This is a genomic window from Pigmentiphaga sp. YJ18 (genome assembly GCF_038066655.1).
In the GTDB taxonomy this organism is placed as follows: Bacteria; Pseudomonadota; Gammaproteobacteria; order Burkholderiales; family Burkholderiaceae_B; genus Pigmentiphaga.
The window spans coordinates 2715960-2825151 of the sequence record NZ_JBBUKU010000001.1; the positions used below are offsets into that span (position 1 = coordinate 2715960).

130 protein-coding genes, 2 tRNA genes and 1 pseudogene (2 of these 133 only partly in view) are annotated in these 109192 nt (G+C 66.0%); 84 read left to right on the plus strand and 49 right to left on the minus strand.

All coding sequences use genetic code 11. The features are described from left to right. The 4 genes from WKR98_RS12990 to WKR98_RS13005 form a co-directional block, all read right to left on the minus strand. Positions 1 to 315: the 5' portion of a Bug family tripartite tricarboxylate transporter substrate binding protein gene (locus tag WKR98_RS12990; RefSeq protein ID WP_341433485.1), read on the minus strand. The gene continues 678 nt to the left of window position 1, outside the view; the window shows 315 of its 993 coding nt (coding positions 1-315); the start codon lies at positions 313 to 315; the stop codon falls past the left edge of the window. A 25-nt stretch (positions 316 to 340) separates the two neighbouring features. Further along, the gene (locus WKR98_RS12995; RefSeq protein WP_341433487.1) at positions 341 to 1225 is read right to left on the minus strand and encodes a polysaccharide deacetylase family protein; all 885 of its coding nucleotides are present in this window, start codon (positions 1223 to 1225) and stop codon (positions 341 to 343) included. A gap of 40 nt (positions 1226 to 1265) precedes the next feature. Further along, entirely contained in the window at positions 1266 to 1652 is a 387-nt protein-coding gene (locus WKR98_RS13000) for a RidA family protein (protein WP_124688473.1), read from the minus strand. Positions 1653 to 1735: 83 nt separating this feature from the next. Next, positions 1736 to 2998, minus strand: a complete 1263-nt coding sequence (locus WKR98_RS13005; protein ID WP_124688474.1) for an alpha-hydroxy acid oxidase — start codon at positions 2996 to 2998, stop codon at positions 1736 to 1738. 122 nt (positions 2999 to 3120) lie between these two features. On the opposite strand from WKR98_RS13005, the gene WKR98_RS13010 reads away from it, so the two are divergent. Next, positions 3121 to 4020, plus strand: a complete 900-nt coding sequence (locus tag WKR98_RS13010; protein ID WP_124688475.1) for a LysR family transcriptional regulator — start codon at positions 3121 to 3123, stop codon at positions 4018 to 4020. A gap of 8 nt (positions 4021 to 4028) precedes the next feature. On the opposite strand, the gene WKR98_RS13015 is transcribed toward WKR98_RS13010, so the two are convergent. Next, positions 4029 to 5006, minus strand: a complete 978-nt coding sequence (locus WKR98_RS13015; RefSeq protein ID WP_341433490.1) for a Bug family tripartite tricarboxylate transporter substrate binding protein — start codon at positions 5004 to 5006, stop codon at positions 4029 to 4031. Between the two features lie 148 nt (positions 5007 to 5154). Here WKR98_RS13015 and WKR98_RS13020 point away from each other — a divergent pair, with 148 nt between their 5' ends. From WKR98_RS13020 to WKR98_RS13030, 3 genes are all read left to right on the plus strand, one after another. After that, positions 5155 to 5724: a DNA-3-methyladenine glycosylase gene (locus WKR98_RS13020; protein WP_341433491.1), complete on the plus strand. Its 570-nt coding sequence runs from the start codon at positions 5155 to 5157 to the stop codon at positions 5722 to 5724. A 131-nt stretch (positions 5725 to 5855) separates the two neighbouring features. Continuing rightward, positions 5856 to 6833, plus strand: coding sequence for a Bug family tripartite tricarboxylate transporter substrate binding protein (locus WKR98_RS13025; protein WP_341433493.1), 978 nt, complete (start codon positions 5856 to 5858; stop codon positions 6831 to 6833). Between the two features lie 15 nt (positions 6834 to 6848). Then, positions 6849 to 7940, plus strand: coding sequence for a CaiB/BaiF CoA transferase family protein (locus WKR98_RS13030; RefSeq protein ID WP_124688479.1), 1092 nt, complete (start codon positions 6849 to 6851; stop codon positions 7938 to 7940). A 6-nt stretch (positions 7941 to 7946) separates the two neighbouring features. Here WKR98_RS13030 and WKR98_RS13035 read toward each other — a convergent pair whose 3' ends face one another. The 5 genes from WKR98_RS13035 to WKR98_RS13055 all read right to left on the minus strand — a co-directional run bounded on the left by WKR98_RS13035 (position 7947) and on the right by WKR98_RS13055 (position 12028). Next, entirely contained in the window at positions 7947 to 8903 is a 957-nt protein-coding gene (locus WKR98_RS13035; protein ID WP_124688480.1) for a LysR family transcriptional regulator, read from the minus strand. 21 nt (positions 8904 to 8924) lie between these two features. Beyond that, positions 8925 to 9725 carry a DUF72 domain-containing protein gene (locus WKR98_RS13040; RefSeq protein ID WP_341433495.1) on the minus strand — a complete coding sequence of 267 codons (801 nt, stop codon included), beginning with the start codon at positions 9723 to 9725 and terminating at the stop codon, positions 8925 to 8927. Positions 9726 to 9729: 4 nt separating this feature from the next. Then, complete coding sequence (locus tag WKR98_RS13045; RefSeq protein ID WP_341433497.1) at positions 9730 to 10287, minus strand: GNAT family N-acetyltransferase; 558 nt, start codon at positions 10285 to 10287, stop codon at positions 9730 to 9732. Between the two features lie 133 nt (positions 10288 to 10420). Beyond that, the gene (locus tag WKR98_RS13050; protein WP_124688483.1) at positions 10421 to 11065 is read right to left on the minus strand and encodes an OmpA family protein; all 645 of its coding nucleotides are present in this window, start codon (positions 11063 to 11065) and stop codon (positions 10421 to 10423) included. Between the two features lie 150 nt (positions 11066 to 11215). After that, on the minus strand, positions 11216 to 12028 hold the full coding sequence (locus WKR98_RS13055; protein WP_341433500.1) for an alpha/beta hydrolase: 813 nt from the start codon (positions 12026 to 12028) through the stop codon (positions 11216 to 11218). A 243-nt stretch (positions 12029 to 12271) separates the two neighbouring features. Between WKR98_RS13055 and WKR98_RS13060 the strand changes: the two genes are divergently transcribed. From WKR98_RS13060 to WKR98_RS13115, 12 genes are all read left to right on the plus strand, one after another. Beyond that, a complete protein-coding gene (locus WKR98_RS13060; protein WP_341433502.1) occupies positions 12272 to 12850 on the plus strand; it encodes a BPSL1445 family SYLF domain-containing lipoprotein in 579 nt (192 codons plus the stop codon). A 144-nt stretch (positions 12851 to 12994) separates the two neighbouring features. Continuing rightward, complete coding sequence (locus tag WKR98_RS13065) at positions 12995 to 13282, plus strand: hypothetical protein (protein ID WP_341433504.1); 288 nt, start codon at positions 12995 to 12997, stop codon at positions 13280 to 13282. Then, a complete protein-coding gene (locus WKR98_RS13070; RefSeq protein ID WP_341433506.1) occupies positions 13283 to 14692 on the plus strand; it encodes a hypothetical protein in 1410 nt (469 codons plus the stop codon). After that, a complete protein-coding gene (locus tag WKR98_RS13075; protein ID WP_124688488.1) occupies positions 14665 to 15405 on the plus strand; it encodes a hypothetical protein in 741 nt (246 codons plus the stop codon). The genes WKR98_RS13070 and WKR98_RS13075 overlap by 28 nt, the downstream gene beginning before the upstream one ends. Further along, on the plus strand, positions 15402 to 16061 hold the full coding sequence (locus WKR98_RS13080) for a hypothetical protein (RefSeq protein ID WP_124688489.1): 660 nt from the start codon (positions 15402 to 15404) through the stop codon (positions 16059 to 16061). Before WKR98_RS13075 ends, WKR98_RS13080 begins: the two co-directional genes overlap by 4 nt. Beyond that, positions 16058 to 16276, plus strand: coding sequence for a hypothetical protein (locus WKR98_RS13085; RefSeq protein ID WP_341433509.1), 219 nt, complete (start codon positions 16058 to 16060; stop codon positions 16274 to 16276). The genes WKR98_RS13080 and WKR98_RS13085 overlap by 4 nt, the downstream gene beginning before the upstream one ends. 23 nt (positions 16277 to 16299) lie before the next feature. After that, a complete protein-coding gene (cpaB, locus tag WKR98_RS13090; protein ID WP_341433511.1) occupies positions 16300 to 17139 on the plus strand; it encodes a Flp pilus assembly protein CpaB in 840 nt (279 codons plus the stop codon). Continuing rightward, positions 17136 to 18557: a type II and III secretion system protein family protein gene (locus tag WKR98_RS13095; RefSeq protein WP_341433513.1), complete on the plus strand. Its 1422-nt coding sequence runs from the start codon at positions 17136 to 17138 to the stop codon at positions 18555 to 18557. Before cpaB ends, WKR98_RS13095 begins: the two co-directional genes overlap by 4 nt. Further along, complete coding sequence (locus WKR98_RS13100) at positions 18557 to 20239, plus strand: ATPase, T2SS/T4P/T4SS family (protein ID WP_341433515.1); 1683 nt, start codon at positions 18557 to 18559, stop codon at positions 20237 to 20239. Before WKR98_RS13095 ends, WKR98_RS13100 begins: the two co-directional genes overlap by 1 nt. Further along, on the plus strand, positions 20236 to 21090 hold the full coding sequence (locus WKR98_RS13105) for a type II secretion system F family protein (RefSeq protein ID WP_341433516.1): 855 nt from the start codon (positions 20236 to 20238) through the stop codon (positions 21088 to 21090). The genes WKR98_RS13100 and WKR98_RS13105 overlap by 4 nt, the downstream gene beginning before the upstream one ends. Positions 21091 to 21133: 43 nt before the next feature. Next, on the plus strand, positions 21134 to 22003 hold the full coding sequence (locus WKR98_RS13110; protein WP_341433518.1) for a type II secretion system F family protein: 870 nt from the start codon (positions 21134 to 21136) through the stop codon (positions 22001 to 22003). Positions 22004 to 22007: 4 nt separating this feature from the next. Continuing rightward, positions 22008 to 22337: a DUF192 domain-containing protein gene (locus WKR98_RS13115; protein WP_341433519.1), complete on the plus strand. Its 330-nt coding sequence runs from the start codon at positions 22008 to 22010 to the stop codon at positions 22335 to 22337. A gap of 33 nt (positions 22338 to 22370) precedes the next feature. On the opposite strand, the gene argH is transcribed toward WKR98_RS13115, so the two are convergent. Further along, on the minus strand, positions 22371 to 23792 hold the full coding sequence (gene argH, locus WKR98_RS13120; RefSeq protein WP_124688494.1) for an argininosuccinate lyase: 1422 nt from the start codon (positions 23790 to 23792) through the stop codon (positions 22371 to 22373). A 22-nt stretch (positions 23793 to 23814) separates the two neighbouring features. Here argH and WKR98_RS13125 point away from each other — a divergent pair, with 22 nt between their 5' ends. From WKR98_RS13125 to cysW, 7 genes are all read left to right on the plus strand, one after another. Continuing rightward, the gene (locus WKR98_RS13125) at positions 23815 to 24591 is read left to right on the plus strand and encodes a LytTR family transcriptional regulator DNA-binding domain-containing protein (protein ID WP_161567736.1); all 777 of its coding nucleotides are present in this window, start codon (positions 23815 to 23817) and stop codon (positions 24589 to 24591) included. Continuing rightward, positions 24588 to 25721, plus strand: a complete 1134-nt coding sequence (locus tag WKR98_RS13130; RefSeq protein WP_341433522.1) for a GNAT family N-acetyltransferase — start codon at positions 24588 to 24590, stop codon at positions 25719 to 25721. The genes WKR98_RS13125 and WKR98_RS13130 overlap by 4 nt, the downstream gene beginning before the upstream one ends. A gap of 79 nt (positions 25722 to 25800) precedes the next feature. Continuing rightward, positions 25801 to 27861 (plus strand): NAD(+) synthase, encoded by a 2061-nt coding sequence (locus WKR98_RS13135; RefSeq protein ID WP_124688497.1) that lies wholly within the window; start codon positions 25801 to 25803, stop codon positions 27859 to 27861. A gap of 78 nt (positions 27862 to 27939) precedes the next feature. Further along, complete coding sequence (locus WKR98_RS13140; RefSeq protein WP_124688498.1) at positions 27940 to 28278, plus strand: P-II family nitrogen regulator; 339 nt, start codon at positions 27940 to 27942, stop codon at positions 28276 to 28278. Between the two features lie 149 nt (positions 28279 to 28427). After that, positions 28428 to 29444 (plus strand): thiosulfate ABC transporter substrate-binding protein CysP, encoded by a 1017-nt coding sequence (gene cysP, locus WKR98_RS13145; protein WP_124688499.1) that lies wholly within the window; start codon positions 28428 to 28430, stop codon positions 29442 to 29444. Between the two features lie 115 nt (positions 29445 to 29559). Then, positions 29560 to 30396, plus strand: coding sequence for a sulfate ABC transporter permease subunit CysT (cysT, locus tag WKR98_RS13150; RefSeq protein WP_124688500.1), 837 nt, complete (start codon positions 29560 to 29562; stop codon positions 30394 to 30396). Positions 30397 to 30406: 10 nt separating this feature from the next. Next, a complete protein-coding gene (gene cysW / locus WKR98_RS13155; protein WP_124688501.1) occupies positions 30407 to 31267 on the plus strand; it encodes a sulfate ABC transporter permease subunit CysW in 861 nt (286 codons plus the stop codon). Positions 31268 to 31279: 12 nt separating this feature from the next. On the opposite strand, the gene WKR98_RS13160 is transcribed toward cysW, so the two are convergent. Then, the gene (locus tag WKR98_RS13160; protein WP_124688502.1) at positions 31280 to 31939 is read right to left on the minus strand and encodes a Smr/MutS family protein; all 660 of its coding nucleotides are present in this window, start codon (positions 31937 to 31939) and stop codon (positions 31280 to 31282) included. A gap of 124 nt (positions 31940 to 32063) precedes the next feature. Next, positions 32064 to 33020: a thioredoxin-disulfide reductase gene (gene trxB, locus WKR98_RS13165; RefSeq protein WP_124688503.1), complete on the minus strand. Its 957-nt coding sequence runs from the start codon at positions 33018 to 33020 to the stop codon at positions 32064 to 32066. A gap of 180 nt (positions 33021 to 33200) precedes the next feature. On the opposite strand from trxB, the gene WKR98_RS13170 reads away from it, so the two are divergent. The 3 genes from WKR98_RS13170 to WKR98_RS13180 are packed head-to-tail and all read left to right on the plus strand — an operon-like array spanning position 33201 to position 37598. After that, a complete protein-coding gene (locus WKR98_RS13170) occupies positions 33201 to 35543 on the plus strand; it encodes a DNA translocase FtsK (protein ID WP_124688504.1) in 2343 nt (780 codons plus the stop codon). Positions 35544 to 35578: 35 nt separating this feature from the next. Continuing rightward, positions 35579 to 36256, plus strand: a complete 678-nt coding sequence (lolA, locus tag WKR98_RS13175; RefSeq protein WP_124688505.1) for an outer membrane lipoprotein chaperone LolA — start codon at positions 35579 to 35581, stop codon at positions 36254 to 36256. A gap of 16 nt (positions 36257 to 36272) precedes the next feature. After that, positions 36273 to 37598, plus strand: a complete 1326-nt coding sequence (locus tag WKR98_RS13180) for a replication-associated recombination protein A (RefSeq protein WP_341433530.1) — start codon at positions 36273 to 36275, stop codon at positions 37596 to 37598. Here the strand turns inward: WKR98_RS13180 and WKR98_RS13185 are convergent. Beyond that, a complete protein-coding gene (locus tag WKR98_RS13185; protein ID WP_341433531.1) occupies positions 37595 to 38509 on the minus strand; it encodes a helix-turn-helix transcriptional regulator in 915 nt (304 codons plus the stop codon). The genes WKR98_RS13180 and WKR98_RS13185 overlap by 4 nt on opposite strands. Then, complete coding sequence (locus tag WKR98_RS13190) at positions 38493 to 39476, minus strand: tripartite tricarboxylate transporter substrate binding protein (protein ID WP_124688508.1); 984 nt, start codon at positions 39474 to 39476, stop codon at positions 38493 to 38495. The genes WKR98_RS13185 and WKR98_RS13190 overlap by 17 nt, the downstream gene beginning before the upstream one ends. Before the next feature lie 223 nt (positions 39477 to 39699). Between WKR98_RS13190 and WKR98_RS13195 the strand changes: the two genes are divergently transcribed. The 6 genes from WKR98_RS13195 to WKR98_RS13220 all read left to right on the plus strand — a co-directional run bounded on the left by WKR98_RS13195 (position 39700) and on the right by WKR98_RS13220 (position 44540). Further along, positions 39700 to 40554, plus strand: a complete 855-nt coding sequence (locus tag WKR98_RS13195) for a sulfurtransferase (protein ID WP_161567737.1) — start codon at positions 39700 to 39702, stop codon at positions 40552 to 40554. Beyond that, positions 40551 to 42302 (plus strand): FAD-dependent oxidoreductase, encoded by a 1752-nt coding sequence (locus WKR98_RS13200; protein ID WP_341433532.1) that lies wholly within the window; start codon positions 40551 to 40553, stop codon positions 42300 to 42302. The genes WKR98_RS13195 and WKR98_RS13200 overlap by 4 nt, the downstream gene beginning before the upstream one ends. Before the next feature lie 102 nt (positions 42303 to 42404). Next, positions 42405 to 43727, plus strand: coding sequence for a serine--tRNA ligase (gene serS / locus WKR98_RS13205; protein ID WP_124688511.1), 1323 nt, complete (start codon positions 42405 to 42407; stop codon positions 43725 to 43727). A 69-nt stretch (positions 43728 to 43796) separates the two neighbouring features. Next, a complete protein-coding gene (locus WKR98_RS13210; RefSeq protein ID WP_124688512.1) occupies positions 43797 to 43973 on the plus strand; it encodes a DUF1328 family protein in 177 nt (58 codons plus the stop codon). A gap of 91 nt (positions 43974 to 44064) precedes the next feature. Beyond that, positions 44065 to 44155, plus strand: a tRNA-Ser gene (locus tag WKR98_RS13215). Between the two features lie 151 nt (positions 44156 to 44306). Continuing rightward, positions 44307 to 44540, plus strand: a complete 234-nt coding sequence (locus WKR98_RS13220; protein WP_341433534.1) for a hypothetical protein — start codon at positions 44307 to 44309, stop codon at positions 44538 to 44540. On the opposite strand, the gene WKR98_RS13225 is transcribed toward WKR98_RS13220, so the two are convergent. From WKR98_RS13225 to WKR98_RS13375, 31 genes are all read right to left on the minus strand, one after another. After that, complete coding sequence (locus WKR98_RS13225; RefSeq protein WP_341433536.1) at positions 44530 to 45054, minus strand: DUF2514 family protein; 525 nt, start codon at positions 45052 to 45054, stop codon at positions 44530 to 44532. The two genes, WKR98_RS13220 and WKR98_RS13225, sit on opposite strands and share 11 nt — an antisense overlap. Then, positions 45051 to 45284 carry a DUF7940 domain-containing protein gene (locus WKR98_RS13230; RefSeq protein ID WP_341433538.1) on the minus strand — a complete coding sequence of 78 codons (234 nt, stop codon included), beginning with the start codon at positions 45282 to 45284 and terminating at the stop codon, positions 45051 to 45053. Before WKR98_RS13230 ends, WKR98_RS13225 begins: the two co-directional genes overlap by 4 nt. A 1-nt stretch (position 45285) precedes the next feature. Then, positions 45286 to 45726, minus strand: a complete 441-nt coding sequence (locus WKR98_RS13235; RefSeq protein WP_341433540.1) for a glycoside hydrolase family protein — start codon at positions 45724 to 45726, stop codon at positions 45286 to 45288. After that, positions 45723 to 46016: a hypothetical protein gene (locus WKR98_RS13240; protein WP_341433542.1), complete on the minus strand. Its 294-nt coding sequence runs from the start codon at positions 46014 to 46016 to the stop codon at positions 45723 to 45725. Before WKR98_RS13240 ends, WKR98_RS13235 begins: the two co-directional genes overlap by 4 nt. Beyond that, positions 46016 to 46273 (minus strand): hypothetical protein, encoded by a 258-nt coding sequence (locus WKR98_RS13245; RefSeq protein WP_341433544.1) that lies wholly within the window; start codon positions 46271 to 46273, stop codon positions 46016 to 46018. Before WKR98_RS13245 ends, WKR98_RS13240 begins: the two co-directional genes overlap by 1 nt. A gap of 11 nt (positions 46274 to 46284) precedes the next feature. Next, positions 46285 to 48135, minus strand: coding sequence for a right-handed parallel beta-helix repeat-containing protein (locus WKR98_RS13250; RefSeq protein WP_341433545.1), 1851 nt, complete (start codon positions 48133 to 48135; stop codon positions 46285 to 46287). Between the two features lie 316 nt (positions 48136 to 48451). Continuing rightward, a complete protein-coding gene (locus tag WKR98_RS13255) occupies positions 48452 to 50989 on the minus strand; it encodes a phage tail tip lysozyme (RefSeq protein WP_341433547.1) in 2538 nt (845 codons plus the stop codon). Further along, positions 50989 to 52419 (minus strand): hypothetical protein, encoded by a 1431-nt coding sequence (locus WKR98_RS13260; RefSeq protein ID WP_341433549.1) that lies wholly within the window; start codon positions 52417 to 52419, stop codon positions 50989 to 50991. The genes WKR98_RS13255 and WKR98_RS13260 overlap by 1 nt, the downstream gene beginning before the upstream one ends. Then, the gene (locus WKR98_RS13265; RefSeq protein ID WP_341433551.1) at positions 52419 to 53225 is read right to left on the minus strand and encodes a tail fiber domain-containing protein; all 807 of its coding nucleotides are present in this window, start codon (positions 53223 to 53225) and stop codon (positions 52419 to 52421) included. Before WKR98_RS13265 ends, WKR98_RS13260 begins: the two co-directional genes overlap by 1 nt. A gap of 109 nt (positions 53226 to 53334) precedes the next feature. After that, a complete protein-coding gene (locus WKR98_RS13270; protein ID WP_341433553.1) occupies positions 53335 to 53751 on the minus strand; it encodes a GNAT family N-acetyltransferase in 417 nt (138 codons plus the stop codon). Further along, entirely contained in the window at positions 53748 to 54053 is a 306-nt protein-coding gene (locus WKR98_RS13275) for a hypothetical protein (protein WP_341433555.1), read from the minus strand. The genes WKR98_RS13270 and WKR98_RS13275 overlap by 4 nt, the downstream gene beginning before the upstream one ends. An 11-nt stretch (positions 54054 to 54064) precedes the next feature. Beyond that, positions 54065 to 54400 (minus strand): hypothetical protein, encoded by a 336-nt coding sequence (locus tag WKR98_RS13280; RefSeq protein ID WP_341433557.1) that lies wholly within the window; start codon positions 54398 to 54400, stop codon positions 54065 to 54067. Positions 54401 to 54407: 7 nt separating this feature from the next. After that, on the minus strand, positions 54408 to 54956 hold the full coding sequence (locus tag WKR98_RS13285; RefSeq protein WP_341433558.1) for a hypothetical protein: 549 nt from the start codon (positions 54954 to 54956) through the stop codon (positions 54408 to 54410). After that, complete coding sequence (locus tag WKR98_RS13290; RefSeq protein ID WP_341433560.1) at positions 54956 to 56341, minus strand: hypothetical protein; 1386 nt, start codon at positions 56339 to 56341, stop codon at positions 54956 to 54958. The genes WKR98_RS13285 and WKR98_RS13290 overlap by 1 nt, the downstream gene beginning before the upstream one ends. Before the next feature lie 31 nt (positions 56342 to 56372). Then, positions 56373 to 57068 (minus strand): hypothetical protein, encoded by a 696-nt coding sequence (locus WKR98_RS13295; RefSeq protein ID WP_341433562.1) that lies wholly within the window; start codon positions 57066 to 57068, stop codon positions 56373 to 56375. Positions 57069 to 57119: 51 nt separating this feature from the next. After that, positions 57120 to 57374, minus strand: coding sequence for a hypothetical protein (locus WKR98_RS13300; RefSeq protein WP_341433564.1), 255 nt, complete (start codon positions 57372 to 57374; stop codon positions 57120 to 57122). Between the two features lie 42 nt (positions 57375 to 57416). Then, the gene (locus tag WKR98_RS13305) at positions 57417 to 58655 is read right to left on the minus strand and encodes a P22 phage major capsid protein family protein (protein WP_341433865.1); all 1239 of its coding nucleotides are present in this window, start codon (positions 58653 to 58655) and stop codon (positions 57417 to 57419) included. A gap of 153 nt (positions 58656 to 58808) precedes the next feature. Next, a complete protein-coding gene (locus WKR98_RS13310; protein WP_341433565.1) occupies positions 58809 to 59561 on the minus strand; it encodes a hypothetical protein in 753 nt (250 codons plus the stop codon). A gap of 10 nt (positions 59562 to 59571) precedes the next feature. Then, the gene (locus WKR98_RS13315; RefSeq protein ID WP_341433867.1) at positions 59572 to 61743 is read right to left on the minus strand and encodes a portal protein; all 2172 of its coding nucleotides are present in this window, start codon (positions 61741 to 61743) and stop codon (positions 59572 to 59574) included. 6 nt (positions 61744 to 61749) lie between these two features. After that, the gene (locus WKR98_RS13320) at positions 61750 to 63036 is read right to left on the minus strand and encodes a hypothetical protein (protein ID WP_341433567.1); all 1287 of its coding nucleotides are present in this window, start codon (positions 63034 to 63036) and stop codon (positions 61750 to 61752) included. A 22-nt stretch (positions 63037 to 63058) separates the two neighbouring features. Continuing rightward, positions 63059 to 63505 carry a terminase small subunit-like protein gene (locus WKR98_RS13325; protein ID WP_341433568.1) on the minus strand — a complete coding sequence of 149 codons (447 nt, stop codon included), beginning with the start codon at positions 63503 to 63505 and terminating at the stop codon, positions 63059 to 63061. Beyond that, positions 63475 to 63663: a hypothetical protein gene (locus tag WKR98_RS13330; protein ID WP_341433571.1), complete on the minus strand. Its 189-nt coding sequence runs from the start codon at positions 63661 to 63663 to the stop codon at positions 63475 to 63477. The genes WKR98_RS13325 and WKR98_RS13330 overlap by 31 nt, the downstream gene beginning before the upstream one ends. A gap of 426 nt (positions 63664 to 64089) precedes the next feature. Then, positions 64090 to 64167: transfer RNA gene (locus WKR98_RS13335), tRNA-Arg, on the minus strand. 4 nt (positions 64168 to 64171) lie between these two features. Next, positions 64172 to 64342, minus strand: a complete 171-nt coding sequence (locus WKR98_RS13340) for a hypothetical protein (RefSeq protein ID WP_341433573.1) — start codon at positions 64340 to 64342, stop codon at positions 64172 to 64174. Positions 64343 to 64399: 57 nt separating this feature from the next. Next, entirely contained in the window at positions 64400 to 64741 is a 342-nt protein-coding gene (locus WKR98_RS13345) for a hypothetical protein (RefSeq protein ID WP_341433575.1), read from the minus strand. 9 nt (positions 64742 to 64750) lie between these two features. Then, the gene (locus tag WKR98_RS13350) at positions 64751 to 64951 is read right to left on the minus strand and encodes a hypothetical protein (protein WP_341433577.1); all 201 of its coding nucleotides are present in this window, start codon (positions 64949 to 64951) and stop codon (positions 64751 to 64753) included. Beyond that, a complete protein-coding gene (locus WKR98_RS13355; RefSeq protein ID WP_341433579.1) occupies positions 64948 to 65556 on the minus strand; it encodes a RusA family crossover junction endodeoxyribonuclease in 609 nt (202 codons plus the stop codon). Before WKR98_RS13355 ends, WKR98_RS13350 begins: the two co-directional genes overlap by 4 nt. After that, positions 65553 to 66077: a hypothetical protein gene (locus WKR98_RS13360; RefSeq protein ID WP_341433581.1), complete on the minus strand. Its 525-nt coding sequence runs from the start codon at positions 66075 to 66077 to the stop codon at positions 65553 to 65555. The genes WKR98_RS13355 and WKR98_RS13360 overlap by 4 nt, the downstream gene beginning before the upstream one ends. Further along, on the minus strand, positions 66074 to 67171 hold the full coding sequence (locus tag WKR98_RS13365; protein WP_341433583.1) for a DUF1376 domain-containing protein: 1098 nt from the start codon (positions 67169 to 67171) through the stop codon (positions 66074 to 66076). Before WKR98_RS13365 ends, WKR98_RS13360 begins: the two co-directional genes overlap by 4 nt. Further along, complete coding sequence (locus WKR98_RS13370; RefSeq protein WP_341433585.1) at positions 67168 to 67374, minus strand: hypothetical protein; 207 nt, start codon at positions 67372 to 67374, stop codon at positions 67168 to 67170. Before WKR98_RS13370 ends, WKR98_RS13365 begins: the two co-directional genes overlap by 4 nt. After that, on the minus strand, positions 67374 to 67745 hold the full coding sequence (locus WKR98_RS13375; RefSeq protein WP_341433587.1) for a hypothetical protein: 372 nt from the start codon (positions 67743 to 67745) through the stop codon (positions 67374 to 67376). The genes WKR98_RS13370 and WKR98_RS13375 overlap by 1 nt, the downstream gene beginning before the upstream one ends. 116 nt (positions 67746 to 67861) lie before the next feature. On the opposite strand from WKR98_RS13375, the gene WKR98_RS13380 reads away from it, so the two are divergent. The 3 genes from WKR98_RS13380 (at position 67862) to WKR98_RS13390 (ending at position 68755) form a co-directional block, all read left to right on the plus strand. Continuing rightward, a complete protein-coding gene (locus WKR98_RS13380) occupies positions 67862 to 68014 on the plus strand; it encodes a hypothetical protein (protein WP_341433589.1) in 153 nt (50 codons plus the stop codon). Between the two features lie 87 nt (positions 68015 to 68101). Further along, a complete protein-coding gene (locus WKR98_RS13385) occupies positions 68102 to 68278 on the plus strand; it encodes a hypothetical protein (RefSeq protein ID WP_341433591.1) in 177 nt (58 codons plus the stop codon). Positions 68279 to 68389: 111 nt separating this feature from the next. Continuing rightward, positions 68390 to 68755 (plus strand): hypothetical protein, encoded by a 366-nt coding sequence (locus WKR98_RS13390; protein ID WP_341433593.1) that lies wholly within the window; start codon positions 68390 to 68392, stop codon positions 68753 to 68755. Between the two features lie 11 nt (positions 68756 to 68766). On the opposite strand, the gene WKR98_RS13395 is transcribed toward WKR98_RS13390, so the two are convergent. Further along, entirely contained in the window at positions 68767 to 68994 is a 228-nt protein-coding gene (locus tag WKR98_RS13395; RefSeq protein ID WP_341433595.1) for a helix-turn-helix domain-containing protein, read from the minus strand. A 74-nt stretch (positions 68995 to 69068) separates the two neighbouring features. Between WKR98_RS13395 and WKR98_RS13400 the strand changes: the two genes are divergently transcribed. The 32 genes and pseudogenes from WKR98_RS13400 to WKR98_RS13550 all read left to right on the plus strand — a co-directional run bounded on the left by WKR98_RS13400 (position 69069) and on the right by WKR98_RS13550 (position 87987). Next, on the plus strand, positions 69069 to 69740 hold the full coding sequence (locus WKR98_RS13400) for a LexA family protein (RefSeq protein WP_341433597.1): 672 nt from the start codon (positions 69069 to 69071) through the stop codon (positions 69738 to 69740). Next, entirely contained in the window at positions 69737 to 70063 is a 327-nt protein-coding gene (locus WKR98_RS13405; RefSeq protein ID WP_341433599.1) for a hypothetical protein, read from the plus strand. Before WKR98_RS13400 ends, WKR98_RS13405 begins: the two co-directional genes overlap by 4 nt. A 147-nt stretch (positions 70064 to 70210) precedes the next feature. Further along, positions 70211 to 70522: a hypothetical protein gene (locus tag WKR98_RS13410; RefSeq protein WP_341433601.1), complete on the plus strand. Its 312-nt coding sequence runs from the start codon at positions 70211 to 70213 to the stop codon at positions 70520 to 70522. 8 nt (positions 70523 to 70530) lie between these two features. After that, the gene (locus WKR98_RS13415; RefSeq protein ID WP_341433603.1) at positions 70531 to 70710 is read left to right on the plus strand and encodes a hypothetical protein; all 180 of its coding nucleotides are present in this window, start codon (positions 70531 to 70533) and stop codon (positions 70708 to 70710) included. A 2-nt stretch (positions 70711 to 70712) separates the two neighbouring features. Further along, entirely contained in the window at positions 70713 to 71093 is a 381-nt protein-coding gene (locus WKR98_RS13420; RefSeq protein WP_341433605.1) for a hypothetical protein, read from the plus strand. Continuing rightward, positions 71086 to 71244, plus strand: coding sequence for a hypothetical protein (locus tag WKR98_RS13425; protein WP_341433607.1), 159 nt, complete (start codon positions 71086 to 71088; stop codon positions 71242 to 71244). The genes WKR98_RS13420 and WKR98_RS13425 overlap by 8 nt, the downstream gene beginning before the upstream one ends. Further along, positions 71241 to 71495 (plus strand): hypothetical protein, encoded by a 255-nt coding sequence (locus WKR98_RS13430; protein ID WP_341433610.1) that lies wholly within the window; start codon positions 71241 to 71243, stop codon positions 71493 to 71495. The genes WKR98_RS13425 and WKR98_RS13430 overlap by 4 nt, the downstream gene beginning before the upstream one ends. Beyond that, the gene (locus WKR98_RS13435) at positions 71492 to 71743 is read left to right on the plus strand and encodes a hypothetical protein (RefSeq protein ID WP_341433613.1); all 252 of its coding nucleotides are present in this window, start codon (positions 71492 to 71494) and stop codon (positions 71741 to 71743) included. The genes WKR98_RS13430 and WKR98_RS13435 overlap by 4 nt, the downstream gene beginning before the upstream one ends. Continuing rightward, the gene (locus WKR98_RS13440) at positions 71740 to 72951 is read left to right on the plus strand and encodes a hypothetical protein (protein ID WP_341433614.1); all 1212 of its coding nucleotides are present in this window, start codon (positions 71740 to 71742) and stop codon (positions 72949 to 72951) included. The genes WKR98_RS13435 and WKR98_RS13440 overlap by 4 nt, the downstream gene beginning before the upstream one ends. 35 nt (positions 72952 to 72986) lie before the next feature. Continuing rightward, the gene (locus WKR98_RS13445; RefSeq protein ID WP_341433616.1) at positions 72987 to 73844 is read left to right on the plus strand and encodes a hypothetical protein; all 858 of its coding nucleotides are present in this window, start codon (positions 72987 to 72989) and stop codon (positions 73842 to 73844) included. Beyond that, positions 73841 to 74458, plus strand: coding sequence for a lambda exonuclease family protein (locus WKR98_RS13450; protein ID WP_341433618.1), 618 nt, complete (start codon positions 73841 to 73843; stop codon positions 74456 to 74458). The genes WKR98_RS13445 and WKR98_RS13450 overlap by 4 nt, the downstream gene beginning before the upstream one ends. A gap of 14 nt (positions 74459 to 74472) precedes the next feature. Next, positions 74473 to 75084, plus strand: coding sequence for a 3'-5' exonuclease (locus WKR98_RS13455; RefSeq protein WP_341433620.1), 612 nt, complete (start codon positions 74473 to 74475; stop codon positions 75082 to 75084). A gap of 86 nt (positions 75085 to 75170) precedes the next feature. Then, complete coding sequence (locus WKR98_RS13460; RefSeq protein ID WP_341433621.1) at positions 75171 to 75485, plus strand: hypothetical protein; 315 nt, start codon at positions 75171 to 75173, stop codon at positions 75483 to 75485. 328 nt (positions 75486 to 75813) lie between these two features. Beyond that, positions 75814 to 76341 carry a hypothetical protein gene (locus WKR98_RS13465; RefSeq protein WP_341433622.1) on the plus strand — a complete coding sequence of 176 codons (528 nt, stop codon included), beginning with the start codon at positions 75814 to 75816 and terminating at the stop codon, positions 76339 to 76341. Position 76342: 1 nt separating this feature from the next. After that, positions 76343 to 76759, plus strand: a complete 417-nt coding sequence (locus WKR98_RS13470; protein ID WP_341433624.1) for a hypothetical protein — start codon at positions 76343 to 76345, stop codon at positions 76757 to 76759. Next, the gene (locus WKR98_RS13475; protein WP_341433626.1) at positions 76752 to 76919 is read left to right on the plus strand and encodes a hypothetical protein; all 168 of its coding nucleotides are present in this window, start codon (positions 76752 to 76754) and stop codon (positions 76917 to 76919) included. The genes WKR98_RS13470 and WKR98_RS13475 overlap by 8 nt, the downstream gene beginning before the upstream one ends. Then, positions 76900 to 77592, plus strand: a complete 693-nt coding sequence (locus tag WKR98_RS13480) for a hypothetical protein (protein WP_341433628.1) — start codon at positions 76900 to 76902, stop codon at positions 77590 to 77592. Before WKR98_RS13475 ends, WKR98_RS13480 begins: the two co-directional genes overlap by 20 nt. After that, entirely contained in the window at positions 77582 to 78229 is a 648-nt protein-coding gene (locus WKR98_RS13485; protein ID WP_341433630.1) for a hypothetical protein, read from the plus strand. Before WKR98_RS13480 ends, WKR98_RS13485 begins: the two co-directional genes overlap by 11 nt. Further along, a complete protein-coding gene (locus WKR98_RS13490) occupies positions 78222 to 78956 on the plus strand; it encodes a hypothetical protein (protein WP_341433632.1) in 735 nt (244 codons plus the stop codon). Before WKR98_RS13485 ends, WKR98_RS13490 begins: the two co-directional genes overlap by 8 nt. A 386-nt stretch (positions 78957 to 79342) precedes the next feature. Continuing rightward, positions 79343 to 79525 (plus strand): hypothetical protein, encoded by a 183-nt coding sequence (locus WKR98_RS13495; RefSeq protein WP_341433634.1) that lies wholly within the window; start codon positions 79343 to 79345, stop codon positions 79523 to 79525. Then, entirely contained in the window at positions 79525 to 79779 is a 255-nt protein-coding gene (locus WKR98_RS13500; RefSeq protein ID WP_341433635.1) for a hypothetical protein, read from the plus strand. The genes WKR98_RS13495 and WKR98_RS13500 overlap by 1 nt, the downstream gene beginning before the upstream one ends. Beyond that, positions 79776 to 80285 (plus strand): DUF1643 domain-containing protein, encoded by a 510-nt coding sequence (locus WKR98_RS13505; protein ID WP_341433638.1) that lies wholly within the window; start codon positions 79776 to 79778, stop codon positions 80283 to 80285. The genes WKR98_RS13500 and WKR98_RS13505 overlap by 4 nt, the downstream gene beginning before the upstream one ends. Further along, positions 80282 to 80665, plus strand: coding sequence for a hypothetical protein (locus WKR98_RS13510; protein ID WP_341433640.1), 384 nt, complete (start codon positions 80282 to 80284; stop codon positions 80663 to 80665). Before WKR98_RS13505 ends, WKR98_RS13510 begins: the two co-directional genes overlap by 4 nt. Further along, a complete protein-coding gene (locus WKR98_RS13515) occupies positions 80658 to 80888 on the plus strand; it encodes a hypothetical protein (RefSeq protein ID WP_341433642.1) in 231 nt (76 codons plus the stop codon). Before WKR98_RS13510 ends, WKR98_RS13515 begins: the two co-directional genes overlap by 8 nt. Before the next feature lie 205 nt (positions 80889 to 81093). After that, a pseudogene (locus tag WKR98_RS29260) lies at positions 81094 to 81186 on the plus strand (hypothetical protein); the annotation flags it as partial. 56 nt (positions 81187 to 81242) lie between these two features. After that, the gene (locus WKR98_RS13520) at positions 81243 to 82211 is read left to right on the plus strand and encodes a tyrosine-type recombinase/integrase (RefSeq protein ID WP_341433644.1); all 969 of its coding nucleotides are present in this window, start codon (positions 81243 to 81245) and stop codon (positions 82209 to 82211) included. Between the two features lie 264 nt (positions 82212 to 82475). After that, positions 82476 to 82721 carry a hypothetical protein gene (locus tag WKR98_RS13525; protein ID WP_341433646.1) on the plus strand — a complete coding sequence of 82 codons (246 nt, stop codon included), beginning with the start codon at positions 82476 to 82478 and terminating at the stop codon, positions 82719 to 82721. A 117-nt stretch (positions 82722 to 82838) separates the two neighbouring features. Next, positions 82839 to 83078, plus strand: coding sequence for a hypothetical protein (locus WKR98_RS13530; protein ID WP_341433648.1), 240 nt, complete (start codon positions 82839 to 82841; stop codon positions 83076 to 83078). A gap of 101 nt (positions 83079 to 83179) precedes the next feature. After that, positions 83180 to 83500 (plus strand): hypothetical protein, encoded by a 321-nt coding sequence (locus WKR98_RS13535; RefSeq protein ID WP_341433650.1) that lies wholly within the window; start codon positions 83180 to 83182, stop codon positions 83498 to 83500. 56 nt (positions 83501 to 83556) lie between these two features. Continuing rightward, positions 83557 to 83610 (plus strand): SEC-C metal-binding domain-containing protein, encoded by a 54-nt coding sequence (locus tag WKR98_RS13540; protein WP_341433869.1) that lies wholly within the window; start codon positions 83557 to 83559, stop codon positions 83608 to 83610. Between the two features lie 433 nt (positions 83611 to 84043). After that, on the plus strand, positions 84044 to 85252 hold the full coding sequence (locus WKR98_RS13545) for an SIR2 family protein (protein ID WP_341433652.1): 1209 nt from the start codon (positions 84044 to 84046) through the stop codon (positions 85250 to 85252). Next, positions 85249 to 87987 carry a hypothetical protein gene (locus WKR98_RS13550; RefSeq protein ID WP_341433654.1) on the plus strand — a complete coding sequence of 913 codons (2739 nt, stop codon included), beginning with the start codon at positions 85249 to 85251 and terminating at the stop codon, positions 87985 to 87987. The genes WKR98_RS13545 and WKR98_RS13550 overlap by 4 nt, the downstream gene beginning before the upstream one ends. Before the next feature lie 317 nt (positions 87988 to 88304). Here WKR98_RS13550 and WKR98_RS13555 read toward each other — a convergent pair whose 3' ends face one another. After that, entirely contained in the window at positions 88305 to 89855 is a 1551-nt protein-coding gene (locus tag WKR98_RS13555) for a UbiD family decarboxylase (protein ID WP_341433656.1), read from the minus strand. 157 nt (positions 89856 to 90012) lie between these two features. Between WKR98_RS13555 and WKR98_RS13560 the strand changes: the two genes are divergently transcribed. Together WKR98_RS13560 and WKR98_RS13565 are read left to right on the plus strand one after the other, a co-directional pair. Next, positions 90013 to 91005: a Bug family tripartite tricarboxylate transporter substrate binding protein gene (locus WKR98_RS13560; RefSeq protein WP_341433658.1), complete on the plus strand. Its 993-nt coding sequence runs from the start codon at positions 90013 to 90015 to the stop codon at positions 91003 to 91005. A 94-nt stretch (positions 91006 to 91099) separates the two neighbouring features. Further along, positions 91100 to 92167: a linear amide C-N hydrolase gene (locus WKR98_RS13565; RefSeq protein WP_341433660.1), complete on the plus strand. Its 1068-nt coding sequence runs from the start codon at positions 91100 to 91102 to the stop codon at positions 92165 to 92167. A gap of 95 nt (positions 92168 to 92262) precedes the next feature. On the opposite strand, the gene WKR98_RS13570 is transcribed toward WKR98_RS13565, so the two are convergent. Beyond that, complete coding sequence (locus WKR98_RS13570) at positions 92263 to 92466, minus strand: cold-shock protein (RefSeq protein WP_124688523.1); 204 nt, start codon at positions 92464 to 92466, stop codon at positions 92263 to 92265. Positions 92467 to 92721: 255 nt separating this feature from the next. Between WKR98_RS13570 and WKR98_RS13575 the strand changes: the two genes are divergently transcribed. The 15 genes from WKR98_RS13575 to WKR98_RS13645 form a co-directional block, all read left to right on the plus strand. Further along, on the plus strand, positions 92722 to 93618 hold the full coding sequence (locus WKR98_RS13575; protein WP_341433662.1) for a LysR family transcriptional regulator: 897 nt from the start codon (positions 92722 to 92724) through the stop codon (positions 93616 to 93618). A gap of 115 nt (positions 93619 to 93733) precedes the next feature. Next, complete coding sequence (locus WKR98_RS13580) at positions 93734 to 95188, plus strand: aldehyde dehydrogenase family protein (protein ID WP_341433664.1); 1455 nt, start codon at positions 93734 to 93736, stop codon at positions 95186 to 95188. Between the two features lie 35 nt (positions 95189 to 95223). Then, positions 95224 to 96180, plus strand: a complete 957-nt coding sequence (locus WKR98_RS13585) for a Bug family tripartite tricarboxylate transporter substrate binding protein (RefSeq protein WP_341433666.1) — start codon at positions 95224 to 95226, stop codon at positions 96178 to 96180. A 32-nt stretch (positions 96181 to 96212) separates the two neighbouring features. Continuing rightward, on the plus strand, positions 96213 to 97175 hold the full coding sequence (locus WKR98_RS13590) for an ABC transporter substrate-binding protein (protein WP_341433668.1): 963 nt from the start codon (positions 96213 to 96215) through the stop codon (positions 97173 to 97175). Positions 97176 to 97261: 86 nt separating this feature from the next. Beyond that, positions 97262 to 99151: a glycoside hydrolase family 15 protein gene (locus WKR98_RS13595; RefSeq protein WP_341433670.1), complete on the plus strand. Its 1890-nt coding sequence runs from the start codon at positions 97262 to 97264 to the stop codon at positions 99149 to 99151. Positions 99152 to 99277: 126 nt separating this feature from the next. Beyond that, positions 99278 to 100078 (plus strand): citryl-CoA lyase, encoded by an 801-nt coding sequence (locus tag WKR98_RS13600; RefSeq protein ID WP_341433672.1) that lies wholly within the window; start codon positions 99278 to 99280, stop codon positions 100076 to 100078. A 1-nt stretch (position 100079) separates the two neighbouring features. After that, complete coding sequence (locus tag WKR98_RS13605) at positions 100080 to 101057, plus strand: Bug family tripartite tricarboxylate transporter substrate binding protein (protein ID WP_341433674.1); 978 nt, start codon at positions 100080 to 100082, stop codon at positions 101055 to 101057. Positions 101058 to 101062: 5 nt separating this feature from the next. Further along, entirely contained in the window at positions 101063 to 102205 is a 1143-nt protein-coding gene (locus tag WKR98_RS13610; RefSeq protein ID WP_161567741.1) for an acyl-CoA dehydrogenase family protein, read from the plus strand. A gap of 21 nt (positions 102206 to 102226) precedes the next feature. After that, complete coding sequence (locus tag WKR98_RS13615; RefSeq protein WP_341433676.1) at positions 102227 to 102928, plus strand: dienelactone hydrolase family protein; 702 nt, start codon at positions 102227 to 102229, stop codon at positions 102926 to 102928. Then, on the plus strand, positions 102925 to 104091 hold the full coding sequence (locus WKR98_RS13620) for a CaiB/BaiF CoA transferase family protein (protein ID WP_341433678.1): 1167 nt from the start codon (positions 102925 to 102927) through the stop codon (positions 104089 to 104091). Before WKR98_RS13615 ends, WKR98_RS13620 begins: the two co-directional genes overlap by 4 nt. A 30-nt stretch (positions 104092 to 104121) precedes the next feature. Next, positions 104122 to 105096 carry a Bug family tripartite tricarboxylate transporter substrate binding protein gene (locus WKR98_RS13625; RefSeq protein WP_161567742.1) on the plus strand — a complete coding sequence of 325 codons (975 nt, stop codon included), beginning with the start codon at positions 104122 to 104124 and terminating at the stop codon, positions 105094 to 105096. After that, positions 105096 to 106208 (plus strand): mandelate racemase/muconate lactonizing enzyme family protein, encoded by a 1113-nt coding sequence (locus tag WKR98_RS13630; RefSeq protein ID WP_341433680.1) that lies wholly within the window; start codon positions 105096 to 105098, stop codon positions 106206 to 106208. The genes WKR98_RS13625 and WKR98_RS13630 overlap by 1 nt, the downstream gene beginning before the upstream one ends. Before the next feature lie 17 nt (positions 106209 to 106225). Further along, the gene (locus WKR98_RS13635; RefSeq protein ID WP_341433682.1) at positions 106226 to 106687 is read left to right on the plus strand and encodes a MaoC/PaaZ C-terminal domain-containing protein; all 462 of its coding nucleotides are present in this window, start codon (positions 106226 to 106228) and stop codon (positions 106685 to 106687) included. Next, positions 106684 to 108237, plus strand: coding sequence for a class I adenylate-forming enzyme family protein (locus WKR98_RS13640; RefSeq protein WP_341433684.1), 1554 nt, complete (start codon positions 106684 to 106686; stop codon positions 108235 to 108237). Before WKR98_RS13635 ends, WKR98_RS13640 begins: the two co-directional genes overlap by 4 nt. A gap of 23 nt (positions 108238 to 108260) precedes the next feature. Continuing rightward, a protein-coding gene (locus WKR98_RS13645; protein WP_341433686.1) for a Bug family tripartite tricarboxylate transporter substrate binding protein crosses the window boundary here: on the plus strand, positions 108261 to 109192 show its 5' portion. It continues 46 nt past the right edge of the window; 932 of the gene's 978 nt are visible here — the first part of the coding sequence; it begins with the start codon at positions 108261 to 108263; the stop codon falls past the right edge of the window.

The following is a 109192-nucleotide window of genomic DNA, read 5'->3' on the forward strand; positions in this document are numbered from 1 at the left end:
GACCGCCGTGGTCACGATGTTCACCAGCACCGTGTAGCCGTCGGGTTCGGCGCGCGCCACCTCGGTGGTGCCGATGGCGCCCGAGGCGCCGGGGCGGTTGATGACGACCACGGGCTTGCCGAGTTCGACGGACATCTTCTGCGCGATCATCCGGCCCACGACGTCGGTCGAGCCGCCGGGCGCGAAGCCGATGACCAGCTTCAGCGGCCGGTCGGGAAAGAGGGCCTGCGCCAGAGCGGGCGTGCCGGCGCTGGCCAGCGTCGACAGCGTGGCGGCCAGCAGGACGCGCCGGGTGCAGGAGTGGCGGGTGCTCATGGAAACCTCCGGGGTGGGAAGGGGATCAGCGCCGGATGGCGGCGCGCACGTGGGCGATGGCTTCCTGGCGCGTGCCTATCCAGATGTCGTCGGCGGCCTTGGCCTTCTCGATCAACTGCTCGAACACGTGGATGCCCGTGATGCGGCCGAACACGTGGGCGTGGATGGACGGGTCGATGCGCACGGCGCCTTTTTCCCGGGTGCGCACGTAGTCCAGCCAGTCGTCGAACATCTCGACCATCATCCGCGGCGAGTTGCCGTAGCGGATGTACATGGGCGTGTCGTTCAACTCCATGCCGCCGGGGAACGCGGCGATCTCGCGGTCGCCGAACCGGACCAGGTAGGGCAGGTCGTCGTTCATGGTGTCGCCATGCCATTCGTAGCCCGCCTCGGCCAGCATGCGCGCGGTGCGCGGGCTGGGCGTGGCGCGCGGGCTGATCCAGCCCTGCGGCCGGCGGCCGGTGGCTTTTTCGAACAGCGCCGTGGTGCGCGCCAGGTTGGCGCGTTCCTGTTCCTCGTCCAGGTAGGCGGGGATCACGTCCATGCCGTACGAATGGGCGACGATTTCATGTCCGGCATCGGCGATGCGGCGTACCACTTCGGGATAGCGCTCGGCCAGCACGCCGCAGATGATCATCGTGCTGCGGATGCCGTGCTGTTCCAGGATGTCCAGGATGCGGTGGATGCCGCGCCGCATGCCGTATTCCACCCACCCCAGCGCGTTCAGGTCCGGCACGCCGGGCTTGAGCGGATTGCCCATCGGCCCCAGCGATGGCCAGGCGCCGTCCGACCACCCTTCGCAGGCGACGCGGAAGAACACGGCGATGCGCTTGCCGCCGGGCCAGAGGAAATCGGGAGGCAGGAGGTATTCCTGGCCTCCGGCATGGACGTCTAGGATGGGTGCGGGCATGGGGTGGTCCTTGCGATGGGAAGGGAGGCGGGGAAGAGGATCAGACTTCCGCCACGCATTCGATCTCGAGCAGGAAGTCCTTGCGGGGCAGGCGGGCCTCGACGGTGGTGCGGGCGGGCCACTGCATGGGGTCGTTGCCGAAGAACTCGCGATAGACCTCGTTCATCTCGTCGAAGTCGGCCCGGCGGTCCAGGAAGATATTGACCTTGACCACCTTCTCCAGGCTGGAACCGGCTTCTTCCAGAATGTTCTTCAGGTTGGTCAGGCATTGCCGCATCTGGGCCGGAAAGTCGCCCTTGGCCAATTGCATTTCGCCGAAGTAGGCGGGGCAGCCCGACACGAAGACGAGGTTGCCGGTGCGCACGGCATGGGCGTGGGGCGCCTTGGTGCGGGTGACGTTGGGGCTGTAGATGACGGTCTTGGCCATGGCGGAAAATCTCCGTGTTCGATGGTTCAGGGGTTGAGGAGTCGGCGGGCGCGGGCCCGCCGCGAAAAGTTGGTTCTTGTCCTTCAGGCGGCGCGGCTGCCTGCACCGATGGGCGCGAGGAAGCCGGCGTCCAGTTCGTCCAGCGTGTTGACGCCCAGCATGGCCATGCCGCGGTCCACTTCGTCGCCCAGCAGCCGGACGGCATGGCGCACGCCCGCATCACCGGCCACCGCCATCGCGTAATTGAAGGGCCGGCCCACGAACACGCAGCGGGCGCCCAGCGCCAGCGCCTTGAGCACGTCGGTGCCGCGGCGCACGCCGCCGTCCATCATGACCGCCAGGCCGCCCGCCGCCTCGACGATGGCGGGCAGGACGCGCAGCGGCGACACCGCGCCGTCCAGTTGCCGGCCGCCGTGGTTGGACACGATGACGCCGTCCACGCCCTGTTCGCGGGCGCGCGAGGCATCGACGGGGTGCAGGATGCCCTTGAGTACCAGGTGCCCTTGCCAGCGCCGGCGGATGCGGGCCACGTGTTCCCAGTTCAGGTGGTCGCGCGCGGTGAAGTCGCGCATGACGCGGGCGGACAGGATGGGGGCGCCGCGGGTGGCGAACGAGTTCTCGAAGTGCGGCATGCCGTGCCGGGCAAGCGTGCGCAGGAAGGTGCCGCACAGCCAGCGCGGATGGCTCACGCCGTCCCAGGCCAGCCGCAGGCTGGGACGCAGCGGCGTGGAGAAACCCGTGCGCAGGTTGTTCTCCCGATTGGCCATGACCGGGATGTCCACGGTCAGCACCAGGGTGCGGTAGCCGGCCTGCGCCACGCGGTCGATCAGCGGATCGATGCGCGTGGTGTCGCCGGGCAGGTAGGCCTGGAACCACGTGCCCGGCGCATGCCGGGCAACGTCTTCGAGCGGGATCAGCGAGCTGCCGCTCATGATCGACGGCATGTCCGCCTCGGCGGCGCCAGCGGCCAGCACGATGTCGCCCCGGTAGGCCGACAGCGCGTTGATGCCCATGGGGGCGATGCCGAAGGGACGCGCATAGCGCGTGCCGAACAGCGTGATGGATTGGCTACGCCGGGACACGTCGACCAGGGTACGGGGAACGAATCCGTATTCGGCGAAGGCCGAGGCGTTGTCGCGCAGCGAGCTGTTGCGCTCGGCGGCGCCGGCGACGTAGCCGAAGATGGGGCGGGGCAGGCGCCGCCGGGCCAGTTCCTCGAAGTCGTCCAGGCACAGGGCCTCGCGCAGGATGCGCGGCTCGTCCAGTCCGGCCGGCCGCGAGGACGGCTGGGCCGGCGTGGCGCCCAGGGGCAGGGACGTAGGCGTGGGGTCGGCGTTGGCGCTCATCGGGATCGCGGCGTACGGAAGTTCCAGTCGACGCCACTCTACGGACCCCGGTTGTATGAAGAAAGCGATAAAATCCTAATAAGCTATTTCGCTTTTTCGAAACTAAATCCGCCCTCCATGCCATGACGCTCAAGCAACTCGAGGCCTTCTACTGGGCGGCCACCTGCGCCAGCTTCGCCATCGCGGCGGAGCGGCTGCATCTGTCCATTTCCTCGCTGTCCAAGCGCATCAACGAACTCGAACAGTCGCTGGGCGTGGGCCTGTTCGACCGTTCCGGCCACAAGGCGGAACTGAGCGAGGCCGGGCGCAGGCTGGTTCCCCGGGCGTGGAACCTGTTGCAGGAAGCCGAAGCCGTGCGGCGCTGCGTGGCGGTGGACACCGGCCTGGCCGGCCGCTGCCGGATAGGCGTGGGAGAACTGACGGCACTGACCTGGCTGCCCCGGCTGCTGAAGCTCGCCCGGCACGAGCATCCCGACCTGGTGGTCGAGCCCATGGTGGAAGTGGGTGCGGCGCTGGAGCACGGGCTGGAAAGCGGCCAGCTCGATTGCGCCGTGATCGCGGGCCGCTCGCCCCGGCCGGACATCTGCTCCGAACGGATAGGCGAGGCCCGCTTCTCGTGGGTGATCGCGTCGGACACCGAGCCCGGTGCGAACGCGATGAGCGACCGCCTGCTGGATGCCTATCCCCTGATCACGCTGGCGCTGGGCGCCGGCACCACGCGGCTGCTGGACGACTGGCTGAACGACAGCGGACTGGATGTCCGCCAGCGCCTGATCTGCAACAACTGGGGCGCGATCGCCGGCCTGGTCAGCGAAGGCGTGGGCGTGGGGATGCTGCCCGCCGCCTGGGCCGCCGAGCTGGCCAGGCGCGGCCGCATCCGCGTGCTCAAGAGTTCGCCCGCGCTGGGGCCCTTGCCTTATTCGTTCCGCTGGCGGCGGGACGATACGCGGCCGGTGGTGCCCGGCATGCTGGCCATCGCCCGCCAGGCCATCGATTTCTCGGCGCGGAACCGGCTGCTGTAGGGCGGCGCCTAGTCGAGCTTGATGTTCGCGTCGCGGACCAGCTTCGCGTTGAGTTTCAAGTCCTTCGCGATCAGCGCGCCCAGTTGAGACGGGGCGCCGGGGGCGACGTCAAAGCCCATGCCGCCCAGCGTGGTCCGCGTGGAGGAAGCCTCCAGCGACCCATTGATCGCCTGGTTCAGGTACGCGACCACCGTGGCCGGCGTGCCGGCGGGGGCGAGCACGCCGTACCACGAGTTGGTCTCGAAATCCGGATAGCCCTGTTCGGCGATGGTGGGCAGGTCGGGCGCCAGCGCGGAGCGCGTCTTGGACGTGACGCCATAGCCGCGCAGCTTGCCGTTGGCCAGGTAGGGCAGCATGTCGGGCAGGTTGTTGATCATCAGGTCCACCTGTCCGCCCAGGATGTCGGTCAGCGCCGGCACGCCGCCCTTGTAGGGCACGTGCAGGATGTCCACGCCCGCCATCTGCTTGAGCATCTCGCCCGCCAGGTGGGCCGAGGTGCCCGTGCCGAACGAGGCATAGGTCAGCTTGCCCGGGTGCCGCTTGGCATGGGCGATCAGCTGCGGCAGCGTCTTGGGCTCGAGCCCGGGCCGGCCCACCAGGATGTTGGCGGTGGCGCCCAGCAGGGCGACCGGCGTGAAGGCGTGCTCGGTGTCGTAGGGCAGCTTGGCGTAAAGCGAGGGATTGATGGTGAAGCTGTTTGCCACCGTGACCAGCGTGTAGCCGTCGGGAGCGGACTTCGCCACCTGATCGACGGCGATGACCGTGCCCGCGCCGGGCTTGTTCTCGATGACCAGGGTCTGGCCGAACCGGCCCTGCATGCCTTGCGCGACGGCGCGCACCACCTGGTCCATGGTGCCACCCGGCGGGAAGGGCACCAGCCAGCGCACGGGGCGGGCGGGGTAGGACTGGGCGTGGGCGGGCATCGAGGGCAGCAGCGCGCAGCTTGCCGCGCCGGCCATCGTCTGTAGGGCCTGGCGTCTATCCATGAGTGCGGTTCCTTTCGAGCAAGGGAGGATGGGCCCCGCTTCGTGCCGAGATGCACGCGGGTGTTGGCAAAAGTATCGGGAGATCGGCGCCGGGCGGCAATCGTCCCAGCGGATACACTCTGTTCTCGCTGCGAGAACGGATGTGCCCATGCCTCACCTTGCCCATATCGATTTCCATGCGCCGTCGGCCGAGGTCGGCCCGCTGCTGATCGGCGTGACCCTGCTGGTGGACGGCGTGGGCGGACGCATCGTGGAGGCCGAGGCCTACGACAGGGAAGATCCCGCCTCGCACAGCTTCTCGGGGCCGACGCCGCGCAACGCCTCCATGTTCGGCGAACCGGGCCGGGCCTATGTCTACCGGTCGTATGGCATCCACTGGTGCCTGAACCTGGTCTGCCGCGAAGCCGGCCATGGCGCGGGGGTGCTGATACGCGCGTTGGAACCGACCCATGGCCTGGATGTCATGCGCGCGCGGCGCGGCGTGGACGATCCGAGGCTGCTGTGCTCGGGGCCGGGGCGCGTGGGACAGGCCCTGGGCATCGATCGCGGCTTCGACAGCAAGCGGCTCGATCGCCCGCCGTTCGAGCTGGTGGCGCGCGAGGGCGAGCCGGACATCGCCATCGGTCCGCGCATCGGCATCTCGAAGGCGCTGGACGTGCCCTGGCGCTTCGGGATGGCCGGCTCGCGCTTCCTGAGCAAGCCGTTTCCCCGGCGCTGAGCGCCGCGCGCCGCGGCCCATAGAAAAAGCCGAAGGCGGGTTCCCGATTTTCGAATTGTTGCGGGAGGCGAGCGCGGCCACAATCGCGGTCATCCGGCATCCATGCCCATACCCATAACAGGAGACCCGCCATGCGCGCACGCATACTTGCCGCGGCGCTGGCTTGCTGCCTTGTTCCGGCAGCAAGCCAGGCCGCCCCGGCCGATACCTATCCCGACCGTCCGATCCGGCTCGTGGTGCCCTATGCCGCCGGTGGCGGCGTCGACCTGCTGGCCAGGAAATTCGCCGAGGCGCTGGGCAACCAGGTGGGGCAGAGCGTGTTCGTCGAGAACAAGGTGGGCGCGGGCGGCACGCTGGGCGCGGTGTCGGTCTCGCAGGCCAAGGCGGACGGCTACACGCTGCTGTTCGGCGGCTCGCCCATGATCACGAACAAGCTGATCAATCCCGCCGTGGGCGTGGACGTGCTGAAGAACCTGGCGCCCGTGTCGCTGATCAACATGAACCCGTTCGTGCTGGCCGTGGCGGGGACCTCGCCCTATCGGTCGATCCAGGACATCCTGGCGGCCGCCCGCCAGTCCCCGGGCAAGCTGAACTTCGCCTCGGGCGGCGTGGGCACGGGCTCGCACCTGGCGGGCGCCGCGCTGGCCACGGCCACCGGCATCGACGTGGTCCACGTGCCCTATCGCGGCTCGGTGGACCTCGTGCCTTCACTGCTGGGCGGGCAGACGCAGTTCTGTTTTCCCGTCGTGACGGCGGCGCTGCCGCAGGTCGAGTCGGGCGCAGTGCGCGTGCTGGGCGTGACCTCGGCCAAGCGCCTGCCCATCCTTCCCGGCGTGCCGACGCTGAAGGAGGCACTGGGCAACGACGACACGGTGATCGAATCATGGAACGGCGTCTGGGGGCCGGCGGGCATGCCCGCGGACATCGCGGCCAAGCTGAACCGCTCGATCCACGAGACCTTCAAGCGCGGCGACCTGAACGCGTTCTTCGACAAGAACGGATCGCCGGTCGAGCTGTCGCCCACGGCGGACGATTTCGCCGACTTCCTCACGAAGGAAACCGCCAAGTTCTCGCGCATCGTGCGCGCTTCCAAGATCGTTCAATTCTAGGCGCATGGCCATCCTATGACCCAAGCTTTCCTGCCGCTGGCGGGCGTGCGCGTGCTGGACTTCTCGCACGTCATCGCCGGCCCCCTGGCAACCTTCTACCTGGCCCAGATGGGCGCCGACGTCGTCAAGATCGAGAAACCCGCCGGCGGTGACGTGCTGCGCCGGTCCGAGCGGGGGCCATCGGCCTTTCTGTCGCTCAATGGCGGCAAACGCTGCGTGGCGCTGGACTTTCGCACCGAGGAAGGACGGGCCGAGATCCTGGCGATGGCGCGCGACGCCGATGTGTTCGTGGACAACTTCCGACCCGGGTCGCTCGAGCGGCACGGGCTCGGCTATGAGGCCATCCGCGCGGTCAATCCACGCATCGTCTATTGCTCGATCTCCGGCTTCGGGCGGACCGGGCCCTGGGCCGACCGGCCGGCCTACGACCACGTCGTGCAGGCGATGACGGGCATGGCGATGATGGGCGGTGTCGAAGGCGACGATCCCATCAAGACCGGCTTTCCGGTGGTGGACGCGGCCACGGGCATGCTGGGCGCGCTGGCCATCGTCAGCGCCTTGCACCAGCGCAATCGCGACGGCCGCAGCATCCTGCTCGACGTGTCCATGGCGGCGGCGTCCATGCAGCTGATGTACAGCTATGCGGTCGAGGCCCTGACCAAGGGCGTGTCGCCCCGACGGGTCGGCAACCAGGGCTATTCGGGCAGCCCCGCCGCCGATTTCTTCCAGACCCGCGATGGCTGGATCGCGCTGGGCGCCAATACGCCCGCGCAGTTCGCCCGCCTGCTGGATGTGCTGGAGCTGGGCGAACTGGCCGCCGATCCGGCCTTGTTCGATGGGGCGGCCGAGCCAGGCGAACAGGTGTCCTTCCTCAGGGCGAAGGACCCCGTGCTGCTCAAGTCGCGCCTGCGGGAACGGATCGCGGGGTGGGAGGCGGTGCGGCTCGAACAGCGGTTGGCCCAGGCCGGCGTGCCGGCCTCCAAGGTCCGGTCGGTGGCCGAATTCGCCGCCGACGCCGTCGCCAGCGGCGCGCTGGAGCCGGTGGTGCTCAGGGATGGCGAGGACAGCGCGACGGTGCCGGGACTGGGCTTTCGGGCCTGGGCCTGAGCCGGGTCAGGCCGCCCGTGCGGCGGCCATCTGCCGGGCCGCCCAGACGACGGCCTGCCGCAGCGGTTCGACACCGGGCAGTTGCATCACGGGTTGGCGCGCCAGGAAGGCCAGCCGGCTGACGGGGATGTCGTCGGCGACGGGCAGGACGTGCACGCGGCCCATCTCCGCATAATGGCGGACCGGCGACGACGGCGCGAAAGTCAGCATGCGGGTGGCCGCCACGACTTCCAGGTTCGTGTGATAAGGGAAAGACTCGATGCGGGGCTCCGGTGGCACCAGGCCGGCTCCCAGGAACACGCGCTCCAGCACCCGCCGGGCCTGGGATGCCTTGGGCGGGACGATCCATTCCTGGTTCGCCAGATCGCCCAGCCGCAGCGTGGCATGCCGCGCGAGCGGATGGTCCGTCGCGCAGGCGAACAGCCGGCTTTCCTCGTGCAGGGGTTCGATGTGCAGGTCGGTCAGGTGGCCGCCCTGCACGGGCAGTTCGTCCAGGTGGCAGATCGCGCAATCGATCTCGCTGCGGTCCAGGCCGCCGTACAGCACGTTGATGCCGCCGTGCGTGATGGCGATGCGGGGCAGGGTACCGGTGGCTTCCATCCGCGCCATGGCCTGCGGCAGCAGCCAGGCGTCGAGCAGCGGCAGGACGCCGACGCGCACCAGCGGGGTGCTGCCCCGGACCACGCTTTCCAGCGCCGTGTCGAACGATGCCAGCGCGATGCGCAGTTGCCGCAGCGCCAGATTGCCGGCGTCGGTCAGGCTGCCCCCGCGCGCGCTGCGTTCGATCAGCGTGGTGCCGAAGACTTCCTCCAGCGTCTGCACCATGCTCGTCACGGTGGGCTGGCTCAGGTGCAGGGCCTGCGCCACCGCGGCCAGCGAATGGTGCTCGGCCACCAGCTCCAGCAGGCGCAGGTGCTTGATGCGTAGCTGGTCGCTGCGGTTGCGTCGGCTGTCGATGTTCACGGCGATGTCTCGTGGAAAGTCTCAGGACGCCCGCATGGGCAGCCCCAGCTTGTCCATCAGGGTCTTGGCGTTGCGCGGCGCTTCCACCTTGGCGTCATTGTCGAAGTAGCAGTACACGTGGCGTTCGCTGGCACGGCGGTGCGCCTTGCCATCGATGCGGCGGGCGCCGCGCGGTTCGCCCCCGCGCGCCCAGGCCCGGATGCGCCGGGCCCAGTCGTCCAGCGCCGTGTCGGTGTAGCCGCTGACGTACAGTTCCCGGTCGCCGTGCAGGCGGATGTAGACGAAGTCGGCGGTGACGTCTTCGCGATAGGGCCACTTGCCCGCCGTGTCCGCCACCACCAGCGCCATGCCGTAGTGCCGCAGCATGTCGGTGAAGGCCGGGTCGATGAAACTGTCGTGGCGGATCTCGATCGCGTGGTGCATGTCGCGCGGCAAGGCCTTGAAGAAGGCTTCGAATCGTGCCGGATCGAAGCGCATGCCGGGCGGGAACTGCCACAGGATGGGACCCAGCTTGTCCTTGAGTTCGAAAATGCCCGAAGCCAGGAAATTGGCCAGCGGCCGCTCGACTTCCTTGAGGCGCAGGATGTGGGTCATGTAGCGCGGCGCCTTCACGCTGAACAGGAAGCCCTTGGGCGTGTCGGCATGCCAGCGCGCGTAGCGTTCCGGCGTCTGCAGCGCATAGAACGAACCGTTCAGCTCTATGGTCGAGAACTCGCGCGACGCGTAGGCCAGCTCCAGCCGCTGCGGCAGGTCGTCCGGATAGAACTTGCCCCGCCAGGGAGGATAGCGCCAGCCGGAGATGCCCACGCGCATGTCGCCCATGGTTTCAAGGACCGCCGGGAAGACTGCGGTCGCCCGGGCCCAGCGGCAACTGCATCATGACGGTATCGACCCAGCGGCCGTGCTTGAAGCCGACGCTGCGCAGCACGCCGGCGTGCTCGAACCCGACCTTGCGGTGCAGGGCGATGGAGGCGGCGTTGCCGCTGTTGCCGATGACGGCCACCATCTGGCGCCACGGCCCGTTCTGGCAGCGCGCGATCAGTTCCCGCATCAGGGCGATCCCGATGCCGCGCCCGCCCGTGCCATCGGCGACGTAGACGGAGTTTTCTATGGTGTGGCGGTAAGCCGGACGAGGGCGATAGCTGCCGGCATAGCTGTAGCCGACGACCACCCCGTCCTGTTCGGCCACCAGATAGGGCAGGCCCTGCCCGAGCACGGCGGCGCGGCGGGCGCGCATGTCTTCCACCGTGGGCGGGACTTCCTCGAAGCTGGCCACCCCGTTTAGGACATGGAAGGCGTAGATGGCCTGGATGGCAGGCAGGTCGGTATCGCAGGCGTCGCGGACGACGAGCGTGGACGAGGGAAGGGGAGCGGGGCTGGACATGGCGATGGACGTTCCTGGGGGCCGGCCGCGGCCGGCAGCAAGCCATTACCTGGGGGCCGGCCGCGGCCGGCAGCAAGCCATTACTTTACCCAAGAACGCCGCCGCCCCGCAGGGGGGGCGGCGGAGTCGCCGGTCAGTTCTTGGTGGCGTACAGGTAGATCTCGGTGCGGCGGTTGGCGGCGCGGCCTTCCACCGTGTCGTTGCTGGCGATCGGGTCGTTGGGACCGCGGCCTTCGGTGGTCAGGCGCGCCGACGAGACGCCCTTGTTCGCCAGGTAGTTGGCCACCGCCTGCGCGCGGTTCTGCGACAGGGTCTGGTTGAGCGACATCTGGCCGGTGTTGTCGGTATGGCCGACGGCCTTGGCGCGCAGCTCGGGGTGCTCGTTCAGGGTCTTGGCGACGCTGTCCAGCACGGGCAGCAGGGCCGGCTTGAGCGCGTAGCTGCCGGTGTCGAACGAGACGCTGCTGGGCACGTTGACCTTCAGCGAGCCGTCGTTCTGCTCGGTCATGTCGATGCCCAGGTCCTTGGAGCCGGACTTCTCGACGTCCTGCTTGACGGTCTTCCAGTTGTAGCCGACCAGCCCGCCCGCCACGGCGCCCAGGCCGGCGCCGATGGCCGCGCCCTTGGAGTTGCCCAGCAGTGCTCCCAGCCCGGCTCCCAGGGCGGCGCCGCCGCCGGCGCCGATGGCCGTGTTGGTCTGCTGCTGGTTGGCGCAACCGGCGACGAAGACGCCAAGCGCCGCGACCAGAGCAATTTTGGAGAGAGTGTTGGTTTTCATGTTGACCTCCTGGAGTGGACTGGGCAGGGGCGTCGTTATGTATTCACGACGCTTTAGCCTGGCTGATGTTAGCCCTTCCATGTGACCGGGAAACGCAACATTTTGTACGTTTTGAGGATGGTTTACGGTTTACATTCCCCGCCGCGGTTCTCAGCCGGCGGCGCGGCACTGGCTGCGCACGAAGTGCCGGATCCGGTCCATGGCATGCAGGGACGCGGGGGAATCCGGTTCGACGGTGATGAACATGTGGGGTTCGTCGTCGTATTTCAGGACGTCGATCGCGCCGCCGGCCCGCCGGTACTGTTCACCGAAGGCATCGGCGCGGAAATGGTCGACGTTGGCGTCGGCGGTGCCCTGTATCAGCAGTACGGGCGGCAGGTGGCGGGCGTCGCCGCGTTCCACGATCGACCGGGGATTGTCCCGTTCCATGGCGGCTTCGTCCGGCCAGAACGCGTGGTGCGCGTCCAGCAGCGGCGCGAGACGGCGTTCGCGGGCCATCCGGTAGCGCGCCAGCGGATCCAGGATGGGCCAGCAGGCCACCGCGTAGCCGACCAGGGGCTCGGGATCCGCCGCCGCACCGGGGGCGCCCCCCAGCAGCGCGTTCAGCATCAGCAGATGGCCGCCGCTGGACGTGCCCAGGCCGCCCACCCATCCGGAACGGCTGCCCAGCTCGTCCGCGTGCCGGCGGGCCCAGGCCAGGCCGGCATGGACGTCGGCGAAGGTGGTTCCGGCCCCGGCCTGCGGCGGCATGCGGAAATCCAGCGCGAAGGTGGCGATGCCCTCGTCGGCCAGCGCCTCGTGCATGGAGGCGTTGTTCAGGCGGTTGCCCCGGATCCAAGCGCCGCCGTGCACGTCGACCAGCAGGGGGACGGGAGCGTGGCAGCGGGGACGGTACAGGCGCCCCGGCAGTGCCTGGCCGTCGAAGGCGGGGAACTCCAGGTCTTGCACGTCGAATCCGGACATGGGCGGGGCTCGCCTGGGAGGGCGGACGTCCTGTGTGATCGTTACGCCCCGATCTTCGCATACTTGGTGGTTGTCCGTCCTTCCCCGGGGCGCGTGCGGGGGCGACGGCTGGCGGCAACAACCCGGTTACGTTTGCATTCGCTGTTTTGACGTATATCCGGCAGAATGGCTGTGCTTGCCGCGGCGGGCCACGCCCCTTCCTCGGAAGCTGCCTGCCGGCAAGCCCACTCAAGGAGAGAGAGCATGAAACGTCGTCAGTTCCTCTACGCCACCGCCACCGCAGGCCTGCTGGTCGCCGCGGGTTGCACCACGACCGATCCCAACAAGAGCGGCGACAGCTCGCCCGCCGCCAAGCGCAGCCGGATCGACTCCGGGACCAACGAAACGCTGAACCGGCTGTACTCCACGGTCAGCGGTTCGCGCGAACTGGGCAACAAGGCCCGTGGCATCCTGGTCTTCCCCAGCGTGATCAATGCCGGCTTCATCGTCGGCGGCGAGTACGGCGAAGGCGCGCTGCGCGAAGGCGGGCGAACCACCGGCTACTACAGCACGGCCAGCGGTTCGTTCGGCTTCCAGGCCGGCGCGCAGTCCAAGGCCCTGGTGTTCATGTTCATGAACCAGGCCGAGCTCGACCGCTTCAAGTCCAGCAACGGCTGGACTGCCGGCGTGGACGGATCGGTGGCGGTGGTCAAGGCGGGCGTCAATGCCGCCGTCGACACCAATACCGCCCGGGCTCCGGTCGTGGCCTTCGCGCTGACCAACGCGGGCCTGATGGCCGGCCTGACGGTGGAAGGCACCAAGATTTCCAAGCTCAATCTATAGCGGTGCCGGGTCGGCGGACGGGGATGACCTTCCTGTCCGTCGCGGGATCCTCGCATTGCCGGTGCGAGGCCGCCCCCGGAAACTGGCGGCACCCTCGCGGACGGCCGGGCACGGCGCCCGGCGCGCGGGGGTGGAGTCCCGCCCATGTCTCTTCATGTTTTCTCCGCCCGGCGCCGTCGGCAGCGCGGCCAATCGATGGTGGAGTACGTCGTCATCGTCGCGCTTGTGGCGGTGGCCGCGATCGCCGTCTACCAGTTGTTCGGGCAGGTGGTCCGTTCCCAGACGGCCGCGATGGCGCGCGAACTTGCGGGCGAGGACGGTTCGACCGAGTCGCGCGCCGCGCAGACCGCGGCCAAGGGGGCCCGGTCCCAGACTTCCGCGCGCTCGCTCAAGTCCTTCACCGGCAATGCCGCCCAGGCTGGCGGGAACTAGATGCGCGCCCCGTATCGCTCGCAGGCCGGACAGGCCCTGGTGCTGGCGGTGGCGCTGCTCGCCGCCGTGGCGGCAGGGCTGGTGCAGCTCTTCGACGGCGGGCAACTGCTGCGCGAGAAGGTCCGGCTGGCCCGCGCGCTGGACGCCGCGGCCTATAGCGGCGCGCTGGTCCAGGCCCGGAGCCTGAATTTCCTTGCCTATGCCAATCGCGCGCTGGTGGCTCACCAGGTGGGCATGGCGCATGCCATCACGCTGGCCTCGTGGGCCCGGTTCGGCGATACGCAGGCCCGCCGGCTGGCGTCGTCCAATCCGCCCGCCAGCCTGATCGGCGGTTTGTTCGGCGCCGCGCATGGCCGCGCCTACCGCAGCGCAGCGGGAGCGGCCGGCGCGGGCAGCGCCGCCGACTGGAGTGAGGGCGCGCTGGCGCGGGCCTTCGCCGAACATGATCGCGTCGTGCACGACGTCCTGGTGCGGGCCCAGGCGGCCGTGCAGCAATCGCTGGCCGATGCCCGCATGCGGACGATGCAGGCGGTGCTGGCCGCCCACTATGACGACGGCGCGACGCGTCTGGACGCGGCCCTGCTGGCCGATACGCTGCCGGGATTCGTGGTCCGGCACGGCGGCGAGGCCCGGGGCCGGCTCAAGGACATGGTGGAAGAGGCCAACGCGCATTACGGCTTTCTTGCGCCGCGCGATCACGATCGTCGCAGTTTGTTGCCAACGGAGTGGCGGTGTCCCTGGCTGCGGCACGAGCTGCGGCGCCGTGGCGCGACCTCGCTCATGGGACTGGATGCCTGGCGGTCGGTCGACACGCTGTCCTTCCACGCGCTGCGATCGAATCGATGGATAGGCTGCTATTACCGCGAATATCCCATGGGCTGGGGCAGCGCCAAGAGCGATGCCGCGCTGGCGGACGATGATCTGCCGCACATCGACGAACCTCCCGAGGACTTCTCCGACCAGGATTTCTGGCGCTGGGTGGGTGCGCATACCGACTGGAACCTGCTGGATGGCACGGCCAATCCGCTTGGTAATTCGTTCGCGTTGTCGCAGGGCGTGGCGTGGCAGGGCAGGGGGTTGCCGCCGTACGCCGGGATCGCCGGCAAGCGGGCCGCAGATCCGACCCTGCGCTTCGCGGTCAGGGCCACCCGCGCCGCGGCGGCCATGCGGACAACGGATGCCGCGGGCCCACGAGGCGGAACGGGTCGGCTGGCGTTCGGCGCCGGGCTGGGCGCGGGCGGGTTGGCCGCGGTCAGTGCCGCGTCGACCTACTATCGCCGGCCCGTGGGGCGCGCCGATGGGAACGCGGAGCGGCCCAACCTGTTCATGCCTTACTGGCAAGCCAGCCTGAGCCCCGTCGCGGCGGCGGAGCGCGAGCAGGCATGGCGCCGGCAGGGGGTGGCATGGTGATGGCGCGCATGGGGCGCCAGCGCGGGCAGGCCATGGCCGAGGCCCTGCTCGCGCTGGGGGCGTTCGGGGCATTGTGGGTGCTGGGTTCGGCCTTGGGGCGATTGCAGGACCTCGCGCTGCAGACCGAATTCGCGGGACGCCACCTTGCCTTCGCGGTGGTGCAGGAGGCGCCGCAGGACGTCCGCGAGCGCACGCACGCCTATTTCTTCCAGCCGGCGCGCCATCGCTGGCGCAACCACGATGGTTCCGCCTTGCTGCCGGACCAGCCCGGGCGGTTTTCCATGCAGGTCCGGCAGGAGGCCGGCCGGTTGCCCGAGCAGGCACAGCCTGGGGGCAATACCGAGCCCGCGCGCATGCTCAGGGGGGAATTGCTGCCTGCGCATCCGGGGCTGGTGGCGGGGCGGGTGTCGGTGCGACCCGATCTCGCGCCGGTGGCCAGGCTGGGCGGGTGGCGAACCGTGGCACCGCTGTCCAGCCGGTTCGTGATCCTGGTGGATGCCGGCCACGCCCGCGACGACGGGGATGCCCAGGCGCGCATCGCCGGCGCGCCCCGGGCATGGAGCGACGCCGCGCAGCGTACGGAGCGGGCGGGCCGGGCCTTGTCGGTGCTGTCGCGCGTCGACCGGCCCTGGGGCCGCCCGCCTCCGCAGTTCGATTGGCTCTCGGCCTGGAAGGGGCTGCTGCCGGCGCATCTTGCGGGAGGCGCGCGATGAAGGAAAGGGGATGGTGCCGCGCGCCGGTGCGCGGCTGCGTCGTGCTTGCCATGGGCCTGCTATGGAGCCACGCGGCGGCGGCCCAGCCCAGCATGCCGCCCGGTGCCGTGGACCGGGGCTGGGGAGGCCGCGTGCGCGTGAACGGCGTGCGCATGGACATCCGCTTGTTCGAGGTCCGGCAACCGCCGATCGAGGTCGCCGGCGGCGTGGCCAGGCAGCCGGGGCTGGATCCCTGGCTGCTGCCCTTGCCCGATGGCGTGATGCTGAGCGGCGTCCGGGACGGCCGTCCCTGGCTGATGCAGCTTCGCCAGTCCAGGCCCGGGGTGACGCAGGGCGTCCTGGCCGTCGGCCTCGATGCCAGCGTGGGTACGCGCGCCTTGCCCGCCGAATGGACGCCGCCGGGCGCGACGCTGCTGCTCGATTTGCAGACCCGGGACGAACGGGGGAAGGTGGCCCACCAGCTCTACGCCCATGCGGCCGATACCGCGACCTTCTCCCGGTTGCTGCAAGCCCGGTTGACCGCGCTCGGGTGGCGTGCCGGGGCCGGTGGCGGCTTGATGGAGTGGCATCGCGCGCGGCGGATATTGCAGCTCGTGGTGGTGCCACGGGAGCAGGGCAGCGGCCTGCTGGCGGTCGAGATCGAGGCGGACGAATGAAGGAGCGAAGAAGCATGATCGTGGCCGGCAGGATGCGGAGCGCGCGCAGGCAGCGCGGGCAGTCCGCGGCGGAATATCTCGTCGTGGCCATGCTGCTGGCTGGTGTGGCCGGCGCGGGCTGGTTCGGCGAAGGAGGCGGACTGCTGGCGTGGCTGCTCGACGCCTTGCGCGGTTTCCATCAGCGTTTCGCCGGTTCGCTGGCCCTGCCGCTATGATGCCGCGCCTGCCCCGTTTGCGCGTGGATCGGAAATGGTGGGTGCTGGCCGTGGCGCTGGCCGCCGGAGGCCTGGCCGCATGGCTCGGCCAGCGCCAGATCCAGGGGCGCATCGATGCCATCGAGGCCGAGGCGCGCACGGCGCGGATCGCGGTGGTGGTGGCCGCGGCCGATCTGCATGCCGGCCAGCGCCTGTCGGCGGACCTGGCGGCGGTGCGCGAGATCCCGGCCGAGTGGGCGCCGTCCGGCGCCATCGATCCCGACCGGTTCGGCGACTTCGACGGAGGGGTGCTGGCCCATCCGGTGCGGGCCGGCGAACCCCTGCTGTCCCTGCACCTGGAGGCGGTGCGGGAGGCCCCGCTGGCCGAGCGCCTGAGCGAGGGGCGCCGGGCGGTGACCATACCGGTGGATGAGATCAGTTCGGTGTCGGGCCTGGTGCGACCCGGAGACCTCATCGACCTGTACGTGTCTTTCGACCATCGCGGAAAGCGGACCACCATGCCCCTGCTGCAACGGATGCGCGTGCTGGCCACGGGGCGCCAGACCGAGATGCCGGGCGCTGGGGGCGAGGCGCCGCGCGGCGCGTTTTCCACCGTAACGCTGGATGCGGCGCCGGAAGAGGCGGTCAAGCTCATCATCGCCCGCGATGGCGGTGTCCTGACCGCCATGCTGCGCCGTCCGGGGGATGGCAGCCCGGCTCCCGGACGCGTGACGGGCGGGCTGGCGTCCTTGCTGGGGCTGGGAGAAGGCGAGCCGCCCCAGCCGCGCAGGCACGCGGGCGCGACGATCATCTATGGGGACCGGGCGCCGCGCCGCATTCCGGGCTTGGCGGAAACCGGGGCGGAGCAGGGAGTCCAGCCATGAGGGCCGCCTTGGTGAGGCAACTCCTGTTGGGCGGCCTCGGCATGGCGTGTGCCCTTCCGGGGGGTGGGGCGCGGGCGGCCGAGCCGTCCTCCGCCGACTGGCCTGCCTGGCTCGAGCAGGAGGCGGTGTCCACGCCGGCACCGGCCTTCCCCGCCGGGCTGGATCTCCCGGACGTCGAGATGTACATCGGCGAGACCCAGGTGTTTCCGGCGCCGGTCGTGGCGCGGGTAGCCGTGGGCAACGGCCGCGTCATCAACGCCGCCACGGCCGACGACCGGGAGGTGGTGGTATTCGCCAACGCGGCGGGCACGTCGTCGCTGGTCATCTGGGACCGCGACGGCGCGATGCGGCGCATGCGCATCACCGTGGTGCCGGGCCAGTCCTCGCGGGTGCAGCGCGAGATCGAAGCCTTTCTCGCCACCATGCCTTCGGTGCGCAGCCGGCTCGTCGGCGACAAGGTCATCGTGGAAGGCGACGACCTGAGCGACGCGGACCAGGCGCGCATCGCGCTGCTGGCCCGCCGCTATCCGCAGGTCGTCGATTTCACCGGGCGGCTCGGCTGGGAACGCATGGTGATGATGGACGTCAAGGTGGTCGAGATGCCGCGCTCGCGGCTGCGCGAACTGGGCGTGCGCTGGGGCGGCGCGAGCACCGGGGGCCTGAACGCGGGGCTGGCCTGGGACGCCGCCGTGGGGCGGCCCTTGAGAGCGGCCGCTGGCGACGCCGCGCAGCGTCCCGGAGACGGCCCCATCGCGCTGCCGTTCCCGGCCACGTCCCCGGCGGGATACCTGGGCATGAACGCCTTGCTGTCGGCGCGCATCCAGGCCATGGCCCAGAGCGGCGAGGCGGTCATCCTGGCCCAGCCGCAATTGTCGGCGCGCAGCGGTTCCACCGCGCGTTTCCTTGCTGGCGGCGAAGTGCCCTACGCGACGGTGGACAGGAACGGCGCGTCGAACACCACCTTCAAGCCCTACGGCGTCACCTTGCAGATCGCGCCCCGGGTCGATGCCGGCGGCACGGTGCGGTCCGTGATCGACGTCGAGGTCAGCGCCGTGGATCCCTCCGTGATGGCCACGGGCGGCCCCGCGCTCAAGGTGCGCAGGACCGCCACGGAATTCAACGTGCGCTCGGGCGAGACGCTGGTCCTGAGCGGCTTCCTGTCGCGCGAGCAGTCCCAGGACCTGGACGGCCTGCCCGGCCTGTCCAGCCTGCCCATCCTCGGGCCGCTGTTCGGGTCGCGCAGGTTCCAGCGGCGCGAGACCGAACTGGCCATCTTCGTGACCCCGACCGTCGTCACCCAGCGCAATCCCGATCTGCTGGAACGCATCGACCGAGGACGGCGGGTGCTGGACGAGACCTTCGGGCCGGAACGGCTGAACGTGCCCGTGCGGCCCGACCCATCTTTCATGGAGCAATGATGCTGGACGTGGAAATCCTGACCGACGAGGACCATGGGACCTCGCTGAGCGTGGCGCCGCCCGCGGTGATCGGGCGCGGGGACGGATGCGAGATCCGCCTGCGCCACTGGCGGGTCGCGCGCCGGCATGCCCGGCTGGACGAGCGGGCCGAAGGGGTGTTCGTGGAAGACCTGGGGTCGCTGGGCGGCACCTTGGTCAACGGCCGCCGCATCCTGCAATACGGACCGCTGTTGCCCGAGGACGAGATCGTCGTCGGCGCCGTGATGCTGCGCGTGCGGGCCGTGGATCCCCTGGGGCACGATGCCTTGCGGGAAGGCGGGCCGCCCGCCCCCGTGTCGGCGGGCATGCCGGCCGTGCGGCCCACGGAGGTCCACGCCCGTGAGGCGGCGATGGTCGAATGGCGGCGCCGGCTGCACGCGCGCCTGCTGGAGGCCCTGGACCTGCGTCGCCGGGACGTGTCCGCCATGAGCGATGCGGCCTTGCGGCAGGAGGCCGACCGGCTGCTGGAGGCGCTGGTGCTGGAGGCCCACGGCGAGATTCCCCCGGACCTGGACCGCGGCGCGCTGCGCCGGCAGGTCGTGGACGAGGCGGTCGGGCTGGGGCCGCTGGAGTCCTTGCTGGCCGATCCGGACATTTCCGAGATCATGGTCAACCGGCACGATGAGCTGTATGTCGAACGCGGCGGCGTCCTGCGCCGGCATCCGGCGGTGTTCAGCAGCGATCAGTCGGTCCTGGGCGTGATCGAGCGCATCGTTTCGCCGCTGGGCCGCCGCATCGACGAGAGTTCGCCCATGGTCGATGCCCGGCTGCGCGACGGTTCGCGGGTGAATGCCATCATTGCGCCGCTGGCGCTCAAGGGGCCGGCCCTGACCATTCGCAAGTTTCCCACCCGCCGCCTGCGGATGTCGGACCTGGTGGACGGCGGGTCGCTGGATGCGCACATGGCGGGGTTTCTGCGGCTGTGCGTGGAGCGGCGCAAGAACGTCGTCGTCTCGGGCGGGACCGGTTCGGGCAAGACGACCCTGCTCAACATCCTGTCGAATTTCATTCCGCCTGCCGAGCGCGTCATCACCATCGAGGATGCCGCCGAACTGCGCCTGGCGCACGAGCATCTGGTCGCGCTGGAGGCGCGGCCGTCCAACCTGGAAGGCCGGGGCGCGGTGTCCATCCGCGACCTGGTGCGCAATGCGCTGCGCATGCGGCCGGATCGCATCGTCGTGGGCGAGTGCCGGGGCGCTGAAGCTCTGGACATGCTGCAGGCGATGAACACCGGCCACGAGGGTTCGTTGACCACGCTCCACGCCAATACGCCGCGCGACGCGATGTCGCGGCTCGAGACCCTGGTGCTGATGGCGGGCATGGACCTGCCGCTGGGGGCCATACGCGAGCAGATCGCCTCGGCGATCGACATCGTGGTCCAGCAGGGCCGCAGCGCCGCAGGGCAGCGGCGGGTGACCGCCATCGTCGAGGTCAGCGGCATCGAGAGCGGCCGCATCCAGTTGCAGGAGCTGTTCCGCTTCGAGCGGCCGGATGCCGGCGCGTCCGACGGCGCAGGGTACTTCCAGGGCTGCGAACTGATGCCCAGTTTCCTGGACGAATGGCGGGCCGGGGGCGTCGCCATTTCGCCGCAATGGTTCTGCGAGCGCACGCCGGCGCCGGATCGGCCCCGGAGCCTTGCATGAACGCCATCGACGCGGTCATCGCCGGCGCGGTAGTGGTCTGCGTATCGCTGCTGGTCTGGATCGCCTGCGGGCTGGTGCGCGACAGCCTTGCCCGCTATCGGGCGGTGTTCACCGAGACTGCGCGCGTCCGCATGAGCGAGTTCTTCCTGTTCGTCGATGTGAACCAGCTGTGGGTGGCGCACGTGGCGGTGATCGGCCTCCTGGCCGCCGCCTGTGGATGGTTCGCGCAAAGCTGGGTCTTTGCCGCCGCCGGCGCGGCGGCCGGGGCGTGGCTGCCGCGCCAGGCCGCCCGCCACCTGCGCGCGCGCCGCATGCGCAGGTTCGATGCGCAACTGCCCGACGCGCTGCTGGCCCTGGCCAGCGCCTTGCGCGCCGGCGCCAGTCTGCAGGCCGGCCTGCGCCAGATCGCGGCCGAAGGCGAAGCGCCGCTGGCCCAGGAGTTCACGCTGCTGATGCGCGAGCAGCGTTTCGGTGTCGGCATGGACCAGTCGCTGGCGAACCTGCATGCGCGCATGCCCACCGAGGCGGCCAGCCTGGTCGCTTCGGCGCTGCGGATCGCCGCCGACACGGGTGGCAACCTGGCCGAGACGCTGGAGCGGATAGGCACGACCGTGCGCGCGCGGCTGCACATGGAAGGGCGGGTGCGGGCGCTGACGGCCCAGGGCCGGTTGCAGGCCAGGGTGGTGGGGGTGCTGCCGTGGCTGTTGCTGGCCGCGCTGCACCGCCTGGAGCCCGAGGCCATGGAGCGTCTGTGGACCACCCCCGAGGGATGGGCCGTGCTGGCCCTGGTCGCGGCGCTGGACATCCTCGGGTTGTGGATGATCGCCCGCATCGTCCGGATCGACATATGAAGCGAAAGTGGAAATTCGCCAAAGAGGCCGCCGCGAGGTCGGCATGGACATGACCGCGCTGCTGATCGGCGTGGCCGTGGCGGCGCTCGCGGCCCTGGCCTGCCTGCTGGTCATCGATCCGCCCGCCTTGCCGGACCGGACGGCCGAGGCGCCGCCGCGCGCGTTCCGGCTGGCCTGGCCCCTGGTCTCGGCGGCGGCCCACTACGGCCGGCCGTGGCTCTCGTGGCAGCGCCGGCGCCGCATCGAATCCCAACTCGTCCAGGCCGGTTTGCGTCACGGCCTGGCGCCCATCCACATCCTCGGGGCGCAGGTGCTGTGCGCCTGCGCCGGCGGGCTGGCCGCCGCGCTGCTGGCGGCGCCGTGGACCGGCGTTGCCGCGCTGGCCGCATGGAGCGCGGCCGGCGCGGCGGCAGGCGCGGCCTACCCGCGTTTCTGGCTGCGCGACCGCGTGCGCGGCAGGCGGCGGGACATCCTGCGGGCCTTGCCGTTCGTGCTCGACATGACGACCCTGTGCGTCGAGGCCGGCCTGCATGTGGGCGCGGCCTTGCAGCAGGCGGTCCTGAAAGGGCCGCCCGGACCGCTGCGCGACGAACTGCGCCGGGTGCTGGGCGACGTGCGTACCGGCGTACCGCGCACGCGCGCGCTCAAGGACATGGCCGAACGCCTGGAGATCCCCGAGATACGCGCCTGGACCGGCACATTGGCCCAGGCCGACGCGCTGGGCATGAACCTCGCGCCCATCCTGCGCGCGCAGTCCGACCAACGCCGCGCCGAACGCTTCCTGCGTGCCGAGCGCCTGGCGCTGGAGGCGCCGGTCAAGATGCTGCTGCCGCTGATCGCCTGCATCTTCCCGTGCTCCTTCGTCGTGATCGGCTTTCCGATCGCGGTCAAGCTCATGGACATGGGCGGGTAGCGGCATGGGCTGGCGCCGTGCGACCACGTGCCTGGACCGTTTGCGGGGATGGCTGGGGCAGGCCCCGCCCGGGCCGGGCGACGCTCTGTGGATCGTGCCTTGCCGGGCCATACACACCATTGGCATGGCCTGGCCCATCGACGTCGTTTTCGTGGACAAGCGGGGCCGGGTGCTGCGCATCGTGCCGGCATTGCGCCCGGGACGTGGAGCCTGCTGCCGGCGCGCGTGGGGCGTGCTGGAACTGGCGGCCGGAGAAGCCGCGAGGCTGGGGTGGAAGGAGGGGGAACGAGCGGGCCGGCGCCGCGTATCGATGCCGATGCGGACCGGCCCATGAAGCGGATGCGGCGCGGGCCGCACCCCGCGGGCGTCAGCCGCGCGTCTCGTCCAGCACGCGCTGCGCTTCCTCGCGCACGCGCACCGGAGCGGTGCCGCCTATGTGCGAGCGCGACGCCACGGAACCTTCCAGCGTTAGCACCGCGTGGATGTCCTCGCCCACCAGCGGATGGAAGGCGCGCAGCTCGTCCACCGACAGGTCGGCCAGGTCGCAGCCGCGTTCCACGCAGGCACGCACGGCCAGCGCGACCGCTTCGTGCGCGTCGCGGAAGGGCACGCCCTTCTTGACCAGGTAGTCGGCCAGGTCGGTGGCGGTGGAGAAGCCTTGCAGCGCGGCGGCGCGCATGGCGTCGGGCTTGACCTGGATGCCGCCGGCCATGTCGACGAAGATGCGCAGGGTGTCGCGCACGGTGTCGGCGGTGTCGAACAGTCCTTCCTTGTCTTCCTGGTTGTCCTTGTTGTAGGCCAGGGGCTGGCCCTTCATCAGGGTCAGCAGTGCCACCAGGTGGCCGTTCACGCGTCCGGTCTTGCCGCGCGCCAGTTCGGGCACGTCGGGGTTCTTCTTCTGCGGCATGATGGAGCTGCCGGTGCAGAAGCGGTCGGCCAGGTCGATGAAGCCCACGCGCGGGCTCATCCACAGCACCAGCTCTTCCGACAGGCGCGAGATGTGCGTCATGACCAGCGCGCCGGCGGCGCAGAACTCGATCGCGAAGTCGCGGTCGGACACGGCGTCCAGCGAGTTGCGGCACACGCCGTCGAAGCCCAGCGTGCGGGCCACGCGTTCGCGGTCGATGGGGTAGGAGGTGCCGGCCAGCGCGGCGGCGCCCAGCGGCAGGCGGTTGACCCGCTTGCGGCAGTCGGCCAGGCGCTCGGCGTCGCGGCCGAACATTTCGGCATAGGCCAGCAGGTGGTGGCCGAAGGTGACGGGCTGCGCGACCTGCAGGTGGGTGAAGCCGGGCAGGATGGTGTCGGCGTGCTGCAGCGCGAGCGTGGCCAGCGCGTGGCGCAGCTGGCGCAGCAGGTCGGTCAGCGTGTCGATCTCGGCGCGCAGCCACAGCCGGATGTCGGTGGCGACCTGGTCGTTGCGCGAGCGGCCCGTGTGCAGGCGCTTGCCGGCGTCGCCCACCAGCTCGGTCAGGCGGCGTTCGATGTTCAGGTGCACGTCTTCCAGGTCGAGCAGCCATTCGAAGCGGCCGGCGTCGATCTCGGTTTCGATGGCGGCCATGCCGCGGCGGATGTCGGCAAGGTCCTGCTGGGTCAGGATGCCGACGGCGTGCAGCATGTCGGCATGCGCCAGCGAACCCTGGATGTCGAACTTGGCCAGGCGTTTGTCGAAGTCCACCGAAGCGGTGTACCGTTTGACGAGGTCGGACACCGGTTCGGAGAACCGGGCTGACCAGGCTTCGGCCTTCTTGGCGAACTGGTCTTGGGGGCGGGGGTCGGTCGATTTGGACATGGCGCGGATTATAAAGCGGGTTATGGCGGTTACTGTATCGGGAACGGGCTCGCCCGGGGTGCTGGTGGTGGGGCGGGACGCGGCGTTCTGCCGTCGCCTGTCGGCGCAGCTCAGGACGCTGGCCAGGCGTTTGCCGCTGCATCTGCTGCCGCCCGCCGTGGGCGCCGACCAGGCGCGGCGGGTCGAACCGGCTCCTGGCGTGGCGCTGCTCGACCTGGACCTGCCGGATGCCCAGGGCTACGCGCTGGCCCGGGCCTGGGAACGGTCGGGCCCGCGATTGGTGCTGCTGCTGCCCTCGCTCGACAGTCTCCCCCAGGCCGAGCAACTGCGCGCGGCCGACCGGCTGGTGCCGCCCATACGTATCGACCGGCTGGAGCAGGCGCTGCGGCGCGCGCTGGGCACCGGGTACTCGCCCGACGCCCTGATGGCCCAGGGACGCGAGGGCACGGTGGCGGTGCCGGTGGACGAGGTGCTCTACCTGCGCGCCGACGGCAAATACGTCAGCCTGCGCACCCGCCAGGGCGAATTCCTGACCGATCGCGCGCTGGCCGACCTGTCGCGCGCCTTTCCCGAACGCTTCGTCCAGGCCCATCGCAACGCGCTGGTGGCCCGCTCGGCCATCGCCGGCGCGCGCCTGGTCACCCCGGAACTTACCGGGGGGGATGCCGATCCCTACTGGGAACTGCTGCTGCATGGCGTGCCCGACCGTATCGCGGTGGCGCGCCGGCGCTGGCCGCTGGTGCGGCGCTGCCTGCCGCAAGGCCGGGCGGCCCAGTTCCTTTCCCCGGAGGCGATTTGACCGATACCGCCGTCGAATTGATCGACGACCTGGGCACCCTCGATCCGGCCGCCTGGGATGTCCTGGCCGCAGGCAACCCCTTCGTCGCGCACGCCTACCTGCACGGGCTGCAGGCCACCGGCTGCGCCGCCCGGCGCACGGGCTGGCAGCCCACCTGCCTGGTGCTGCGGCGGGCGGGCGAACTGGTGGGCGCCATGCCGCTGTACGTGAAGTCCCATTCCCGGGGCGAATACGTGTTCGACCAGGCCTGGGCGGAAGCCTTCGAGCGTCATGGCCTGCCGTACTACCCCAAGCTGCTGTGCGCCGTGCCGTTCACCCCCGTGGGCGGTCCGCGACTGCTGGCGGCGGCCCACGAGGACCGTGTGCTGCTGGCCCGCGCCGCGATCGAGGTCGCGCGGCAGGCGGGCGTCTCGTCCCTGCACGTGCTGTTTCCCCGCGACGAAGACCTGCGGGCGCTGCGCGAGGCCGGCTACATGCTGCGCGAAGGGGTCCAGTTCCACTGGCGCAACGACGGCTACACCAGCTTCGACGCCTTCCTGGGCGCCATGAACCACGACAAGCGCAAGAAGATCCGCCAGGACCGCAAGAAGGTCGAACAGGCGGGCATACGCTTCCGGCACCTGCGCGGCGCGGCCATCTCCGCCGACGACCTGGCTTTCTTCTACCGCTGCTACGCCGCCACCTATGCCAATCATTGGTCCTCGCCCTACCTGAAGCCGGCCTTTTTCGAGGCGCTGCACGCGGCCATACCCGAGGCGCTGCTGCTGGTCATGGCCGAGCGGCAGGGCGAGCCGGTCGCCTGCGCGCTGAACGTGGCCGCCGGCGACACCTTGTACGGCCGCTACTGGGGCTGCGTGGACTTCGTGTCGGGCCTGCACTTCGAGACCTGCTACCTGCAGGCGATCGACTATTGCATCGCCCACGGGATCGCCCATTTCGAGGGCGGCGCCCAGGGCGTGCACAAGATGTCGCGCGGCCTGCTGCCGGTGCCCACCTGGTCGGCGCACTGGGTGGCCGATGAACGCTTCGCCGCCGCCATCGCCGATTTCCTGGATCGCGAGACCCGCGGCATGAACCGGTACCTGGACGAGCTGGAGTCGCACACACCCTTCAAGGCGCCGGCCGACTGACGGGGCAGGGCGGCTGCCCGGGACGTCGGCGGGCCATCGGCCTTATGATGTGAGCTACTCCTCGGCACTGACTTACACGATGAAAGGCAATTTCTTCAACCTCTACGCGCACGGATTCGCGCGGGTGGCGGTGGGCGTGCCCCGCTGCAAGGTGGCCGATCCCGCGTTCAACGCGGCGCAGACGCTGGACCTGGCGCGGCAGGCGGTCGCGCAGGGAGCGGCGCTGGTGGCGTTTCCCGAACTGGGCCTTTCCGCCTATACCTGCGACGACCTGTTCCACCAGGGGGCGCTGCTGGAGGCCTGCGAACAGGCGCTGGGCGACATCGTGGCCGGGTCCGCCGGGCTGTCCGCCGCGCTGATCGTGGGGCTGCCCCTAAGGGTGAACCATTCCCTGTTCAACTGCGCCGTGGTGGTGGCGCGGGGACGCATCCTGGGCGTCGTGCCCAAGACCTACCTGCCCAACTACGGCGAGTTCTACGAAGCGCGCCAGTTCACCTCCGGCGACTGCACGGTGGCCACCCAGGTCGAACTGGCCGGCCAGCGGGCACCTTTCGGGCCGGCCCAGCTGTTCGAGGTGGCCGACGTGCCGGGGCTGCGCTTTCACGTGGAAATCTGCGAGGACGTGTGGGTGCCGATCCCGCCGTCGTCCTTCGCGGCGCTGGCGGGGGCCAGCGTGCTGGTGAACCTGTCGGCGTCGAACATCGTGGTGGGCAAGTCGGGATACCGCCACCAACTGGTCAGCCAGCAGTCGGCGCGCTGCCTGGCCGCCTACCTGTACACGTCGGCGGGCCGGGGCGAATCGTCCACCGACCTGGCCTGGGACGGCCAGTCCATCATCTACGAGAACGGCGAGCTGCTGGCCGAGTCCGGTCGTTTCCTGGACGACTCGCATCTGATCCTGGCCGACGTCGATCTCGAGCGCCTGTCGCACGAGCGCATGCGGCAGACCACGTTCGGCCAGTCGGTGCTGCGCCACAAGGCCGAGGCCGAGCGGTTCCAGACCGTTTCCTTCGAGATCGGCCTGGCCGCGGACCAGCCCCTGGCGCTGCGGCGCCGGGTCGAGCGCTTCCCCTACGTGCCGGCCGACCGCCGGCGCCGCGACGAACGCTGCGACGAGGTCTACAACATCCAGGTCCAGGCGCTGGTGCAGCGGCTGTCGGCCATAGGCATGGACAAGGTGGTGATCGGCGTGTCCGGGGGACTGGACTCGACCCATGCGCTGCTGGTCTGCGCCAAGGCCATGGACCGCCTGAACCTGCCGCGGGCGAACATCATCGGCGTGACCATGCCGGGCTTCGCCACCAGCGGGCGTACCCTGCAGCAGGCACGCGCGCTGATGCGCGTGGTCGGCTGCACGGCCATGGAGATCGACATCCGGCCCAGCTGCACGCAGATGCTCCAGGACATCGGGCACCCGTACGCCTCGGGCCAGGAGGTCTACGACATCACCTTCGAGAACGTGCAGGCCGGCGAGCGCACCAGCCACCTGTTCCGGCTGGCCAATTTCCACAACGCCATCGTGATCGGCACCGGCGACCTGAGCGAGCTGGCGCTGGGCTGGTGCACCTATGGCGTGGGCGACCACATGTCGCACTACAACGTCAACGCCAGCGTGCCCAAGACCCTGATCACCCACCTGGTGCGCTGGGTGGCCGAGACGGGCAAGGTGGGCGACGGCAGCCAGGTGCTGCTGGACATCCTGGGCACCGAGATCAGCCCGGAGCTGGTGCCGGGCAAGACCGATGGCGCGCCGGCGCAGCGGACCGAGCAGTTCATCGGGCCCTACGAACTGCAGGACTTCAACCTGTACTACATCCTGCGCTATGGCTTCGCGCCTTCGAAGGTCGCTTTCCTGGCGCTGGCCGCCTGGCACGACCGCGAGCGCGGCGACTGGCCCGAGGAAGCGCACGTGCCGCGCAACCAGTACGAACTGGCCGCCATCAAGCGCAACCTGGGCATCTTCGTGCACCGGTTCTTCAAGACCAGCCAGTTCAAGCGTTCGTGCGTGCCCAACGCGCCCAAGGTCGGCTCGGGCGGCTCGCTGTCGCCGCGCGGCGACTGGCGCGCCCCCAGCGATTCCGAGGAAGTCGTCTGGAAGGCCGACCTCGCGAACATTCCCGACTCCGCGCCGGACGCCTGAGGGCGGGCGCCCGGCCGGCTACAATCCCCCATATCGCATCTTCGCCATTTCCGCCAGCGTTTCCACAAAGGTCCAGCCATGAAGCAAGTCACCGCCATCATCAAACCGTTCAAGCTCGACGAGGTCCGCGAAGCGCTGGCCCAGGTCGGCGTCAATGGTCTGACCGTGACGGAAGTCAAGGGCTTCGGCCGCCAGAAGGGGCATACCGAACTCTATCGCGGCGCCGAATACGTGGTGGACTTCCTGCCCAAGATCCGCATCGAGCTGGTGATCGCCGACGAACTGGTCGACCAGGCCGTGGAGGCCATCATCCGCGTGGCGCGCACGGGCAAGATCGGCGACGGCAAGATCTTCGTCACGCCCGTCGAGCAGGTCATCCGCATCCGCACCGGCGAGACCGGCGAAGCCGCGGTCTGACCGGCCGGGCGGCAGTCGCCGCCCGCCTGCGTTCGCCATATATTTCTCACAAGAATAAAGAAATGATGAATATATGGTTTGATGACATATGTGGATTTGTTACGTTTACGTCTTTCGCATCCACATAGTCAGAAGAAGGACGCCGTTTCATGTTCAAGAAGATCATCGTGCTCGCGGCCACGTCGGCCGCGCTGCTCACGGCAGTGACGGGGACGGCGCAAGCCCAGGACAAGCCGCTGCTGAACGCCTCGTACGACGTTGCCCGCGAGGTGTTCGCCGCGGTCAATCCCAAGTTCCAGGCGTACTGGAAGGCCAAGAACGGCCACGACGTCAAGATCGACCAGTCGTTCGCCGGCACCTCGCGTCAGGCGCAGGACATCATCCAGGGCAAGAAGGTCGACGTCGTGACCTTCAACCAGGTTCCCGACGTCGACATCCTGGCCCAGCGCGGATTGCTGCGCAAGGACTGGCAGAAGGCCTTTCCGAACAACAGTTCGCCGTACTACAGCACCATCGCCTTTCTGGTGCGCAAGGGCAATCCCAAGAACGTCAAGAACTGGGACGACCTGGCGCGCGATGACGTGAAGCTGGTGTTCCCCAACCCCAAGACCTCGGGCAACGCGCGCTACACCTACCTGGGCGCCTGGCTGTACGCCAACGAGAAGTTCGGCGGCGACCAGGAGAAGATCAAGCAGTTCGTCGGCAAGGTCCTGCACAACGTCGTCAACTTCCCCACCGGCGGGCGCGGCGCGACCGTGGCGTTCGCGCAGAACGGTCAGGGCGACGTGCTGCTGACCTTCGAGTCGGAAGTGATCAACATCGCCAAGGGCGAGGAATTCAAGGCGGGCGGCTATGAAGTCGTGGTGCCGCCGGTGTCCGTGCTGGCCGAGTTCCCCGTGGCCGTGGTGGACAAGGTCGTGGACGAGAAGGGCACCCGCCAGCTCGCCACCGAATACCTGAACTACCAGTACACCCGCGAGATCCAGCTGCTGCTGACCACCTTCAACTACCGGGTCAACCACCCCGACGTCGCCAAGGTCGTGGCCGACCGCTACGCCAAGGTGCGCCTGATCGATCCGACCAAGGTGCTGGGTCCCTGGAGCGACATCACCAAGAACCATTTCGGTTCCAACGGGGTGCTGGACCAGTTGCTGGCCAAGCGCTGATCATGGCGACACCGGCGGCCGGGCCGGTGCCGTACAATCCTTCCCGGCAAGGCGCGGCCACCCCGCAGGGGGGCCGCGCTTCTTCGCTTCCGCCCCCGATCCCGCCGCCTACGCCGTGAATCCGTCCTTCCGCTTTTTCCGCCGTCCGCCGGTCCTGCCCGGCTTCGTGCCGAGTTTCGGCTTCTCGGTGCTGTTCCTGAGCCTGGTCATCCTGGTGCCCTTGTCGGCCCTGCTGCTGTACGTCGGCGACATGACCTGGGCCCAGTACTGGCGCGCCATCTCCGATCCCCGCGTGGTCCAGAGCTACAAGATCACGGTGTCGGGGGCGTTCTACTCGACCGTCATCGTCTCCGGCGTGGGCTTCGTGCTGGCCTGGATCATCTCCCGCTACGATTTTCCCGGCCGGCGGCTGATCGACGCGCTGGTCGACCTGCCGTTCGCCCTGCCCACGGCGGTGGCCGGCATCACGCTGTCGGCGCTGTTCGTGCCCAACGGCTGGCTCGGGCGCTGGTTCGAGCCGCTGGGCATCAAGATTTCCTATGCCTACCCAGGGCTGGTGGTGGCCATGATCTTCACCAGCCTGCCGTTCATCGTGCGCTCGCTCCAGCCCGTGCTGGAAGACCTCGAGCCCGAGTTCGAGGAAGCCGCTTCCACGCTGGGCGCCACGCGCTGGCAGACATTCTGGCGCGTGCTGCTGCCCAGCCTGGTGCCGGCGCTGATCTCCGGCGCTTCGCAGGCCTTCATCCGCAGCCTGGGCGAGTTCGGCGCGGTCATCATGATCGCCGGCAACATCCCGTTCCAGACCGAGATCACGTCGCTGATGATCTTCGTGCGCCTGCAGGAGTTCGACTATCCCGCCGCGGCCGCCATCGCCTCGGTGGTGCTGATCGCCTCGCTGCTGCTGCTGTTCCTGCTGCAAGTCGTCCAGGGGCGACTGCTTCGCCGTACTTGACTCGACTGCCATGACCAACAAACGGCCCACTCTCGTCCATCAATGGTTGCTGATCGCGCTGGGCGTCGTGCTGACCCTGCTGATCCTGGTCGTGCCGCTGGCGCTGATCTTCTCGCAGGCGCTGTCGGGCGGCTGGAGCCTGCTGGCCCAGAACCTGGACGAAGACTTCATGAAGCACGCGATCGGCCTGACCGTGCTGACCACGCTGGCGACGGTGCCGATCAACCTGGTGTTCGGCATCCTGCTGGCCTGGTGCGTGACCCACTACGACTTCTTCGGCCGGCGGCTGCTGACCACGCTGGTCGACATTCCCTACGCGACTTCGCCCGTGGTGGCGGGCCTGTGCTATCTGGTCGTCTACGGGCTGGAAAGCACGCTGGGCAAGTGGCTGTACAGCCACGACATCCAGCTGATGTTCGCCTGGCCCGGCATCATCATGGTGACGGTGTTCGTGACCTCGCCCTACGTGGCCCGCATCCTGATCCCGCTGATGCAGGCCCAGGGCGCCGACGAGGAAATCGCGGCCCTGTCGCTGGGCGCGTCCGGCTGGCAGATCTTCCGGCGCGTGACCCTGCCCAACATCAAGTGGGCGCTGCTGTACGGCATCGTCATCACCAATGCCCGGGCGGTGGGCGAGTTCGGCGCGGTGTCGGTGGTGTCCGGCACCATCATGAACCAGACCCTGACGCTGCCGCTGCTGGTGGAGCAGCTCAACAACGACTACAAGACCGCCGCCGCCTTCACGGCTGCGGCGCTGCTGGCCTGCATGGCCATGCTGACGCTGTTGCTCAAGACCATCATGGAATGGCGCCAGAAGCGCCGCGACGACGCACCGGCGCATTTCTCGCCCGAGGCAATGCCCAAGCGTTGAAAACCTTCGGGGTCAGGCCGGCCGGTCCGGGCCCCGCAGCAGCACCAGCACCACGCCCGAACCGCCATCGTTGGCCCGGGCCTCGACGAAGGCCAGCACTTCTTCCTTCTGCACCAGCCAGCGCCGCACCTTTTCCTTCAGGATGGGCGTGCGGTTCTTCGACCCCAGCCCCTTGCCGTGGATGATGCGCACGCAGCGCATCTCCTGCTTCACGCAGGCGCGCAGGAATTCCCCCAGCGCCTCGCGAGCCTCGTCGACCCGGTGGCCGTGCAGGTCGAGCTGGGCCTGCACCGTCCACTGGCCGCGCCGCAGCTTGCGCACGATGTCCTGTCCCAGGCCGGTGCGGCGGTAGGACAGCGTGTCGTCGGTATCGATCAGCCAGTCGGCGCCGTAGTCGTCGGAAATGGATTCCCGCAGCACCTCGGAGTCGTCTTCCCAGCGTTTGTAGGGAAGGGGGGCGGGCGCGACCGGCGAGGGATCGACCCTGCCCGTGTCCTTCAGCGGCACCACCCCGCCCACCAGCGCCCGAAATTCGACCGCCGCCCGCCGGGCTTCCTCGGCCCTCTGCCGAGCTTCCCGCTCAGCGGCCTCCGCCGCCAGCCGCCGCTCCTGCAATTCCCGCTGCAACGCCTTCAGACCTGAGAGGCCGCTACCGCTACTGGATTTGCCCATTTCAGCCCCCTTTTTACTGCCCCATCGTCCGCCAGCCGATGTTTACTCCAGGATGCCGCGGATCCGGCTCCGCCGGTCCGCTGGCATCGCCCCCTGGGGGGCGCGCGTAAGCGCGTAGGGGGGGTTATACAGCTTCGCCATCCAGCCAGCGCTGGGCGTCCAGGGCCGCCATGCAGCCAGTGCCGGCACTGGTGATGGCCTGGCGGTACACGTGGTCCTGCACGTCGCCGGCGGCGAACACGCCGGGGACCGAGGTCATCGTGGCCAGCCCGTTCAGGCCGCTGCGGGTGATGATGTAGTCGTCCTTCATTTCCACCTGGCCCTTGAAGATGCCGGTGTTGGGCTGGTGGCCGATGGCGATGAACACGCCGGTGACGGCGATGTCCTCGGTCTGGCCGGTCTGGTTGTCGCGCAGGCGCGCCCCGGTCACGCCCGAATCGTCGCCCAGCACCTCCTGCAGCTCGTTGAAGAGCTTCAGGATCACTCGGCCTTCCTGGACCTTCTCGTTGAGCTTGTCGACCATGATGGGCTCGGCGCGGAACTTGTCGCGGCGGTGGATCAGGGTGACGGTGCGGCAGATGTTGGCCAGGTACAACGCCTCTTCCACGGCCGTGTTGCCGCCGCCGACCACGGCGACGTCCTGGTTCTTGTAGAAGAACCCGTCGCAGGTCGCGCAGCCCGAGACGCCGCGGCCCTTGTAGTTTTCTTCCGACGGCAGGCCCAGGTACTTGGCCGAGGCGCCGGTGGCGATGACCAGCGCGTCGCAGGTATAGGTGCCCGAGTCGCCCTCCAGCTTGAACGGCCGCTGGTCCAGGTGCGCGGTATGGATGTGGTCGAAGACGATGTCGGTGTTGAAGCGCTCGGCATGCTGCTGGAAGCGCTGCATCAGTTCCGGCCCCTGGACGCCATTGACGTCGGCGGGCCAGTTGTCCACCTCGGTCGTCGTCATCAGCTGGCCACCCTGTTCGACACCGGTGATCAGCATGGGCGAGAGGTTGGCCCGGGCGGCGTAGACGGCGGCGGTATACCCGGCCGGCCCCGACCCGAGGACGAGGACTTTGGCGTGTTTGTCTTGGCTCATGATCTCAACAATTTCCTGGCGCCGAGCGCCCGATTTGCAACCGTCATCATAGGTGATCCCGCCCCGGCGCGTTTTCAACCCCGGAGCCTGCCGGGGGCGGGGCGAACGGAATTGTATATTTCTATGGCTGCGATAGCGCCCGGGGAGCTTGACCGGGCGCCTGCCACTTATAATCAGCCCATGGCACGTACCGCTACCGCGGGGAATACCCGCAATTCGCAGAACACCGGCAATTCGACCGGTGCCTTGCCCGGCCGCCTGTCCCGCCTGTTCCGCGAGGCGCGCTGGATCCTGTTCGCCGCCCTGGCGGTCTATCTGACCCTGGTGCTGGCTACCTACAACTCGGGCGATCCGGGGTGGTCGCACGCCGTGCAGATCGACCATGTCCACAACAGCGGGGGCCGTTTCGGCGCCTGGCTGGCGGATCTCATCCTGTTCCTGATCGGCGCCTCGGCCTGGTGGTTCGTCGTGCTGTTGTTGCAGCGCGTCTACGCCAGCTACCTGCGCCTGGCCCACCAGTTCCTGCGCGGCGGCTCCGAATCCGACGTGCCCCAGCGGGTGCGCTGGGAGCAGGGCCTGGGATTTTGCGCCCTGATGACCGGCTCGGTCGGGCTCGAGGCGCTGCGCCTGCGGTCCTTCGGCGAATCCTTGCCGCACGGCAGCGGCGGCATGATAGGCGAGAGCATCGCCAAGTACGCCTCGTCCTCGTTCGGCTATACCGGCGCGACCCTGCTGCTGCTGGTCCTGTTCGCCATCGGCGCCAGCCTGTTCTTCGGCTTCTCGTGGCTGGTGGTGGCCGAGAAGATCGGCTCCTGGCTGGAGCTGGGGCTGCGCGGCGTCAGGAACTCCTGGCAGGCCCGCGAAGACCGCAAGGTGGGCGAGGTGGCCGTGCAGGCCCGCGCCGAGGTCGTGGTCGCCAAGCAGGAAAAACTGGTCCACGAGCAGCCGGTGCGCATCGAGCCGGCGGTTACCGTGGTACCCAAGTCCGAGCGCGTCGAGAAGGAAAAGCAGCAGGCCCTGTTCGCCGAGATCACCGATAGCCAGTTGCCGCCGCTCAGCCTGCTCGATCCGCCGCCGCCGGCCCAGGAAACCGTTTCCACCGAGACCCTGGAGTTCACCTCGCGCCTGATCGAGAAGAAGCTGGCCGACTTCGGCGTCCAGGTCTCCGTCGTTACCGCGCAGGCCGGTCCGGTCATCACCCGCTACGAGATCGAGCCGGCGGTGGGCGTCAAGGGCAGCCAGATCGTCAACCTGGCCAAGGACCTGGCGCGGGCGCTGAGCCTGGTCAGCATCCGGGTGGTCGAGACCATCCCCGGCAAGAACCTGATGGGCCTGGAACTGCCCAACCTGCGGCGCCAGACCGTCAAGCTGTCCGAGATCCTGGGCTCGCAAACCTACCACGGCAGCTCGTCGGTGCTGACCATGGCGCTGGGTAAGGACATCGCCGGCAAGCCGGTGGTGGCCGACCTGGCCAAGATGCCCCACCTGCTGGTGGCCGGCACGACCGGTTCGGGCAAGTCGGTGGGGATCAACGCCATGATCCTGTCGCTGCTGTACAAGGCCGACCCCAGCCAGGTACGCCTGATCCTGATCGATCCGAAGATGCTCGAAATGAGCGTCTACGAAGGCATCCCGCATCTCCTGGCGCCGGTCGTGACCGACATGCGCCAGGCCGCCAACGCGCTGAACTGGTGCGTGGCCGAGATGGACAAGCGCTACCGGCTGATGAGCAAGATGGGCGTGCGCAACCTGGCCGGCTACAACACCAAGATCCACGACGCCATCAAGCGCGAGGAGCCCATCCCCAATCCGTTCTCGCTCACGCCCGATTCGCCCGAGCCGCTCCAGCCGCTGCCCATGGTGGTGGTGGTGATCGACGAGCTGGCCGACCTGATGATGGTGGTGGGCAAGAAGATCGAGGAACTGATCGCCCGCCTGGCGCAGAAGGCCCGCGCCGCCGGCATCCACCTGATCCTGGCCACCCAGCGGCCCAGCGTGGACGTGATCACCGGCCTGATCAAGGCCAACATTCCGACCCGGATCTCGTTCCAGGTCTCGTCCAAGATCGATTCGCGCACCATCCTCGACCAGATGGGCGCCGAGGCGCTGCTGGGCCAGGGCGACATGCTGTACATGCCGCCGGGCTCGGGCCTGCCCACCCGCGTCCATGGCGCGTTCGTGACCGACGACGAAGTGCACCGGGTGGTCGAGCAGTTGAAGTCGCAGGGCGAGCCCAACTACGAGGAAAGCATCCTGGAAGGCTCCATCGAGGGCGAGACCGGCGATGGCCTGGGCAGCGTGACCGGCATGGGCGACGCGGAGTCCGACCCCATGTACGACCAGGCGGTGGAAGTGGTGCTCAAGCACCGCCGCGCCTCGATATCGCTGGTGCAGCGCCACCTGCGCATCGGTTACAACCGTGCCGCCCGCTTACTCGAACAGATGGAGCGTTCGGGTATGGTTTCCGCCATGCAGTCCAACGGCAACCGGGAAATCCTCGCCCCCGCCAGCCAGGACGAATGACCGGTCCTGCCGCGCTGCGCTACGGAGAGTCCCCTATGACGTTTGTTTCCAAGACCACCGCCTTCCTGGCCCGCGCCGCTGCCGGCGCCGGCCTGGCCGCGGCCCTGGCCCTGCCGGGCGCCGCGCTGGCGGGCGCCATCGACCAGTTGCATGCCTTCGCAAGCAAGACCCAGTCCGCGCGCGGCAGCTTCTCGCAGGTCACGCGCGGATCCTCGGGGCAGGCGGCGCCGGCGCAGTCCGGCAGCTTCTCGTTCCAGCGCCCCGGGCGCTTCCGCTGGGAAGTGGCCAAGCCGTACGAACAACTGATTGTCTCGGATGGCAAGCAGTTGTTTCAGTACGACCCCGACCTGAGCCAGGTCACCGTTCGCGACGTGGGCCAGGCCATCGGTTCCTCGCCGGCGCAGATCCTGTTCGGATCGGGCTCGCTGGAGCAATCCTTCAACGTGGCCGAGCAGCCCGAGCGCGACGGCCTGCAGTGGCTGCGCGCCACGCCCAAGACCCCGGACGCGGGCTTCTCGCGCGTGGACATCGCCTTCAAGGACGGCCTGCCGGCCCGCCTGGAGCTGCTGGACGCCTTCGGCCAGACCACCGCCATCACCTTCAGCGGCATCGCCCGCAATCCGCAACTGCCGCAGGACAGCTTCCACTTCACGGCGCCCGCCGGCGTGGACGTGGTGCGCATGGGCGGACAGGCGCCTGCCGGCGGCCGCTGACCGGCATTTTTCATCCATGTCCGACCTGTTCCCCGACGATACGCCCCCGGCCGCCAAGGTGCCCGACGCCGCCGCGCCGCTGGCCGAGCGGCTGCGGCCGCGCACGCTGGACGAGGTGGTCGGGCAGAGCCATCTGTTGGGACCGGGCAAGCCGCTGCGCGTGGCCTTCCAGTCGGGGCGGCCGCATTCGATGATCTTCTGGGGGCCGCCGGGCGTGGGCAAGACCACGCTGGCGCGGCTCATGGCCAACTCCTTCGATGCCCAGTTCATCGCGATGTCGGCCGTGCTGGGCGGGGTCAAGGACATCCGCGACGCGGTGGTCGCCGCCCAGGCCGCGCAGTTGAAGGGGCGCCGCACCATTCTTTTCGTCGATGAAGTGCACCGCTTCAACAAGGCCCAGCAGGACGCCTTCCTGCCCTATGTGGAAAGCGGCCTGTTCACCTTCATTGGCGCCACCACCGAGAACCCGTCCTTCGAGGTGAACTCCGCCCTGTTGTCGCGGGCGCGGGTCTACGTGCTGCAATCGCTCACCGCCGACGAATTGCGGCTGCTGATCGCCAAGGCCATCGCCATGCTGGGCGACATCGAGTTCGACGAAGCCTCGCAGGCGCAACTGGCGGCCTGGGCCGACGGTGATGCCCGCCGGGTCATCAACGCGGTCGAGGTGGTGGCCGATTCGGCGCGCGGGGCGGGGCGCACGCAGGTCGACGCCGAATGGCTGGAGACCGCGTTGTCGCAGAACCTGCGCCGCTTCGACAAGGGCGGCGACGCCTTCTACGACCAGATCAGCGCCCTGCACAAGGCCGTGCGCGGCTCGGATCCGGATGGGTCGCTGTACTGGTTCTGCCGCATGCTGGACGGCGGCGCGGACCCGCGCTATCTCTCGCGCCGGCTGATCCGCATGGCGGTCGAGGACATCGGCCTGGCCGATCCGCGCGCGCTGGACATCGCCACGGCGGGAGCGGACGTATACGAGCGCCTGGGGTCGCCCGAGGGCGAACTGGCGCTGGCGCAGGCGGTGGTCTACCTGGCCTGCGCCGCCAAGTCCAACGCCGTCTACAACGCCTACAACATGGCCAGGCGTTTCGCCGCCGACAACGGCAGCGCGCCCGTACCCATGCACCTGCGCAACGCACCCACCAAGCTGCTCAAGCAACTGGGGCACGGCAAGCAGTATCGCTACGCGCACGACGAACCGCATGCCTATGCGGCCGGCGTCGATTACTTTCCGGACGGCGTGCGCGCGAAGTTCTACCAGCCCACCGACCGCGGGCTGGAGGCCAAGATCGGCCAGAAGCTCGCCTTCCTGCGTGAGTTGGACAAGGAAGCGAAGAAGGGCTAGGCGGCGGCTCCGCAGGCGAAATGCGGCCGCAGCGACGGCGGCATGCCCCGCACCCGGCGCCGGTACTCCGACGGCGTCCAGCCCGTGTTGCTTTTCATGAAGCGCGTGAAGTGGGGCGGGGCGCTGAAGCCCAGATCGTAGGTGATCTCGAAGATGCTTTTCGCTTCGCCGGCCAGCAGCGCGAAGGCGGCGTCCAGGCGCCGCATGTTGTAGTAGGCGCGGGGCGTCATCCGCGTCGCGCGCCGGAACAGGGTGTAGAAGTAGCGCTCGGACACGCCATAGGTGTCCGCGCCGCGCCGGAACGCGGCGAAGTCCTCCAGGTCGCGCAACTGGCCGGCACGGGCGTCGCGGCCCACGCGTTCTTCCAGGCTGTCGGCCTGGAATGCCACGTCGCGGGAGGCGTCGCGCGTCCGTTTCTCCAGCGAACGGACCACGGCCGCCTGGTACAGCGCCCGGACGCCCTGCGACACCGTTCGCGGGTCGGGGCCGGCGCGGAACAGTTCCGCTATCAGTTGCATGGCGTCGGTGCGCAGCGGACCGGGCAAGGTGATCATGTCGACCGGATCGTCGTCCCCGGCATGGCCGACGGGCCCGGCGCTGTCGTTCAACAGCGGCGAGGCCTTGATCAGGATGGATCCGACTTGTCCCGGATGCCGCGCGCGTCCCGGCGCGGGCGGGATGGCATAGGTCTGCCGGGGATGGATGACCAGCGCGCGGAACTGGTCCAGGCGGTGCAAGCCGCCGTTCAGGCGGACCGGCAGCGGTTCCTGGTGCATGTTCACCAGCACCTGCACGCAGTCGCGGGCGTGGTCCGCCAGCTCGACGCCCGACGCCATGACCGAGACCCGGCCGTAGTCCCCGCCGCAATAGCAAAGGTGGGGCGAATCGTGGGCGTCAGTTGGGATCGACAATATTCTTCTCCTTCGCCACCTTCGACCAAAGCGTCTTCTCTGTCTGCACGACCTGTTCGAGGCTGGCCCGCCGCGTGTCCGGGACCTCGGCGCCCCACGAGGCGACGAGCTTGCGCACGTCGTCGTTGCCCGCGGCGGCGGTGATCTGCGAGGACAGCGCATCCAGTATATCGGCGGGCAGGCCGGCCGGACCGAACAGTGCGATCCAGGACGAGATGGCGGGCACGCCGCGCAGCTTCTTCTCGGTCAGCGTCGGTACCGCGGGCAGCTCCGGGCTGCGCGCCGCGGTGCTGACCGCCAGCGCGTCCAGCTTGCCGATCTTGATCTGCGGCAGCGCTGTCACCAGTGAAATGATGGCGATGTCCACGTCGCCCGCCAGCAGGGCCTGCAACTGGCGCGCGCCCGAGGCGTAGGGAATGTGGACCATGTCGATGCCGGCCGAGGTCTTGATCATCTCGCCCAGGAAATGCATGCCCGAGCCCACGCCGGGCGACGCATAGTTGAGCTTCTTCCGGCTGTTGCGGGCGCCTTCCAGGAACTTGTCGAAATCGGCGTAGGCGCCCGCGCGTGCGACGATGACGTACGGCGTGGCGACCAGTTGCGCGATGGGCTGCAGGTCGGCCCCCGGATCGACGTTGCCCGGGCGCAGCGCCCACGAGGTCGTGACCGAGGTGCCCGTGGCCAGCAGCGTGTAGCCGTCGCGGGCGGCGTTCTTCACGTGCCGGGCCGCGACTTCGCCGCCCGCGCCCTGCTGAATCTCGACCACGACGGGCTGCTTCAGGCGTTCCGACAGTTCCTTGGCGAACAGGCGCGTGGAGTTGGCGGGGAAGCCGTCGCTCCAGGCCATCACCACCTTGATGGGGCGGTTGGGATAGGGCTGGGCGGCGGCCGGCTGGGGCAGCCATAGCGCAAGCAGGGCGGCGGCCACCCAGGCGTGGGGGCGGGTCGGGAGAAGGCGGAGCGGCACCACTTGTCGTTGTCTCCTGGCGGTTGTTCGGTGGGGGCCGTATGGGGCGGTTTCATTCTAGGAGCGGCCGCCGCGGCGGGCTTACCCTGGACTGAACAGGTGGGCAGCATTTACCCCCATTCGCGTCCGGCCCCGCTGTTCAGCGGGCGGTAACGCCCCGGGCCGGGCGCTCGCCAACAATGCTCGGGCCGTTTCCAACAACATGCCAATGACTTTTCCAACTATGGATATGACTCACGTATCGGTTCGCGGCGGACACGTCCTCGAGCCGGCCTTCGTGCAGGCCGAGGACCTGCTGGCCTGCCCGAACGACGACAGGCTGTTCGTCGATGTCCGCCTGGGCGACCCGGACATCGAATACCGCGCGTACCGCGATGGCCACATCTTCGGCGCCGTCCATGGCCAGATCCGCGATGCATTCGCGGCGGAACCCACCCCGGCGAGCGGCAACCTGCCGCTACCCGGCCTTGGGCAACTGGCCGACACCCTGCGGAACTGGGGCGTGGGCCGAGACACCGAGATCGTCGTCTACGGCCCCACCCCGGCGCTGGCCGCCCGTGGCTGGTGGGTGTTGCGCTGGGCCGGACTCGCCAAGGTGTTCCTGCTCGATGGCGGACTGAAGGCCTGGATCGCCGCCGGCGGCGCGCTGGCGCGCGGCGACGAACCCCATCGGCGCCGGTTGCCCGAAGTCCTGGCCCTGGCCGGAGGAGATCTGCCGCAGATCGAGGTGGACGAGGTCGAGCAGCTGCCGGACGGCGCCGTGCTGGTCGATGCGCGGGACGAGGCGTCTTACCTGGCCGGGCATATTCCCGGCGCCCGGCATCTGGCCGCCTCCGAGTTCTGGACCCCATCGGGCCGGCTGCGGCCCGCCAGCGAACGGGCCCGCCTGCTGGCGCAGGCCGGCCTCGAGCCCGACGGCGAGGCCGTGGTGTACTGCGGCGGCGGCGTCCTGTCCGCCCTGGTCGCGATGATCATGGCCGAAGCCGGTATCCGGCCCCGGCTGTACGTCGGATCGTGGTCCGAATGGAACAAGGACCCGGAACGCATGCGCCGCAGCGCGGTGGGAGAACAAGCATGAGCGCGTCCGTGATGCAGGTCGACGTCGCCATCTGCGGCGGCGGCCCCGTCGGCCTCGCGCTGGCCTATCTGCTGGGCAGGGAAGGGCTGCGTGTCGCGCTGTTCGAGAAGCGCCCCAGCACAACCGTGCTGCCCAAGGGCCAGTACGTCCATGCTTCCACCGCCGAGCTTTACCGGCAATGGGGCGTCTGGGAACTGCTGGAAGGCAAGGGGTGGTCCATTCCTCGTTCCAATGGCCAGGGTTTCTACGTGCGCGTGGCCCAGGGGCCGGTGGCCGACGTCCGCTCCTCGCTGGGCACCGACGCGGAATACGAACACAAGTGGGCGCAGCTCGCGCCCGTCTATCCGCGCAAGGTCCCGGCCTCCGACTACGAGGCCGCGCTGCGCCACCAGGCGGCCGCCTGGCAAAGCGTCGCGCTGCACTTCGGCACCCAGGTGGTGGGCGTCGAGGACCTGGGCGGCGGCGTGCGGCTGTCGGTGAAGGAACTCGAAGCGGGCACGCAGCGCGAGGTCGGCGCGCGCTACCTCGTGGCCTGCGACGGTGCCCGCAGCTTCGTGCGCAACCGCATCGGCCGGGGCGAGGACCACGGGCCGACCTTCGGCAACCAGGTGCTGGCCGAGTTTCGCGCCGACCTGGACGACACCCTGGGGCGCGACGGCTACTTCCATTCCTTCGTGCTGGATCCACGCTACGCCGGCTGGTTCGGCAGCAAGCATCCGGACACGGGGCTGTGGCGGTACAGCTTCCGCCACGACGAGGATCCGCTGCCCGATACAGATGCCCTGCTTGAGCGGATACGCGGCGCGCTGGGCATGCCGGGCCTGCCCGTCGAGATCGTCCGCGTCTACCGCTTCGACTATACGACGGGCCTGCTGCGCAAGTGGCGCGAAGGCAACGTCCTGTTCGCGGGCGACGCGGCCCATTGGCATTCGCCCTGGGGCGGCTTCGGCGCCAATACCGGCGTGCAGGACGCCAACAACCTCGCCTGGAAGCTGGGCCTGGTGCTGCGCGGCGCCGCGCCCGATACCCTGCTCGACACCTACGAGGTCGAGCGCAAGGGCAAGGCCTTGCTTACCGTCAAGGCGGCCACCTACAACTCGCTCAACTTCCAGGCCATCGCGGCGGCCATCGCCGTGGGCGAGCCCGGCGTCAGCCTGAACGGGACCTTCAGCCCGCAAGCCATCGCCTTCCTGAGCGAATGCGTCGCGCCGCACGGCGACAACAGCGTGCTGCATACCGGCTTCCAGCTCGGCACGGTCTACGACTCCGCCGCCGTGATCCGCGATGGCGACGAGCCGCCGCGCGCCACCCTGGAACACTACGAGGAAAGCACCGTGCCCGGCGTGCGCGCACCCCACGTCTGGCTGTACGACTCCGCCGGTCGCAGGCTGTCCACCGTCGACCTGTGGGGCACCGCCTTCTCGCTGGTCGTGCAGCGCGATGCCCAGGCCTGGACCCAGGCCGCCCGCGCCGTGGGGCGGGAACTGGGCGTGGCCCTGCGCGTCGTGCTCGTCGGCCCCGAGGGCCACTACCGGGCCGACGAACCCAAGTTCGGCCGGCTGTATCCGGTGGCGGACGGCGGCGCCGTGCTCGTGCGGCCCGACGGATTCGTCGCGCGCCGCCTGCCGGCGCAGGCCGAGGGCGCCGCCGGACCGGCGCTGCGCGACACCCTCCGGCGCCTGCTGACCCTGGAGCAGAACACCGGGGCGGCAGCGAGCCTGCCCGGGCTGGAGGCCCCCGTGGGGTGAAGGCGGGCCGGGGAGGCTAAAATCGGAATACCCCGGCCAGGCCGCCTCGCGCGCCGCCCGCCGGGGCGACCTTTTTTCCTCCTCCCAACACGGCTTTTTCCCATGCTCGATATCGCTCTGCTGCGCAAAGACACCCAGGCTGTGGCCGCCCGGCTCAAGGACCGGGGCTACACGCTAGACCTCGACGGCTTCAACTCGCTCGAGTCGCGGCGCAAGTCGGTGCAGACGGAGACCGAAACCCTGCAGGCCCGCCGCAACGCGCTGGCCAAGCAGATCGGCATGCTCAAGGCCAAGGGCGAGGACGCCTCCGCCGTGCTGGCCGAATCCCAGGCCATCCCGGCCCGCCTGAAAGCGCTCGAGGAAGACCTGGCCGGCATCCAGCGCGATTTGCAGGACCTGCTGTTGGCCGTGCCCAACCTGCCGCACGCCAGCGTGCCCGGCGGCGCCTCCAGCGACGACAACGTCGAGGTGCGCCGCTGGAGCCGCGACGGCAACGACCCCGCGCCGTTGCCCTTCGAGGCCAGGGACCACGTCGCTCTGGGCGAACCGCTGGGCCTGGACTTCGAGACCGCCGTCAAACTGTCCGGCTCGCGCTTCACCCTGATGCGCGGCCCCATCGCCCGCCTGCACCGGGCCCTGGCGCAATTCATGCTGGACGTCCAGACCGGCGAGCACGGCTACACCGAGTGCTACACGCCCTACATCGTCAACACCGCCACCCTGGTCGGCACCGGCCAACTGCCCAAGTTCAAGGACGACATGTTCTGGGTCACCAAGGGCGGCGAATCGGTCGACGAGAACGGCGACGCCGTGCCGCGCGAAGACCTCTACCTGATCTCCACCTCCGAGATCACCCTGACCAATACTGTGCGCGGCGAGATCGTCAGCGCCGAATCGCTGCCCATCAAGCTGACCGCGCATACCCCGTGCTTCCGCTCCGAGGCGGGCAGCGCCGGCCGCGACACCCGCGGCATGATCCGCCAGCACCAGTTCGACAAGGTCGAGATGGTGCAGATCGTCCATCCCGAGCGCTCCTACGACGCCCTCGAGGAAATGGTCGGCCACGCCGAAGCCGTGCTGCGCAAGCTCGGCCTGCCGTACCGCGTCGTCCTGCTCTGCACCGGCGACATGGGTTTCGGCGCCGCCAAGACCTACGACCTGGAAGTCTGGCTGCCGGCCCAGGCCGCGTATCGCGAGATTTCTTCCGTGTCCAACTGTGAGGCGTTCCAGGCCCGCCGCCTGCAGGCGCGCTTCCGCAACGCCCAGGGCAAGCCCGAACTGCTGCATACGCTCAACGGTTCCGGCCTGGCCGTGGGACGGGCGCTGGTCGCGGTTTTGGAGAACTACCAGCAGGCCGATGGCAGCATCGTCGTGCCCGAGGCCCTGCGGCCCTACATGGGCGGGGTAGAGCGACTCACTCCGTAACATTCGTCGCCTGCCTGATCCCCCGGGGTGCGTTACGGTTGAAAAACCTACATCCCGGAGGAGCCAGCCATGTTGAAGTGGGCACTGATCTTTTTCGTGGTCTCGATCATCGCCGCGTTGTTCGGATTCACCGGCATCGCCGCCGGCGCGGCCGCCATCGCCAAGTTCCTGTTCTTCCTGTTCCTGATCCTGTTCGTGATCTTTCTGGTGCTGGGGCTCACGGTGTACAAGAAAATCACGGATTAGCGACGGCAGGACACAGCGCAAATTTCTGTGCTATAGTTGCGGGCTGTTGTCTGGTTCCGGCCACGGGCCAGGCAAGCACTGAAAGGTGCACGGAGAGGTGGCAGAGTGGTCGAATGTACCTGACTCGAAATCAGGCGTACGGTAACCCCGTACCGTGGGTTCGAATCCCACCCTCTCCGCCAGTCTAATCAATGACTTACGTCATTCCTGAAAGGTCGCTACGGCGGCCTTTTTTGTTGGGGTGGTGGGGGATTTATTGACCGGCCGCCTCGCATCCAGTCGAGGCCGTTTCCCAGCATCCTATACTCTCTGTCCATGTAGGAAACCGAAGTGATGGACAAAGACGACAACGGCATCCTTGGCCAGATCCACGGCGAGGCCATCGCCCACGCGACCAATGCGCTGCCCGACCCCGCAACCGCCACGAACCTCAACCCCAGCGTGCTGATCACCGTCGAGCATGTCGGCCGGGTCCGGATCCGATTCGTCCGAAAGCAGGCCAGACACAACAAGCACCGTCACTATTTCTGGTCGGCCGTGCGGGCCGAGCGCGTCACTACCGAATAGCCCGCACGTACCCCTGCAACCCCATCAGTCTGGCCCCGAGCCGGTCAGCCTCTGCCGCCACGTCGATATATCGGTCGACGCACTGGCCGACCACGAACCGCAGCACGGCGGCGCCGTCGGTGGCACCATCAGCGCCAGGTCCGGCGTCGGGAGCTTCGGCGGGGTCACCACCACGGCGGGCAAGGGCGTCGAGCTGCTGGCGCAGCCGGCCAAGCTCAGCAGCAGCGCCGGCAGCAGCGACCGACGCGGCAGCCTGCTGGGCCTGAAATTGCTCTCGTGCAGCATCGGCTGCCTCCTGTTGGATCTGTTCCAGCGTCCGGTATTTCTCGGACGCCTGATACGCAGCGTCACTCGCCGCCTGCAGTTCCTGCGCGCGGGTGGCCTGCAGGGCCGAGATTTCAGCCCCGTAGCGCCATTTCTGGACCACACCCACCCCAGCGCCCGCGACGACGCCGGAAATCGCCGCCACGGCCGCGTAGCCCTTCCAGCCGGCCAGCGCGGACAGGATGCTCACGGCCGCCGCTCCGTATCGCCATCGCCGCGCAGCGCCGGCTGTTGAATGACCCGCGCGATCGCCGCGGCCACCGCCAGCAGCGTCGAGATCGCGGCGAAGGTGCGCGCCGGCAGGAGACCCTGCCACAGCGGCAGGGCGACGTCGGCCGCCGCGAAGAGCGCCGACAGCAGCGCAAGGCGCACCGACCAGAGGCGGTGCCAGACGGTATGGGCATCGTCGATGAGGCGCATTTCATGTCCCCGATTTGAATTGCCAGGTGCCGGTCAGCATCTGGTCTGCCATTCGTTGCGCCCGCTCAGGTGTCTGCCGAGCCCATAGGCTGTCACGCATGCCGGCCTTGGCGGCGGCATAGTCACCGCGCTGCACGGCCGCCAGGGTGTTCTTGAAGCTCAGCAGGCCGTCTATGCCCATCTGGAAGGCCATGGCGAGCAGCACGCCTTGACGGGCTGGGTCCAGCTTGCGCCACCATGGCAGCCTGCGGTCTAGCTCGGCCTCTCGCCTCGCGATGTCGTTGGCCAGTAGGTAGGCCGACTCGTCGGGCGTGATTCCGCCGCCCTTGCGCTTGTCGATCAAACGTCCAACCCCTACCGTCCAGAAGCCGAGATGGTCCTGGTAGGCGTGCAGGACTTCGCCCTCGTCACCGCGAAGAAGCCGGGTGAGTTCTTCCCTCATGGCTTGTCGTCCTCCTTGTCCACCGGCTTCTTGGGCTTCCTGCCGATCAGCCCTAGGTTGTATTCGACGTTACCCAGGCGGAATTCGATAATGGCAAGCTTGTTTTGCGTCACCATCGATGCCTCGCTGGAGTTCTTGATGGCCTCCGACAATTTGCCAACGTCGGACACGAGTTGATTCAGCGTGAACCACATCTGGATCAAACCCCACCCGACAAAGATCGCGCCTCCGATAAGCCAGGAAAGCGGTATACGTGGGTCGATCAGACGGAACCGCTCTTGCCGGTCCATCAGCAATCCGCTGCCCCGGAGAACTCGGGCAATGATTTCAAGTACGCGTATGCTTGTTGATACGGGTTGGAGCCGCCGAGGTCGAATGGACACCGGAAGTATTTTTCCGCAAAGAAAGGCAGCCCTTCACGTCTGACATAGGAACGCAACGTGAACTGCATCAAGTCTTTCCCCTCCATTGCGGGTGCCTCAACGCGATGGTACGCGTCTAACGCCTCAAACCCTTGCGCCGTGGAAACGGTCTTCATCAACGCCATGCCAATTCTCCCTATGAAGAAATACCACCGTACGACTTCCAGGTTCCAGGGGAACCCCCAACCGTACATACCCACCCGACCACTCCGCCTGCCGCGGGGGAAGTGTTCTCTACCTTGTCCCCCGCTATATAAACTCCGCCCGTCGTTGGGGCGGCTGTCCCTTGAAATGTTCTCAGGCGCCCACGTTGCGCCACCGGCATTGCACCATTGACGGAAATGGTAGGAGTCGAGTTAATTAGCATCGCAACGCCGCCGCCCGGGATAGCGTTGCCACTCATATTTACAACTGGAGTCGCACTATTGCCGTTGTATAAAGCTTTGGGGTATCCGTTGCCGTTTTTCAGGGTATTGTTCCGTACGGAGTACGTCGTTGAGGAGGTGTCATTGACATTAATTGCCCCCACATTCGACGCGTTCGTTACGTTATAGCCGTCAAAAACATTGCTCTCGACGCTAACAACACCAGAGCATGAGGTCAATTGAAGTGCATTGGTCCCCATGTCGACAAACTTGTTCCGGAGAATGGTCGGGTTTGGGCATCCGTTGAACTCAACTCGATGAGTTGCTAGGGAATAATTTCGGTTGATAACCGTGTTGTCGGTGAATGCAACGGCGACAGGCGCGGCCCCACCAGCGGAAGTAATTCGAACGGGCAGCAAGCCAGTGTTTCCATCAACTGTATTCCCAACAAAAGAAATATTGGGAATTGCCGTGGCTGGCGTGCATTCAAGCGCCCGCTGGCCGCCCCCAATAACTGTGTTATTAGACACAATGACGGGGCCGTTCTCGGTTGCAGTTCCATTCACGTTGATAGAGGCCGCGTCGTTCGCAAATCCAGGGGAATACCTTACGGTATTGTCCCGCACGAGCGCCATTCGATTAGATGGGATGTAACCACTGGAGTGCGACGCGTACACCCCTAGCGATATTCCATAAGAAACCGGATCAACAATCGTATTGTTGTATGCCTCAATATCTTCGTATTGCCCGAGGAAAATCCCACCATGCGGGGCTCCCAAAATCTTGTTGTCATGGACACGGGCGTTTTTTGTGGCCTGCCCGGGTTTCATGGCTGCTGGATCAGTGGCAATACCCAGCGGGTTGATGCCGCAGTTGATAAATATATTTTCGTATATCTCGCAACCGTCAGACGTGACTTTGGGGAAGTGCTCAAATCCGAAAACACCAACGTCACGGAAGGTGTTTCCCCTAACCGTGATGTTGTTGCAAGCCGTGGCTGTGCCGCCGATTGTGTCCTCGTAGATGCCAAGTCCATAGAAGGTAGCGCCCTGGAATGAGCATTGCTCAACGGACACATTGCTGTAATTCATGATGTCCAGGCAATTTTGCGAAATATCGGTACGGGTGCAGACGAAATTTATCCCCTGTACCGTCAACCCGCTTCCGTTCCTGAACACAAAGGGCCTCGCCCCCGTCAGCCCACCGAACTTGAATATCGTTCTATCACCAACGAAGGTGATTTCCCCAGGTGCCGCATTCACGTCGAACCGCGTCGGCGACTCAAATAGATAGGTCTTGGCTTGGCAGCGGACGTTTTGCACTACACCCGACGCCAGCGCAGTGGCCAGGCGATCAAATGCCGCGTCATCAGGGGTGACTCCATCACCCGCTGCACCATAGTCCTCGGGGCTTACCCATTCCCGCATTTTCTCCAAGGCCTGCCGCAGCACGGCTCCCGTGCCCACCTGCTGGAACCCAACGAGTTGCGCACCCGGGGAGCTCTCCAGTTCACCCTGGAAGGTCTCCAGATTCTGCTGAACGCCCTCCGCTACTTGTGTCGCCGCGAACGAGGTGTCGGTGACGTACCGGTCCCACACCAAGTTGCCGAACTGGTCGTACACCACTTGCCGATACGCCCCCGTTCCCCAGATCGTTGCGCCGCCCCGGGCGTTCAGGACGACGGGATTGGGGTTCAGGATGGTCTGTTCGACATCCTGATAGGTGTTTTTGGGCGTCGTAGTATTCGGAACGTAGAAGTGAACCTTGCCACTGACGATCGGTCGTCCATTGTTGTCCCAGAAGTACTGGACTCCGTTTGGTAGTAAAGTGCTCCTGTCAATCTCCTACTGAGCGCGCGGCATGGAAAAGTGGCTCGTTTTGCCCTGCATATACTGGGCGATCTGCTTCATAAAAGGTCTTATCGAGGGCTGGCGTGGATCATCTGTTGGTCCCGCCACCGAGACGCAGCAGGCTGGCGCTTCCCCCGGCATTGATGGATGGGTACAGGAGCCGCTGCAAAGGCGTGATTTGGCGGAATGGAGCAGCCGCACGGGGTGCACTTTGGAGCGCCGCGAGCCCAGCATTCGAGTTCAGTAGCATATGCGTCAAAGACGCCTGCACCGCATCGTTCTGACTCGATAACATCCCTCCGGCCAGCTTCCCCGCAGCGCCACCAGCCACGCCGCCAGCAATCGCACCCGTCGGACCGCCGAGCATATAGCCCAAACCACTACCGACAGCACTTCCTACGCCCCCTGCAGGCACTTTCCCTGCCAAGGCGGCCAACCGGCCTGGAAGCATGGCTTCCATCATGTTCTGCGTGACAAGATTCTGTGCCGTGTTCGAACCAAGAGAGCGTCCAAGATTGATGTTCTGGGAGCGCAGGAGATCGTCTCGGATTGCCTTAAGGGACGCCAGTTGCGTGGTATCCACGGATTTAGCCGCCTTCGCCCCCGGCTTGACGATATCCTTCTCTAGCGATCGAATTGCGCCCTGAATCTTTGAAAGCGTAATGTTGCCGTTTTGGTCCGTGAGATTGAGTCCCTGCAAGTACCTCATCGCCTCAATCGGCTTGCTTGCGGAGGCGTAGGCTTGTAGATACTGGTCGAAGCCAGGCGCCGCCGCCGTAATGGCCTTGTCCAGTTCGTCGCGGACCTGCAGCAGCTCGCGTGCGGCTTGAAGCCCTGCTGGCTTGCTGGCGGCCATCTTCGCATCAAGCAGGTCTCCGATTTCTTTGCGGACGGAGTGATAAAGAACGTTGGGATCTGCTTCAATGTTTCCCTTAGCATCGACAAGCTTCCGGCGGATGTCCCCCAGGGTTGAGGTGACTGCGGTCCGCTTGCCGGAGGGGCCGGCCAATATGCTGTCGATCACTCCGACGACCGGCGCGGCATTCGCCGGCCCAGCGTTTTTGAACACTCCGGCCAACTTGGCCCCGGCAGCCAGATCGCGAGCCGCCTCTGCGGCTGCGATATCGCTCGACACCCCCGCAGCGCGCCCCAGCTCGTTGAGGCGCGCGCTGGCATTTGCTTGCTCGCGAGCAACGAATGGCGATGGGTTGATGTCGCGCATCGATCTTTGAAGGGTTGCGATTCCTGGGTTGCCTGTAGCCTCGGCGAGCGTTGGAATGGATCCTGAGACGATCTGGGAGCTATTCGCGGTTGGCGCGCCGCCTTCTGCCGCGCGAGCCAGGACGCCTGCCGCGATGCGTTGCTGCCCCTTCTGCGTGAATGGATCGACAACGCTATGCGCTAGAGTCCCGAGATATCCGCCCCCAGCAGATAGGGCAGCCCCCACTGGGATCGAAGCCGCGCCGATAAGCGCGCCCCCCCGAATGTTCCGTCGCTGGCCTTCTTGGTAATCTCCCTCCGTTACCGGAATCGCACTACCATAAGCGGCACTTTGCAAGCCGCTGCCGGCAGACGCCCCTAGCAGATTGGCCAGCCGCGGGGCGTTTGGAAGAACGCGTGCTGCCAATTGGGCGCCCTGCGTCAGCGGCGCAGCGGCCGCCGCCGGGCCGGCGACAAACATTGGCGCAACCGCTCCCGTCAAACGGCCAATGCCGGCCGTAGCAGAGCCCGGCGTGGCGGTCTGGTACTCAGACTCCCGTCGCGCGATTTCGGCGTCTCTGGCGCCCAGGATTGAAGCAAGAGACGCCTTGTCGTACCCGAGATCCGCCAGGATCTTGGCGCCCGTGTGGACGGATTCTTGACCCACCCCGGCCGGCAGGTCAGTCAAGCCTTGATAGGCGCCGCGGACAAAGTTCTTCGTCGCACGCCCCAGCCCCTCGATCGCGGCAATTGCTGGGTTCTTCTCCGGCGCCGGCGTCGTGCCGCCCATCTCCAGTACCAGCGCGCCGTCCTCCGCGCGCGATTGGGTGGTCCCGCCGGGTTGGTTCAGCATCTGCCATACGGGATCTGCCGCAAGCCGCTCGGACACCTCACGCCCACCACCGGCGGCCGGTTGCTCGTTCAGCATTTGCCAAAGCGGGTCGGACGCCAATTTGTCGTTCATGGGCGCAGCCTCGGCAGAAGGAAAGATGGCGGCGGCCGCGCGCTCCACCCAGGAATCACGCTTGGCCATGGCTGGGACGCCGGGGCGCAGAAATTGTTCGGTGAACAGGCGACCGGCTGCCTTCGGGTCATCGGTTCCTCGTATGGAGTCCAGCACCGTACCTTCCGGCGTGTTGGTCAACTCGTGCACCAGGAACTGATAGTTCGCTTCGGGGTCCTTCACGTCCAGGCCGAAATGCTTGGCGAACGCCTCGAATTGCTGGCGGCGCGGTCCGGTCCACTGCGCCCAGCCGAAGCCGCCACGCGATCCGGGAACAACCGGCTGACGCTCGTTGATGGCCTGCAATCCCGCGCTCTCGTAGCCCAGGGCGCCGACGATGCCGGCGGCCTGCTGGGGAGTGATACCCAGGTCCTGGGATAGGCGTGCAGCCACCTGAGGCGCGAGCGCTTCGAACTGGGCCATCAGAACGCCCCCACCTCGGACATCTTGCGATACGCATCCATCAGGGATTTGCGTTTCTCCGGCTTGAGCGAGGCGATATAGGACCGCTGCTGCTCAGGCGGCAGGTTGCGCAGTTCCATGACGTCCGGGTTGAAGGCGTTCGACCAGCGGCGCTCGAATTCGGGCAGCTTGGCCATGTTGCCGCCGTGTTGCTCCACCCACGTCTGTGCCGCGTTGTTCTTGGCGATGACGCCGGTCTGGAGGGCCTTGACGTACTGGATGGCGTCGCGCAGGGCGCCAGGGTTCATGTTTTGCGGGTCGGGTTGACCCTGCGTGAAGGTGGACAGGCGTGCGTCCGAGCCCGAATACCCGGCGGCCGAGGCAGCCTGCGCGCCAGCATTGGCCAGATACTTCTTGAGGGACTGGAAGTTCTGGACCGCGCCGCCCTCGTCCTGGAGGCCGAGCGATTGCAGGATGGTCGGCAAAACCAATTTGGCATTTGCCGCGACGCCCGAAGTGCCTGCGCCCGCCAGCGCCTCCAGGGCACGGTCGTAGCCGTTGATCGCCGTGGGCGCATTGTTGGCAGACTCGACCAGCGAGTTATACCGATCCGCCGCGGCGGCGGCGATCTTCTCCTGCCCCAGCACTGGCGCTGTGGGGAGGAATCCATTAGGAGCGCCCCCGGGTTGTCCCTGACCACCAGCAGGCGCGCCGGCCCCTCCCACGGTTGCGCCAAGCGGTACGGTGCCTTGCTGGCCATCGACGAACACGGGGACGCGCGTTGCCGCTTCGCCCGGGGAAAGGGTTTTGGGCACAACTGCCGCGGTCGAGATCTGGCCGGTGATGGGATCCCGGTTCGTCAGCAATTGCGCGCCGCCTGTGTCGACAGCGCCGCCCTGGGGCAGCAACCCGATCTGCTCCTGCGTCCGCTGAAGGCCGATCCAGTGTTGACGCAGCCAGGGCTGCAGCTCTTTGGAGTCGGAAGGAATCTGCGTCGCGTATTGCTGCGCCTGCTCGGGGGTCATCATGCCGAGCTGGACGCCGTTCGCCAACGTGCGGATAACGTCCTGAGGTGTGGCGCGCTCGCCCATGTTCACCAGCGAGCCAAGCTGGCCGCCGAAGAAGCTGAGTTGCTTTTGGGCAATGTCTAGCTTCTTCGCCCGAGCGTCCAGTTGGGAGTTCGATAGTTGCTGGAACTTACTCAGGTATTCCGGAATATTGTAGGCGCCCGGACCTTGCGACATCAGTTCTGTGAACTTTGCAACGTCGATTTCGCCGGTTTGGGGATTCCAGGATTGTTTGGCCGCCTCGGATGCTGCGCGGTTCGCCGCGAACTGCTGGTCCAGCGCCCGCTGCTGCAGCAGGTTGCCCTGCAAGCCAATCAGGCCCTGCACGCCGCTGGCGAGGCGTGAGTAGTCCGGTAGTCGGATCTGGGAAGCGTAATCGACCATCAGTGCACCTTCGAGTAGTCGACGTATTTCACGCCGTTGACCTCGACAATGGCGTCAGGGTCGACTTGCTCGACTTCTTGCGCCATGACTCCGATATGCAATTGCGGGTCGCCCTTGTAGCGATAGCGGTACAGCGTGTGGCCACGCTTCGTCGTACCGATGGGCTCGATGTCTTCCTTCGCGCGCGCATCGGACAGCCCGATCATCGGCAGGCCCTTCGTCAGGATCGAGTAGATGCCAGCACTGGACAGCCCGAGATTCCCCAGATTCCCCAGCGTGCTCGCGTTCGCGTTCGCCGCGCCAATGAGGCCCGAGCCCTGCGCGGCCGCGCCTTGCTGGGCCAGGTTGCCGATGTTGGAGGCTGTCTGCATGCCGGCATTGCCCACGCCGGCGGCAGCGTTCTGGCCGAGACCCGCGAGCCCGGAGAAGCGGTTGAACTGGTCCGAGGCCAGTCCATAGTTCGCCTGGAACTGCTGCAGCGCGCGGTTGTACTGGTCGCCGTAGGTCTGATTCGCCAGTCCGGTGGCGAAGTTCAGCAGCCCCTTGCTTTGGGCACCCGAGAGGCCCATACCCTGGGCCGATGCCTGGTTATTCAACGCCTTGAGGCCCTGTTGCAGCGTGAACTGGTAGCCGGGCGTCTGTTCGAGCTGCGAGGCATCGAACTGGAAGGGCGTTGTCAGGTACGACGACATGGCGTTCGAGTTGCCGACGCCAGGGCCGGCGCCCAGCATGCCAAGCAGTCCCTGGAGACCCTGACCGCCAGCCTGCATGTAGGGCTGCAGATTCTCCTGGAGACGGTTGAACATCTCCATCTGCTTATCGATGCCGTACCGCGTGGCTTCAGCAGAAAGGTTGCCCGCTTCTAGGGCGGCATCGGCTTGGTCGCCGGTACCGAGTATGTCTCCAACGATATCCCTAGCAAGCTCCCATAAATATCAACGCATGAGGCCGTCCATTTCGGATCAGGGCCGCGGAAATGCGCCCCTCCTCGATGAAACCACATGAGCGCGCCAGACGCAGTGCGGCCCGATTCCATTCGGCGATCGGCGCGGCAAACTTCTTGGCTCCCCGGCGTCGCATCTCGGCGATGCATTCCATCACCCAGGGTTGCACGTTCGTAGTACCTTTCAGCATGGCGACATGGATTTCGTACATTGTCCGCGTGCAATTCTTGAACATCGCAAACCCGCGCCCCTGATGCGCGAAGCACACTGCGCGGGGGCTGCATATGTAGCTTTCAGGCGAAACCCCATCCTCCGCCACCCAGTGCCATACGCGCGGGTCGCGCATGACGCGAGTGACGAATTCGGGGCTCGCCTGGACCAGCATCACGTTAGGATCCCCGCATTGCGCAGAGCGGTCTGCAAGGCGTTGATCTTGGCGGCCAGCGTGGCAACGGCATTCGCAGCAGTGGCGTTGTCGGTCACCGCGGCGATTGTGTTGCCGCCCGACGTGCCACCGCTGTTATCCGTCAGATTCGGAACGCTGGCGCCCTTTTTGACGACTCCGGCAGTCCCGGTGGTGGCCGGCGTCGCATTGGCGCTCGCGTACGCTGCCACCTCCTTGACCGAGGTGGTAGCTTGCCCCGTTCCGCCGTGGCTGATGTAAAGCTGTTCATTGCCGTTGAGTGCCATGCTGGCCTCCTTTAGGTGTTGGGCAGGTACTCTGCGCCGCTGATGGTCAGGTTCGCGCCGTTGCCATCGGCATAGATCTGCGCCCCGGCTTCCAGCTTGTGGTTGATGGCTTGCCAGGGGGTCGAAACACCGCCGGCGGGGACGTTGCATAGCGCAACACGGTACTTCGCGTCGAACGCCTCGCCGGAGGGCACCACATAGATCGCAACAGTGATGGGCGCCCCCGTGGCGTTGGTGGCGCTGGCTGCTTGAATCGTGGCTTGGGTTGCCGCTGGCGCCGTGTATACGCTGGCCGCCGTTCCGGTCAGCGTGGCGCCCTTGACGAGTTCTTTCCAGTTGGTTGCCATGATTTCCTCATAGTCCGTCGAGTTTGGCTTTATCCGCGGCGCTCATGAAGCCGGCGGATGTTGGCGTGGCCAGAGCGTGGAGATCCGAATCGTCGTGGATGCCGTGAACCCATATTTCGGGCGGCAGTACGAGCGGCGATTGACGCACTGGTGACTCCGGCGCCAGAGACTCTCCCCGGGCCTGCGCCGGCGATTCGTTGATAGGCTCGCTCCCGGGCACTTGGATCTGAATCGGCACCAGCGACTCGCACCGTTGCAGCGCTTCGGCCGCCATGCATCCGATGACGCCCGTTGCCGCCACCTGCGCAACGTCTGTCGGCATTTGCCCCTCATCGAGTGCGGCCTGGATCTGTGCCAGCGCATTGCCGTATTGCTGCCCCTCGACAGCTGCCTGCAGGTCAAGAATCAATTTGCGCAGCGCGTCGGCGTCCTCTCCGTCTGCGCCCCCGGTCCGGTTCCATAGAGTCAGGAAGAACCGCCACCAGACCTCGGCGAAGCGGCCGCCGGGCGCCAAGGCGGCCGATTGAGGAAGAGGAATATCGCTCCGGGTATCCATCACTGGTTCGCCGATTTATATTGCACGAACGCGCCGTTCAGTGCGGTGTTGACGGGGGCCGACCAGGACAGCTCAAACACACGATCGCGGGCCATGCCCAGGCGCTGGAATTGGATCGATTTCAGGTAGTCGCCCTCAACCCCGAAAGAGGCTCGGATGGGGTTGCCCCATGTGCGTCCAGCAGTGTCGGACCAACGTAGGAAGACGGGCACTTCCTGATTCTCCGCGCCGGTCCCGACCTGAAACGCCGCAATGAACTCCCGGTACATCACACGGCTAGAGTCGTCGTCCACCATGTGCGGGAAGGAGCGAATGCGCGCCACCGGTCCACCGTCGTCAGTCATGGCCAGCGGGTCCAGGCGGTACAGGTTGCCATTTTCCCAGTCACCAACGATGGGTTGCCCATAGGCGAAGGCGAAGCATCCCGCGCGGTGGCGCTTGAACGCGCCATCTGCGTCCAGCCACAACCATTCATGCCACTGGTTTGTGCTCAGGTCGAACACCCAGGTTTTGTTGGCCGTCGGGAACGTCAGCACGTACCAGAAGTGGCCGTCGATCTGCATCGTGAATGCCTGTGCGTCGTCCACGCGGGGATAGCTCTGGATTTCGTTCTCGATCGCGTGTGTTGAGATCCGGGCGGCCGCATAATCCTCCGTGCGCACGATGATGCACTTGCCTTGCGGCGACTGCGACAACCAGTACACCGAGCCGTCCATCTGCGCGACGGAGAATGGAGCGATGCAGCCGTGCTGGATGAATGCGCCCGGCATGCGGGCATACGGGAAGAGGTCTCCGCCAGCGTTGTACCAAACCTCGGTGGTCAATGTTCCCAGCAGGAACAGGTATCGTTTGGTAATTGCGAGCGTGACGAGCTTGTCGCTGAATCCCACCTTGCTGGCGAAATCGGTCGCATCGAACTCGGTCTGGAACGCCAGCGAGATGTAGAACTGCGTGGTCCCCGGGCGCGGCAGCACGAAGAACCCGTCCGAATACTGCACCGTGTTGCCGCCGTAGAACGAATCCTGGGTGATGGGCGCGAACAGGTTGTCGTCCAGGCCGATGGTGTAGCCGGCCGACGTATTGTCCACGAGCACGATGGACGTTCCGTTGTCGACCATGGAGCACGGGCCAGACGACGAATTGATGATGCCGAGCTCAGTCAGCGTCCCGTCCTCCGCAATGGCATAGACGCCAGCGCCGCAGACGCCATAAAGCGTTCCGTTGGACGCGGTGTAGAGGCATCGCCACCCTGCGCGCGCGGATTGCGCCAGCCGCACCATCCCCGGAGTGGGATAGTGCGTCGTGGGGAACGTCGAATCTTTCGGATTCAGCTCCATGTAGAGGTTCACGCACCGCTGCGCGCTGGCGATGATGCTCTTCGCCATGTAAGCGCCGGTGGTGAGTGCAACCTTAGCCCTAGCCCGCGCTCCCGATGTAGTAATCGCCGTAGATGTTGTACGAGCCGCCGCGCCCCTGGAGGCTGCCAGGCATTTGCAGGCGAGGTATCTGGGCGTTCGCCTCTTCGATGATGCGCATCGAGGCCTCCGCTTTCTTCGCTACGATCTCGTTCACCGGCAACCCGTAGAAGGGGTAAAGCTCGAGCGCCAGATTCCACATCAGCGCTGCCTTGTACTCCGGCGGCAGCGTGATCTCTTCGTCCATGCCGGCGAACTGCTGCAACTGCTGCATGACCGTAATGTGGATCTCGTACTGATTGTTCGGGACCGGCCAGGGGAAGAGATTGCCCAGCGGATTGGCGGCATCGTAGAAGATGAACTGCGGGAACGCATTGAGCGTTTTCAGACCGATGCGGTTGTAGTCCTCGCGCGCGCGCAGGATCGTGAACGGATAATCCACCGGCAACAGTTGATTGAACTGCTGGCGGAAAAACGCCGATTCCAGCTTGGAGGGCCGTGGGATATCGAAGTCGCCGCCCGGGCCAACCGTGTACGAGATCTGACCCGTGGCGACCTTCGATGCCGTCACGAGTTCGTACACCATGTAGCGGCGCCGCTGCCATTGCGCCATCATCATGTTCAGGAGGTTGAACGAGTCGTTCATGTCCTCGGCGTCCGCCGTCTGGCCGACACCCAGCACGTTGGCCGTTTTCAAGGCCAACTCGATGATGTCGCTTGGGGTGGTAGGCAGCGGAACAGACCTGGCCTACCCCTGCGCTGCGGCGATCTTCTCGCGCAGCTTATCCAGGCCGGTGGCCGGGTGCACCTTCAGGCCCAGTTCCTTGGCCCGCGCCAGCAGCACATCGCGCTCGGGATCGGGGGCATCGTCTTCTTTCTTGCCCTCGGTCACGATCGCCTCTTCTTCGGCATTCTCGACCAGGATCTGAGAGCCGTCAGCCAGGGTCACCCACTTGGGGAACTCCTGGAACACGTACGGTGCGGTGAAATCTCGGTGGTTCATGGGATCTCCCGGGGAGGGAGGGCCGAAGCCCTCCCCGTTGACTTAGACCACGTCGGCGACGACGCAGGCCCATTCGGGCCGGATGGCCGCATAGCCGTACAGAATGTCCATACGGGTGATCAGCGCGTCGTTCATGATGTCGTAGGCCTCGATCATGCGCAGGCTGACGCCGTCGAACTCCGCGCGAGCCGCCTGAACCACGCCGGCGGTGGGCATTTCCAGGTCGGCGGTGGCCAGCGTGAATGCCTCCGGGTAGAACGCGAGGTTCTGGCGATACTGCGACCCGGCAGCGGCCACCAGGCTGATCTGCGCGCTGTTGCCTGGCGATGCCGTGACGGTGTTGTACGCCGCGGGGGCGGGCACGATGGCGGGGTAGATCGGAATGGAGGTCGCCCCGGATGCCACATTGGCTGTTACGACGAACTGCCGCAACTCGCCCTGGCTTTCGCCGGTCAGGCGGTTGATGGCATTCACGCCGGCGATCGTGATGATGTCGCCCTTGTTCAGGGTGCCGGTGATGGCATTGACCACCAGGGTGTTGCCCGTCTGCCCGGCGCCATTGACCGTTCCCGCGGAGAAAGTGCCCACCGTGTGGATCTTGGTCGTCTGGTCGTACATCCAGTCGAAGCCCAGCGTGTCCTTGGTGATGAGGCCGGTTTCGTACTGACCCGAGATCTTCTGCTGCGGGTTGAACAGGCCGGCCAGAGTGCCGACGGTGCGGGCCTGGGTACGCGGATCCAGGATGATCATCCGGTCCATGCGCGGCGCCAGGTTGAAATCGATGGCCGCGCCGGCATCGAGCCACGTGCCGGGCACCGGACTCGCCATATTGCCGCCACTGGTGTTGAACACGAGGTTGGCGGACGAATCGGCCACGTTCATCAGGTCGCCGGCCACCGCAGCCGCCAGACGGTTGACCGCCGGCGCCAAGATGCGCTCGGAGAAGTCGTCCAGGGACATCGTTTTCTCGGCAGTGCCGAACGATACGGGGACGTGCTTCTGGGTGGCCACGGTGAGCGTGGTGTTCTGCTCGTTCGTGCCCTGGGGCGTGATCGCCGGGCCGGTACCGACTAGGTAATCGTTGGGCAGGCGGATGCGCAGCGTATTGCCGATCTTGGCGCCGGTGCGTGCGAATTGGTCGTCGTATTGACGCGACACGGTCCGCAGGAAAGCGTTCGTCTGCGTGAACAGACGCACCGCCTCGTTGGTGATCATGTCAATGGTGAGAAGCGAATTGGCCCTGATAGCCTCCGTTGAGCAAAGGGAGAGAAAGCGCGGGATTGCGCTTGCTGTCTCTGCCCTCGGGAGACTGATTCCGGGCCAACCGACGATTTGTACTGCCGGGCTCGCCTACACCCTTTGCCCCTTGCGGGTTACCACCCATGCCGTGCGGCACGTGCGGCAAATGTAGGCCTCAAACCCGGGCTTTTGCAACTACTTGCGCCGCGCGGTCTGATTGCGCCATGCAATCCAGGCTTTCGGATCGGCCTTCGGGTCTGGCTCAGCACCCTCCGCGCGGCCGGTTCCTTCGATCGGGGCAATGGGGGCCGGCGCCGAAGAAATTGCCTTGGTGTACGCCTGGACCGCTTTGGGGGCCAGTTTGGCCATCTCGATGGCCATCTGCACCGGTGGCAGCCCCGAAATGCGCATGGCTTCTTCGATATTGACGGCATCCCCCAGGAACCGGACCACCTTTTCGGGGTTGGGCATGCTCGTCAGCGCCTCCAGGAACTCCGGCGAGCCGATTCCGGCGATTTGGAGGTTCTGGATGGAGCGGTCGAACTCGCCGCCGAACTCCTTGCGGCCGGCTTCCTCGATGGAGGCAATCCGCTTCGCCATGGAGCGCTGATTGACGATTGTTTCCGCCTCCTGGAGGGCCATCGTGCGCGCCAGTTCTACCACATTGGGGTGAACCTGGGTCTGCTGCTGAGTCTGACCCTCCTGTTGTTGCTGGGGAGGGGCCGCCAATCTCTGCTCCAGTTCGGCGGCGCGGCGTTCGGCTGCTGCGGCTCGTTCGTCGGCCGCCTTCTTGGCCGCGGTCAGCTCGCCAAAGCGGCGAATCGCCCATTCGGGCGGGTCGGCCCGAGGTTTTTCGGTTGGGGTGGACGTTTCGGTGGGCGTCGTCGCGCCCTCGGCGCCAGGTTGCTGCTGAGTGGCAGCCGGTTGTTCCACGGCAGTTTCGCTCATGTGTTCCTCTTCAGGGTTGGCCTACTGGTTTGCCCAGGTCGGTGACGACCAGGCCGGTTGCGTATGCCTCGGCGCCGGACAGGCCCGGAACGTTCTCGCCGTCGGCAAGGGATGGCATATCCAGGGCGTCGCTTGTGCTTTGCGCTCCGACGGCTGCCAGCAGTTCGGGCGGAATGGCAGCGATCAATTTGGCCATCCGGTCGGTTTCGGCCTTGAACGCCTCGATGGTGGACTTGCGTTCGTTCTCCATGCGCAGCGCCAGATGATTCAGCGCGTCGGTATCGACCTGCTGCTTGGCGATCTTCAGTTCCTCGGTGCGGTCCTGGAGCGCCTGTTGCAGTTGCTGAATGATCTGGGCCGCCTGTTCGAGCTGGCCCATCAGTTGTTTCTCGGACGCGGTGGCGCCATCGCCACGCACCTCGGGCGGGATCCAGTTGCGAATTCGCTCGGCTATGGCATCGGACATTGGGAAATCGCCCATCTTGGCGAACAGGTCGCCGATGACCTGCGCGAGCTGCGGCACGCCGGTGATCAGCTCCTTCATCGCGTGGAATGCCTCTTCGCGGCGCGTGTCGAAATTTGGGCCGGCCTTGGCCACCACGTCGTACGTGCCCACCGCCGGGTTGAAGATTGAACGAATGACGTTGTTCTCGGCGTCGCGCTCCTGCTGGAGGGCTTGCCGTGCCTGCGGATCCACTTGGATCTGCGATTCTTGGCCATCCTCCCCCATGATCCGGATGACGCGCCGCGTGTCGTAGATTTTGGGAATCAGGTCGATCAACTGCTTGCCGGTGAACCGCAGCGCATTGGCTAGGTTGTCGAGGTAGTGGAACGTCGCGCGCTCGCCTTGGTCCTTGCGATTGTCCAGCGCCACGCCGGACAATTCTTGCGTCTGCTTGCCGAACGTGGCCTCGTACTGACCGCTGGCCATCATCATTTCGATGGCGGCAGCTTGCATGCCCGCGGTGAACGCCTCGGCCGCCTGGGGGGGCTGCGGCCGCTCGGGCTTCGGGATGGGGTTGCCGTTCTCGTCCATCCCGTTGTAGGCCAGGTATGCATGGTTCTCGCGGTTCGCGGTGGCCCAATAGTTCTCCAGCCCCTCGAACGCCTCCAGCGGGCCCACCCAGGGGGTCTTGGTCTGCAATGCGCCGAACTCTACCTGCGCCGACGTGTTGTAGTTGTACATGCGCTGCGGGTCTTTCATGTACCGCACCAGACCCTTGCGATCCATCTTGCCGTCAATGACGATCTCTTCGCCCACCACGCGGATGACGGGGATCCATTTGCCGGCCCAGGTATTGCGCTCCAGGACCTGATTGCCCGCGATCAGGTACCAGCGGATAGTGCGCTTGTCGACGCGGCGCCGGCGCACCTCTTCGCCGCTGGTGGCCAGTTCCTTGAGCAGGTCGCGCTCCAGGGGGGACAGTTCAGACTCGCGTTTGAATGCAAACCCGCCGCCCTCGTTCGGAATGGCGTACATCCATTCCTTGCCTTCCTCGACCTCGTAGTATTCGGCGATGCGCACCGAATCCTTGGTCAGCCAACCGGACTCGGTCACGTTCATGCCGACCAGCGAGGGCGCAACGTTGGGGTATTTCTCCTCGAACTGCGAGCGTGGCATGTCGTCGTAGATGATGCAGAACGTCGCGTCCGACCCGTCCTTGCGCTTGACCGGCGACATGTAGACCGCCAGCGGGTCCGGCACCGGCCGGATGAATATCTCCTGGTCGAACCCGTTGTCGTCGGCGTAGTCCGTGACGATGCGCCAGTAGCCTATACCGCCGCCCACCTGGCACTCGCAGGCGTTCATGTAGGCGGTCTGTGCGTCAGAGGCATACTCGATGTGCCGGATGACGTTCTCGAACACCATGGCGGCCTCGTACGTCGCCTCGGAGCCCGTCGGATGGACGTGCAGTCCCGGCCGGTTCGCCTTGGCCTGGTTGACCACGTGCAGCCAGTGCGTGTGCGTCTTGTTGACGGTCAGCATGGGCTGGCCTTCCAGTTGACGCCGCGCGCGCACCGCGGGCAACCACTGTTCCTGGTTGTCGCTGTCGGCGAACAGGAACTTCATGTCGTCGGTGTAGAGCTGTCGTGCGGTGCGCTCCCACACGACGGCCTTGTCGAAGTTGCGATGGGCTCGTGCGACGACGTCCTGATCTGCTTTGGTTTGACGGGGCCTGATTCTCTCCTACATCCAGTAGCCGCCGGCGCTGCGCGAGGCGGGAGCAACGACGCGGCGCGCGGGTTTTACTTCCGCACGCTGCTTGGGTTCTTTGAGGGCAATGGCCATGTAGCCGAATGCATCGGCGGCGTGGGAGGCCCAGTCGTGCAGCGGTTCCTTGCTGAATTGCTTGGTGTCTTCGTCTACCGAATAGCGGTAGTTCCTGAGGGCATCCAGGCCCGTTTCGCACCGACGTTCATCGAACCATACGAGCGGCAACATAAGCCGAGCGGCCTCGATCCTGGTATCCACCGAGGTCTTGGTGACTGTGCGCGTCTTGAACCCCGCAGCACGCAATTGCTGAGCTACGGTGCGCTCGGCCGCCAGCAGTTCGTTGTTGGCATCATGCGGGAGCCAGCAATCGCCATACACGTACCGTTTGGCCTGTAGTTCGACGATGTATTCACCGATGTGCTTCCCGACACCTTCCAGGTAGTCGATGACCCGATATTCGAAAGGGGCGAGTTGGGCAAACCAGACGGCCGTCTTGTCGGCGCGCCCCAGATCCCAGAACAGGTGCACGGGTTTGGACGGATCGTAGGGGACTGCTCGAATACGCTGAGCCGCTTCACGCAGTTCCTTGGCATACACCGCGCCCATGACGGGCGTCTCGAACGAGCACATGAACTCCTGTTCGAAATAGGCAGTCCCTAGCGCCTCCCCGTAGTCCTTGATGTAGTCGGCCAGCAACCCGTCCAGCTGCTCATCGCTCAAGATACCTGTATCGCGCGCCGTCAGGACCTGGGCAAACGCTCGGGGATCTTCCTTGGCCGCCTGCAGGGTGCGATATGCGTGGTTCTTGCCGCGCGGCGTGGTGTTGAAGATCTGCCAGCCGCCATTCTCAGCCAGGATAGGGCGAAGGTACGCCTTCGCGGCGGGGTTCGACAGCGCCCATTCCGAATACACGAGCCCGATAGGCGGCGAGCCTACCAGCGAGTTGAAGTTATCCGAGCCAACAACCTGGAACGTCGAACCGCTCGCGAATTCGATGTACATTTCCTGGTCGTTCTTGCGCCGCCGGATGCTGGCGGGGAACGCCTCATCAATCCGCTTCAACCCAGTGCGCGGGTTGACGGCGTTCCATATCGCCTTCTTGGCCTGGGCCGCCAAGGGGAGCATGTACCAGTAGGTACCGACGCGCTCGAACGCCGCCACGGCAGTCCAGTGCAGCCCCAGGTCATCCTTGCCGGAGCGGCGATGCCATACCAACTCGGCGTGCCTGCCCCCGTTCTCCAGGTAGGTCCACGCAGGCATTTGGTACGCACGTGGCGTCCAGTTATTCGGAAGATTGATCGCTGCCCTGACCGAACCTCACGATGTTGACATGCAGGGGGCCGCCGCCTTCGCCGGTATGTTCTTGGACCATACGATCGCTGAACCGCTTGGGATCACGGGCCTTGGCCAGCCACCGCAGGTGATGGGCGCGAGCTTCGGCCTTGCGCAACTGGAACTGATCCTTCGCATTTCGGATGTCCTCATCGGCCGCTTCGGCCAGCGCGTCGGCGGATGCAGTGCGGGCCATGTCGATTCGGGCCTTGCGGTCGGGGCTGGCAGCAGCCCAGCGGGTCAGTTGGCTTCGATGCACCCCCTTGCTGGCTGCGATGGCCGCCATCGTCTCGCCACCCTCGATCCGGTCGCAGATCTCGTCCAGTGCGCCGGGATAGTCGAATGCGCCGGTGCCGGACCCGTCCGTCAGATTCGCCGGCCGTTTACGAGCAGCCATGGGGTAGCCCTCATCCTCCGCGCCCGCATCTGGATATGCTGGCAGGTCGCTTCCAGTCGACGGCGTTCAACCTCGCGGGCAAGCAGGTCAGTCAGGCGCTCATTGCCCAACTTGTCGCGCAGCTCAGCGCGACGCTTGACGGTGTCGGCGTAGGTCATAGAGATCTCCTATCTGCTGAACTCGAATCGCGGAGATGTTGAACGACCGCCGTAGGCGGCGGCATGCCAAGCAGAAAATGTCCCACCGTTGCCACACCACCCTGAAGCGAAAAGCATCCCTCTCAGATGCCACCCTCGCCGCATTTCATCATCCATGACGTCGTAGTAGCTACCGAACCACGGAAGCAATGCCAGCCAGAAGTGGTAAGACATCCCTAGGCCACGCTGTCGGTCCGTTCGAATTGCCACAAAAGGGCGAATGCGTAAGATCATGCGATGATTCCTTCGTGATGCCCATATCCGGCTGCGCATCTTCGCGCTATAGGCTGCGGTTCTCATCTCGTCAGGTCCGCCGATGCGAGCGGTAGAGAAGTTCCGCCGACTTTCCCCTCGGCGGCGTCGCCTGACACAACGGGGTGGGGCAAATGGTTGCGGCGGTTGGATTCGAACCAACGACCTCCTGCGTAGGGGGCAGGCGCGCTACCAGGCTGCGCTACGCCGCCGTGGGTCACTTGATGCCGTTGCCGCCCACGCGAGGTACGCCATTCAGCCGAACCGGCTCGGCCTTGGGTCCGGGGGGCGGCGTCATCTTCATGCTCTTGGCCGGGGCGGTACGGCAACGCTCGGCATAGCCGGCGCCGGTGGACGCGCTGCCGCCTTTCAGTTCCTTGCTGGACATGGTCTGCTCCTGTTTCACGTGAGGGAGGGTTGACACGGGCGAATGTAGGTATCGAACCTAGCGTTTTGCAAGCGTGAGCGGTTCAGACAGGCGTTCGAGCATGCGCCGCCACGTCGGATCAGCCAGCGGGTTCCACTCGGGGCGTCCCATCAGATTCAGGGTGCGAGGCGCAGCCCCTTCTGGGCGGTTTGAGTAGTCGAGCAGGTACTGCACGGGGTCGCGTCCGGGCGGTTGACCAGTGACTTCCTCGACCAGCTCTACCAGTCGGTCCATGGTCACATTGCACGGGACAGCCAGCCCACGCCGGCGCAACTTGGCAGCGGCCGCGGCACGCACCTGGCCGCACCGACGGCGTTCGGCCCAGGTCATCCCGGGATTGATGGCTGTGGCAATGGTCATGGCTACCTCCTACTTGTCGTGCGATGAATTCCAGGGCATCCCTGCCTTCCCCGCCAGCGGCGTCATGGGCGGCTGCGCAGCGCGTGCGCGGTCGAGCGCCACCTGCATGGCGCGGTCGTAGATCAGCGGCCGGGCGTCCAGCCTGGGCTCGCGCGCCGGCGTGGGCTTGGCGTTGGGAGAGATGACGGAATGGCCACGGCGCTTGGTCATAGCAGGGATCCTTGCGGTTTAACGGTCACCAGCGGCGTGATGCGAACCGCCACGCGCGCGCCGCCGTCATCGGGCTGCATGCGCTCGCTGGTCATGCGGCGCACCCACTTGTCGTCATCGAGCGCGATGCCCTTGAGGGCGTCGAGCAGGACCTTGTTGGCGTTATCGAGGTCCAGGCAGCGCACGGTGTCATCCCATGTGAACGGGTCCCGCGCATACCGTTTTGCCCAGTCCTGGGGGCGCGCTGGCCACAGGCGAATGTCGATCTGCACGCGGCCGGAGATCGGCTTGCTAATGCCGGCTGCCTGGGCCAGCTTGGCCACCTGGCGCTTGTAGGCGTTGGCTTCGTTCGACCGACCGACCGCGATACGGTTGCCGAGGTGGAACGACGTCCAGTACCGGTTCGCGCTGATCGGGTACGGCAGGACCAGGGTGATGGAGCGCGGCGTGTCGTCCACTTCGGCGCCACCTTGCCCGCCTGCATCCACGCGGATTTCCGGGCGGGTGCGGGCGACTTCAGCACCAGCCAGCTCAGACTCGTCTGGGTCGGAAAACGCGCGCGCGGGCGCGAGGTGTTGCGTGTGATCGGCGGACAACTGGGTCATGCATGCACCTCGACGTCATCGGAAACGAACGCCGCCACGCTGGCGGTGCTCGGGAACAGGTTGCCCACGGTCCGAGGCTCGGCCTCGCCGGTGCGGGTTTCGTCCTGCTGGGGCTCTGGTACCGCGTCCACGCACTCGGCGATGAGGGTGTTCTGGAGCCGTTCCACCCACAGGGCGAGATAGTCGCGCTCGTCGCGCTGCACCTGGATGCCGTAGACGGCGTGAACGCGCGTGACGATGCGTGGGGCGAGATCCTCGCGGCCGATCTTGCGCATGGCCTCAGCCGCGCCGATGTGGCGGGTTTTCGCCCAGTCGTACGGGCCGATGGCGGCGGTCCGGGCGATGGCGTTGAGGATGGCCTTGCGCAGGTTGAGGCGGTTCGTGATCTTCTGCCACGCGCCGGCGGACTGCGCCAGGCCGTGGTACATGCACACCCAGTCGGCGCCGGTCTTGCGCGATGCCGCGGCCGGGCAGCCGTAGGCGCTGCACGCGTATCCCGAGGTTTCGGTGGTGTCGGTCATGCTGCCTCCTTGCCGCGCTTGTCGATGGCGGCCTGCACGCGGCCTTTGAAATCGGACATGGATTCACCGGGCCGAGGCTCGATGCCGTACTCGCGACCCTTGGCGATGACCAGGGCATCCGAGGACCACCAGGGCGGCCCCTTGGGTTGCGGCTTTCCGCCTGTGGCGGCATCGGGCTCCGGGTCGGCCAGGATGGACTCGAGGTACCCGGCGTTGATCGGCTGGGTGCTCTTGGCGCTGGCGCGCCGCTCCTGTGCGGTCTCGAGGGCGGACAGCAGCTTGGCGTCGCTGTAGCCGCGCTTTGCCCACTCGCGTACCCTGGGGTCGCTACCCTGGAGGGCGGCGCCACGCTTGCGCAGCAGTCCTGCGATCTCGATGGTTCGGGACTGGAGGGCTTCCTCAGCCGAGTCGGGCGGCGGCGACTCCCCCGACCCGGTGCCACCCTGATCCGAGGTGTCGCCGCCGTTGGTTTGGTTTTTATATTCTCCCTGTCCCTGTCCCTGTCCCTGTCCCTGTCCCTTAAGAGCGTTTTCCGCCGGAATTCCGGCGCCACTACCTGCGGAATCAGCATTTCTTCCGCCGGAAGATTCATCTTTTCCGCCGGAATAATTCGGATCTCCGGCGGAAACCGCGCCCCAATCCTTCGGCATTCCGGCGGAAAACCACTGGTCGAAGCTCGGAATGCCTTCCTTCGGCACTCCCTTTTTCCGCAGGCGTTCCAGCAACTTGCGGTGCGCGTGGGCATGCTTGGCGGCCCAGGATTCGTTCGCTTTCTCGGCCACCACGGGGTGGTAGAGGCGGCCATCGCTGCATTTGATCCAGCCGCGCAGCGCGCCCGCCTTGTGCTTTTCCCATTCGCCCACGGCGCGGCCGAAGCCGGCCAGGGACGCCAGGGTCTTGTCATCGTCTGGGAGGCTCGCGGCCGGGATCTGGTGCCAAGCGGCGCACCACAGCAGCACGGCGCATCGGAACTCCTCGCCGGTCACCTGGATGGCCAGGTCGCTATCGCGCAGGCGCACGACGTCCAGGGGCATGAAGGCAAAATCGCGCAGCTCGCAATCGGGCGGCGTGAGGGGCACGGGTAGATCGCTCAATCCCCACCCCCATACGCAAACTCCCGCCGAATCGCATGAAACCGTTCCGCCGCATCCGGGTTCGTATCCAGCTCGGCCCGGCTCTGGATGCCACACCGCCGGCACAGCGCATCGCGGGCGCCCTGTTCGGTGTCGGCGCCCAGATAGGCGCGGAAGGCGGGGTTCTGGCCCATCTTGACGGCCGTAAAGGATGTTCGTGCCATTACGCGGCCCTCCCCAGCACGCGGCGCAGCGCGGCGACTTCTTCGCGCAGCTCCCGGTTTTCTTTCTCGACCTCGGTTTCCCGTTGCCGCAGCGAGTTCAGGTCATAGCCGCGGGCGTGCAGCATCCACAGCAGCGGCGCGTCGTTCCCGCAGGCGTCCATGAGATCCACGAATCGGTCCCACTTGATGCCCTCTTGCCCGGACTGCCAGCGCGAGAACTGGCCCTTGTCCACGCCCAGACGCATCTGGAGTTCCTTGTCCAGGTCGTAGCCCGCGGCCTTGGCGCACAGGGCAATCGCACCCCCGAGCGTCTTCTCGCGCGCAACCTCCTGCGGGGTCACGATGGCCGGTAATGCCAGCTGGGTACTCATCTCGTCACAACCCTGTTGAGAGGCGTTGAGAGGCAAAAACGCCGAAAATTTTTTGATGCCGACCTACGCATATCCCACAATTCCCGGCCCTGCCGGTGCGAGTGAATACTTCGCTGATGACCGAAACCGAACGACTGCTGGCCGAGGCCAGAGAGATATGCCTGCGCGTGCACGGCACGGCGCCCGACGAGCTGGTGCTGGCGGTGTTCCACCGGCTTTGCACAGAACAGGATCTGGCGCAGGGGTATGCGGGAGAAGCGCTGCATTAGGCTTTTCCCTGAATAGGCGAGGGTTCCTGCTGGACGGTACAAGCGGTTTGGGCCACCAACCCGTAACCACCACCCAAAGGAACCCTCATGACGAAAGAGCAATTTGCGGAAGCACGCGGCGAACTCATCATCCTGCTCGAGAAGCAGGAGAACCTGTTTGCTGCGGTACCAGCCACGGAACAAGGCGGCAAGCACTTGGCGCAGGCGTACCTAGGCTTCATGGAGGCATACACCGAGCTCAAGAAGCAGAAGGTGCAGAACTGATCGGGGGCGCCGGCGATGAGGAGCTCGCCGGCGCCGATGATTGGCGAGGGCGCCGCGGCGCGGCTACGATCGAAGCTCTCACACACCGATCGACCCCAGGAGGGGACCCCCATGAACTGGGAATTCTTGTTGGGCTTGCTACTGCCCGCATATGGCGCCGGATACATCTGGCTGATCAAGACGGCGCGCGAAGATCCTCCGCTGTATCGAGTGATCGAATCGCAGTTGAAGGGCATATGCCTCGTCGTCGCCGCCGTGCTCGCCGTGCTAGCCTTCGCAATACCCCATGTCGTCGAAGGCCCGCGGCCTTTCATGAACGGCCTGGGGGCATTCATGTTGGTCCTGATCGGCATGAACATGCTCTTGTTGCAGTCGCTTTCACTGTTCAGGCGCATTTCAGAGATGCCTCCGCGAACAGCGCAATCGCACCAAGAGCCAGCGCCCCATACAGGAGAACCCACCCAGCCAGGCGTATGACCTCGCGCATCTCAGGCCACCTCCCCGGCGGGGGTGGGCTCGGGGGCGAGGGAGGGCTGAGCATCGAGCACTTCCCGAGCCAATTGCGCGAGCCGGAGGGCGTCATCGGCGCCGGTCGGCGTCGCGCCTCCCTCCCATCTGGAGATCCGCGGCTGTGGGATGCCGGAGCGGCGGGCTATCTCCGATTGCGAGAGGCCTGCGGCACGCAGCTTCTTGATGAGGTCGAGGGTCGTGTCCATGGCGGCGAATTTATACGCTTTCGCATAACTAGGCAATACCCAATCGCATTATTCATTCGTGCATAGTGCCGGCCATGAAACCGAGAGAGCTACTTCAACTGCTGATGGATCGGCACGGCGACAACCCGAATTCTTTGTCGCAAAAAACCAAAGTGCCGCAGCCGACCATCTACCGCTTTATCACCGGGACCGCCAAGGAACCGCGGCGCAGCACGTTGGAACCGATTGCCAAGCACTACGGCATCGCGGTCGAGGCTCTGTTCGATGAAAAACTGGCCACGGGGGTGGCCGCTATCGTGCTGGGGCAGAAAGAACCTACTCAAACGAACGTAGCCTCAGGTCCAGATATAAGGGGGAAGGTTCCATTGATTTCATGGGTACGTGCTGGCGAGCTGTGCGAGTCACCGGATATTTTTCAACCGGGCGACGCCGAGGAATGGCTTTACTGCCCGGTACCGCATAGCGCATCGACCTTTTGCTTGCAGGTGGTAGGGGACAGCCAGGATGACGGTACACCGAACGGGTACCGCGACGGCGAAATCATCTTTGTCGATCCTGAAGTAGACGCTCAGCCCGGGGACGATGTGGTGGTCCGGACGCCGGACAACAAGATGACTTTCAAGCGGCTGAAACAGGACACGGAAGGCTTGTACCTTCTCGGGCTCAACGGAAAGAAGATCATCCGGGTGCCTGAAGGTACCGTGTTCTGCGGCGTCGTTATTTTTTCCGGAGTGAAGCGGCGATGAGCGCGCCAGCCGGGCAGGTGATCATCGTTGTCTTGCTGCTGGTCGCCGCTGTTGTGGCCATCATTGCGGTCCTGCGAACCCCAGACCCAAAGCCGGGCCTAGCTGTGAACGAACGGTCCCAGGTGGCTCCGCCGCCGCCATTCTTCCCAAAGCTGCCGGTGTGGTCGCTCTTTCTCCTATGGCCCGCCATCGGCGTTGCCTTCGGCTTGTTCTTGTCTCTTTTCTTCAACGGTGACGCAGCCGGAAAAATTGCCGGTCCGGTGTTGCTCATCGGCTTTTACGACATACGTCGAGCCATAAGGTACCGCAAGGCTACCCGTTGAGGCCTTTCCACCCCCTCTAGTTCGCTGCCGCATAACCAGCGCGTCCCCGTCTGCACAAAATTATGCGTTTTCGTATTGACTTGAATTATTCGATTGCGCATAATTCGCCCCATCAACCACCGCCCACCAGGGCAAGGAGGATGGGGAATGGAAGCGAAGCACACACCGGGACCGTGGACGCACCGCAATGGGCGGATCTTCGCCACGGACCGCGAAAACCTCACGATCGCCAATGTCGCGCGCGCCGCGGATGGCGACTACTCGCCGGCCAATGGCCAACTGATCGCGGCCGCCCCCGAGCTGCTGGATGTGACGCGATTGGCGCTAGAAGCAATGGGGCAGGCGTTCGATGAAGTCTTTCATGAAATCCCAGAGGGAAGCGTCGTCCCTCCCTGGTTAGTGGACCTTGAGCGGGCCACTGTCGCCGCCCGCGCCGCCATTGCTCGCGCCACCGCCTGAGGCCCGCCATGCTGACCAACTACATCGACACCCCGGACGACGTGGGCGGGCTCCTCTACGACGAACGCGGCAACTGCATCCGCGTGTGGTGGCGCAATACCCTGGACCGCCGGTTCTGGTCTGTCACCCGTGACCTGCGGTCGCACGTCCTCGACGATTTCGGCACGCTGGTGCCGGTGGGGGAATAGCCATGCTCGCCACCACCAACCCCATGACCGCGGCCGACCAGGCGCGCCAGATCGCCGAACGCCGCACTTGGCTGGCCTGCCAGCGTCACACCATCGAGCACGCGCTGCTGACCGACGGTACGGCCGCCGAGGATGCGCACGTCCGCCGCGCTGCCGAGGCGCTGATGATCGATGTTGTGATGGCGCCGGACGATACGCCGCTTCAGCGGCTGTTGTGCGAGCTGTACCGCATGACGGTGGCGGGCGAGCCTGATGTGTCGCTGGGCGCGGCATTCCGCGAGTTTGTGCGGGGCAATGTGCGCCTGGCTGCCGAGATTAACTGGCAGGCCGCCCAGGACGGCGAGGGCGGCAAGACGTTCGCAGGAGGGCGGCGCCATGGCTGACCCAACCGTCGAAATCGCGCGCCTGCGCGCGCTCCTGCTGCGCGCCCGCGACACGCTCAACCTCGCAATCATCGGCGACTGGCCCCGGACCGAGCCAGAGGAACTGGTGTGCGACATCGAAGACGCCCTGGGCCTGGAGCGCAGCGAATGAAAGCCCTCGCCATCCTGCTGGTCGCGGCTGCTCCTGCCGCCGTCCTTCTGTACGGCATGCACCTCGGCCGCACCGACGCCGAGAACCTGTACGCCGACGAGGCCCGCGCCGACAAGATCGCGGCCATCCAATGCGGCCGGCATGCCCTGGTCGCCAAGCGCCGTGACGGCGCCCGCTTCTGCGTTTTCGCTAACCCCGACGGCCAGGCCATCGCGCGCCCGGTCTTCGACAACCCTATAGGTGCAATGTGATTCGTTCGATAACCATTCGCTTCGATTCGGAGCGCAACACGTACCAGGTTGAAGAGGGCGGGCGACTCTGCCCTGAACTGACGTGGGAGGAAATGCTCGGCCAGCTGGTGGAAATCACGCATCCCCGGTTGGGAACTGGCCGGTTCTCCATGCTGACCCCGGAAGAGCACGACGCGCGCCGCGCTCGCATGGTGAATCAAGCACGCGGAACCGACGAAGGTGTGGTTAATGCGGAGTTCCGGGCATGAATACCCCCAACGAAGCCACCACCGTCGAAGTCCTCGACCCCGAGCGATTTTTGGTCGCCTACAAGCCTTACAAAGCCGCCATCGCCGAGCTGACGCAGAAGTACCAGGGTGTGCAGTTCGACGTCGAGACGACGAAGGGGCTGGAGGCGGCCAAGGCCGCCCGGCGCGAGATCCTGGAGCCGGTATACGCCACCGAGAAGCTGCGCAAGCAGTTGAAGGCGCCGGCGTTGGAGTTCGCCAAACGCATCGACGGCGATGCCAAGGAAATCGATACGGCGCTGCGCAAGCTGGCCGATCCCATCGAGGCGCAGATCAAGGCCCGCGAGGCGGCCATCGAGGCCGAGAAGGAGGCCAAGCGCCTGGCCGAGGTGCGCCGGCAGGAGGAACTGACGCGCAAGATTTCGGGCATTCGCCAGACCGTGGCCGAGGCCGCTGGCCAGCCGTCCACATACATCGCGCAAATCATCAGCGACCTCGCTCTATGGGGCACCGAGGTATCGCTGGAGATCTTCGGCGACCGCACCGGCGAGGCGCAGCTGGCCCTGGACGAGACCCGCAGGCGTCTGGCCGACATGAAGGCCCAGGCCGAGGAGCGGGAAGCCGAGGCCGCGCGCCTCGAGGCTGAACGCAAGGCCGAAGCCGAACGCCTGGCCGCCGAACGCGCGGAACTCGAGCGCCTGCGCGCCGAGCAGGCCGAACGCGACCGCGCCGCGCGCGAGCAGCGCGAGGCCGAAGAGAAAGCGGCGGCGCAGGCCCGGGCCGCCGAGGAAGCGAAGCTGCAGGCCGAGCGCGAAGCCCTGGCCGCGGAACGCCGCGCGGCTGAACAGCGCCAGGCCGAGGCCGCGGCCCGTGCCAAGGCCGAACAGGAAGCCGCGCAGCGCAAGCTGGACGAGGAGCGCGAGGCGTTCGAGCGCCAGAAGCGGGAGGCTGCCGAGGCTGAGCAGCGCCGCATCCAGGCCGAGGAAGAAGCCCGCGCCCGCGCCGCGCTGGAAGAGGCCCGCCAGAAACGCGAACGGGAAGAGGCGGAGCGCCGCGAGCGCGAGGCCGAGCAGGACCGTTTGCATCGCGCCTCTAGGGCCATGCTGGACGCGCTGCTGGACTGGCGGCACGCCGAGGCATCAGGCGATGCCGACGAACTCGAGTGCGCCCGCAATGCCCGCGACGCTGCCATCGCCGCCGCCACGCAGCCCGAACCCGCCACCGTTTAACCACATCGCCCGGCCGCGCCGGGCAGGAGATCCGCATGTCCAACGAACTGACCGCCACCATCACGCAGACTGCGGTGGCCACCTTCGACCTGTCGCCCAAGAGCCTGGACCAGGCGATGGAACTGGCCAAGTTCATGTCCGACAGCGACCTGGTACCCAAGGACTTCAAGGGCAAGCCGGGTAACTGCCTGATCGCCATCCAGTGGGGCCTGGAAATCGGCCTCAAGCCCATGCAGGCCATGCAGAACATCGCCGTCATCAACGGACGGCCGGCGCTGTGGGGTGATGCCCTGATCGCGCTGGTGCGCTCGTCCCCTATCTGCGAATACGTGGTCGAGGAAGACGACGGCACCGTGGCCTATTGCCGCGTGAAGCGCCGCGGCGAGCCCGAGCAGGTGCGCACGTTCTCGGTTGAGGATGCGCGCATCGCCGGCCTGGTGGGCAAGGGTGGTCCCTGGACGCAGTACCCGGCCCGCATGCGCCAGATGCGCGCCCGCGCCTTTGCCCTGCGTGACGTGTTTCCCGACGTGCTCAAGGGCATTCCGGTGGCCGAAGAGATCATGGACATTCCCCGCGAGGTCGATATCACGCCCCAGCGCAACGCCACGCCCACGCAGCTGGCCCAGGCGCAGGCGGCTGCGGCCCCCGAGCTGAACGAGCACCAGAAGCAGCTCATCGTGGACCTGGAAGAGGTTGCGCGCATGAAGGGCCTCAAGCTGCTCGGCGAGGTGTGGGGCACCCTGACCAAGGAAGACCGCAAGGCCATCGGCGAGGAAGAGCTCAAGCGGCTGAAGAACATCGCGCAGAACGCGGACGATGACCGCGCCATCGCGGCCGAGGAAGCGCAGCACGAAGCCCAGGCCGCCGGCGGCGAACAAGGCGCCCAGCAATGATCGAGCAGCGCACCGACGAATGGTATGCCGCCCGCTCCGGCCGCATCACCGCGTCCGACTTCATCGACGTGGTGGCGGTCAAGCGGGACGGCAAGCCGACGGAGGCACGCGGCCGCCTGCTGCGCCGCAAGGCGTTCGAGCGCCTGGCCGGCGTGCCGACGAAGGGCATCAGCGCCAAGGCGCTGGAGTGGGGCATCGAGGCAGAGCCGCATGCCGTCGCGGCCTACGAGGTCGAGACCGGCAACGTCGTGCGCCCGGGCGGATTCTTCACGCACCCCTCGTATCCGTTCATCGGTGCATCGCCGGACAGCCTGATCGGCGACGAGGGGGGCCTCGAGTGCAAATGCCCACACGACGAAACCGTCCACATCCAGACGTTGCTGGATGGCATGCCTGCCGAGCACATGCCGCAGGTGCAGGGAAACCTGCTGGTGACCGGCCGCGCCTGGTGGGACTTCATCAGCTATGACCCTCGCCAGCGCGAGCCCTACCGGCTCTACGTGCAGCGGATCCCGCGAGACGAGGCGTATTGCCAGACGCTGCTGGCGGCCCTGTTGCAGTTCGAAATCGAGTTGAAGGCCCTGATCGAGCGCATTGAGCGGCGGGCCGCTTGAACCCTGGAGACATCATGCACGCTCTGTTCTACGACACCGAAACCACCGGCCTGCCGCTGTTCCGCGAGCCGTCCGAGGACCCCAGGCAGCCCCACATCGTGCAGCTGGCTGCCGCGCTGGTGGACCTGCAGTCCCGGGCGGTAGTGGCCAGCATCGACGTGATCGTGCGGCCTGATGGCTGGACGATCCCCGACGAGGTGGCCGCCATCCACGGCATCACGACCGAAATGGCCAGCGACGTGGGCGTGCCCGAAGAAGACGCGGTCATCATGCTGCTGGAAATGTGGGGCGGCCAGCGTCAGCTGGTAGCTCACAACGAACAATTCGACCGGCGCATCGTGCGGATCGCCCTGCATCGGCACCTGCCCCCGTACCTGGAGGACTGGAAGAGCGCCTCGGCCGAATGCACCGCCACCCTGGCCACGCCCATCATGAAGCTGCCGCCCACACCCAAGATGGTCGCCGCCGGCCGCCACCATCCCAAGACGCCGAACCTAGGCGAGGCGCACCAGTTCTTCCTCGAGCGCCCGCTGGTGAACGCGCACAGCGCGATGGCCGACGTGCAGGGCTGCATCGACGTGTACTTCGCCATCAAGGATTGGCAGGCCCAGCAGGCCGCAGCGTAGGTTTCACGGCGCGCGGCCTCGCTCTTTAACTCCATCCTCCCCCAACTTCGCCGCGCGTTCTTTTATTCACCACAGGAGCAATGAGCATGTCTGCTGACCAACAAATGCAAGCCTATCCGGCGCAGTTGGGCGTTCCCAATGTGCCGCGTCCTTCCGTCACCGTCATGAGCCTGTTGCCTGAGCTGGGCCAGGAACTCGACGCCCTCGAAGGATCCATCGGCCGCCTGCGCGACGCCGCGTCACCGGCCCTGCGATCTGTGCCGCCGGCGCCCAGCGGAATCGGTGGCATGCAGGCGGTTGCGAGCGAACCGCCCATCGTGGAGGGCCTGCAGGACTTCATCCGCCGCGCGCGCGATCTGCGCCGCCAGGTCGATGACATCGGCCAGCGCCTGGCGCTCTGATTTCCCCCAGGGCAGCCGCACAACCAACGGAGGCATTCCCGCGGCTGTCCATCTCCACCCGTCCCGGCCGGGCAATGCCGGGGCCATCAATGCAGCGCATCGGGGAGAGCCGTCCCGCCGCGGTAACGCCGAAAGGTAGCCCAAAGCAACGGTGCGCTGCACTGATGGTTCCAAGCACTCGGGTAATCAGCCCCGGCCCTGGCGAGGGTGTGAAGCGATAGGCCCGCAAGCCGAACGTCGCAAGCGTACGCAGCCATCACCCCACGCCGACGGGTACTCGGCCGCTGGCCCTGCGCTACGGGCAACGATCAACCACCACGGAGCCACTATGTTCTCCATCCAGCAGCAGACCGCGACATTGGCCCATCTGAACGTCCGTGCCGAAAAACATGGCGACGAGGACCATGGCGCGGCCGACCTGAAGATCACGTTCACCGCCGGCAACGGCATCCTGTCCGAGTTCCACCCGGTGCTGCGCTCGTCCATGTACAAGCCGGCCGACACGCCCGCCGACCAGGAAGAGATCTTCAAGCCCGACCCCGACGCCTTGACCGTGCGCCGCTTCGGCAACCTGATCGAGACGCTGCGCCTGAAGCACACCATCACGGGCGCCAATGTCGTGATCGGCTTCGGGGTAGGGGGCGCGTCGGATATCGAGCTGGAGACGGTAGACGTTGATGGATTTACCGCCGAGCTGCTGGAGGGCGGCAGCGTCAACATCACGTTCCGGGTCAAGTGCGCGCCGACGGCGGACCAGATCGCGCGGCTGTATGAGGTACTAGGCGGCGAGATCGACATCACAGTCACGCCGCCGGTGGATCCGCAGGGCTCGATGTTCGATGAGACCGAGAACTGATATGCCCCGCCCTCCCTTCATCCCCCACCGCACGCGTCCGGTCGGCAAGCTGCCCGTGATGGCCAAGCTGCGCGACGAGTTCGGCATGGTCGCCCACCTGGCCCTGTGCGGCCTGGAGACGGCGCCCAGCATTGAGGCGTTCGATGCTCTGGCCGAGGTGTTCAACCTGCTGCAGGTGGACCTGCGCAACGATGCGCGGCGGTCGGATGTAGCAGCGGTTATCTCGGATGGTGCGGGCGCGCTGATCGCGGCTCAGGATGCTGTGGCGGCCGGCCAGGTGCCTGCACCCGAGCTGCTGGAGAGGATCCGCGCCGGGGTGAACGCCATTGATGGTCTGATCGGCAAGCTGGACGTGACGCGGCTGTATGCGTCGATGCAGGTACTCAAGGCGATGAAGAGGGCAGAAGCGCGTGCCTGACATCTACATCCCCGCCGCCTGCCTGGCCGACGCCCGACGCGTGCTGGCCGCGCAGGATCCCGAAATCAGCAGGCTGGCCAGCAAGTGGCCGGCTGCCCAATGGCGCGCCGCGATACGGCAGGCGCAGCAGGAGTTAGAGCATGTCCACGACAGCATGTGACGATCAATTCAACGATCCGCCCATCGAGACCAGCGAGGCCGAGGCGCGGCCGTACGCCGGCGGCGCACCCGAAAACATCCGCGCAGGCGACCCCTACGACGACCTGGCGTTCGAGCGCCTGGCGCGCGAGCATGACATATGGGGCCGGGCTGAAAGCGCGCTGTGTGCGGTGTTCTGGCTCGCGGGGAAGAAGCAACCGCCCAGCGGGCAGAGTGCTGCGCCAGTGGGCGCCCCCGATCGCATATTCCTGGTGATCGGCGAAGGTGCACCCGCGAATACCCCGTTCGGCACGTTGGCGGAGGTGACCTGGTGCCCAGACCGGGTGAACAACACCGACATCGAATACGTGCGCGCTCAACCTGCCACTGCAACGGTATCCGCAGATGCTGTTCTCCGCGATGCGATTGCGCACGGCGTCGGGGCCTACGTCGAGATTGACGGGCGGCAGATCCATATCCCGGCCGAAGTCCTGCGGGGTGAGCAGCCTGCCGATGCAACGGAGCCGGCCGACGCCCAGGTGATCCGCAAGGCGGTGCTGGAGGAAGCGGCGGCAGCAGTTGAGCAACACGACCGCACCGGTCGCTCCTGGGTGCCCGACAGCTTGTGGGGAAACATCACTCGCGAGGCTGCTGGCCGCATCCGCGCTCTCAAGGGGAACAGCCATGGCGAATGACGTGACCCGCGAAGCGCTGAGGTCTGCGCTACGCGAGCTTCTGGATGTGACTACCAGCCATTTCCATATGCCCGCAAGGATGGCTGCGGCTACGAAGCAAGCCAGCGCCGCCCTGGCAGCCCCTGCCGCGCCGTTCGATTGGCGCGAGCTGGCCCGGCGCCTCTACGTCGAGCTGTTCCATTGCGACCAGCAGATGTGCAGCACCAGGGACGAGGACGGCGACCCGATCTGGACGACGGGCGCAACCGTGCGCGACGTGCTGCGCGATGCCAATGCCGCGCTGAAAGCCGCCCCTGCCGTACAGGCAGCGCCGCAGGTAGGAGAGGATGCCGCCAGTCAGGTCGAGCACCTAGACGTGGAGAACCATCGCCTGCGCCGCGCCATGCAGAAAATCATGGCGCGCCTTGCTGACCTGCTGGACGAGGATCAGTTCGGCAACATCGAGAGCATCGTGACGGAGGCAGGCGTCGAGCCGCCTGAACATGCAGCCCAGGCTGCGCCAGCCGTGCCGCAGATAAGCGACGCCATCTTTCTCGGATGCGCACGCTTGGGAATGGCTGGGGCTTCTGATGAGGAGGTAATGCGCTTCGTCCGCGTCGCTATAGGCCGCACCACCCAAGGAGAGAGCCATGAATGATAGCGATCTGAAATACATACAACGCGTCCTAGAGAGCAATGCACCTGACGAGGATCGGGAGCGCGCTGCTCAGATGGTTCGGGATATACGACGGGGCTACGGGCAGGCACCGGCCGCGAGCGCAGAGCCGGTGGCGTGGTTCGTCGATTGGCCCGACACGCCCGAGCGGGGCCACTACCTGACCGAATCCCCCGCAGACATCGACAGCGGGCGACGCCGAGCACTGGGGTTCCTCGATACCGCCCCCGTTGCCGCCCCGGCACGGGCAGCCGGTTCACCCCGAGACTGGATAGAGGACGCCGGACACGAGAACGGTAACTACCAATGCAAGTGCACGGACTGCGGGCAGACATTCATGGGGCACAAGAGGCGCGTAGTTTGCAAGGTGTGCGCCCAGGTACCGACTCACCTGCTAGAGCGCCTGCGCTACCACGCTACGGACACGATGAATACCGCGTTCAGCCGGTCAACGATGACGGAGGCACTGCAATACCTGGAGGCTGCCCAGGCACCGACCGCCAATGGGGATGCGCTGGATGCGGCGCGGTGGCGCTACATGCGCCGCAAACTCTGTCTGACCGGGAACGGGGATGGGACGTGCGCAATGCACGCGATCAACCTGCCAGCAGCCATCCGGGGTTGGCCGGAGCCGGGCGAAGTGGCCGAGTTCTGCGACGCCGCCGTCGATGCCGACATTAAGCGCACCACCGATAGGGGCACAACATGAAATGGCTTCGCACCTTCATCTGTGACTTGTTTCACGGTGGCGGAACGATCGAGCGAGATTCAAGCGGTCGCATCAACTGGCGATGCTGTAAATGCGGCCGCTGGTCTGACTCGCCTGTGCCATTAAACGACGAACGGGCTGCGATCAATTCTGACATGCAGCGCACCACCGGGAGCGATCATGACTAAACCGCTCGCCGGGAAACGCTATTTCGAGGCGCTGGGGCGCCGGCATGAATCGCTGGGCCTGCCGTATCTGCGCGCAGCTACGCTGGGATGGCCGCTATGGGCTCGCCGGGCGTACTGCCGAGGCCGAATCTATCAAACCGAAAATCATGCGAAGGCAGCCACCGTTGCGAGCTCGCCCCTGCGGGAAGGGGGTGGCTCATGACCACCGCCGCAATAGTTGTTGCCATCATGGCCCTCGTGGTCATTCCGCTTTGCGCGGCCGACATCATCAGGAGGGGGCTAAAACCGCCGTTCCTGGCCGATGGCGCAGATGAGGCCGCGCGGCAGCGTGACGCTGCTGCCGAGTATCTTGCAGCGCCCCTGCGGGAAGGGGGCGAGTGATGGCGATCTTCCAGCGAATCCCGCGCGAAACCATCCGCGAGCAGTTCACGCACTACGGGCTGTTCCTTGGCATTGTGCCCGTGTACGTCGGTGACCCTGACGGGGAGTGCCGGGTTGCCGTGCGCAACTGGGTCCCCGAGTGGACGTTGACCGCGGCCCAGTTCCTCCTGGAGCAGTTCGCGGCCCTTGGCCTGATCGACTACGACGGATTCATGATCAAACTGACCGGCAAGATTGAGGGAATCGCCCGATGAGCGCCATCATCAGTCCCTGCGGCCTGTACCGCTACCGCCTGGAGCGCAGTGTGGGCATGGTAGGCCCGGTCTATGCCTTCTTCGGGATCAACCCGAGCACAGCCGATGCCCGTGACGACGACGCCACCGTCCGCAAATGGACAGGGTTCGTCAAGACATGGGGTGGGAGTCGATTCATCGTGGGAAACGTCTCGCCGTTGCGCGCAACCGATGTTCGGAAGATCAAGCGACGGCTGCTGTCCACGCAAGCCTACGCCGACAACCTGCGTCATCTCGAAAGCATCGTGGCCGAGGCCGACGTGCTAGTGCCGTGCTGGGGAGATCGCGGCAAGGTGCCGCATGTTCTGCACGATGACGTCGACCGGCTTCTGGCCATGCTGCTGAACAGCGGTAAGCCTGTGATGCACCTCGGCCTGACAAAGAGCGGAGATCCGAAGCACCCGCTCATGCTGGCTTACAGCACCCCACTGATGCCATGGAAACCTTCGATGGAGACCGCCCAATGAGCGACGACGATATCAAGCCCGTTCTCACGGATCGCCAGTTGATGGATTTCGGGATACCCGATATCGAAACCGGTCGAGCCATCGAACTCGCCGTCCTCCAGGCCGACCGCGCGAGCCGCGCCCCTTCCCCGCAGGGCGATGTGCGACCCAGCGGCGCCACGCTGCGTTGCCGGCGGTGCGGCGAGCACGCGGATATCGCGTTCAACTACGCCAGCACAGCCGATGACCTACTGGATCGAATCGAGGTCGAAATGCGGCACGCTCGCAAGTTCATCGCTTCGAGGGAAAAGATGCACCCCATCGGTGTCGAACAATTCGATCAGGTGTACGAGGCTGTCGCCGCCCGCAGCACCCCTGCAAAGGGAGGTGAGCATGGCTGACAAGAGACTGGAGCGCGAGCAACGCATGTACGACGCGCTGAAGCTGATCGCCAAGGGCTACGAAACGCCGACGCAACTGCGCAAATCCGCCGAGAAGTACGGGCTCGACTTCGAAGAGGCGCTGGAATATGCCTACGAGAACATCCGCGCCACGGCTGCCGACGCTATCCGAGGCATGAAGCGTCCCAGCGCCAGCACCCTTGCAACCGAGAAGGGGGAGTGATGAGCCGCCTCTACCCATGGACCGGCAAACCTGCCGTGCCCCGCAAAAAGAACCGGATCTGCTGCATCGTCTGCGGCTGGCCGAAAGATTCCGCAGTACACAGGCCGCCGCACGGGGCGCATGCCGATGCTGCGCCCTACGACCACGAGTTCACGCCTCCGGGCGGCCCCGCCCCTGCAAGCAAGACGGAGGGAGGAAGCGAGCTATGATTTCCGCCGATGCGGCCGCCAAGATCCTGGGCGTCAGCGCCCGGAAAGTGTACGAGCTGGCCGCGCCCGCTGGGCCGATCCCGTGCGTGCGCATTGGGCGGCGGGTGTCCTTTGAAGAGTCCGATGTCCTGGAATACAAGCAATCATGTCGATCCACAGAGACAAAACTCGCGGTCAATTTATCTTTGAGTTCGACCGCACCATTGAGGGCCAGCGGATCCGGGCTCGTAGCCGCCTTCCGAAAGCTTGGACTCGAACCGAAGCTGACGCCTACGACAGGAAAGAGTCGGCACGCCTCTACGCCGTCGCGACCGGAATTGCGCGTGATCGCCCGACGGTAGAGCGTGCCATTGAACTGTACCTGCAGGACAAGACGCACCTGAAGACTCACAAGGAAGCCGCCCGGGTTCTGGCGTCTTTATACGGCTACTATCACGGCCGCTATTTGGACGAGCTGCCTGAAATTGCGGCAGAGATATCGAAGCAGGAAAAGGCGCCAGCCAGCATCAAATACGAAATCTCTCTCGTGCGTGCCGCTGGGCGCTGGGCCTGGAAGAAGCACGGGCTAGGGGAGCACGACCCAGGCGAACGTGTGCAGGTGCCTGTGGTGCGCAACGAGCGTCACGTGTATCCGAAGGTCCACCAGATGCTGCGCATGATGCGGCACTGCCGGAACCCGGGAGCGCGGGCCACGCAGGTGGCGGCGTTTTACACCGGCATGCGGTTGGGCGAAGTCCTGCGCTCCCAGATCGAGGATGAAGCTCTGGTGGTCTATGACACGAAGAATGGTGACATGGTGCGCCGTGTGCCGATGCATCCGAAGCTGGCCCGCTATATCGACCGCCACGTCGGGCATTGGCCGCCCGAATGCGCGAAGAGCACAGTGCAGAAGTGGGCGAGGGCGTCACGCGCCAAGGCTGGGCTCGAGCACATCCGGTTTCACGATATCCGGCACGGAACAGCCAGCGAACTGATCAACAACTCTGTGGACCTTTACACCGTGGGAACGATTCTCGGGCACAAGGACCCCCGTAGTACCAAGCGATATGCCCATCTGGAGCAGGATAGATTGGCCGAGGCTATCGGGAAAATGGGCACAAAAAAGCGCGCCTGAGTGGTGGGGGAAATATTGGCGCACTGGGTGCATTCGGTGCAGATATCGCATCCTACGCACGATTATTCCCCGCGTAGATTCTGAGTGCGAGCTGCGCACGTTCGACTCGAAATCAGGCGTACGGTAACCCCGTACCGTGGGTTCGAATCCCACCCTCTCCGCCAGTCTTGCTTGTAAATCAAGCACTTAACGCCACCCCGCCAGGTGGCGTTTTTGTTTTCAGCGTGCCTTCTTCGGCCGGTTGTGACCAAAACGTACGAGGCTGTGATCATCGCATCGCCAGCACTTGATTTCGGCCGCCACGCCCAGTCCGTTCAGGAGTTGGTATTCAAAGCCTACAAGCAATGTGAGCGCTTCTTTAATTATCTGAATTCGGCGAATGACGTGCCGCTCTACCACTTGTCGGAAGGAAAATACGAAGAGTGCAGCCGTGCCCGCCGCTCCGACTACCGCGTGATGGTGCCGATCGGGCTGACGGTCGAGTTGTTCTCGCCCTTTTCCACATACTGAAAGGAACTGACGCAAGTTGAGCCGCATGCTTGGAAGGCATGCCTTTGTTTCGTTGTCCATCGACGACCTATTTGTGCTCAAGCGTCTTCTGCCCAACCCGGTGAGTTCGTCCACTACATGGAGGTACGGCAGGCTGTGGCAGGGATGCGCCACGTTCATCTCTTTGGCGAGTTCGACCACCTAGGCGCGTACCTGAAGAAGAACCGTTTCAATCAGGCCATTGCCGAGCAGCTGAAGGGCGGCAAGGCGAACATGCTTGTCTGGGACGGCATGAGCGACATCGTCGACAGAAGCTTCGAGGGGGAGACTGGGAAAGCCGACCGCTTCGGAGGCAGGACCTCCCGGAGGAGGGGCTGAAGCTACTTGAGGCGCTCGATGCTACTCGAGTACGCGGGTGGCTTTCGGCGGAGAGCCATATCCGTGACTTTGATGGCGAAGGCCGGAGTAATCTAGCCAAGGTGCTGCCCGACCAGCACAAAACCCCCAACCAGCATCCCGCTCGTTATTCTATCTTGGCTGGGGACGGTAGTCCGCTCTTCGTTTGGCTCCAACAAAAAGACCACCAAATTGATTGGGCCAAGGTGAATAACGAGGCCAGTGCAGTCGGGTTGGCCGTCAAGGCTTCTAACGCCATCGGCATTGTTTCAGAGGTTAATGCCGACGGAACCTATCACCGGGCGCAGTCCTTCGTGGTCCATGTACCTAAAGAGCGAACGGAAGAAAACGTTCACATTTACGAGGACGCGGCCCGAATGGCTCAACCCGCACGTAGGCGGTGAATCTCAATCAGGCGAAAATATCATCCCTCCTGTGAAAATTAGGAAGCCGGGGCGAAATGATCTGCCCGTGTGGTAGCGGTGTAAAGTACAAGAGATGTCATGGCCGTTAGGAACGAGCAACCTAATAGATATTGACGGCCATTCGGTGAATGGCCGCTATTTCGCAACCTGCCTATTCTGGAGGGCTATGGAGGGAAATAGTGTAGACGTAGTGCTCATCGCTATCTCGCACGTCCCGCCAAACACCGCCGATTGCCCTCTCTAATGCGATAGTGCCGCCGATCACCGCCCGACCAATTGGCAAGAAAAACTGCCGACTCTACGCTACAGCCCAATATATCTTGAGAGCCGAAACGGCAGCTTCCGATCCCATTGCATCCGCTTTGTCCAATTTTGCCGCGACCCGAGACCTGCCATTCTTAAAAAATTACCTCGCTATTGGAGCGATCGGGCCGGAAGGGAACGGGTCGCAGTTCGTTGTTCAACCGGGAAACCGGACAATAAAATGAAGAAAACGATTCGAGATCTTAAGGTTTAAAGGCTATGGCTGCTAACACCGCCATTGAAGATAGAGTTGTTCAACTGGGCCCAGGGCTCTCCGCAATCCCGGAGCGGCTCCTTTTGGCTCATGCACGAGGGGAGGTATTGTTTATTTGCGGCGCAGGCGTATCCCAGCCTGCGGGGCTGCCGGGTTTTCGTCAGCTTGTCCTTGACGTCTACGCCACACTCGATACGTCGACGCACAGCGTCTTGATGGAATTGCCAGCTAGGGCTTGCAACCAGTGGCTGACCAATTGTGCTGGCCTGACCGATCGGCAAACTGCTGAAGTTAGGCGATTTATCCAAGGGGACTATGACGTAGTCCTCGGCATGCTCGAGCGCCGACTAGACGATCAGACTCGTGGCGATAGCCAAGTTAGGCGGACAGTCGCGACGATTCTGCGTTCAGGCGCAGCAAGCCCAGCCCCGATCCACAGGGCGCTCATAGCCCTTGCCGACCGCGGCGGAGCCAAAACCATTGTGACAACAAACTTCGATCTCCTGCTTCAAGTCGCTGCCCAACGCCTTCGGTCGCCCGTTGAAACCTATTCTCTTGGTTCGATCCCAAGGCCATCGCGGAGTTCTGAGTTCTCTGGCGTGCTCCATATCCATGGGGCACTCGACAAGAGTCCAGCGAGAACATCTGAGCTTGTTCTGTCAGACCAGGATTTTGGCGAATTCTATCTGCGTCGCCGCGTTGTTCCGGATTTTATTTACGATGCTGCACGCCTGTATCATCTGGTGCTTGTTGGTTATAGCGCTAACGATCCGCCAATGCGCTATCTCCTGAACGCGGTCGCGGCGGACGGCAACCGCTTCGACGACTTGAAAGAGCGTTTCGCCTTTTTCGGCACAACCTCGCCTGACGCGGTCGCTCTCGCGGACTGGAATGGACGCGGTATAACGCCGGTCCACTACGACTCAACAAACGGTCACACTGCGCTAAGAGCAACCCTCGAACAATGGGCGGCTTTGTCTGCGATTAATGGAAAAAAGGAAAAAATCGATGCCGAACTGCGGAGGACTGTGAAACTTTCGCGGTCTGCGGCTAAGGAATCTGACCGCGACCTCTTCGACCATTTCTTCCGGAGAAGCAACGCAAGTGAACGCGTACGTCTTTCCGCGCTGGTTTCAGACGCAAAAGCAGAGATCGGTTGGCTCGATGCAGTTGTAAAGGTTTGTGCTGAAGCCGAGCGGGGACGGAAGTTATGATCCGGCCTTGGGCTTATCTTGATTCGCAAGACCGTGACACGTTCCGAACGATAATAGCCTTTCTGGACAAACGTCTTGCTGAGCAAGGAACCGTCGACTGGGCGCTGAAGCTCGAGCCAGGCCAGCGGGTCGAGCGCACCGCGGTCGAGGAGTTATTGACCGGTCCACGTGCGCGCGATCTTGTAGAGCCATGGGCCTCCGCATGGCGGCTGATCGAAGAAAGCTGGTCAGCGCCTCATTCCGAAGCATGCGACGGAACTGCCATTTACAGCATTCAGAGGCGGCTACTTGCGGGCGATAGGTCTGGCGCGGTGGTCGCCGCCATTGTTGACGTCGTTGCACCTCGACTCAAAGTGGAGCCAATTGATGTGTGGCGTTGGAGCTACATCAAAAAGCCGCGCAAGCCGAAGACGGTTGAGCACATCCTGTCCGCTAGCCTAACGAGCGGCGAACTGATTGATCTGAATGTGCTCAAACTCGCGAAGCTTGACGACGTTGCTTTCCTGATTTCACTGGCCAATGCATTGGAAGCAGCCGTCAGTCGGGGACTCGATATTGCGCGTCGGTTGGGTTGGGACGAGTCGCAATCGTTCCTCCGTCTAGGGTTGATCAATCGAGTTTATTACACACAACCGACGGGACGGGGCGGGGAGGATGGCGAACCGGATGCTTACCATCGTGGCATTGCGCCGTCAGTGAAGTTGCTGCATGCCGTTGTGACGCGAGTTGCGGAAATTCAACTAGTCGCGGCCCAATCGTTCGTTCGACGATGGCAAGTGGACGGGTCTTCAGTCTTTGTCCGCCTTTGGTCCGCAATGTCCCGTAGCAGCGACCTCGTCACTCCTGACGTCGTCGCATCGTTTCTGAAGTCACTTGAAGATCGGTGGTTCTGGAACTTGCACTCGTTTCCAGAGATTGCCGAACTTCGCGCCGTTCGGTTCGATGAGTTTGACCGCTCGTCGCAAACTCAGATCACGACCCGTCTCCGAAAGGGGCCTCCGCGCAATCACTGGCCGAAGAAGGCCGATAGGGCGAAAATCGCAAACGCGCGACTGTACCAAGCTGCTCGCGAGTTGAGACGAATTGAGGTCGCAGGCGGTACGCTGCCGACCGGTACGAAGAACTGGCTGCATGTGCGGCAACAGCAGTTTGCCGACTTACCGAAAATGACAATCGATACGGGCTTCCCCGAGGGCGCCACTGCGGGGTGGAGCTCTCCGAAACCCGATAGCCGGTTTGATGATCTTCAAGGCGTTTCACGTCTTCAAACGCTCGAAGCTGCACTGGCAGCTAGTCGCGGTAGCTGGGACGATGATCCGGCGGAACGTGCAAATGATTGGATCAACCAGCAGGGCAGTGCCGAGAGGGTACTTGCCGATTTCGAGACGACGAACAACGGTGGCGACGACTTTCCGAAAGTCTGGAACCGCTTTGGCTGGGCTCATAGGCCACGCCCACAGGACGGCCAGGACGCGAAGGATACGAACCGAATCGGAGAGGCTGGAAGGGTGCTCGGCCTGTTGAACCAACTATCCGACGTAACGCTTTCAAGTGCGATTGAGGGTATTTGTGCTTGGCTGGATGCCTGGGAAAAGCACGCCGTTAAGCTGCCGCTTGCCTTGCCGATCTGGCTTCGTCTTTGGCCTATCGCCGTAGAAGCGACCAACCGTACGCCTGAAGAGAACAGCGATGAAGAATTGACGGTTGTTGTTGACGCAAAAGATAATGAAAATGATCGGCACGGAAGCGCGGCGCTAAATGCCCCTGCTGGCAAGCTTACAGGCTTTTTCTTTGCCGCTTGGCGAACACACGTAGGTCCGCAGAAACCATTTCATGACGGGAGTGGGTTGCGCCAGATGCGGGACACCTCGATCGCGACCGATGGTCGGAGCGGATTGCTCGTGCGATACCGTTTAATCGAGTATCTGCCTGATTTTCTTTACGTTGATCCCGATTGGGCACAGGAGCATCTCGTCACGCCGTTGCTCAAGGATGATGATGACGCGTTGGCGCTGTGGCGAGCGGTTGCAAGACGCACGCACTTCAACAAAGTCTTGGAAATCATCGGCTCGGCGATGACCGAACGCGCCAACGATCGCAGACTGGGCCGGGAAACGCGCCGCCGGCTCGTTTTCAGTCTCGTGATTGAATCACTTCATGCTTTTCGCGAAGGCCGCCAGCCTGCGGTCCCCAACCGGCGTATTGAGCAAATGCTACGAACGCTCGACGATGAAGTGCGCGCATCAGCGGCGAATGTTATCCAAATGTTTGTCCGAGACCTTTCAAAGGAGCCGCCGCCCGATGAGTTCGGCAGCACGCGAGATGACCTTTTCCGAGCTGCCGCCGCGCCGTTTCTTCGTAAGGTGTGGCCACAGGAACGGTCGCTGGCGACGCCTGGGGTCGGCGGAGCGCTCGCTGATCTTCCTGCGACCTCCGGCGAGGCATTCGCCGAAGCTGTGGACACGATCGCGCGCTTTCTCGTTCCGTTCGAGTGCTGGTCGATGCTTAACTACGGCCTTTATGGCGATGAAGGCGGAGCAAAGAAGCTCGCGATCATCAATGACGAGACGAAGGCTCAGGCTCTTCTGAAGCTACTTGATCTGACGGTGGGCACGTCGGAGGGGGCTGTCATTCCTCACGATCTTACCGATGCGTTGGATCAGATTTTGAAGGTTGATCCTGCACTTTCTACAAGCGCAATCTTCCGTCGCCTGGCGACTGCGGCTAGGCGCTAGTAGAACGCTGGCAGATTGGAACTCGATGTCTGCTACGGGCAGCCCTGAATTGCGTGGGGCGGGCGCTTTGCGGTTGAAGTGCAGCGACTACCTGAATGGCCGCTTTCACAGCTCCGCACCCAGAACCGGACAGGCAGAAATTGATCCGATTTGTGCCGTTTGCTTCCAGCGAGGGCCATGGAGGGGAATGGAGTAGACACAGTTCTGCGTTTCGTCGTTCTCGGCCCGCCAGCCATTGCAAGAACCCCTTGATTTCATCGATCAAGGGGTTTTTTGTTGCCACGATCAAAATAATCACGGCATCACGCGACCCGCTATCAACCAAACCGATAGCGCCCCTGATCATCACGCACAATCGCGCGTTGGGTGGTGATATCTTCCAGCACCCGGACAAGCTCCCGCCCATCGCGCGTCCCGACCGCCGCCATGAGCTCCGCGAAAAACTTGGGCCCGCTCTCCAGCGCGGCCTCCAGGGAAGCAGGGCTTGAAGCGTCGAGCCTTGGGGGATGCGGAACCTCATGCTCGATGGGACGCCTGGCCCCAGGCGCTAGCCATGGCAGCGTCAAGTCGAATCCCGCCTTGTCGGTCGTTCGCGAACCGTCCAACGAAGGATCCAAGGGAACCGTCCTCAAGCCGCTTTGGACGACCAGGTCCCTGCTCGCCTGAAAACGCGTCGCCAGCGCCCACTCCATCTGGGCGTCGGAATAGATATCGATGTCCGGGTCGACGACGAACACATGTTTGACGTTGCCCAGGCAGCCGAATGCGGCCGCGATGGCATTGCGCGCTTCGCCCGGCACGCGTTGCTGCAAAGCGATACGGACGTTGAACGATCCTCCCGCCGCGGGGGGCGCGTAGACCGCCCGCACTTCGCGCACGGCGGACTCGAGCGCTTTCCAGACCAGGACCTCCGTGCGCAGGGAGCAAAGCTGCGCCGTATCCGTGCAGTGCATGCTCGGCCCGCCGATGGAGGAGGTTTGGAAGATGGCGTCCCGGCGGTGGGTGATCGCGGTCAAGTGGAAGAGCGGATTGCGTTTTACCGCGCCGTAGTAACCAAGAAACTCGCCGAAGGGACCTTCGGGTTCCACATGGCCGCGCTCGTCGAAATAGCCTTCTAGGATGAACTGGGCATCGGCGGGCACCATCAGATCGTTGGTCACGCACTTGACGACGCCCAAAGGCTGGGCCCGCAAGGCCGCGATAAGCGCCAGCTCGTCGCCGGGAAAGCGGAGCGTGGCGGCGAGTTGATCGATGGGATGGCTGCCGATGGCGAACGCCACCGGTGTGCGCTCGCCTCGTTCCGCGCGCGCCATGTAGATGGCGCGCAAATCGGAAGGCGCGACCAGATCCACGCCGGCCGACCGGCGGCCGCGCAGCATGAGGCGGCGCATGCCCACGTTCGTATGCCCCGCGAAGGGATCGTGGACGAAGTCGATCGACGCCGATATGTACGGCGCGCCGTCGAACTCGTGCTGCAGATGCACCGGCAGGGCGGTCAAGTCGCATTCGTCGCCGGTCAGCACGACCGCCTGGACCGGCGCATGCGCGCGCGGTACTTCCACCAGTTCGCCTGGCTTGCGCAGCCGCGCGAGCACCTCGGACAGCACCTTGTCCGCCGTGGTCCCGAAGGCGGCGGCCAGGCGGGCCCGGCTGCCCGCGACGTTGCCGCACAAGGCGAAGCGGCTCCCTTCGATGTTTTCGAAACATACCGCGCGCGGATTGCCCTCCAGGCCGGCGGCGACATCGGCAAGCGCGACGGGCGCGGCATGCCGTTCCAGGCCATCGTCGGACAACGACGCAAGAAAGGTACGCAGGCCGAATCGCTGTAGATCGGGACGGCTCTCTGACCGGGAAAGGGATGCGTTCATGTTTCTCCTCCTTGTCGCGATGGAATATTTGTAAACTTTGTTTATATAAAATATGCTTATATTAATCTCGGCAACAGAGAAAGGCCAAGACCATCCGCAGATGGCGGCGTAACCGCGACGCGCATGAAGCGCCCGCCTTGCACTAGGAGGAGACGATATGAAGACACGCTTTGGAACAAGAGCCAGGACCTGGCTGGCCCTGGCTGCCATGGCGCTGGCGCCGGCTGCCGCGTCCGCCCAGGACCAGGCCGGCCGGTACCCTGACCGCATGATCAAGCTCATCGTGCCCTATACACCCGGCGGCCTGGTGGACACGTTCACCCGTGCCCTGGCCGACGACATGGCCAGCCGGCTGGGGCAACCCGTGGTTGTGGAGAACCGCCCGGGCGCCAACCAGGCCATCGGGGCCAATGCCGCCGCCCGCGCCGCGCCCGACGGCTACACCTTATTCGTCAGCTCGCAAACCGGCATGATCCTGAACCCGCTGACGACCAAGGGTCTGCTCGTCGATCCGGCGAAGGATTTCACGCCTGTCGCCACGATGTTCTCCACGCCGTTCTATCTCGTGGTCAACAGTTCCCTGCCGGTGAAATCCGTCCAGGAACTGGTCGCGCTGGCGAAATCCAAACCCGGCAAACTCACCTACGGTTCTTTGGGCCGCGGCGGCACCCACCATCTGGCGGGCGAAATGCTTACGCGCCGCACCGGCACGAATATCCTGCACGTGCCGTACAAGGGCAGCGCCCCGGCCATGAACGACTTGTTGGGCGGTCAGATCGACATGATGTTCGAAGGCGGAACCTCGACGCTTCCCTACGTCCAGGCCGGCCGGCTGCGGGCCCTGGCCTCCACCGGCAAAACGCGGAGCGAAGCCATGCCCGATCTGCCGGCGCTGAACGAAATCATCCCCGGGTTCTCGATGACGGTCTGGATCGGCCTGGTCGCGCCGAGCGGCATACCCCAGCCGATCGCGGACAAGCTGAACGCCGCCGTGCAGGCCATGCTGAAACTGCCTTCCACGCACGAGAAATTCGCGCCTGTCGGTATAGAAATGATGCCCGGCTCGCAAGCGGATTTCGCCAGGTTGATCCAATCGGATATTCCGACCTGGGCCAAGATCGTTCAGGACGCGGGAATAGAACCGCAGTAGATTTCCCTTCTGACACGCCATCCGACCGCCGCATCGGGGCCTGCTTCCGGTTCCGATGCGGTAAAGTCCATCGACACTTCGGATGGAGCGTTTGATGAACCCGAGCATGCCCCTTTACGCGTCCGCCTGCGCCGCCTTGCTTGCCTGCGCAAGCATGCTGGCTGTTTCGACGGCGCAAGCCTGCACCCGCTTTGTCTATCTCGGCGCCGGCGGCCAAGTCGTCACGGCGCGCTCGATGGACTGGAAGGTCGACGTCGGCACCAACTTATGGGTGTTTCCGCGCGGCATGAAGCGATCCGGCGAAGCCGGCCCGAACTCCGCCCAATGGACCTCGAAATACGGAAGCGTCATCGCCTCGGGCTATGACATCTCGACAACGGACGGGATGAACGAAGCAGGGCTGGTGGCCAACGTCCTGTGGCTGGTCGAATCCTCCTACCCGGCCTACGACGGCAAGACGCCCGGCCTGACGCTTGCGGCCTGGGCGCAATACGCGCTCGACAACTTCGCCACCGTCCAGGAGGCGGTCGACACTTTGGCGAAAGAGCCCTTCACCGTCGTTACCGACAACGTTCCCGGCGAAGCCCGTCTGGCGACCCTGCACCTCTCGCTCTCGGATGCCGGCGGCGACAGCGCCATCATCGAGTACATCGACGGCAAGCAAGTCATCCACCACAGCCGCGACTACCAGGTCATGACCAACTCGCCGACCTTCGACAAACAGCTGGCGATGGAGGAATACTGGAAGCAGATCGGCGGGACGGTCATGCTGCCCGGCACGAACCGGGCATCCGACCGGTTTGCCCGGGCGGCTTTCTACGTCAACGCGATTCCCAAGACGGAAGATCCGCGGGAAACGATCGCCAGCGTCTTCAGCGTCATCCGCAACGTCTCGGTGCCCCTGGGTATCACCACGCCGGACCAGCCCAATATTTCCTCGACCCGCTGGCGCACCGTCGCCGACCACAAGCACAAGCGCTACTTCTTCGAATCGGCGCTGACGCCCAACGTCTTCTGGGTCGACCTGACGAAGCTGGATTTCTCGCGCGAAACCGGAAAAGTGATGAAACTCGACCTTGGCCCGAATCAGGCGAACATCTATTCGGGTATGGCCAACGGCGGGTTCAAGCAGGCGGCGCCTTTCAAATTCCTTGGGATCTGAATCGAGGCTCAAACTCTGCCCATAACAAACAAGCCCTCGGAAAGAGGGCTTGTTGTTTTGAAACTACGCCGGGAGCAACCGGCGTATTCCGCAAATTACAGCGGCGTGATCTTGGTCGCCTGGGGACCTTTGGGGCCCTGGCCAGAGACGAAGCTGACGCGCTGGTTTTCCTGCAGCGACTTGTAGCCGTTGCCCTGGATTTCGGAGAAATGCGCGAACAGGTCCTTGCCGCCGTTGTCCGGCATGATGAAGCCGAAGCCCTTTTCAGCGTTGAACCACTTGACGATACCGGTTTCCATAATTGTTTCCTTGATGGAGAGATGGGCTCATGCCCGGGACGAGACGATCAAGGAGGGACTAGAACAATTTATGGCGCATCATCGGACCGCACACAACCGCAGAAATCGCAACACTTGAAGATCTTTCGCCACTATCGGTCCTGAGGCTCCCGCCGTCAAGGCGTATCGTGTGTAACGAAACGCGGATCGCCATGGAGCCAAGCGGGCAATGGATGTGCAATCATCCTTCCGAAACCGCCACTCCCCGCCGCCCCCATGCTCCAGCCCCAGGCCCTTCGCTACTTCGCCGAAGTCGTCCGCACCGGCTCCTTGCGCCGGGCGTCCGAACTCTTCTTCGTCGCCCCCAGCGCCATCAGCCGCCAGATCGTGAACCTGGAGCAGGAACTGGGCGCGCCGCTGTTCGAGCGTTCGCCGCGCGGCATGCTGCCTACCGAGGCGGGGCGGATGCTGTTCGAGTTCGTCCGCGACAGCGACCATCGCATCGAGCGCATCCGCTCGGATCTGCACGACCTGACCGACCTGCGGCGCGGTACGGTCCGGCTGGCGGTGATCGAGGCCGTGACCGGGGATTTCCTGCCGGCGCTGATGACGCGTTTCAGCGCTTCCTACCCGGGCATCGATTTCCACGTGGAGGTATGCGGCACGCACCAGATCGCCGACCGGGTGGTCGAGGAGTCGGCCGAGATCGGGCTGGCGTTCGACGTGCTGAGCCGCGAGGACCTGGTGCTGCAAGGCCGGCTGGCGCAGCCGTTGCAGGTGATCTGCCGTCCGTCGCATCCGCTGGCGCGCCGCAAGTCGCTGCGCATGGCGGATCTTGCCGGCGAGCGGATGGTGTTGCCCGACGAGACCTTCGGCACCCGCTATCTGATCGATCACGCCGCCGCGCGGGCCGGCGTCGCGCTGTCGGTTCATTGCGTGGCCAATTCGCTGCAATTGCTCAAGACGCTGGTGGCGGGGTCGGATGTGATCTCGTGCATGCCGCCGCTGACGTTCGCGAATGAAGAAGCGGCCGGGCTGCTGGCCGGGGTGCCGGTTTCGGACAAGTCGTGCCGGCAGGCCAGCCTGGACATCATTACGGCGCGCCATCACAAGCTCTCGGCCGCGGCCCGGGCTTTTCTCGAGCCCCTGCTGGGGATGTGCAAGGGGCGGTGATCTCACCCCGAGTGTTCTGTTTTTCAGAATGCTGCCATCACTTTTTCCCGCTTCCGTGTGACAGTCCCGCCGCGTTTAATGAAAGCACTTTCATGGAACGCCTGGAGCCTGCCGCATGACCCTAGAGAAAATCCTGTCTCCCTATGACGGCAGCGTGGTGGGCGAAATGCCGGTTGACGGCCCCGCCGACGTGGAGCAGGCCATAGGCCGGGCGCAGCGCGCCTTCGAGATCATGCGCAAGCTGCCGCGTTTCGCGCGCGCCGACATCCTGGCGCGGGCGGCGGAACTGCTGAAGGCGCGCCGGGACGAGTTCGTGCGCACCATCGCGGCCGAGGCGGGCAAGCCGCTGTTCGATGCGCGCGGCGAGGTGTCGCGGGCGATCTTCAACCTGACCAACGCGGCGGCGGAGGCCCGGCTCCAGCATGGCGACGAGGTGCCGCTGGACGCGGACGCCGGGGTGTTCGAGTACCAGACCACGGACGCCGATGGCCGTCCGGCTTCGCTGGCGGACCTGGACCACGCGGCGCTGGCGTCGATGCGCCGCCGCGTGGGGATCGCGCGCCGCTTTCCGATCGGGACGATCCTGGCCATCGCGCCCTTCAATTTCCCGCTGAATCTGGTGATGCACAAGGTCGCCCCGGCGATCGCGGTGGGCAACAGCGTGGTGCTCAAGCCGGCGCCCCAGACACCGCTGACCGCGCTGCTGCTGCAAAAGCTGCTGGCCGACGCGGGGCTGCCCGCAGGCGCGCTGGAGGTCGTCCATTGCCCGGTGGACCTGGCCGAGGCCATGGTGCGCGACGAGCGCTTCGCGATGGTGACCTTCACTGGCAGCGCCAAGGTAGGCTGGCACATCAAGGCCATCGCCGGCCGCAAGAAGGTGGCGCTGGAACTGGGCGGCAACGGCGCGGTGATCGTGGCCGAGGATGCGGACCTGGACCTGGCCGCCGCGCGCTGCGTGCGGGGCGGGGTGGTGTACGGCGGCCAGTACTGCATAGGGGTGCAGCGCATCCTGGTGCAGGAGTCGGTGGCCGATGCCTTCATCGAGAAGCTGGTCGCGAAGGTCGAGGCCTGCCGCGTGGGCAATCCGATGGAAGAGGGCGTCGACGTCGGCCCGGTGATCGACGAGAACTCGGCCCGGCGCATCCAGTCGTGGGTGGACGAGGCCTTGGCGCAGGGCGCGCGCGTGCTGGCGGGCGGTTCGCGCGAACGCGCGGTGGTCATGCCGACGGTACTGACCGACACGCGGCCCGGTATGAAGGTGGAGGACGAGGAGATCTTCGGGCCTGTCGTCACCGTGAATCGCTACCAGGATTTCGACCAGGCCGTGCGGCGTGCCGCCGATTCGAAGTACGGACTGCAGGGCGGCATCTTCACGCAGGACCTACGCCGCGCGTTCCGCGCGATCGAGGACTGGGAGGTCGGCGGCCTGATGATCAACGACGTGCCCATCTACCGTATCGACAACATGCCCTTCGGCGGGTGGAAGGAGTCCGGCACCGGCCGCGAAGGCACGCGCTACGCCATGGACGAGATGTCCGAGATCCGCCTGATGGTCATCAACTACGCCTGATTTTCCCTTGCCGCACAGACGCCAGGAGCCTGTCCATGAAACGCTTGACCGTATTCTTCGGGATCGCTGCCTTTGCCTTGCTGTCGGGCGCCGCCCGCGCCGACACCTATCCCGCCAAGCCCATCAAGATGCTGGTGCCGTTTCCCGCGGGTGGCACGGTGGATTTCTTCGCCCGCACGGTGGGCCCGCGGCTGGCCGAGGCGCTGGGCCAGCCGGTGTTGATCGAGAACCGCGCGGGCGCGGGCGGCAACATCGCGGCCGAGGCGGTGGCCAAGTCGCCGGCCGACGGCTACACGCTGCTGATGGGGTCCGAGATCGTCTCGATCAACATCACGCTGTACGAGAAGCTGGGCTACGACCCGGTGAAGGACCTGGAGCCGGTGGTGCTGGTCGGCACCGTGCCCAACATCCTCTTGGTCAGCCCCTCGCTGCCGGTCAAGACCACGCAGGAACTGATCGCGTATGCCAGGTCGGGCAAGAAGATGTCGTATGCGTCCACGGGCCTGGGCACCTCCAGCCAGTTGTCGTCCGAGCTGTTCAAGTCGGTGGCCGGCATCGACGTGCTGCACGTGCCGTACAAGGGCGGGGCGCCGGCCATCGTGGATCTGGCCGGCGGCCAGGTCGAGATGATGTTCGTGAACATGCCCACCGGGCTGCCCATGGTCAAGGGCGGCAAGGTGCGCATCCTGGCGGTCACCAGCGCGCAGCGCGCGCCGCAGGTGCCGGACGTGCCCACCATCGCCGAGACCCTGCCGGGCTTCGAGACCGCGGCGTGGTCCGCCATCTACGCGCCCGCCGGCACGCCCCGGGCGGTGATCGACAAGCTGAACGCGGCCATGGTGAAGATCCTGCAGATGCCCGACGTGAAGGCGGCGCTGGCCGAGCAGGGCGCCGTGCCGGCCGGCGGCACGCCGCAGGCCCTGGGCGAGTTCACGAAGTCGGAGATCGTCAAATGGGCAAAGATCATCAAGGCGTCCGGCGCCAAGATATAGTCCGTCGATCCATCCCCGCCACGAGGCTCCGCATGTCCCAACCTTCTCTTCGCATCGCCGTCGGCGACTACGACCGCACTCGCGCCCTGGTCGACGGCAGTGTCGGCGTCCAGGGCTTCGAGACCCGGTTCGCGACCGGCGACCTCGAGGCCATCTTCTCGCAGGCTTTCCAGACCGCCGAGTACGAGGTCACCGAGCTGTCGTTCAGCAATTTCCTGATCGCCAGCGTACGCGGCGGCTGCCCTTATGTGGCCTTGCCCATTTTCCCGTCGCGCTCGTTTCGCCACTCGGCCATCTACGTGCGGGCCGGCAGCGGCATCGCCACGCCGGCCGACCTGGCCGGCAAGCGCATCGGTCTGCGCGAGTATTCCAACACGGTGGCGCTGGTCGCGCGCGGCATGCTGTCGGACGAGTACGGTTTCGATCCGGGCCGTTGCGAATGGTTTGCCGGCGACGTGGACCACGTGGAGCGGGACACGATCGATCCGCGCAACTGGCCCGAGGGAGTGAAGATCCAGGCCGTGCAGGGCCGCACGCTGTCGTCGATGATGGAGGCCGGCCAGCTCGATGCGCTGATCGCCTATACGCCGCCGGTGGCCTTCGGCCGCGCGGGCGCGGGCCGGCTGTTTCCCGACTGGCGCGACGTGGAAAAGGACTACTACGCGCGCACGCGGCGCTTTCCCATCATGCACGTGATCGCGCTGCGGCGCGACGTGGCCGAGGCGAACCCCGGCCTGCCCAAGGCCCTGCTGGCCGCGTTCAACCAGGCCAAGCAGGTGGCGCAGGACCGCCTGGCCATCCACCAGGCGCTGCCCATCATGCTGCCGTGGATGCAGGCCGAGGCCGAGAGCACGCAGGCGCTGATGGGGCAGGACTTCTGGCCCTACGGCTTCGAGGCCAATCGCGACATGATCGAGACGCAGATCCGCTGGTCGCACGAGCAGGGGCTCATCCCGCGCCGGCCGGACATGGGCGAGCTCTTCCTGGGGGAATGAGCCGGCGGCCGGCCTTCGAGAACGCCGCGAGGGTTCGTACTAGAATGGACTGACGTCCTCTTGACGAACGGCTGACGGCGATGGCCTTGAATCGTTCGACCTCGGAAGCGCCGGCAAGCCCCGGCCGGCGGATCGCCGACTATGGCTTGATCGGCAACATGATCTCGGCCGCGCTGGTGGGCCGCGACGGCTCCATCGACTGGCTCTGCCTGCCGCGATTCGATTCGCCGGCATGTTTCGCATCGCTTCTGGGAACCTCGGAAAACGGCCGCTGGCGCATCGCGCCGGTGGGAGCGCCGGTGTGCAGCCGCCGGCGCTATCTTCCCGGAACGGCGGTCATCGAGACGACGTTCGAGACCGCAGACGGCGCCGTGGAACTGATCGACTTCATGCCGCTGGCCGACGACGAGGAGCGCAGCGACATCGTCCGCATCGTGCGCGGCAAGCGTGGGCGCGTGTCCGTGGAAATGGAGCTGGTCCTGCGCTTCAACTACGGGCTGGTGGTGCCCTGGGTCCGGCGGCGCGACTACGGCCTGAGCGCGGTGGCCGGCCCCGATGCGGTCGAGCTGCATACGCAGGCGCCGCTGGAAGGGCGGAACATGAAGACCGTTTCGCGCTTCGAGGTCGAGGAAGGGCAGAGCGTGCCGTTCACGCTGTCCTACCACCGGTCGCACCAGACGCCGCATTTCGTGCCCGACCGCGAAGAGGCGTTGAAATACACCGTGAGCTGGTGGCAGGAATGGTCGAAGCGCTGCGCCTTCGATCCAGCCCGCGAAGGTTGGCGGGACGCCGTGGTGCGTTCCCTCATCACGCTCAAGCTGCTGACATTCCGGCCTACAGGCGGGATCATCGCGGCACCGACCACGTCGCTGCCCGAGACTCCCGGCGGTGGCAGGAACTGGGACTATCGCTACTGCTGGCTGCGCGACTCCGCGCTCACGCTCTATGCCCTGCTGAATGCGGGTTATCGCGAGGAGGCCGAAGCGTGGCGGCGCTGGCTGCTGCGCAGCATCGCCGGGCAGCCGAATCAGTTGCGGATCATGTACGGGCTGGCGGGCGAACGGTGGCTACCGGAGCATGAGATTCCCTGGCTGGCCGGATATGGCGGCAGCCGGCCCGTGCGCATCGGCAACGGCGCGGCCGAGCAGGTGCAGCTCGACATCTTTGGCGAAGTGCTGGACACGCTGCATACGGCGCGGGAGGGCGTCCTTGCCGCGGCACCCGATGCCTGGCAGTTGCAGAAGGTCATGCTCGAGCACCTGGTCGACATCTGGCGCAAGCCGGACCAGGGCATCTGGGAAATGCGGGGACCGGCGCGGCATTTCACGCATTCGAAACTCATGTGCTGGGTGTCGTTCGACCGCGCCGTCAAGGCCGTGGAACGATACGGGCTGGACGGCCCCGTCGATCGATGGCGCCAGGAGCGCGACGCCATCCATGCCGAGATCTGCGCCAAGGGTTTCGATCCGCGGATCGGCAGCTTCGTCCAGTCCTACGGTTCGACGGCGCTCGATGCGAGCCTGCTGCTGTTTTCCCAGGTCGGCTTTCTTCCCGATGATCATCCCCATATCCTGGGGACCGTGGAAGCGGTCGAACGGGATCTGCTGCAGGACGGATTCGTGCTCCGCTATCGCCCCGCGCGCACCGTCGATCCCTGCAAGCAGCCCGAGGGTACCTTCCTGGCCTGTTCGTTCTGGCTGGCCGACGCCTACGTCATGTCCAAACGCATGGACAAGGCCCAGGCGCTGTTCGAGCGGCTGCTGTCGGTGCGCAACGACCTCGGCCTGCTGGCGGAGGAATACGACCCGGCGTCGGGGGTGTTGCTCGGTAATTTCCCTCAGGCTTTTTCGCACGTGGGCCTGGTCAATACCGCTTTCAACCTGGTGCGGGCCGCCGGGCCGGCGCGCCAGAGAGCCGCGCGTACCGGGCCGGGTTTTTCCTCGCCAGGCCCCCATTCCTCCGCGCACCACTATTAGTCTCCCGCATACAGGGAATGACCGCCTTCTATTGGACGCGGGCCGATAGGAGCGCCTATCTTTCGTCTCCAAGAGGCGGCGCATGCCGCCCCCACAAGCATCCACCGAAGTGGAGCAGGAGACGACATGAGCCGGAACCAGCGGCCAATACGCAGCGGCATGGGCCGCAGCACCCCCGAACGCATTTTCGTCCAGGGCCTGGACCTGGCCCGGGACATCATCGGTACCCTCAACTTCGGCGACATGGCGTATCTGGAACTGACCGGACGCCTGCCCGACGCGCGGCAGTCCCGGGTATTCAACGCCATCCTCGTCACCCTGGTCGAACACGGCATGACGCCCATGGCCATCGTCGCGCGGCTGACCTACCTGGGGGCTCCGGAGTCCTTGCAGGCCGCGGTGGCCGCGGGGCTGTGCGGGATGGGAACCACGTTCGCGGGTACGGCGGAAGGCGCGGCGCGGATGCTGGAGTCCGCCTGGGCCGCCACGCCGGAGGGTTCGCCGCGGGAGTTGGCGCGCGAAGTGGTCGCGGATTTCCGCAACCGCAAGCAGTCCGTTCCGGGTATCGGCCACAACCTGCACAAGCCCGTTGATCCGCGCACAAGCCGTCTGTTCCAGGTCGCGGCCGAAGAGGGCCATGCCGGCCGCTATGTCGATTTGATGCGCGCCATCGGCCAGGAAGCCGAAGCGGCGTATGGCAAGAGCCTGCCCGTCAATGCCACCGGCGCCATCGGCGCGCTGTGCTGCGAGCTTGGGATCTCCTGGCGCGCGGCGCGCGGGATCGCGGTCATGGGCCGGGCAGTGGGGCTGGTCGGCCATCTGGTCGAGGAGCAGGCGAATCCGGTCGCCGCCGAGATCTGGCTGCGCACCGAGGAAGAAGCTGGCGAACATGACACGCCGCCCGCGGGCGGACGACAAGGAGGGTGACATGCGGCGACTATCGATGCAATGGCTGGCGGTTGCGGTGGCGGGCCTGGCCGGGTGGGGGCCGGCCACCGCGCATGCGGAGTGGCCCGACAAGCCCATCCGCTTCATCGTGCCTTATCCGGCGGGAGGCGGCACCGACATCGTGGCGCGCGCCGTCGGCAAGAAGATGGCGGAGAACCTGGGCCAGCCCGTCATCATCGAGAACCGGCCCGGGGCCAGCACCATCATCGGGACCGAGGCGGTGGCCCGGGCCGAGGGGGACGGCTACACGATCGGCCTGGTGACGGATTCCCACGCGTTGAACCCGATCTTCTTCGGGCAGAAGCTGTCCTACGACTCGGTCAAGGATTTCGCGCCGGTCAGCCAACTGGTCTTCGTGCCTTTCATCCTGGTGGCCAATCCCAAGGCGCAGGTGTCCACCGTGCAGGAGCTGATCGCCGCCGCCAAGGCCCGGCCCGGGAAGATCACCTATGCCTCCATCGGCAACGGTACGCCGCACTATCTGGCCATGGAGTGGGTGAAGGCGCTGGCCGACATCGATCTGACCCATGTTCCCTACAAGGGGGTCGCTCCGGCCTTGGCCGATGTGGTGGGCGGACAGGTGGACGTGATGTTCACCGGCATGTCCTCGGGCGTGCCGCACATGCGTTCGGGCCGGCTCAAGGGGCTGGCCGTCTCGGGCAAGGAGCGGTCGGCGATCGCGCCGGAGATCCCCACCGTGGCCGAGTCCGGCCTGAAGGAGTTCTCCTTCATGACCTGGTACGGGGTGGTGGCGCCGGCGTCCACGCCGCCGGGGATCGTGGGGCGCTTGAGCAAAGAGATCCGCAAGGCGCTGGAGAGCCCCGAGGTCAAGGAACAGTTCGTGAAGCTGGGCGTGGAAGGGGCGCCATCCACGCCGGAGGAGTTCGGTGCCTTCCTGCAAAGGGAATCGGCGCACTACCAGCACATCATCAAGTTGACCGGCGCAAAGGGCGAATAGTGGAATTGACTCAGGAACAACGGCTGATCCGGGACACGGTCCATGCGCTGGCAAGCGAACGGTTCGCGCCGGGCGCGGCGGCGGCCGACCGGCAGTATCGGCCTCCGCTCGACAACCTGAAGGTGCTGGCCGGCCACGGCTATACCGGCATCTTTCTGCCCGAATGCTATGGCGGGACGGGGCTGGGGCTGCTGGAGACGGTGCTGGTGGTGGAGCAACTGGCGCGTTCCTGCGCCAACACGGCCATGCTGTATTCCTGCACCGACGGCGCGACGCCGCGAGCCATCCTGCACATCGGATCCGAACCGCTCAGGCAGCGCTATCTGCCTGCCTTCGCCCAGGCGCAGCGGTATGCGGCCTGGAGCATGTCGGAGGCGAATGCGGGCTCCGACGTCGGCAATGTCCAGACCCGCGCCGTCAGCGACGGCCAGCATTACGTGATCAACGGCAGCAAGCTCTGGTGCACCGCCGCCCAGGTGGCCGACGTGTTCCTGGTCCTGGTTCGGCTGACCGACGAGCCCGGCATGAAGGGCGTGGGGGCGGTGCTGGTCGAGCGCGGCACACCCGGGTTTTCGGTGGGCAAGCATCTGGATCTGCTGGGCTTGCGCGGGACGGGCATGGCCGAACTGGTCTTCCAGGACTGCCGCGTGCCGGCCGAGAACCTGCTCCTGCCGGCGGGACGGATGAAGGACCTGCTGCAGGTGCTGGACGCCGATCGCATCACCGGCAACCCTCCCATCTGCCTGGGGTTGGCCCAGGCGGCGTTGGGCCATGCCGTCCAGCATCTGAAGGACCGTGCCCAGTTCGGCCGCCCGCTTGCGGAGAACCAGGGATTGCAGTGGAAGCTGGCCGACATGGCGATGGACATCGAGGCGGCGCGCGCGCTGGTGTACGGGGCCGCGCAGGCCATTGACCAGGGGCGGCAGTCGGTGGCGCAGGTTTCCATCGCCAAGACCTATGCCAACGAGATGGCGGTGCGCGTGACCAACCAGGCCATGCAGCTTGCCGGCGCATACGGGCTGTCGGAGGAATATCCCTTCGAGCGCTACTTCCGCGACGCGCGCGGCATGTCCATTGGCTACGGAACGACCGAGATCCATAGAAATTCCATCGCGCGGGAGCTGCTCAAGGGCAGCTACCTCGTCTGACGCCTGACGCGCAGGAGGACCATGATGTCAGAAGCAAAGACCACCATCGACGCCGGCGACGGGCGCGGTTTCGCCGCCTATGTCAGTCGGCCGGAGAAACCGAACGGCCACGCCGTGATCGTCCTGCAGGAGATATTCGGCGTGACCGATGCGATACGCGGCGTGGCCGATCGCTATGCGGCCGAAGGCTATCTCGCGCTGGCGCCCGACCTTTATTGGCGCATCGAGCCCGGCATCGAGCTGAGCCATGCCAAGGCCGACATCGAGCGCGCGTTCCAGTATCTGGAGCGGTTCGACGAAGAGGCGGGCCTGGCCGACATCGGCAGGGTTGCCGCGCACATTCGTGCGATGCCGGGCTTCCGGGGCCGCGTGGCGGTGGTGGGCCTGTGCCTGGGAGGAAAGCTGGCATTCCGCTGCGCTGCCAGGCTGGAGGTCGATGCGGCGGCCGTGTTCTATGGCGTGGGGGTGGAGGATCATCTGGACGAGGCGGCCGCCTTGCGCTGCCCGGTGGTGCTGCACTACGGCGACCAGGACCGCTACGCGTCCGCCCAGGCGCAGGCCAGGATCGAAGCTGCGCTGCCACCCACGGCGGGCGGAGGCTTTTACCGATATCCCGGGGTCGGTCACGGTTTCTACACACGGGGCGAACCGGAGGCGGCCGCGCTGGCCCACGATCGGACCACGGCGTTCCTGCGGACTGCCTTGGGGGCAGGCAATCGATGAAAGTCCTTCAAGGGATCCGGGTGCTCGACCTGGGGAATTTCATTACCGCGCCGCTGGCCGGCATGTCGCTGGCCGAACTGGGGGCGGACGTCGTGAAGATCGAGCGGCCGGGCAGCGGCGACCCGTTTCGCGCATTCAAGGGGGGGCTCTACAGTCCCCAGTTCCAGGCGCACAACAGGAACAAGCGCAGCCTGGCGCTGGACTACACCCGCCCCGAGGGGCGGGCCGTGCTGGACAAGCTGGTCGAGGATGCCGACGTGCTGCTCCTGAACATGCGTCCGGGCGTGGAGGAGCGGCTGGGCCTGGGCGCCGAGCGTCTGCGTCGGCTCAATCCCCGCCTTGTTTATTGCGCCATCACGGGCTTCGGCGCCAGCGGCCCCTATGCCGGCCGGCCAGCCTACGACAACGTGGGGCAGGCCGTCTCGGGATGGCTGTCCATGTTCCACCGCGGCGAGGACCCGCGGGTGGCCGGCCCCGCGGTGTCCGATGCCGTGACGGGCATCTACGCCTGCCTGGGGATCTTGGGCGCGCTGGTGGAGCGGGCATCGACCGGCCAGGGGCGCAAGGTCGAGGTCAACATGCTTGAGGCGATGATCGCCATGGCCTGCGAGCCGCTGGGTTCGATGCTGGCAACGGGCCAGCCGCCCAGCCTGTACGGACGGGCGGCCATGTCGCAGTCGTACATCCTGACCTGCCAGGACGGGCGCCGCATTGCCCTGCATCTTTCGTCGCCCGCCAAGTTCTGGCGCGGCCTGGTCCAGGCGATCGACCGCCCGGACCTGCTCGCGGCCTATCCTGCGCGCCACGACCGCGTGGAACGCTACGACGAGCTGGCGCGCACGCTGGCCGAGGTGTTCGCACAGCGGGAGCGGGAGTACTGGCTGCCTCGGCTCGAAGCCCATGACGTTCCGTTCACCCCGGAACGAACGTTGGGTGAACTGGACGAGGATCCGCAGGTGCGTCACCTGGGCGTCTTCTACACGCAGCAGCATCCGCGCCACGGCACGCTGCGCGCCGCGCATCGCGCGATCCGTTACGACGGCGACCACGACAGCAATTTCCTGCCTCCGCCCGACCTGGGCGAGCACACGGAAGAAGTCTTGCGGGAGGCAGGTTTTTCCGAAGCCGCCATGACCGAGCTCAGGCAGGCCCGAATCATCTAACGCGGATCTTTCCGCACGAAGGGGATGACGATGAAGTTGGCACGCTTCACGGGGGCGCTGTGCGCGCTGGGCCTGGCGGTTGCCGCCGGCCAGGCGGGCGCGGCCGGGTGGCCGGATCGGCCGGTACGCATCGTCGTCTCGTCGGGGGCGGGCGGAACCGCCGACATCGTCGCCCGCCTGCTCGCGCAAAAACTGGAGGCAGCCTTCGGCCAGCCGTTCATCGTCGAGAACAAGCCGGGGGCGGGCGGGCATGTGGGCGCGGCCCAGGTGGCCCGTTCGCCGGCGGACGGCTACGTATGGCTGATGAGCGGTAGTCCGACGCACTCGGTCGGGCCGCATCTGTACAAGAACCTTCCGTATGACCCGATGCGCGACGTGCCGCCCGCCGCCATGGTCGCCATTGCGCCGAACCTGCTGGTCGTCAATCGCGAACTGCCCGTGCGATCGGTGGCGGAACTCGTCGCGCTGGCGCGCGAGAAGCCCGATGAGCTGACCTATTCGTCGGCCGGCAACGGCACGTCGGGACACCTGGCGGGGGCCTTGTTGCAGAGCATGGCCGGAGTTCGCTTCAAGCACGTGCCGTACAAGACCGGACCGGACGCGGTGACGAGCGTCATCGCCGGCGACGTCTCCATGACCTTCTTTACCGTGCCTGCCGTGATGAAGCAGGTGCAGGCGGGCCGCCTGCGCGCGCTGGCCGTGACGTCGAGCGCACGGACGTCGCTCGCTCCCGATCTGCCCACGGTAGCCGAGGCAGGCTATCCGGGATTCGATGTGCTGGGCTGGTACGCCCTGTTCGCGCCCAAGGATACGCCCACGCAGATCGTCGACCGCTTGAGTGCGCAGGTCGAGCGCATCCTGGCCCAGGCCGACGTGCGTGAAAGACTCCAGCAGCTGGGCGCGGAACCGCACTACCTCGATGCCAAAGACCTGACCGCTTACGTCGCGGCCGAATCGCCGAAGTGGAAGGCGCTGATCGAGGCGTCGGGCGCAAGGGTGGACTGATGGACGGGAGCCGTCGGGCCGAGCGCATCGTGCGCTGGGAGGTGTTCGTCCGCAGCCTTGCCTATGGACGCGAGGTCCGCTGGAGCGACATGACCGAGGCGGTCGCGCAGTTCGTGATCCTGCGCATCGAGACCGAGTCCGGCGCGGCGGGGGCGGCCGAGGTCGTGGTCAAGCCGACGTGGGTCGGCGCCACGGCAGCCAGTCTCGTCGCCACGCTGCGCGAGGTGTTCGAGCCCTTGGTCCGGCAAACGGGATTGTCAGGTCCGCAGCCATTGCGCGGCGTACTCGATGCCATCCCGGGAAACACCGTCGCCAAGGCGTTGATCGACAACGCATGCTGGGACTGGGAAGCGTCCCGCCAGGGGCGGCCATTGTGGCGGTTGTGGCAAGGGCGGTCCGAGGTCGAACTGTCCTGGGCCGTTACCCGGCAGGCGCCCGACGCCATGGCGCGCGAGGCCGCCGCGATGGTGCAGGCCCATGGTTTCCGGACCCTGAAGATCAAGGGAGGGCAGGGGCTGCATCTGGACCGGGCCAGCCTGGCGGCGGTACGCCGGGAACTGGGCGATGCCACGCGCCTGTATGTGGATGCCAATGGCGCCTATCCGTTCGAAGAAGCCGCGGACTACGTGCGGGTCATGGCGCAGGAAGGCGTGGAGGTCGTGGAAGATCCTTCGCCCTTGTCCCCGGATGGCGCGTTCCAGGCCCTGCAGCGGGACGCGGGCCTGCCGCTGCTGGTCGATTTCGGGATGGCCTCGACGCGGGACGCCCGGCTTTTCCTGGAGCGCGGCGCTGGCATCCTGAGCGCGAAACCGGGGCGCTTCGGCCTTTCGGATGCGCAGGCGATGCGCGATCTTGCCGCCCGGGCACGGGCCGGCACGGTAGCGGGCCTCATGGGCGAGAGCGCCATGGGCACGTGGAGCGGCCTGCAGTTCGCCGCGACGCTGCCGGCGGGCTCGCTACCCGCTGAGCTGAGCTGGTTCCTGTCCATGCGGGAGCAGTACGTCGGGCACGTGCCGGCGATCGTCGACGGCGTGGTGGCCCTGCCCGAGACGCCGTCCGTTGCGGAGCTCGTGGACTGGGAAGCCATGAAAGATTTCAAGGTGCCGTCATGAGCGATATCCGGAGGGGCATGCATGCCATCGCCTATGACGAACTGGTCGTGGGCGAGCGCTACGAGGGAAGCGCCCGCACGTTGACGCAGACCGATCTTTCCCTGGCCTGCATGTTGAGCGGAGACTGGCACCCCATACACGCCGACGTCGAGTTCTGCCGTGCGGCAGGCATGCCGGGGCCGATGTTCCAGGGCCCCTACGGCATCCTGCTGGCGATGGGCATGGCGACGCAACTGCCCGCGTTCGCGGATCCGGTGGTCGGCGCGATCGGCCTGGCCGATTGGCGATACCGGCGGCCGTTGCGGGTGGGGCACACGGTGCGCGTCCGGGCGACGATCAGCGGCAAACGGGTGACTTCCGATGGCCTGCGGGCGGTGGTGGACAGGCGGTTCGAGCTGCTCGGCCCGGACGGGGAGTTGTTTCAGGAAGGGCATGGAGGAACCATGCTGCGGCTCTCATCCAGGGGGGAACAATCATGATTCTCGGCGACATCGTCGACCACAACGCACGCTGTCTGCGCGACCATCCGGCCTTTCTTTTCGAAGGCCGCGCCATCACGCACGGGGAGTTCGGGCAAAGGGTCAGGCGGCTCGGCAATGCATTGCTCGCCCAGGGCCTGGCGCGTGGCGACCGCATTGCGATCCTGGCCCAGAACTGTCCCGAGTACATGGAAATGTACTGTGTGGCGGGCCTGTGCGGATTCATCGCGGTCGGGATGAACTACCGGCTGTCGGCGGCGGATCAGGCGGCCATCCTGCGTGATTGCGCTCCCGCCCTGCTGGTCTATGACCCGGAGTACGAGGACCGGGTGCGGGAACTGCGCACCGCCTTGCCTGCGCAGGCCCGGATCATGAAATTGGGCGGCGACGCGGGCGATTCGGGCTACGAGGCGGCCATCGCCCGCGCGGACGCCGCGCCGCCGCCGCTGCGCGCCCGGGACGATGACACGGTGTTCCTGATCTATACCAGCGGCACCACCGGCGCCGCCAAGGGGGTCATGCTGGGCAACGCCGGGCAGGTGGAGCAGGCCCGCATGCTGGCGCTGTCGCACGGCGCGCAGCCCGCGGATCGCATGCTCATCGTCATGCCCGCCTATCACATAGGGGGCACCACCGAGTTGCTCAGCTACCTGATCTGCGGCGCGACGATCGTGCTGCACCGCCGGTTCGACGCACGCGAGATCCTGGACAGCATGGCGCGCCATCGCGTGACGGCCGCCCACTTCGCGCCGATCATGATCCAGGCCCTGCTGGACGAGCAGGAAAGGCAGGCCGTGGATCTGTCCAGCCTGAACACGGTCTGCTATGCCTCCGCGCCGATGTCGGTGGCGCTGTCCCGGCGGGCGCATCGCGCGCTTGGCCGGATCTTCATGCAGGTCTATGGGATGACCGAGCACGGGCCCGGCAGCGCGCTCCTGAAACACCAGCACGAGCCGGAGGGAAACTCGGCGCAGGCTGGCCGCATGGCGTCGGCCGGCCAGCCGATACCCGGAGTGGAGATCCGGATCGTCGACGAGCAGGGCCGGGAACAGGAACAGGGGGACATCGGGGAAATCGCGATGCGCTCGGCCGCCATCATGCAAGGCTATTGGGGCAAGCCGGCGGAGACCGCGGCGGCGCTCGACGGCGGGTGGATGAAGACGGGCGATCTCGGCTACTTCGACGAGGACCACTACCTGTTCATCGTCGATCGCAAGAAGGACATGATCATCTCCGGCGGCGAAAACATCTATTCGCGGGAAGTGGAGGAGGCGTTGCTGCTTCACCCCGCGGTCCTGGAGGCGGCGGTGATCGGCGTGCCCGACGAGAAGTGGGGGGAGTCGGTGAAGGCTTTCGTCGCCCTGAAGGCAGGCGGGCAGGCCGACGAGCGCACGCTGATCGAACATTGCCGCCAGCGGCTCGCCAGCTACAAGAAGCCGCGCAGCATCGAATTCATGGCTGCGCTGCCACGCCTGCCGAGCACGAACAAGATCGACAAGAAGGCATTGCGCGCGCCGTACTGGGCAAACAAGGCCAGGCAGGTCGCCTGAGCAGACAGACCAAGGAGACGAACATGAACGTACGCAGGATTCTCGCGCGCGTTGCCGCGCTGGTAGGGTGCGCGGCAGCCGGAGCGGCGCATGGCGAGGCGTTTCCCGCCAGAATGGTACGCATCATCGTGCCCTTCACCGCCGGCGGCCTGGCCGATGTCGTGGCGCGGGGCGTCGCCCAGGAACTGACGACCCGCTGGTCGCAGCCGGTCATCGTCGAGAACAAGCCCGGCGCCAACACCATCATCGCCGCCGAACACGTGGCCCGGGCGGCACCGGATGGCTATACGCTGCTGATGGCCAACGACCCGACGCTCTCCTCCAACCAGTATCTCTATCGCAAGCTTTCCTACGATCCGGTCAAGGATTTCGTGCCGGTGGTCAATCTCGTGCAGACGCGGGAAATCCTGCTGGCGAGCAGGAAGTCCGGACTGGCCAGCGTGGAGGCGCTCGTGGTACGCGCCAAGGCGCGTCCGGGAGAGGTGACCTACGGCTCGTATGGCGTGGGAAGCAAGGCACAGCTCGATGCCGAGACCTTTTCTTCGCTGGCGGGCATCCGGATGAATCACGTTCCCTACAAGGGCGTCGCCGACGTCATGGCCGCCCTCGTCGGCGGCCAGATCGACGTGGCATGGGTAGGCGTGCCGCCATCCATTCCCATGGTCGAGGGAGACAAGGTCAGGCTGCTGGCGGTCGCGGCGCCGCGGCGGATCGCCGCTTTTCCCGCCGCGCCGACGTTCGCGGAACTGGGGTTTCCGAAGATGGTTTCGCAAGCCTGGTTCGGACTGGTCGCGCCCAGGGACACGCCGGACGGCATCGTGAGCAGGATCGCCGCCGACGTGTCGGCCGTCGTCTCGCAGCCGGCTTTCCTGGACAAGTACGTGACGGGCGTCGGGCTCGAGCCGTTGAACCAGGGACCCGAGGAGTTCGGGCGTTTCCTGGCCCGCGACAGGGC

Coding starts and splice junctions, on each gene's coding strand:
- WKR98_RS13005 (WP_124688474.1), bottom strand. CDS start 2,998: ATGAGCGCCAACGCCGACCCCACGCCTACGTCCCTGCCCCTGGGCGCC.
- WKR98_RS13585 (WP_341433666.1), top strand. CDS start 95,224: ATGAAACGCTTGACCGTATTCTTCGGGATCGCTGCCTTTGCCTTGCTG.
- cysP (WP_124688499.1), top strand. CDS start 28,428: ATGTTCAAGAAGATCATCGTGCTCGCGGCCACGTCGGCCGCGCTGCTC.
- WKR98_RS13230 (WP_341433538.1), bottom strand. CDS start 45,284: ATGCGCCTCATCGACGATGCCCATACCGTCTGGCACCGCCTCTGGTCG.
- WKR98_RS13085 (WP_341433509.1), top strand. CDS start 16,058: ATGAAGGAGCGAAGAAGCATGATCGTGGCCGGCAGGATGCGGAGCGCG.
- WKR98_RS13245 (WP_341433544.1), bottom strand. CDS start 46,273: ATGGCGTTGATGAAGACCGTTTCCACGGCGCAAGGGTTTGAGGCGTTA.
- WKR98_RS13300 (WP_341433564.1), bottom strand. CDS start 57,374: ATGAACCACCGAGATTTCACCGCACCGTACGTGTTCCAGGAGTTCCCC.
- WKR98_RS13385 (WP_341433591.1), top strand. CDS start 68,102: ATGACGAAAGAGCAATTTGCGGAAGCACGCGGCGAACTCATCATCCTG.
- WKR98_RS13400 (WP_341433597.1), top strand. CDS start 69,069: ATGAAACCGAGAGAGCTACTTCAACTGCTGATGGATCGGCACGGCGAC.
- WKR98_RS13115 (WP_341433519.1), top strand. CDS start 22,008: ATGGGCTGGCGCCGTGCGACCACGTGCCTGGACCGTTTGCGGGGATGG.
- WKR98_RS13255 (WP_341433547.1), bottom strand. CDS start 50,989: ATGGCCCAGTTCGAAGCGCTCGCGCCTCAGGTGGCTGCACGCCTATCC.
- WKR98_RS13060 (WP_341433502.1), top strand. CDS start 12,272: ATGAAACGTCGTCAGTTCCTCTACGCCACCGCCACCGCAGGCCTGCTG.
- WKR98_RS13210 (WP_124688512.1), top strand. CDS start 43,797: ATGTTGAAGTGGGCACTGATCTTTTTCGTGGTCTCGATCATCGCCGCG.
- WKR98_RS13630 (WP_341433680.1), top strand. CDS start 105,096: ATGGACGGGAGCCGTCGGGCCGAGCGCATCGTGCGCTGGGAGGTGTTC.
- WKR98_RS13415 (WP_341433603.1), top strand. CDS start 70,531: ATGCTGACCAACTACATCGACACCCCGGACGACGTGGGCGGGCTCCTC.
- WKR98_RS13065 (WP_341433504.1), top strand. CDS start 12,995: ATGTCTCTTCATGTTTTCTCCGCCCGGCGCCGTCGGCAGCGCGGCCAA.
- WKR98_RS13370 (WP_341433585.1), bottom strand. CDS start 67,374: ATGGCACGAACATCCTTTACGGCCGTCAAGATGGGCCAGAACCCCGCC.
- WKR98_RS13500 (WP_341433635.1), top strand. CDS start 79,525: ATGGCGATCTTCCAGCGAATCCCGCGCGAAACCATCCGCGAGCAGTTC.
- WKR98_RS13280 (WP_341433557.1), bottom strand. CDS start 54,400: ATGGCAACCAACTGGAAAGAACTCGTCAAGGGCGCCACGCTGACCGGA.
- WKR98_RS13625 (WP_161567742.1), top strand. CDS start 104,122: ATGAAGTTGGCACGCTTCACGGGGGCGCTGTGCGCGCTGGGCCTGGCG.
- WKR98_RS13495 (WP_341433634.1), top strand. CDS start 79,343: ATGACCACCGCCGCAATAGTTGTTGCCATCATGGCCCTCGTGGTCATT.
- WKR98_RS13030 (WP_124688479.1), top strand. CDS start 6,849: ATGACCCAAGCTTTCCTGCCGCTGGCGGGCGTGCGCGTGCTGGACTTC.
- WKR98_RS13330 (WP_341433571.1), bottom strand. CDS start 63,663: ATGACCTACGCCGACACCGTCAAGCGTCGCGCTGAGCTGCGCGACAAG.
- WKR98_RS13050 (WP_124688483.1), bottom strand. CDS start 11,065: ATGAAAACCAACACTCTCTCCAAAATTGCTCTGGTCGCGGCGCTTGGC.
- WKR98_RS13275 (WP_341433555.1), bottom strand. CDS start 54,053: ATGGCACTCAACGGCAATGAACAGCTTTACATCAGCCACGGCGGAACG.
- WKR98_RS13515 (WP_341433642.1), top strand. CDS start 80,658: ATGGCTGACAAGAGACTGGAGCGCGAGCAACGCATGTACGACGCGCTG.
- WKR98_RS13490 (WP_341433632.1), top strand. CDS start 78,222: ATGAATGATAGCGATCTGAAATACATACAACGCGTCCTAGAGAGCAAT.
- WKR98_RS13425 (WP_341433607.1), top strand. CDS start 71,086: ATGGCTGACCCAACCGTCGAAATCGCGCGCCTGCGCGCGCTCCTGCTG.
- WKR98_RS13420 (WP_341433605.1), top strand. CDS start 70,713: ATGCTCGCCACCACCAACCCCATGACCGCGGCCGACCAGGCGCGCCAG.
- WKR98_RS13430 (WP_341433610.1), top strand. CDS start 71,241: ATGAAAGCCCTCGCCATCCTGCTGGTCGCGGCTGCTCCTGCCGCCGTC.
- WKR98_RS13350 (WP_341433577.1), bottom strand. CDS start 64,951: ATGACCAAGCGCCGTGGCCATTCCGTCATCTCTCCCAACGCCAAGCCC.
- WKR98_RS13620 (WP_341433678.1), top strand. CDS start 102,925: ATGAAAGTCCTTCAAGGGATCCGGGTGCTCGACCTGGGGAATTTCATT.
- WKR98_RS13565 (WP_341433660.1), top strand. CDS start 91,100: ATGAACCCGAGCATGCCCCTTTACGCGTCCGCCTGCGCCGCCTTGCTT.
- WKR98_RS13265 (WP_341433551.1), bottom strand. CDS start 53,225: ATGTTCAACCGTCTCCAGGAGAATCTGCAGCCCTACATGCAGGCTGGC.
- WKR98_RS13080 (WP_124688489.1), top strand. CDS start 15,402: ATGAAGGAAAGGGGATGGTGCCGCGCGCCGGTGCGCGGCTGCGTCGTG.
- WKR98_RS13310 (WP_341433565.1), bottom strand. CDS start 59,561: ATGAGCGAAACTGCCGTGGAACAACCGGCTGCCACTCAGCAGCAACCT.
- WKR98_RS13450 (WP_341433618.1), top strand. CDS start 73,841: ATGATCGAGCAGCGCACCGACGAATGGTATGCCGCCCGCTCCGGCCGC.
- WKR98_RS13010 (WP_124688475.1), top strand. CDS start 3,121: ATGACGCTCAAGCAACTCGAGGCCTTCTACTGGGCGGCCACCTGCGCC.
- WKR98_RS13520 (WP_341433644.1), top strand. CDS start 81,243: ATGTCGATCCACAGAGACAAAACTCGCGGTCAATTTATCTTTGAGTTC.
- WKR98_RS13470 (WP_341433624.1), top strand. CDS start 76,343: ATGCCCCGCCCTCCCTTCATCCCCCACCGCACGCGTCCGGTCGGCAAG.
- WKR98_RS13640 (WP_341433684.1), top strand. CDS start 106,684: ATGATTCTCGGCGACATCGTCGACCACAACGCACGCTGTCTGCGCGAC.
- WKR98_RS13240 (WP_341433542.1), bottom strand. CDS start 46,016: ATGGACCGGCAAGAGCGGTTCCGTCTGATCGACCCACGTATACCGCTT.
- WKR98_RS13455 (WP_341433620.1), top strand. CDS start 74,473: ATGCACGCTCTGTTCTACGACACCGAAACCACCGGCCTGCCGCTGTTC.
- argH (WP_124688494.1), bottom strand. CDS start 23,792: ATGTCCAAATCGACCGACCCCCGCCCCCAAGACCAGTTCGCCAAGAAG.
- WKR98_RS13110 (WP_341433518.1), top strand. CDS start 21,134: ATGGACATGACCGCGCTGCTGATCGGCGTGGCCGTGGCGGCGCTCGCG.
- WKR98_RS13600 (WP_341433672.1), top strand. CDS start 99,278: ATGAGCCGGAACCAGCGGCCAATACGCAGCGGCATGGGCCGCAGCACC.
- WKR98_RS13070 (WP_341433506.1), top strand. CDS start 13,283: ATGCGCGCCCCGTATCGCTCGCAGGCCGGACAGGCCCTGGTGCTGGCG.
- WKR98_RS13260 (WP_341433549.1), bottom strand. CDS start 52,419: ATGGTCGATTACGCTTCCCAGATCCGACTACCGGACTACTCACGCCTC.
- WKR98_RS13480 (WP_341433628.1), top strand. CDS start 76,900: ATGTCCACGACAGCATGTGACGATCAATTCAACGATCCGCCCATCGAG.
- WKR98_RS13575 (WP_341433662.1), top strand. CDS start 92,722: ATGCTCCAGCCCCAGGCCCTTCGCTACTTCGCCGAAGTCGTCCGCACC.
- WKR98_RS13560 (WP_341433658.1), top strand. CDS start 90,013: ATGAAGACACGCTTTGGAACAAGAGCCAGGACCTGGCTGGCCCTGGCT.
- WKR98_RS13530 (WP_341433648.1), top strand. CDS start 82,839: ATGGAGGTACGGCAGGCTGTGGCAGGGATGCGCCACGTTCATCTCTTT.
- WKR98_RS13510 (WP_341433640.1), top strand. CDS start 80,282: ATGAGCGACGACGATATCAAGCCCGTTCTCACGGATCGCCAGTTGATG.
- WKR98_RS13100 (WP_341433515.1), top strand. CDS start 18,557: ATGCTGGACGTGGAAATCCTGACCGACGAGGACCATGGGACCTCGCTG.
- WKR98_RS13340 (WP_341433573.1), bottom strand. CDS start 64,342: ATGTCCAGCAAGGAACTGAAAGGCGGCAGCGCGTCCACCGGCGCCGGC.
- WKR98_RS13590 (WP_341433668.1), top strand. CDS start 96,213: ATGTCCCAACCTTCTCTTCGCATCGCCGTCGGCGACTACGACCGCACT.
- WKR98_RS13410 (WP_341433601.1), top strand. CDS start 70,211: ATGGAAGCGAAGCACACACCGGGACCGTGGACGCACCGCAATGGGCGG.
- WKR98_RS13025 (WP_341433493.1), top strand. CDS start 5,856: ATGCGCGCACGCATACTTGCCGCGGCGCTGGCTTGCTGCCTTGTTCCG.
- WKR98_RS13355 (WP_341433579.1), bottom strand. CDS start 65,556: ATGACCCAGTTGTCCGCCGATCACACGCAACACCTCGCGCCCGCGCGC.
- WKR98_RS13375 (WP_341433587.1), bottom strand. CDS start 67,745: ATGAGTACCCAGCTGGCATTACCGGCCATCGTGACCCCGCAGGAGGTT.
- WKR98_RS13550 (WP_341433654.1), top strand. CDS start 85,249: ATGATCCGGCCTTGGGCTTATCTTGATTCGCAAGACCGTGACACGTTC.
- WKR98_RS13200 (WP_341433532.1), top strand. CDS start 40,551: ATGAGCGCGTCCGTGATGCAGGTCGACGTCGCCATCTGCGGCGGCGGC.
- WKR98_RS13395 (WP_341433595.1), bottom strand. CDS start 68,994: ATGGACACGACCCTCGACCTCATCAAGAAGCTGCGTGCCGCAGGCCTC.
- trxB (WP_124688503.1), bottom strand. CDS start 33,020: ATGAGCCAAGACAAACACGCCAAAGTCCTCGTCCTCGGGTCGGGGCCG.
- WKR98_RS13015 (WP_341433490.1), bottom strand. CDS start 5,006: ATGGATAGACGCCAGGCCCTACAGACGATGGCCGGCGCGGCAAGCTGC.
- WKR98_RS13040 (WP_341433495.1), bottom strand. CDS start 9,725: ATGGGCGACATGCGCGTGGGCATCTCCGGCTGGCGCTATCCTCCCTGG.
- WKR98_RS13105 (WP_341433516.1), top strand. CDS start 20,236: ATGAACGCCATCGACGCGGTCATCGCCGGCGCGGTAGTGGTCTGCGTA.
- WKR98_RS13045 (WP_341433497.1), bottom strand. CDS start 10,287: ATGTCCAGCCCCGCTCCCCTTCCCTCGTCCACGCTCGTCGTCCGCGAC.
- WKR98_RS13235 (WP_341433540.1), bottom strand. CDS start 45,726: ATGAGGGAAGAACTCACCCGGCTTCTTCGCGGTGACGAGGGCGAAGTC.
- WKR98_RS13405 (WP_341433599.1), top strand. CDS start 69,737: ATGAGCGCGCCAGCCGGGCAGGTGATCATCGTTGTCTTGCTGCTGGTC.
- WKR98_RS13170 (WP_124688504.1), top strand. CDS start 33,201: ATGGCACGTACCGCTACCGCGGGGAATACCCGCAATTCGCAGAACACC.
- WKR98_RS13545 (WP_341433652.1), top strand. CDS start 84,044: ATGGCTGCTAACACCGCCATTGAAGATAGAGTTGTTCAACTGGGCCCA.
- WKR98_RS13460 (WP_341433621.1), top strand. CDS start 75,171: ATGTCTGCTGACCAACAAATGCAAGCCTATCCGGCGCAGTTGGGCGTT.
- serS (WP_124688511.1), top strand. CDS start 42,405: ATGCTCGATATCGCTCTGCTGCGCAAAGACACCCAGGCTGTGGCCGCC.
- WKR98_RS13360 (WP_341433581.1), bottom strand. CDS start 66,077: ATGACCGACACCACCGAAACCTCGGGATACGCGTGCAGCGCCTACGGC.
- WKR98_RS13390 (WP_341433593.1), top strand. CDS start 68,390: ATGAACTGGGAATTCTTGTTGGGCTTGCTACTGCCCGCATATGGCGCC.
- WKR98_RS13290 (WP_341433560.1), bottom strand. CDS start 56,341: ATGGCGAAGAGCATCATCGCCAGCGCGCAGCGGTGCGTGAACCTCTAC.
- WKR98_RS13320 (WP_341433567.1), bottom strand. CDS start 63,036: ATGCCTGCGTGGACCTACCTGGAGAACGGGGGCAGGCACGCCGAGTTG.
- WKR98_RS13180 (WP_341433530.1), top strand. CDS start 36,273: ATGTCCGACCTGTTCCCCGACGATACGCCCCCGGCCGCCAAGGTGCCC.
- WKR98_RS13440 (WP_341433614.1), top strand. CDS start 71,740: ATGAATACCCCCAACGAAGCCACCACCGTCGAAGTCCTCGACCCCGAG.
- WKR98_RS13000 (WP_124688473.1), bottom strand. CDS start 1,652: ATGGCCAAGACCGTCATCTACAGCCCCAACGTCACCCGCACCAAGGCG.
- WKR98_RS13615 (WP_341433676.1), top strand. CDS start 102,227: ATGATGTCAGAAGCAAAGACCACCATCGACGCCGGCGACGGGCGCGGT.
- WKR98_RS13075 (WP_124688488.1), top strand. CDS start 14,665: ATGGCGCCGGCAGGGGGTGGCATGGTGATGGCGCGCATGGGGCGCCAG.
- WKR98_RS13505 (WP_341433638.1), top strand. CDS start 79,776: ATGAGCGCCATCATCAGTCCCTGCGGCCTGTACCGCTACCGCCTGGAG.
- WKR98_RS13580 (WP_341433664.1), top strand. CDS start 93,734: ATGACCCTAGAGAAAATCCTGTCTCCCTATGACGGCAGCGTGGTGGGC.
- WKR98_RS13285 (WP_341433558.1), bottom strand. CDS start 54,956: ATGGATACCCGGAGCGATATTCCTCTTCCTCAATCGGCCGCCTTGGCG.
- WKR98_RS13160 (WP_124688502.1), bottom strand. CDS start 31,939: ATGGGCAAATCCAGTAGCGGTAGCGGCCTCTCAGGTCTGAAGGCGTTG.
- WKR98_RS13445 (WP_341433616.1), top strand. CDS start 72,987: ATGTCCAACGAACTGACCGCCACCATCACGCAGACTGCGGTGGCCACC.
- WKR98_RS13055 (WP_341433500.1), bottom strand. CDS start 12,028: ATGTCCGGATTCGACGTGCAAGACCTGGAGTTCCCCGCCTTCGACGGC.
- WKR98_RS13095 (WP_341433513.1), top strand. CDS start 17,136: ATGAGGGCCGCCTTGGTGAGGCAACTCCTGTTGGGCGGCCTCGGCATG.
- WKR98_RS13555 (WP_341433656.1), bottom strand. CDS start 89,855: ATGAACGCATCCCTTTCCCGGTCAGAGAGCCGTCCCGATCTACAGCGA.
- cysW (WP_124688501.1), top strand. CDS start 30,407: ATGACCAACAAACGGCCCACTCTCGTCCATCAATGGTTGCTGATCGCG.
- WKR98_RS13020 (WP_341433491.1), top strand. CDS start 5,155: ATGCCTCACCTTGCCCATATCGATTTCCATGCGCCGTCGGCCGAGGTC.
- WKR98_RS13345 (WP_341433575.1), bottom strand. CDS start 64,741: ATGACCATTGCCACAGCCATCAATCCCGGGATGACCTGGGCCGAACGC.
- WKR98_RS13195 (WP_161567737.1), top strand. CDS start 39,700: ATGGATATGACTCACGTATCGGTTCGCGGCGGACACGTCCTCGAGCCG.
- WKR98_RS13465 (WP_341433622.1), top strand. CDS start 75,814: ATGTTCTCCATCCAGCAGCAGACCGCGACATTGGCCCATCTGAACGTC.
- WKR98_RS13220 (WP_341433534.1), top strand. CDS start 44,307: ATGGACAAAGACGACAACGGCATCCTTGGCCAGATCCACGGCGAGGCC.
- WKR98_RS12995 (WP_341433487.1), bottom strand. CDS start 1,225: ATGCCCGCACCCATCCTAGACGTCCATGCCGGAGGCCAGGAATACCTC.
- WKR98_RS13635 (WP_341433682.1), top strand. CDS start 106,226: ATGCATGCCATCGCCTATGACGAACTGGTCGTGGGCGAGCGCTACGAG.
- WKR98_RS13380 (WP_341433589.1), top strand. CDS start 67,862: ATGACCGAAACCGAACGACTGCTGGCCGAGGCCAGAGAGATATGCCTG.
- WKR98_RS13135 (WP_124688497.1), top strand. CDS start 25,801: ATGAAAGGCAATTTCTTCAACCTCTACGCGCACGGATTCGCGCGGGTG.
- WKR98_RS13140 (WP_124688498.1), top strand. CDS start 27,940: ATGAAGCAAGTCACCGCCATCATCAAACCGTTCAAGCTCGACGAGGTC.
- WKR98_RS13605 (WP_341433674.1), top strand. CDS start 100,080: ATGCGGCGACTATCGATGCAATGGCTGGCGGTTGCGGTGGCGGGCCTG.
- WKR98_RS13570 (WP_124688523.1), bottom strand. CDS start 92,466: ATGGAAACCGGTATCGTCAAGTGGTTCAACGCTGAAAAGGGCTTCGGC.
- WKR98_RS13325 (WP_341433568.1), bottom strand. CDS start 63,505: ATGGCTGCTCGTAAACGGCCGGCGAATCTGACGGACGGGTCCGGCACC.
- WKR98_RS13125 (WP_161567736.1), top strand. CDS start 23,815: ATGGCGGTTACTGTATCGGGAACGGGCTCGCCCGGGGTGCTGGTGGTG.
- lolA (WP_124688505.1), top strand. CDS start 35,579: ATGACGTTTGTTTCCAAGACCACCGCCTTCCTGGCCCGCGCCGCTGCC.
- WKR98_RS13485 (WP_341433630.1), top strand. CDS start 77,582: ATGGCGAATGACGTGACCCGCGAAGCGCTGAGGTCTGCGCTACGCGAG.